Annotated in this window: 96 protein-coding genes and 2 tRNA genes (1 of these 98 only partly in view); 58 read left to right on the top strand and 40 right to left on the bottom strand. The window is 61.8% G+C overall.

Annotation, left to right across the window (positions count from 1 at the left end):
* From galE to WH87_RS02590, 4 genes are all read left to right on the top strand, one after another.
* Positions 1-279, top strand: the final stretch of a protein-coding gene (galE, locus tag WH87_RS02605) for a UDP-glucose 4-epimerase GalE (RefSeq protein WP_046139950.1). The gene continues 708 nt to the left of window position 1, outside the view; only the last 279 of its 987 coding nucleotides appear in the window; its start codon lies beyond the left edge, outside the window; the stop codon is at positions 277-279.
* Between the two features lies 1 nt (position 280).
* Positions 281-1,486 carry a lytic murein transglycosylase gene (locus tag WH87_RS02600; RefSeq protein WP_052726545.1) on the top strand — a complete coding sequence of 402 codons (1,206 nt, stop codon included), beginning with the start codon at positions 281-283 and terminating at the stop codon, positions 1,484-1,486.
* A gap of 51 nt (positions 1,487-1,537) precedes the next feature.
* Positions 1,538-2,695, top strand: a complete 1,158-nt coding sequence (locus tag WH87_RS02595) for an SGNH/GDSL hydrolase family protein (RefSeq protein WP_046139952.1) — start codon at positions 1,538-1,540, stop codon at positions 2,693-2,695.
* Between the two features lie 103 nt (positions 2,696-2,798).
* Entirely contained in the window at positions 2,799-3,725 is a 927-nt protein-coding gene (locus tag WH87_RS02590; RefSeq protein ID WP_046139953.1) for an ABC transporter substrate-binding protein, read from the top strand.
* Positions 3,726-3,759: 34 nt separating this feature from the next.
* Here the strand turns inward: WH87_RS02590 and hpt are convergent, their stop codons facing one another.
* The 5 genes from hpt to WH87_RS02565 form a co-directional block, all read right to left on the bottom strand.
* A complete protein-coding gene (gene hpt / locus WH87_RS02585) occupies positions 3,760-4,299 on the bottom strand; it encodes a hypoxanthine phosphoribosyltransferase (protein ID WP_046139954.1) in 540 nt (179 codons plus the stop codon).
* A gap of 214 nt (positions 4,300-4,513) precedes the next feature.
* Entirely contained in the window at positions 4,514-5,941 is a 1,428-nt protein-coding gene (locus tag WH87_RS02580) for a glutamate synthase subunit beta (RefSeq protein WP_046139955.1), read from the bottom strand.
* An 11-nt stretch (positions 5,942-5,952) separates the two neighbouring features.
* Complete coding sequence (gene gltB / locus WH87_RS02575; protein ID WP_082092451.1) at positions 5,953-10,674, bottom strand: glutamate synthase large subunit; 4,722 nt, start codon at positions 10,672-10,674, stop codon at positions 5,953-5,955.
* 574 nt (positions 10,675-11,248) lie between these two features.
* Entirely contained in the window at positions 11,249-11,722 is a 474-nt protein-coding gene (dps, locus tag WH87_RS02570; RefSeq protein WP_046139956.1) for a DNA starvation/stationary phase protection protein Dps, read from the bottom strand.
* A 158-nt stretch (positions 11,723-11,880) separates the two neighbouring features.
* On the bottom strand, positions 11,881-12,339 hold the full coding sequence (locus WH87_RS02565) for an Hsp20 family protein (RefSeq protein ID WP_046139957.1): 459 nt from the start codon (positions 12,337-12,339) through the stop codon (positions 11,881-11,883).
* Between the two features lie 388 nt (positions 12,340-12,727).
* Here WH87_RS02565 and WH87_RS02560 point away from each other — a divergent pair, with 388 nt between their 5' ends.
* Positions 12,728-13,702, top strand: coding sequence for an alpha/beta fold hydrolase (locus tag WH87_RS02560; RefSeq protein WP_046139958.1), 975 nt, complete (start codon positions 12,728-12,730; stop codon positions 13,700-13,702).
* Between the two features lie 156 nt (positions 13,703-13,858).
* Here WH87_RS02560 and hisN read toward each other — a convergent pair whose 3' ends face one another.
* Entirely contained in the window at positions 13,859-14,647 is a 789-nt protein-coding gene (hisN, locus tag WH87_RS02555; RefSeq protein WP_046139959.1) for a histidinol-phosphatase, read from the bottom strand.
* Between the two features lie 63 nt (positions 14,648-14,710).
* A complete protein-coding gene (locus WH87_RS02550) occupies positions 14,711-15,607 on the bottom strand; it encodes an N-formylglutamate amidohydrolase (protein ID WP_245622288.1) in 897 nt (298 codons plus the stop codon).
* Positions 15,608-15,839: 232 nt separating this feature from the next.
* Here WH87_RS02550 and cpdR point away from each other — a divergent pair, with 232 nt between their 5' ends.
* From cpdR to WH87_RS02535, 3 genes are all read left to right on the top strand, one after another.
* Positions 15,840-16,199, top strand: coding sequence for a cell cycle two-component system response regulator CpdR (cpdR, locus tag WH87_RS02545; protein ID WP_046139960.1), 360 nt, complete (start codon positions 15,840-15,842; stop codon positions 16,197-16,199).
* A gap of 105 nt (positions 16,200-16,304) precedes the next feature.
* Positions 16,305-16,379: transfer RNA gene (locus tag WH87_RS02540), tRNA-Val, on the top strand.
* Between the two features lie 29 nt (positions 16,380-16,408).
* Positions 16,409-16,483 (top strand) — tRNA-Val (locus WH87_RS02535).
* Positions 16,484-16,579: 96 nt separating this feature from the next.
* Here the strand turns inward: WH87_RS02535 and WH87_RS02530 are convergent.
* The gene (locus tag WH87_RS02530) at positions 16,580-17,380 is read right to left on the bottom strand and encodes a metallophosphoesterase (RefSeq protein WP_046139961.1); all 801 of its coding nucleotides are present in this window, start codon (positions 17,378-17,380) and stop codon (positions 16,580-16,582) included.
* A 225-nt stretch (positions 17,381-17,605) separates the two neighbouring features.
* Between WH87_RS02530 and msrB the strand changes: the two genes are divergently transcribed.
* Positions 17,606-18,010 (top strand): peptide-methionine (R)-S-oxide reductase MsrB, encoded by a 405-nt coding sequence (gene msrB / locus WH87_RS02525; protein ID WP_046139962.1) that lies wholly within the window; start codon positions 17,606-17,608, stop codon positions 18,008-18,010.
* 195 nt (positions 18,011-18,205) lie between these two features.
* On the opposite strand, the gene hrpB is transcribed toward msrB, so the two are convergent.
* Positions 18,206-20,647 carry an ATP-dependent helicase HrpB gene (gene hrpB / locus WH87_RS02520; protein WP_046139963.1) on the bottom strand — a complete coding sequence of 814 codons (2,442 nt, stop codon included), beginning with the start codon at positions 20,645-20,647 and terminating at the stop codon, positions 18,206-18,208.
* 108 nt (positions 20,648-20,755) lie between these two features.
* Here hrpB and WH87_RS02515 point away from each other — a divergent pair, with 108 nt between their 5' ends.
* Positions 20,756-21,619, top strand: coding sequence for an aldose 1-epimerase family protein (locus tag WH87_RS02515; RefSeq protein ID WP_046139964.1), 864 nt, complete (start codon positions 20,756-20,758; stop codon positions 21,617-21,619).
* A gap of 94 nt (positions 21,620-21,713) precedes the next feature.
* Here the strand turns inward: WH87_RS02515 and WH87_RS02510 are convergent, their stop codons facing one another.
* On the bottom strand, positions 21,714-23,225 hold the full coding sequence (locus WH87_RS02510; RefSeq protein ID WP_046139965.1) for an ATP-binding protein: 1,512 nt from the start codon (positions 23,223-23,225) through the stop codon (positions 21,714-21,716).
* A gap of 259 nt (positions 23,226-23,484) precedes the next feature.
* On the opposite strand from WH87_RS02510, the gene WH87_RS02505 reads away from it, so the two are divergent.
* The 3 genes from WH87_RS02505 (at position 23,485) to WH87_RS02495 (ending at position 27,090) form a co-directional block, all read left to right on the top strand.
* The gene (locus WH87_RS02505) at positions 23,485-24,168 is read left to right on the top strand and encodes a GntR family transcriptional regulator (protein WP_046139966.1); all 684 of its coding nucleotides are present in this window, start codon (positions 23,485-23,487) and stop codon (positions 24,166-24,168) included.
* 257 nt (positions 24,169-24,425) lie between these two features.
* Complete coding sequence (locus WH87_RS02500; protein ID WP_046139967.1) at positions 24,426-26,138, top strand: ABC transporter ATP-binding protein; 1,713 nt, start codon at positions 24,426-24,428, stop codon at positions 26,136-26,138.
* Positions 26,116-27,090 carry an aldo/keto reductase gene (locus WH87_RS02495; RefSeq protein ID WP_046139968.1) on the top strand — a complete coding sequence of 325 codons (975 nt, stop codon included), beginning with the start codon at positions 26,116-26,118 and terminating at the stop codon, positions 27,088-27,090. Before WH87_RS02500 ends, WH87_RS02495 begins: the two co-directional genes overlap by 23 nt.
* Positions 27,091-27,398: 308 nt before the next feature.
* Here WH87_RS02495 and WH87_RS02485 read toward each other — a convergent pair whose 3' ends face one another.
* Entirely contained in the window at positions 27,399-28,529 is a 1,131-nt protein-coding gene (locus WH87_RS02485) for an FAD-dependent oxidoreductase (RefSeq protein ID WP_046139970.1), read from the bottom strand.
* 84 nt (positions 28,530-28,613) lie between these two features.
* Here WH87_RS02485 and WH87_RS02480 point away from each other — a divergent pair, with 84 nt between their 5' ends.
* Positions 28,614-29,285 carry a TetR/AcrR family transcriptional regulator gene (locus WH87_RS02480; protein WP_197410705.1) on the top strand — a complete coding sequence of 224 codons (672 nt, stop codon included), beginning with the start codon at positions 28,614-28,616 and terminating at the stop codon, positions 29,283-29,285.
* Positions 29,286-29,288: 3 nt separating this feature from the next.
* Here WH87_RS02480 and WH87_RS02475 read toward each other — a convergent pair whose 3' ends face one another.
* Positions 29,289-29,780, bottom strand: a complete 492-nt coding sequence (locus WH87_RS02475; protein ID WP_046140147.1) for a hypothetical protein — start codon at positions 29,778-29,780, stop codon at positions 29,289-29,291.
* 137 nt (positions 29,781-29,917) lie between these two features.
* On the opposite strand from WH87_RS02475, the gene WH87_RS02470 reads away from it, so the two are divergent.
* From WH87_RS02470 to WH87_RS02450, 5 genes are all read left to right on the top strand, one after another.
* Positions 29,918-32,827 (top strand): insulinase family protein, encoded by a 2,910-nt coding sequence (locus tag WH87_RS02470; RefSeq protein WP_046140148.1) that lies wholly within the window; start codon positions 29,918-29,920, stop codon positions 32,825-32,827.
* Between the two features lie 267 nt (positions 32,828-33,094).
* Positions 33,095-33,682 (top strand): exopolysaccharide biosynthesis protein, encoded by a 588-nt coding sequence (locus tag WH87_RS02465; RefSeq protein WP_046139972.1) that lies wholly within the window; start codon positions 33,095-33,097, stop codon positions 33,680-33,682.
* Between the two features lie 2 nt (positions 33,683-33,684).
* The gene (locus tag WH87_RS02460; protein WP_046139973.1) at positions 33,685-34,680 is read left to right on the top strand and encodes a ligase-associated DNA damage response exonuclease; all 996 of its coding nucleotides are present in this window, start codon (positions 33,685-33,687) and stop codon (positions 34,678-34,680) included.
* A complete protein-coding gene (locus WH87_RS02455; RefSeq protein WP_046139974.1) occupies positions 34,677-36,254 on the top strand; it encodes a cisplatin damage response ATP-dependent DNA ligase in 1,578 nt (525 codons plus the stop codon). The genes WH87_RS02460 and WH87_RS02455 overlap by 4 nt, the downstream gene beginning before the upstream one ends.
* Before the next feature lie 131 nt (positions 36,255-36,385).
* The gene (locus WH87_RS02450) at positions 36,386-36,664 is read left to right on the top strand and encodes a UvrB/UvrC motif-containing protein (protein ID WP_197410704.1); all 279 of its coding nucleotides are present in this window, start codon (positions 36,386-36,388) and stop codon (positions 36,662-36,664) included.
* 76 nt (positions 36,665-36,740) lie between these two features.
* Here the strand turns inward: WH87_RS02450 and WH87_RS02445 are convergent, their stop codons facing one another.
* Together WH87_RS02445 and WH87_RS02440 are read right to left on the bottom strand one after the other, a co-directional pair.
* Entirely contained in the window at positions 36,741-37,133 is a 393-nt protein-coding gene (locus WH87_RS02445; protein ID WP_046139976.1) for a MerR family transcriptional regulator, read from the bottom strand.
* On the bottom strand, positions 37,130-38,845 hold the full coding sequence (locus tag WH87_RS02440) for a long-chain-fatty-acid--CoA ligase (protein WP_046139977.1): 1,716 nt from the start codon (positions 38,843-38,845) through the stop codon (positions 37,130-37,132). The genes WH87_RS02445 and WH87_RS02440 overlap by 4 nt, the downstream gene beginning before the upstream one ends.
* Positions 38,846-39,210: 365 nt before the next feature.
* Here WH87_RS02440 and WH87_RS02435 point away from each other — a divergent pair, with 365 nt between their 5' ends.
* The 10 genes from WH87_RS02435 to ykgO all read left to right on the top strand — a co-directional run bounded on the left by WH87_RS02435 (position 39,211) and on the right by ykgO (position 51,468).
* Positions 39,211-41,682 (top strand): acyl-CoA dehydrogenase, encoded by a 2,472-nt coding sequence (locus WH87_RS02435; RefSeq protein ID WP_052726547.1) that lies wholly within the window; start codon positions 39,211-39,213, stop codon positions 41,680-41,682.
* Between the two features lie 134 nt (positions 41,683-41,816).
* Complete coding sequence (locus WH87_RS02430; protein WP_046139978.1) at positions 41,817-43,778, top strand: 3-hydroxyacyl-CoA dehydrogenase NAD-binding domain-containing protein; 1,962 nt, start codon at positions 41,817-41,819, stop codon at positions 43,776-43,778.
* A 1-nt stretch (position 43,779) separates the two neighbouring features.
* The gene (locus WH87_RS02425) at positions 43,780-45,063 is read left to right on the top strand and encodes an acetyl-CoA C-acetyltransferase (RefSeq protein ID WP_046139979.1); all 1,284 of its coding nucleotides are present in this window, start codon (positions 43,780-43,782) and stop codon (positions 45,061-45,063) included.
* A complete protein-coding gene (locus tag WH87_RS19490) occupies positions 45,060-45,218 on the top strand; it encodes a hypothetical protein (RefSeq protein ID WP_156167935.1) in 159 nt (52 codons plus the stop codon). The genes WH87_RS02425 and WH87_RS19490 overlap by 4 nt, the downstream gene beginning before the upstream one ends.
* A 254-nt stretch (positions 45,219-45,472) precedes the next feature.
* Entirely contained in the window at positions 45,473-47,107 is a 1,635-nt protein-coding gene (locus tag WH87_RS02420) for a peptide ABC transporter substrate-binding protein (RefSeq protein ID WP_046139980.1), read from the top strand.
* A gap of 83 nt (positions 47,108-47,190) precedes the next feature.
* Positions 47,191-48,114, top strand: coding sequence for an oligopeptide ABC transporter permease OppB (gene oppB / locus WH87_RS02415; protein WP_046139981.1), 924 nt, complete (start codon positions 47,191-47,193; stop codon positions 48,112-48,114).
* A gap of 10 nt (positions 48,115-48,124) precedes the next feature.
* Entirely contained in the window at positions 48,125-49,048 is a 924-nt protein-coding gene (locus WH87_RS02410) for an ABC transporter permease subunit (RefSeq protein ID WP_046139982.1), read from the top strand.
* The gene (locus tag WH87_RS02405; protein ID WP_046139983.1) at positions 49,048-50,031 is read left to right on the top strand and encodes an ABC transporter ATP-binding protein; all 984 of its coding nucleotides are present in this window, start codon (positions 49,048-49,050) and stop codon (positions 50,029-50,031) included. The genes WH87_RS02410 and WH87_RS02405 overlap by 1 nt, the downstream gene beginning before the upstream one ends.
* Positions 50,031-51,050 (top strand): ABC transporter ATP-binding protein, encoded by a 1,020-nt coding sequence (locus tag WH87_RS02400; RefSeq protein ID WP_046139984.1) that lies wholly within the window; start codon positions 50,031-50,033, stop codon positions 51,048-51,050. The genes WH87_RS02405 and WH87_RS02400 overlap by 1 nt, the downstream gene beginning before the upstream one ends.
* 292 nt (positions 51,051-51,342) lie before the next feature.
* Entirely contained in the window at positions 51,343-51,468 is a 126-nt protein-coding gene (ykgO, locus tag WH87_RS02395; RefSeq protein WP_046139985.1) for a type B 50S ribosomal protein L36, read from the top strand.
* 105 nt (positions 51,469-51,573) lie between these two features.
* Here ykgO and WH87_RS02390 read toward each other — a convergent pair whose 3' ends face one another.
* The 5 genes from WH87_RS02390 to WH87_RS02370 form a co-directional block, all read right to left on the bottom strand.
* Entirely contained in the window at positions 51,574-52,740 is a 1,167-nt protein-coding gene (locus WH87_RS02390; protein ID WP_046139986.1) for a GDSL-type esterase/lipase family protein, read from the bottom strand.
* 41 nt (positions 52,741-52,781) lie between these two features.
* The gene (locus WH87_RS02385) at positions 52,782-53,363 is read right to left on the bottom strand and encodes a TetR/AcrR family transcriptional regulator (protein ID WP_046139987.1); all 582 of its coding nucleotides are present in this window, start codon (positions 53,361-53,363) and stop codon (positions 52,782-52,784) included.
* A 74-nt stretch (positions 53,364-53,437) separates the two neighbouring features.
* Complete coding sequence (locus WH87_RS02380) at positions 53,438-53,971, bottom strand: AAA family ATPase (protein WP_046139988.1); 534 nt, start codon at positions 53,969-53,971, stop codon at positions 53,438-53,440.
* A 65-nt stretch (positions 53,972-54,036) separates the two neighbouring features.
* Positions 54,037-55,476 carry a pyruvate kinase gene (pyk, locus tag WH87_RS02375; protein WP_046139989.1) on the bottom strand — a complete coding sequence of 480 codons (1,440 nt, stop codon included), beginning with the start codon at positions 55,474-55,476 and terminating at the stop codon, positions 54,037-54,039.
* On the bottom strand, positions 55,473-56,045 hold the full coding sequence (locus WH87_RS02370) for a DUF1036 domain-containing protein (protein ID WP_082092448.1): 573 nt from the start codon (positions 56,043-56,045) through the stop codon (positions 55,473-55,475). Before WH87_RS02370 ends, pyk begins: the two co-directional genes overlap by 4 nt.
* 375 nt (positions 56,046-56,420) lie before the next feature.
* Between WH87_RS02370 and WH87_RS02365 the strand changes: the two genes are divergently transcribed.
* The 3 genes from WH87_RS02365 to WH87_RS02355 all read left to right on the top strand — a co-directional run bounded on the left by WH87_RS02365 (position 56,421) and on the right by WH87_RS02355 (position 57,849).
* Positions 56,421-56,678 carry a DUF2312 domain-containing protein gene (locus WH87_RS02365; RefSeq protein WP_197410709.1) on the top strand — a complete coding sequence of 86 codons (258 nt, stop codon included), beginning with the start codon at positions 56,421-56,423 and terminating at the stop codon, positions 56,676-56,678.
* A 183-nt stretch (positions 56,679-56,861) separates the two neighbouring features.
* The gene (locus WH87_RS18735; RefSeq protein ID WP_082092447.1) at positions 56,862-57,506 is read left to right on the top strand and encodes a TetR/AcrR family transcriptional regulator; all 645 of its coding nucleotides are present in this window, start codon (positions 56,862-56,864) and stop codon (positions 57,504-57,506) included.
* A gap of 100 nt (positions 57,507-57,606) precedes the next feature.
* Entirely contained in the window at positions 57,607-57,849 is a 243-nt protein-coding gene (locus WH87_RS02355; RefSeq protein ID WP_046139991.1) for a hypothetical protein, read from the top strand.
* Positions 57,850-57,880: 31 nt separating this feature from the next.
* Here the strand turns inward: WH87_RS02355 and WH87_RS02350 are convergent, their stop codons facing one another.
* The 4 genes from WH87_RS02350 to WH87_RS02335 form a co-directional block, all read right to left on the bottom strand.
* Positions 57,881-59,872, bottom strand: coding sequence for a BCCT family transporter (locus WH87_RS02350; RefSeq protein WP_046139992.1), 1,992 nt, complete (start codon positions 59,870-59,872; stop codon positions 57,881-57,883).
* Between the two features lie 158 nt (positions 59,873-60,030).
* Positions 60,031-60,672, bottom strand: a complete 642-nt coding sequence (locus tag WH87_RS02345) for a ThuA domain-containing protein (protein WP_046139993.1) — start codon at positions 60,670-60,672, stop codon at positions 60,031-60,033.
* A 48-nt stretch (positions 60,673-60,720) separates the two neighbouring features.
* Positions 60,721-61,818 (bottom strand): Gfo/Idh/MocA family protein, encoded by a 1,098-nt coding sequence (locus tag WH87_RS02340; RefSeq protein WP_046139994.1) that lies wholly within the window; start codon positions 61,816-61,818, stop codon positions 60,721-60,723.
* A 2-nt stretch (positions 61,819-61,820) separates the two neighbouring features.
* Positions 61,821-63,062 carry an ROK family transcriptional regulator gene (locus WH87_RS02335; RefSeq protein ID WP_046139995.1) on the bottom strand — a complete coding sequence of 414 codons (1,242 nt, stop codon included), beginning with the start codon at positions 63,060-63,062 and terminating at the stop codon, positions 61,821-61,823.
* 421 nt (positions 63,063-63,483) lie between these two features.
* Between WH87_RS02335 and dsbG the strand changes: the two genes are divergently transcribed.
* From dsbG to WH87_RS02315, 4 genes are all read left to right on the top strand, one after another.
* On the top strand, positions 63,484-64,266 hold the full coding sequence (gene dsbG, locus WH87_RS02330; RefSeq protein ID WP_052726549.1) for a thiol:disulfide interchange protein DsbG: 783 nt from the start codon (positions 63,484-63,486) through the stop codon (positions 64,264-64,266).
* Positions 64,267-64,290: 24 nt separating this feature from the next.
* Positions 64,291-64,953, top strand: a complete 663-nt coding sequence (locus tag WH87_RS02325; protein ID WP_046139996.1) for a response regulator — start codon at positions 64,291-64,293, stop codon at positions 64,951-64,953.
* Positions 64,950-66,314 carry an ATP-binding protein gene (locus WH87_RS02320; protein WP_046139997.1) on the top strand — a complete coding sequence of 455 codons (1,365 nt, stop codon included), beginning with the start codon at positions 64,950-64,952 and terminating at the stop codon, positions 66,312-66,314. Before WH87_RS02325 ends, WH87_RS02320 begins: the two co-directional genes overlap by 4 nt.
* A 122-nt stretch (positions 66,315-66,436) precedes the next feature.
* Positions 66,437-67,087, top strand: coding sequence for a L,D-transpeptidase (locus WH87_RS02315; RefSeq protein ID WP_245622287.1), 651 nt, complete (start codon positions 66,437-66,439; stop codon positions 67,085-67,087).
* A 34-nt stretch (positions 67,088-67,121) separates the two neighbouring features.
* Here WH87_RS02315 and WH87_RS02310 read toward each other — a convergent pair whose 3' ends face one another.
* From WH87_RS02310 to WH87_RS02300, 3 genes are read right to left on the bottom strand one after another with little or no spacing between them, the layout of a single operon-like run.
* Positions 67,122-67,922 carry a TlpA disulfide reductase family protein gene (locus WH87_RS02310; RefSeq protein WP_046139999.1) on the bottom strand — a complete coding sequence of 267 codons (801 nt, stop codon included), beginning with the start codon at positions 67,920-67,922 and terminating at the stop codon, positions 67,122-67,124.
* Positions 67,919-69,655 carry a protein-disulfide reductase DsbD gene (gene dsbD / locus WH87_RS02305; RefSeq protein ID WP_046140000.1) on the bottom strand — a complete coding sequence of 579 codons (1,737 nt, stop codon included), beginning with the start codon at positions 69,653-69,655 and terminating at the stop codon, positions 67,919-67,921. The genes WH87_RS02310 and dsbD overlap by 4 nt, the downstream gene beginning before the upstream one ends.
* Before the next feature lie 56 nt (positions 69,656-69,711).
* Positions 69,712-70,887, bottom strand: coding sequence for an MFS transporter (locus WH87_RS02300; RefSeq protein ID WP_082092446.1), 1,176 nt, complete (start codon positions 70,885-70,887; stop codon positions 69,712-69,714).
* Between the two features lie 68 nt (positions 70,888-70,955).
* Between WH87_RS02300 and WH87_RS02295 the strand changes: the two genes are divergently transcribed.
* Entirely contained in the window at positions 70,956-71,618 is a 663-nt protein-coding gene (locus tag WH87_RS02295; RefSeq protein WP_046140002.1) for an ArsR/SmtB family transcription factor, read from the top strand.
* A gap of 15 nt (positions 71,619-71,633) precedes the next feature.
* On the opposite strand, the gene dxs is transcribed toward WH87_RS02295, so the two are convergent.
* From dxs to WH87_RS02280, 3 genes are all read right to left on the bottom strand, one after another.
* Entirely contained in the window at positions 71,634-73,565 is a 1,932-nt protein-coding gene (gene dxs / locus WH87_RS02290; RefSeq protein WP_082092465.1) for a 1-deoxy-D-xylulose-5-phosphate synthase, read from the bottom strand.
* A gap of 214 nt (positions 73,566-73,779) precedes the next feature.
* Complete coding sequence (locus tag WH87_RS02285; protein ID WP_082092445.1) at positions 73,780-75,483, bottom strand: DUF882 domain-containing protein; 1,704 nt, start codon at positions 75,481-75,483, stop codon at positions 73,780-73,782.
* 250 nt (positions 75,484-75,733) lie between these two features.
* Positions 75,734-76,648, bottom strand: a complete 915-nt coding sequence (locus WH87_RS02280; RefSeq protein WP_046140003.1) for an ABC transporter substrate-binding protein — start codon at positions 76,646-76,648, stop codon at positions 75,734-75,736.
* Positions 76,649-76,800: 152 nt separating this feature from the next.
* Between WH87_RS02280 and WH87_RS02275 the strand changes: the two genes are divergently transcribed.
* The 3 genes from WH87_RS02275 to WH87_RS02265 are packed head-to-tail and all read left to right on the top strand — an operon-like array spanning position 76,801 to position 78,926.
* Positions 76,801-77,610 carry a substrate-binding periplasmic protein gene (locus WH87_RS02275; RefSeq protein ID WP_082092444.1) on the top strand — a complete coding sequence of 270 codons (810 nt, stop codon included), beginning with the start codon at positions 76,801-76,803 and terminating at the stop codon, positions 77,608-77,610.
* A 9-nt stretch (positions 77,611-77,619) separates the two neighbouring features.
* On the top strand, positions 77,620-78,270 hold the full coding sequence (locus tag WH87_RS02270; protein ID WP_046140005.1) for an ABC transporter permease subunit: 651 nt from the start codon (positions 77,620-77,622) through the stop codon (positions 78,268-78,270).
* Positions 78,267-78,926: an amino acid ABC transporter permease gene (locus tag WH87_RS02265; protein ID WP_046140006.1), complete on the top strand. Its 660-nt coding sequence runs from the start codon at positions 78,267-78,269 to the stop codon at positions 78,924-78,926. The genes WH87_RS02270 and WH87_RS02265 overlap by 4 nt, the downstream gene beginning before the upstream one ends.
* A gap of 7 nt (positions 78,927-78,933) precedes the next feature.
* Here the strand turns inward: WH87_RS02265 and WH87_RS02260 are convergent, their stop codons facing one another.
* The 7 genes from WH87_RS02260 to WH87_RS02230 form a co-directional block, all read right to left on the bottom strand.
* A complete protein-coding gene (locus WH87_RS02260; protein ID WP_052726551.1) occupies positions 78,934-80,634 on the bottom strand; it encodes a L,D-transpeptidase family protein in 1,701 nt (566 codons plus the stop codon).
* 244 nt (positions 80,635-80,878) lie between these two features.
* Positions 80,879-81,214, bottom strand: a complete 336-nt coding sequence (locus tag WH87_RS02255; RefSeq protein WP_156167932.1) for a hypothetical protein — start codon at positions 81,212-81,214, stop codon at positions 80,879-80,881.
* Between the two features lie 89 nt (positions 81,215-81,303).
* Positions 81,304-82,485: a calcium:proton antiporter gene (locus tag WH87_RS02250; RefSeq protein ID WP_245622286.1), complete on the bottom strand. Its 1,182-nt coding sequence runs from the start codon at positions 82,483-82,485 to the stop codon at positions 81,304-81,306.
* 164 nt (positions 82,486-82,649) lie between these two features.
* Complete coding sequence (locus tag WH87_RS02245; RefSeq protein WP_046140008.1) at positions 82,650-83,657, bottom strand: isopenicillin N synthase family dioxygenase; 1,008 nt, start codon at positions 83,655-83,657, stop codon at positions 82,650-82,652.
* 12 nt (positions 83,658-83,669) lie between these two features.
* The gene (locus tag WH87_RS02240) at positions 83,670-84,740 is read right to left on the bottom strand and encodes an amino acid ABC transporter permease (RefSeq protein ID WP_046140009.1); all 1,071 of its coding nucleotides are present in this window, start codon (positions 84,738-84,740) and stop codon (positions 83,670-83,672) included.
* Positions 84,737-85,924 (bottom strand): amino acid ABC transporter permease, encoded by a 1,188-nt coding sequence (locus WH87_RS02235; protein ID WP_046140010.1) that lies wholly within the window; start codon positions 85,922-85,924, stop codon positions 84,737-84,739. The genes WH87_RS02240 and WH87_RS02235 overlap by 4 nt, the downstream gene beginning before the upstream one ends.
* Positions 85,925-85,945: 21 nt before the next feature.
* Positions 85,946-86,992, bottom strand: coding sequence for an amino acid ABC transporter substrate-binding protein (locus WH87_RS02230; protein WP_046140011.1), 1,047 nt, complete (start codon positions 86,990-86,992; stop codon positions 85,946-85,948).
* A gap of 558 nt (positions 86,993-87,550) precedes the next feature.
* Between WH87_RS02230 and tauA the strand changes: the two genes are divergently transcribed.
* From tauA to WH87_RS02205, 5 genes are all read left to right on the top strand, one after another.
* Positions 87,551-88,552 (top strand): taurine ABC transporter substrate-binding protein, encoded by a 1,002-nt coding sequence (gene tauA, locus WH87_RS02225; protein WP_046140012.1) that lies wholly within the window; start codon positions 87,551-87,553, stop codon positions 88,550-88,552.
* Positions 88,553-88,654: 102 nt separating this feature from the next.
* Positions 88,655-89,446 (top strand): taurine ABC transporter ATP-binding protein, encoded by a 792-nt coding sequence (locus WH87_RS02220; protein ID WP_046140013.1) that lies wholly within the window; start codon positions 88,655-88,657, stop codon positions 89,444-89,446.
* Positions 89,443-90,282 carry an ABC transporter permease subunit gene (locus WH87_RS02215; RefSeq protein WP_046140014.1) on the top strand — a complete coding sequence of 280 codons (840 nt, stop codon included), beginning with the start codon at positions 89,443-89,445 and terminating at the stop codon, positions 90,280-90,282. The genes WH87_RS02220 and WH87_RS02215 overlap by 4 nt, the downstream gene beginning before the upstream one ends.
* Before the next feature lie 5 nt (positions 90,283-90,287).
* Positions 90,288-91,436 carry an FMNH2-dependent alkanesulfonate monooxygenase gene (gene ssuD / locus WH87_RS02210; protein ID WP_046140015.1) on the top strand — a complete coding sequence of 383 codons (1,149 nt, stop codon included), beginning with the start codon at positions 90,288-90,290 and terminating at the stop codon, positions 91,434-91,436.
* 83 nt (positions 91,437-91,519) lie between these two features.
* Positions 91,520-92,671 (top strand): fumarylacetoacetate hydrolase family protein, encoded by a 1,152-nt coding sequence (locus WH87_RS02205; protein WP_046140016.1) that lies wholly within the window; start codon positions 91,520-91,522, stop codon positions 92,669-92,671.
* Between the two features lie 161 nt (positions 92,672-92,832).
* On the opposite strand, the gene WH87_RS02200 is transcribed toward WH87_RS02205, so the two are convergent.
* Positions 92,833-94,320 carry a sigma-54-dependent transcriptional regulator gene (locus WH87_RS02200; protein WP_046140017.1) on the bottom strand — a complete coding sequence of 496 codons (1,488 nt, stop codon included), beginning with the start codon at positions 94,318-94,320 and terminating at the stop codon, positions 92,833-92,835.
* 207 nt (positions 94,321-94,527) lie between these two features.
* Here WH87_RS02200 and WH87_RS02195 point away from each other — a divergent pair, with 207 nt between their 5' ends.
* From WH87_RS02195 to WH87_RS02170, 7 genes are all read left to right on the top strand, one after another.
* Positions 94,528-95,508, top strand: coding sequence for an ABC transporter substrate-binding protein (locus WH87_RS02195; protein ID WP_197410703.1), 981 nt, complete (start codon positions 94,528-94,530; stop codon positions 95,506-95,508).
* 162 nt (positions 95,509-95,670) lie between these two features.
* On the top strand, positions 95,671-96,441 hold the full coding sequence (locus WH87_RS02190; protein ID WP_046140018.1) for a YbaY family lipoprotein: 771 nt from the start codon (positions 95,671-95,673) through the stop codon (positions 96,439-96,441).
* 191 nt (positions 96,442-96,632) lie between these two features.
* Positions 96,633-98,435, top strand: a complete 1,803-nt coding sequence (locus WH87_RS02185) for a M3 family oligoendopeptidase (protein WP_046140019.1) — start codon at positions 96,633-96,635, stop codon at positions 98,433-98,435.
* Positions 98,436-98,487: 52 nt separating this feature from the next.
* Positions 98,488-98,655: an aa3-type cytochrome c oxidase subunit IV gene (locus tag WH87_RS19240; protein ID WP_082092441.1), complete on the top strand. Its 168-nt coding sequence runs from the start codon at positions 98,488-98,490 to the stop codon at positions 98,653-98,655.
* A gap of 65 nt (positions 98,656-98,720) precedes the next feature.
* The gene (locus WH87_RS02180) at positions 98,721-100,181 is read left to right on the top strand and encodes a Re/Si-specific NAD(P)(+) transhydrogenase subunit alpha (RefSeq protein WP_046140020.1); all 1,461 of its coding nucleotides are present in this window, start codon (positions 98,721-98,723) and stop codon (positions 100,179-100,181) included.
* A complete protein-coding gene (locus tag WH87_RS02175; RefSeq protein ID WP_046140021.1) occupies positions 100,182-100,544 on the top strand; it encodes a proton-translocating transhydrogenase family protein in 363 nt (120 codons plus the stop codon).
* A gap of 4 nt (positions 100,545-100,548) precedes the next feature.
* Positions 100,549-101,955, top strand: a complete 1,407-nt coding sequence (locus WH87_RS02170) for an NAD(P)(+) transhydrogenase (Re/Si-specific) subunit beta (protein ID WP_407060020.1) — start codon at positions 100,549-100,551, stop codon at positions 101,953-101,955.
* A gap of 42 nt (positions 101,956-101,997) precedes the next feature.
* On the opposite strand, the gene WH87_RS02165 is transcribed toward WH87_RS02170, so the two are convergent.
* The 3 genes from WH87_RS02165 to soxR all read right to left on the bottom strand — a co-directional run bounded on the left by WH87_RS02165 (position 101,998) and on the right by soxR (position 103,966).
* Entirely contained in the window at positions 101,998-103,221 is a 1,224-nt protein-coding gene (locus tag WH87_RS02165; RefSeq protein ID WP_046140022.1) for an MFS transporter, read from the bottom strand.
* A gap of 92 nt (positions 103,222-103,313) precedes the next feature.
* On the bottom strand, positions 103,314-103,517 hold the full coding sequence (locus tag WH87_RS02160) for a SlyX family protein (RefSeq protein ID WP_046140023.1): 204 nt from the start codon (positions 103,515-103,517) through the stop codon (positions 103,314-103,316).
* The gene (soxR, locus tag WH87_RS02155) at positions 103,514-103,966 is read right to left on the bottom strand and encodes a redox-sensitive transcriptional activator SoxR (protein WP_046140024.1); all 453 of its coding nucleotides are present in this window, start codon (positions 103,964-103,966) and stop codon (positions 103,514-103,516) included. Before soxR ends, WH87_RS02160 begins: the two co-directional genes overlap by 4 nt.
* A gap of 154 nt (positions 103,967-104,120) precedes the next feature.
* On the opposite strand from soxR, the gene WH87_RS02150 reads away from it, so the two are divergent.
* From WH87_RS02150 to WH87_RS02125, 6 genes are all read left to right on the top strand, one after another.
* Entirely contained in the window at positions 104,121-109,610 is a 5,490-nt protein-coding gene (locus WH87_RS02150) for an alpha-2-macroglobulin family protein (RefSeq protein WP_046140025.1), read from the top strand.
* On the top strand, positions 109,607-111,742 hold the full coding sequence (pbpC, locus tag WH87_RS02145) for a penicillin-binding protein 1C (protein ID WP_082092440.1): 2,136 nt from the start codon (positions 109,607-109,609) through the stop codon (positions 111,740-111,742). The genes WH87_RS02150 and pbpC overlap by 4 nt, the downstream gene beginning before the upstream one ends.
* A gap of 90 nt (positions 111,743-111,832) precedes the next feature.
* Positions 111,833-112,372 (top strand): hypothetical protein, encoded by a 540-nt coding sequence (locus WH87_RS02140; protein WP_046140026.1) that lies wholly within the window; start codon positions 111,833-111,835, stop codon positions 112,370-112,372.
* 102 nt (positions 112,373-112,474) lie between these two features.
* Positions 112,475-113,113, top strand: coding sequence for a DsbA family oxidoreductase (locus WH87_RS02135; protein WP_046140027.1), 639 nt, complete (start codon positions 112,475-112,477; stop codon positions 113,111-113,113).
* Positions 113,114-113,176: 63 nt separating this feature from the next.
* The gene (locus tag WH87_RS02130; RefSeq protein ID WP_046140028.1) at positions 113,177-113,995 is read left to right on the top strand and encodes an alpha/beta hydrolase; all 819 of its coding nucleotides are present in this window, start codon (positions 113,177-113,179) and stop codon (positions 113,993-113,995) included.
* Positions 113,996-114,068: 73 nt separating this feature from the next.
* A complete protein-coding gene (locus WH87_RS02125; protein ID WP_046140029.1) occupies positions 114,069-115,298 on the top strand; it encodes a multidrug effflux MFS transporter in 1,230 nt (409 codons plus the stop codon).
* Positions 115,299-115,343: the final 45 nt, after the last annotated feature.

Here is a 115,343-nt window from a genome sequence, read left to right as displayed (position 1 = left end):
CTCAAGCATCTGCGCGGTGGCGGGGAGAGCACGACGATCAACTGCGCCTATGGGCAGGGTTACTCGGTGCGCGAAGTGATCGATGCGGTCAAGGCGACCTCGGGCGTTGATTTCCGCGTCGATGAAGGTCCACGGCGCCCCGGGGATCCGGCTTCGGTCACGGCGACGGGTGAGAAGGCGCGGTCGCTGCTGGGCTGGGTGCCGCAGCACAATGACCTCAAGGAGATCGTTGAATCCGCCTATGCGTGGGAGCGTCACCTCATGGTCCGGAACCGCTAAGATGTTTCGATGGATTGCGCTTTTGCTGATGATTCTGGCCGTTCCGGCGCAGGCGCAGCCCATTGAGAGCTTTGACAGCTTTATCGCCAGCTTCCGCCCCAAGGCATTGGCGGCGGGAGTGAGCGCGTCGGTCTATGACGCCAACATGGTGGGACTGACGGCAGACCCGCGCGTGCCCAATCTGGTGACCAGCCAGCCCGAATTTACCACATCGATGTGGGACTATATCGAAGGGCGGGTCACCTCCGGGCGTATCGAACGTGGCAAGGCGGCGATTGCGCGCAACAGCGATCTCTTCAACAAGATCGGGCAGGCCTATGGGGTTGATCCCTATCTGCTCGGGGCCATCTGGGGCATGGAAACCGACTATGGTTCTGTGCTCAGCAATACCAAGCTGATCCAGCCGATCGTGCGGGCGCTGGCGACATTGGTGCATCAGAGACGCACGCGGCTGGTGGAAGACGAGGCTGATCTGATTGCGGCACTGCAACTGGTGCAGCGCGGTCCGCTTGATGGGCAGCATCTGGTCGGATCATGGGCAGGGGCCATCGGGCACTTGCAGGTCAACCCGTCGAGTGTCGTGGCCTACGGCACCGATGGCGATGGGGACGGGCGCATTGATCTCCACAATTCGCTCGCCGATGCCCTGGCGACCAGTGCCAAGTTCATTCGAGCCTTGGGCTATCAGCCGAGTGTCGATTGGGGCTTTGAGGTGTCGGTGCCTGCTGGGTTCGATTATCTTTTGGCCACGCGTACTCAGATGCAGCCGGTGTCGTTCTTTGCAAACAAGGGCGTGGCGCGCGTCTCGGGCCGTCCGTTTGCCGATCCAAAACTGCCGGTATTTCTCTATGTGCCCGCCGGCAAGGACGGGCCAAAATTCCTGATGACCCAGAATTATCTGGTGCTCAAGGGCTACAATTTCTCCGATAGTTACGCGATGTCGGTGGCGCATATGACGGACCGCCTCAAAGGGGGCGGGAGTTTCGTCAACGACTGGCCGCGCAAGACCACGTTCCCCAATCTGGCGCAGCGCAAGGGTATCCAGCAGGCGCTGATCAAGCTGGGGCTTTATCAGGGCGCAGTCGATGGCCGGCTGGGGCCGGTCAGCCAGGAGGCCTATGCTCGGTTTCAGGCTTCGCGTGGCGAGGTTGCCGACGGTTTCATAACCAAAGCCTCCTATGATGCGCTGGCGGCCGCCGCCCGATAACTTTGGAGCGACCGCGTGGCTTGGCCGTGCCGGTTTTGCTAGAGGAACTTCATGATCCGCTTGGTCGTCGCATTGCTGGTAGGTCTGCTCGTCTTTGTCGACGTGGCGCCTGCCTTTGCGCAGAACGACACCATCATCGTGGCTCAGCAGCAGCGGCGCCGCACGCTGTTCGACCTGCTGTTTGGCGATGAGCCAAAGCCCGCGCCGCCGCCGGTTGTGGTGCAGCAGCCCAAGCCGCGCGCGCCAACCGTCTCTCTGCCGCCGCCCAAGCCGCAGGTGGAAAAGGCTAGTGATGCCACACGGTTGGCGGTGTTCGGCGACTCGCTGGCGATCGATCTCAGCCGGGCGCTGGAGCGGTTCTATGCCGAAGACCCGAACCTGATCGTCATCAATCAGGGGGTCAGCTCCTCGGGCTTTGTGCGCAACGACTTCTTCGATTGGGACAAGGCGATCGCCGACCAGATCGCCAAGGACAGCTTCGATCTGGCCGTGGTTATCATCGGGGTGAATGATCGGCAGGAGATCAAGGTTGGCTCGCAAACCTATGTGCCGCTGACCGAGCAATGGAATGTCGCCTACCAGTCGCGTATCAGCGGTTTCCTCAACAAGCTGCGGGCGGCGCGCAAGCCGGTGATCTGGATCGGCTTGCCGCCGATGTCCAAGGATGACTATTCGGCGGCGATCAGCCAGATCAGCAATATCCAGCGGTTGGCGAGCCTCGCGGGCGGCGCTGAGTTCCTCGATATCTATGAGCGGTTCCTCGGTGAGGACGGCAAGTTCTCGGCCTTTGGTCCGGATGTGAGCGGGCAGAATGCGCGGATGCGCAAGGATGATGGTATCCACTTTTCCGCCGAAGGCTCGGACAAGCTGGCCTTCTATCTCAGCCAGACGATCCGTAGCTTTTATCGCGCCGGTGGGCTCTCCATTGCGGTGGTCGATCCGCTGTTGGGCACGGACGCGGCGGCGATGTTGCGACCTCCGTTCCAGGGGTTGGGCCAGACGCGACTGCTTGAAGTTGCAGGCGCGGTTATCCCGCTCAGCCGTGTGCCTGCACGGGCAGGAGAGCTGGTGACGGCGTCGGGTCTGGTTAGTCCCGCAGCGCCATTTAGTCTCGACGATCTGATGGCGGCGCCGGTTGGTCGCGTCGATGCGTTTGGCGTTGGGATTGTGCCCGAAGCGGCTCCGGTTGAGGACGCCAGCCCACTGTAGCGACCTGCATCAGGTTTATATTGACTGTGTAGATCATATTTATATAGCTGTCCCCACGAGCGGCCGTCCTCTTGGCTGTTCGCTAATTGGGGGACGTTTTTCGATGCCAAACCAGATCAGCCGCCGTCAGTTCGGCTTGGGCGCATCAGCCCTGTTGTTAGCCAGCGGACTACCGCTGCCCGCCTTTGCGCAGGGCGCGACCAAGACCGTGACGACGCCGCTGGGCACCTATGACATCCCGCTGCAGCCCAAGCGCGTTGTGTGTATCGATCACCGTACCGATTATGAGCCTGCCTATCTGCTGGGCCTGCCTGTCGTGGGCCATGGCCATTGGGATGCGCGCGATTTCGTGCCTGTCACGGAAGGCGCTGCTGATTTCCCGATGCCGACGACGGCGGAAGTCGTGCTCGCGCTCGATCCTGACCTGATCATCTGTTCGGGCGAAGATCCAACCGGCGAATGGTGGCCAGCCGCCAAGATGCAAACCATCGCGCCGGTGCTGACCACGACGTTCACCAATCACTGGAAGGACGATCTGCTGCAGCTGGGCGATTGGCTGGACCGCCGTGAGGCGGCCGAGGCGGCGGTAAAAACCTATTATGACAAGGTCGACGCGATGAAGGCCAAACATGCCGCCTTCCTCAACAGCAAGAAGATCGCGGCGGTGACCTTTCTGCCCGACACCAATGAATTTGTGGCCTTCCCCTCGTCGGCCGCAGACTATTTCGACGCCAAGGAAATGCTGCTCGCCGATCTCGGTGCCAAGTCGGTCGAGCGCGAGGCGCTCGTCGACAACGGCTTCAGCCTAGAAAACGTGGCCGACATTCTGGGCGATATGGACGCGATCCTGGTCTGCGACATGGGCGGGCCGGGGCTGCCCGAGCTCACCGGGCTGCCGCTGTGGGACCGTCTCCCAGCCGTGCAGGCGGGCAATGTCGGGGAGTGCAAGGGCTATACCTGGTATGGCTCGTACTTTACGGCAATGCACTTTGCCGAAGCCGTCGACGAGCTACTCGATCGCGTCGCCTAAACAAGAAAGCCCCCGGGTTCCGGGGGGCTTTTGTCTATTCGGTGAAGCGGACAGCGCCGATATGGGGCAGGTTCCGGTTGCGCTGGCCGTAGTCGATGCCGTAGCCGACGACGAATTTGTCGGGAATGTCGAAGCCGACCCACTTCGCCTGTACAGCGGTTTCGCGGCGGCTCGGCTTATTGAGCAGCGCGCACACTTCCATGCGGCGGGGATGACGGGTTTCGAGAATCTCGAGAACGTGCTTGAGCGTATGGCCGGTGTCGACAATGTCTTCCACCACGAGCACGTCGCGGCCACCGATCTCGCCGCGCAAGTCCTTGAGAATCCTCACTTCACGGCTCGATTCCATGGCATTGCCATAGGAGGAGGCTTCGAGGAAATCGACTTCCACGGGCAGGTCGAGTTCGCGCACCAGATCAGCGATGAAGATGAACGAGCCACGCAACAGGCCAACAACCACCAGCTTGTCGGTGTCGGCATAGAAGGTGGAAATCTCTTTGGCGAGCGCTTCGACGCGGGCCGCGATGGCCTTGGCGGAAATCAGTTCGTCAACGATGTAGGGCTTCTGGGTCATAGCGAGTCCGGGTAACGCAACCGCGAGTCTGTTAGCAGACTGTTAGCATTGAGGGTAGCGCAGACGGCGTTTTGCCGAGGGGATACCCCCACCTCGCCTCCCCCTGATAGGGGGAGGAATCCAGCCGGTGTGTTAGGAGAAATCGCGGCCAAGCACTCGATCTGTTCCTCCCCCTTTTCAGGGGGAGGTTAGGAGGGGGTACTCTTCCACACCTTCAGCGCGGTAGGTCGGTCTTGCCCATCAGGTCGAAGTCGATGGAGCGAGCGGCCTGGCGGCCTTCGCGGATGGCCCAGACGACGAGCGACTGGCCACGGCGCATGTCGCCAGCGGCGTAGACTTTCGGCACAGTGGTCTTGTAGCTCAGCGTGTCGGCAAAGAGATTGCCGCGCTTGTCGAGCTGAGCGCCCAGTTCGGTCAGCATGCCCTCGTGCACTGGCGAAGCGAAGCCGATCGCCATCAACACCAGATCGGCCTTGATGATGAATTCGGTGCCGGGGATGGGCTGGCGCTTGCGATCAACGCGGGCGCATTCGACGCCCGTGACCTGGCCCTTGGCATTGCCAATGATCTTCATGGTCCCAGCGGCAAATTCGCGGATGGCGCCCTCGGCCTGCGACGACGAGGTGCGCATCTTGACCGCCCAGTTGGGCCAGTTGGTCATCTTGTTTTCCAGCTCTGGCGGCATGGGGCGCACGTCGAGCTGAGTGACGGCAATGGCGCCCTGGCGGAAGCTGGTGCCGACACAGTCAGAGGCCGTGTCACCACCGCCGACGACCACGACATGCTTGCCCGCTGCCGTGAGCTGCACCTGATCGCTGACATCCTCGCCGCCGAGGCGACGGTTCTGCTGGACGAGGAAAGGCATAGCGTAGTGAACGCCATTGAACTCGGTGCCTTCGGCATCGACGTCACGTGGCTTTTCCGAACCACCGGCCAGCAGAACCGCATCGTGGCGGGACTGAAGGTCGGACAGCGGACGAGTGACGCCGATGTTTTCGCCATAGTGGAAAGTCACGCCTTCGGCTTCCATCTGCTCGACGCGGAAGTCGATGTGGTCCTTCTCCATTTTGAAGTCAGGAATGCCATAGCGCATCAGGCCGCCGGCCTTGGGCTCACGCTCATAAAGGTGCACGTCGTGACCGGCGCGGGCGAGCTGCTGGGCGGCAGCAAGCCCTGCAGGGCCCGAGCCGACAATGGCGACAGACTTGCCGGTCTTGTGGGCGGCGACCTGTGGCTTGATCCAGCCCGAGCGGATGGCGCGGTCAGCGATAGCCTGTTCTACCGTCTTGATGGCGACGGGGCTGTCTTCCAGGTTCAGCGTGCAGGCTTCCTCGCAAGGCGCGGGGCAGATGCGGCCCGTGAACTCGGGGAAGTTATTGGTCGAGTGCAGATTGCGCGCGGCCTCTTCCCAGTCGCCGTTGAACACCAGATCGTTCCAGTCGGGGATCTGGTTGTGCACGGGGCAGCCGGTGTCGCCGTGGCAGAACGGAATGCCGCAATCCATGCAGCGCGCCGCCTGATCGACGATCCGGCCTTCGGTCATTGGAATGGTGAATTCGCCAAAGTGACGAATGCGGTCCGACGCTGGCTCGTAGCGTGGCTCTTCGCGCTCGATTTCGAGAAAGCCTGTTACCTTACCCATTTGCTCTCTCCTTACTCGCTCGCCGCCACGCCCATGCCGGACGCGCGCTTCTTTTCCATGTCGCGGATGGCACGACGATATTCGACAGGCATGACCTTGACGAATTTCGGACGCATCTCGACCCAGTTGTCCAGAATGAACTTGGCGCGGGTCGAGCCGGTATAGTGGAGGTGGTTGGAGATGAGCTGATGCAGGCGCTCATCGTCGTGGCGGGTCATGTCGCCGGAAATGTCGACGCGACCATGCCATTCCAGATCCCCACCGTGATGGTGGAGCTTCTGCATCAATTCTTCTTCTTCCTGAACAGGCTCGAGATCGACCATGGCGAGGTTACAGCGATCGCGGAAGGTTTCGTCTTCGTCGAGGACGTAGGCGACACCACCGGACATGCCAGCCGCGAAGTTGCGGCCAGTCTGGCCGATGACGACGACAACACCGCCGGTCATGTATTCGCAGCCGTGATCACCGGTGCCTTCGACAACCGCAACAGCGCCCGAGTTGCGGACAGCGAAGCGTTCGCCGGCGATGCCGCGGAAGTAGCATTCGCCTGCAATGGCGCCATAGAGCACCGTATTACCGACGATGATCGACTTTTCGGGCTTGAAGGTGACCTTGTCGGACGGACGCACGACGATGCGGCCACCGCTGAGACCCTTGCCGACATAGTCATTGGCGTCGCCAACCATGTCGATGGAGATGCCGCGAGCGAGGAACGCGCCGAAGGCCTGACCGGCAGTGCCCGTCAGCTTGATCGAGATGGAGTCGTCAGGCAGGCCTTCATGGCCATACTTGCGGGCGACAGCGCCCGACAGCATGGCGCCGGCCGAACGGTCACGGCTGCGGATGGGCAGCTCGATCTGTACGGGCGTGCCATTGTCGAGGGCTGGCTGGGCCAGCTCGATCAGCTTGCGATCCAGCACCGCTTCGAGATGATGGTTCTGGAACTCGGAGTGATAAATCGTGTCGCCGCCGAGCGGTTCGGGCTTGTAGAACAGCTTGGTGAAGTCGATGCCTTCGCTCTTCCACTGATCCTTGAGGCGGCGCTGATCGAGCAGATCGGAGCGACCGACCAGTTCATTGAGCGTCCGCGCACCCAGCTCAGCCATCAGACCACGCAGTTCTTCAGCAATGAAGAAGAAGTAGTTGATGACATGCTCAGGCGTGCCCTTGAAGCGCTTGCGCAGCACCGGGTCCTGGGTGGCAACGCCAACCGGGCAAGTGTTGAGATGGCACTTGCGCATCATGATGCAGCCCGCCGCGATCAGTGGCGCGGTGGAGAATCCGAACTCATCAGCACCGAGCAGGGCGCCGATCAGCACGTCGCGGCCGGTCTTAAGACCGCCATCGACCTGCAACACAACGCGGCTGCGCAGACGGTTGAGCACGAGGGTTTGATGGGTTTCGGCAAGACCGATTTCCCACGGGCCACCGGCATGCTTGAGCGAGGTGAGTGGGGACGCACCCGTGCCGCCATCGTAGCCGGAGACGGTGATGTGGTCGGCGCGCGCCTTGGCAACGCCAGCCGCAACCGTGCCGACGCCCACTTCGGACACTAGCTTGACCGAGATATCGGCCTTTTCATTGACGTTCTTGAGATCGTAAATCAGCTGCGCCAGATCTTCGATCGAATAGATGTCGTGGTGTGGCGGTGGGCTGATGAGGCCAACGCCGGGGGTCGAGTGACGCGTCTTGGCGACAACCCAATCCACCTTGTGGCCGGGCAGCTGGCCGCCTTCGCCGGGCTTGGCGCCCTGCGCGACCTTGATCTGCAGCGCATCGGCATTGACCAGATATTCGGTGGTCACGCCAAAGCGGCCCGAGGCGATCTGCTTGATGGCGCTTCGGAGTGGGTTCTGCGACCCATCAGCCAGTGGCTTGTAGCGGTCGGGTTCTTCGCCGCCTTCGCCGGTGTTGGACTTGCCGCCAATCCGGTTCATCGCTTGCGCCAGCGTGGTGTGGGCCTCGCGGCTGATCGAGCCGAAGCTCATTGCGCCGGTGACGAAGCGCTTGACGATATCGACAGCGGGCTCGACTTCGTCGAGAGGCACAGCCTCGCCGAGTGGGCGAATGTCGAACAGGTTGCGAATGGCCAGATAGCCGTTTTCGCCCGAGTTCACGCGCTCGGCAAAGCTGTTGTAGCGATCCTGCGCGGTTTCGGGGCTGTCGTCCTTTGTGCGCACGGCATGCTGCAGGTCGGCAACGACATCGGGGCTCCAGGCGTGCTTTTCGCCACGGATACGATAGGCATACTCGCCGCCAACATCGAGCGACTTGCGCAGCACGGCGTCATCGCCGAAGGCGAGGCCGTGACGACGCACGGTTTCCTCGGACACTTCTTTGATGCCAACGCCTTCAATCGAGGTCGCGGTGCCAAAGAAGTACTTGTTGACGAACTCGCTGCTGAGGCCAACGGCGTCAAAAATCTGCGCGCCGCAATAGGACTGATAGGTCGAAATGCCCATCTTGGACATGACCTTGAGCAGGCCCTTACCCACCGACTTGATGTAGCGGTAGACCACTTCATCGGCCGAGACTTCCTCGGGGAATTCGCCCTCGGCCTGCAAAGCCGAGAGGGCTTCAAAGGCGAGGTAGGGGTTGATGGCTTCAGCGCCATAGCCAGCCAGCATGGCGAAGTGGTGGATTTCGCGGGCTTCGCCTGTTTCCACGACAAGACCCGTCGAGGTGCGCAGACCCTTGCGGATCAGGTGGTGATGCACAGCGGCGAGCGCGAGAAGCGTCGGGATATCGAGCCGGTCGGCCGAGACAAGGCGGTCGGACAGGATGATGATGTTGTATTCGCCGCGCACGGCTTCTTCGGCGGCGTTGCACAGGGCATCGATCGCCGCTTCCATGCCGGAAGCGCCCATATCCTTGGGATAGGTGATGTCGAGCGTCTTGGTCTTGAACTGGTTGGTGTCGATATCGCCAATGGCGCGGATCTTTTCGAGATCCTCATTGGTCAGGATCGGCTGGCGCACTTCGAGGCGCTTGACCTTGGAGAGACCTTCGAGATCGAACAGGTTCGGGCGCGGGCCGATGAACGAGACCAGGCTCATCACCGATTCCTCGCGGATCGGATCGATGGGCGGGTTGGTGACCTGCGCGAAGTTCTGCTTGAAGTAGGTGTAGAGCAGCTTGGCCTTGTTGGAGAGGGCCGACAACGGTGTGTCGGTGCCCATCGAGCCAACGGCTTCCTGGCCGGTGGTGGCCATGGGGGCCATCAGCAGCTTGATGTCTTCCTGGGTATAGGCAAAGGCCTGCAACCGGTCGAGCAGCGCTTCGGTCGGCTCAGGGGCCTTTGGCGCCACGGCGGGCAGGTCTTCGAGCACGATCTGCGTGCGGGCCAGCCAATCGCCGTAGGGGTTGGAAGTCGCCAGCGTCGACTTGATTTCGTCGTCCGAGATGATGCGGCCCTGTTCGAGATCGATCAGCAGCATGCGACCGGGCTGGAGGCGCCAGCGCTCGACGATGTCCTCATCGGGAATGTCCAGCACGCCCGACTCCGAGGCGAGGACCACATGGCCTTCCTTGGTGACGAGATAGCGGGCAGGGCGCAGGCCATTGCGGTCGAGCGTTGCCACGACATAGCGACCATCCGAGATCGACATGGCGGCCGGGCCGTCCCATGGCTCCATCAGGGAGGCGTGGTATTGATAGAACGCGCGGCGCTTTTCATCCATCAGCGGATTGCCGGCCCAGGCTTCGGGGATCAGCATCATCGCGGCGTGCGGCAGCGTATAGCCACCGCGCACGAGGAATTCGAGCGCGTTGTCAAAGCAGGCGGTGTCGGACTGGCCTTCGTAGGAGATCGGCCAGATCTTGGAGATGTCCTCGCCGAAATACTTGGAATGCACCGAAGCCTGACGCGCCGCCATCCAGTTGACGTTGCCACGGATGGTGTTGATTTCACCATTGTGGGTGGTCATGCGGTAGGGGTGGGCCAGCTTCCAGCTCGGGAAGGTGTTGGTCGAAAAGCGCTGGTGGACCAGAGCAATCGCGGACTCGAAGCGTTCATCGCTGAGGTCAGGGTAGAAGGCCTTGAGCTGGGCGGCGAGGAACATGCCCTTATAGACAATGGTACGGGCCGACATCGACACGACGTAAAAGCCGTTGTCGCTGTTGCTCTCGGGAACCGCCGCATAGACGGTGTTGGAGATGACTTTGCGCACGATGAGGAGCTTGCGCTCGAACTCATCCAGGGTCAGCCCATCGGGACGGGCGATGACCATCTGCTCGATGATGGGCTGGGTGGCGATCACGCCTTCGCTGAGCGCCGAATTGTCCGATGGGACAATGCGCTCGCCTAGAAGGGTCAGACCCTCGCTGGCGAGACAGCCGCGTACGGCGGTGGCGCACTTGTCGCGCAGTGCGGCAATGTTGGGGTAAAACAGCATGGCCACGGCGTAGTGGTGCTTTTCGGGCAGGGGGAAGCCCATGACCTTGCTGAAGAAATTGTGTGGGGTCTGGACCAGGATGCCGGCGCCGTCACCCATCAACGGGTCGGCTCCCACGGCTCCACGGTGCTCAAGGTTCTCGAGAATCTCGAGGCCCTTTTCAACCACTTCGTGGCTGGGCTTGTTCTTGATGTTGGCGATCATGCCGATGCCGCAGGCATCGTGTTCGTTTTTGGGGTCGTAAAGTCCTTGAGCCGCCGGCCGTCCAGTTTGTGGCACGACGGCGTCTGAACGTGTTGGGGTTTGGCGCGATCCCACCTGGCTGATCACCATGGTCATTATCCTCAACTTTGGCGAACTTTATCGCCCATTATACCATTGCCGGCGGCTGCCGGCCCGAATTTGCGGACACATCGCCAGGTCGGGTCGCACAGGGTACGGCTCGTCACGTGGCAATGTCTATTCCGTGGGGAGCGGCGCTGCATCCAAATGGCCGCTCGTTCGGGCTCGTATCAGCCCCGCCCCTCCGTTTCCGCTTTTGAAAAGCGGGCCAGCCGGATCGGGCGCGCGGGCTTGCCGGGGAGACCGGGGCGCCGCGTCAGATAGGACAGTTGTGCTGCCCTATCGAATTCACATTTGCATAATTCCAAACTGCGAGCAAGAAGCAAAGTTGGACTTCCTATGGAAATTATAGGAAAGCCTATATTTTACTATAGGAGTTTTGGGGTGTTTTGACCAGAAATGCACAAATTCTGCGCAGGCTGCGCAGAATTTGTGCTGAAATCCTATTTTTATGGGCTTTTGGCCCAGCAAGTCCTATTCTGGCTTGGTGCAAAATAGGACTTTGGCGGTGAAAAGCCGGGCTGACGACGCGGCTGAGCCCTGATGTCGCAGGATCGTGGCGATGGACTCGTTATTCGAGGTGCGACTTGATAAACCAGAGGTCTTTGTCGAGTTCGCGCGAGAATGCGGTCAGGATATCGGCAGCGTCCGCGTCACCCGCTTCATCGGTGGCGTCGATATCCTCGCGCACCTGATTGGCGAGGGCGGCATAGCGCTCGGCGAGCGCGGCGAGGTGATCGGAGGTCTTGCGGATTTCGGTGGGGTAGGGCGCAAGCTTAGTCGCCTTGGCGACAATCTGGCTGGTGCCCAGGGCAATACCATCAAGCTGAGCGACGCGCTCGGCAATGGTATCGGCGTGATCGTCGATGGCGGCGCGCATCGGATCGAGCATTTCATGCACAGCGATGAAGTTTGGCCCCTTGAGGTTCCAATGCGCCTGCTTGGTCACCAGCGCCAGATCAATGGCGTCGGCAAGGCGGGCATTGAGGATATCGATGACAGCCGACTTGGCATTGGACTTGATGGTGATCGATGGGGTTTTCATGGCTGCGGTCCTTTAAGACTTTGGGCGTTGTGGGACACAACCAATGATCTGACGGGGAGTTCCCTTCCGGGGTGAAATAGATCGCGAGCCGATGGCTCAAACACAAAAGGCGCAACCCTTGCGGGCTGCGCCTTCAACGTCACCGGGAGGTGTCGGTGTTAGTTGACCGAGCTATCCTCAATGGCTGGCTGGGTGCCGCCATTGATCTGGATCGAACGGGGCTTCTTGCTTTCTGGCAGTTCGCGCTTCAGCTCCAGATGGAGCAGGCCGTTTTCCAGATTGGCGCCCTGAACCTCGACATAGTCAGCAAGCTGGAAGCGCAGCTCGAAAGCGCGCTCGGCAATGCCGCGATGGAGGAATTCACGGGCCTTGTCGCCACCTTCAGTCGGCTTTGCACCCTTCACAACCAGGCTGTTTTCCTTGGTCTCAATGGCAATGTCTCCATTGGAGAAGCCAGCCACAGCAATCGAGATGCGGTAGGCGTCTTCGCCGGTGCGCTCGATATTATAAGGAGGGTAGGTTTTGGCTTCCTGCCCGACCAGATTGTCGAGGCGGTTGAAGACGCGGTCAAAACCGACGGTGGAGCGATAGAAGGGGGAAAAATCGATGGTCTGCATAGTCACATTCTCCGTAAAGCAACGTGGATGTCCCGGTGGTCTCAAACAGCGCTCCCAATCGTGAGGCGAGCGGTTGATCTTGAGGTCGGGGTTCCCGGATAAGCCGGCGAACAAGAAGAAATATGGGTGGGGTTTTTGGGTGTTCAAGGCCCGGATGCGCGTTTGCAAAATGAACTGAAAATGAATGCGGCGCTCCGTTCGGGTTCAGGCGGGCGGGGCTAGAAAGAGGCATGTGCTGACCAATAGAGCAGCACACCGCAAACGCGGTCCCGTCACCCGCCCCCCGCACGGGCCGCTCAAAGGAAACCAGTGTCTCAGCCCGAGACGCTGGTTTTCTTTTTTTCAGGGGTTTGGGCTAAGACAGGTGTTCCTCACATCTGGATCCGCCATGAGCGCCGTCGTCGACCCCAATGGGCCCCACCTCGTCAATATCGCCAGCAACCCTGTGCCTGAGGGCGCGCGGGTGGGCTATTTCAAGACCAGTGACAAGGTGCAGCTGCGCTATGCGATCTGGCCGAAATCGGCTGGCGCGCATCGCGGCACGATCTGTCTGGTGCAAGGGCGTACCGAGTTTATCGAAAAGTATTTCGAGACCATTGCGGATTTCCGACGGCGCGGCTTTGCGGTGGCGACCTTTGACTGGCGCGGGCAGGGCGGCTCGGATCGGCTGATCGCCAATCGCAAGCTGGGCCATGTCGAGCGTTTCGAGGATTACTGGACGGATTTGCAGAGCTTTCACAGCCAGATCCTGTTACCCGACTGCCCGCCGCCCTATTATCTGGTGGGGCACTCAATGGGCGGTTTGGCGTCACTCTATGCTGGCGTGAACGATCGCATGATGTTTGACAGGATTTTCCTGTCGGCCCCCATGGTGGCACTCGACAATCAGCCCCTCAGCATGGCCGGGATGGCCCGCGTCGCCGAGACGCTGAGCTTTCTGGGGCTGGGGCACATGCCGATTGGCCGCAAGGCCGACAAGCCTGCGTCTGAGGCAACATTTCCCAACAATCCGCTGACCGGCGACATCGTGCGCTATGTGCGTATGGTGGATATCGTCAAAGCCGATCCCAGCCTGGAGATTGGGGCGCCGACCATTCGCTGGATCGCCTCGGCGATGGGCGCCATGGCGGGGGCGGCACGGGATGAGTTCCCGGCGCAGGTGCGTATCCCCGTGCTGATGCTGGCGGCGGCGCGCGATGGGGTGGTGTCGAGTGCGGCGACCGAGCAATTGGGCCTGCGGATGCGGACCGGTCGGCACTTAGTGATCGCTGGCGCGCGCCATGAATTGTTTATGGAGATGGACGTGATCCGGGGGCAGGTCTTTGCTGCGTTTGATGCGTTTGTGACGGATCAGAGTGCTTAGGTTTTTTGCCTGAAAGCCTCAGTCGTCTCCCTGCCGTTGCTGCTGCGGGGAGATACCCCCACCCTGCTCGATCACGGACTTAGCCTCGGCTAAGTCCTATCTCGCTTCCCTCCCCGCAAGGGGGAGGTGTCGACTGATGGATCGTTGAGAGGTGCTCTAGCTGGCGTTGACCAGTTCTAGGGCCTTTTCCAGCAGTTCGGGCGTGGCGGCTGCGACGACGTTGCCGCCGCCGGTTGGTTCGCTGCCGTCCCAGCAGGCGATGGCGCCGCCGGCTTCGCGGATGATCGGCACCAGGGCAGCGATGTCGTAGGTGTTGAGGAAGGGCTCGATGACGATATCGGCCTGCCCGGCAGCAAGCAGGGCGTAGCCGTAACAATCCATGCCGAAGCGCTGCAGGCGCGTTGCCGATTCAATGGCGCGCCATTTGCTCATCAGCTCGGGTGTGCGGAACAGAGACGGCGTGGTGGTGAAGACGCGCGAAGGGGCGAGTTCTGTCTGCCCGCTGGTGCGCAGGGCCTGGGTTTGGCCATTGCGGCGATAAGTCGATCGTCCCGGTACGGCGAGGAAGGTCTCGCCGATGAAGGGCTGGCTCATCAGCCCGGCAATCGCCACGCCATCCCTGGCAAAGCCGATCAGCGTGCCCCAGACGGGCGCGCCGGAAATGAAGGCGCGGGTGCCGTCGATCGGGTCGATGATCCAGCTATAGGGGCCCGAGCCCGAGCTGCCCCATTCTTCGCCGATAATGGCGTGATCGGGAAAGGCTTCGGCGATGACGGCACGGATCGCGGTCTCCGCTCCTTTGTCGGCCTCGGTGACCGGATCAAAGCCCTCGCTCAGCTTGTTGTCGACCGCCAGAGGCGTGCGGAACAGCGGCAGGGTGCGCGTTGCGGCGGCATCGGCGGCAGCGAGCAGGGTGGCTTCGATTTTGGCGAGGTCGAGGGTCATGAGCAGCTGTACCTGGGTGGCCGAGAAGACGGGCCAAGCTCTACCCAAAGCTCGCCGGTTTGGCTACTCGGCCGCAGCGCTTTCGGGGATATGACGCCGCCCGGTCAGCGCGGCGATATCAAGGCCCAGCAGCGTGAAAATCAGCCGTTCGACCAACATCTTGATCGCCTCAAAGCCCTCATTGCGGGCCAGGGTCACCTCGTTCATGTAGAGGTGGCGGCTGATCTCGATCTGCAGGGCATGAACGCCATGCTGGGGGCGGCCATAGGTGCGGGTGGAAAAGCCTCCGGCATAGGGGCGATTGCGCGCGACCTTGAGCCCGGCAGAAATGAAAATGGTTTCGACCAGATCGACCAGACCGGGCGCACAGGTGGTGCCGTAGCGGTCACCCAGCACAATATCGGGCGCGGCGCGCTCGGAGGTGCGGGTGATGCGCGGCATGGAGTGGCAATCGATCAGCACGGCGACGCCAAAGGCGCTCATGGCTTCGCTGAGCAGGGTCTGCAGCGCCGCGTGATAGGGATGATAGATCCCCTCTATGCGCATACGGGCATCGTCCAGCGTCAGCCGGTCGCGATAGATGGGTTTGTTTTCGGCGACAACGCGGGCAAGCGTGCCAAGGCCCGCGGCGACGCGCGGCGATGTGGTGTTGAAGCGATCCGACAGCGGCTCGACGAACATGGTCGGATCGAGTTCCCACGGCTCGCGATTGACGTCGAGATAGGCGCGGGGAAAATGCGCCCGCAACATCGGTGCGCCAAGATGGGGCGCGCGGGCAAACAGGTCATCAACCCAGGCGTCCTCGGACTGCCGAATCGACAAATGATCGAGCCGGGTCATTGCCAGAAATCGCTCGGGATAGACGCGGCCGGAATGGGCCGAATTGAACACGAGCGGCGCCACCAGCCGACGGGGTCGGATGGTTTCAAAGGCTGGCTGATCCCAATAGTCGGACCGCACGTGGCTCCCCCGGATGACCCCAAATTTGGCTTGGGCGGCATTGATTTGCAGTGGTTGATTGTCGCGCTTTGCGCGGGGCTTGTCCAGTTTAGTGCAAATTTGCGCCCAGAAATCGGCTTGCCGTTGCATGTCCTAAAACTTCGCTTAAACATCGCCCTATATGGTGCTGTATGGTGCGTCGTACCGTTCGACGTCGAAGTCCGCCACAGAGCCAGGATGGCTGGAGAAATTTATGAAGCGAATTCTGCTCGCAGAAGACGATAATGATATGCGCTCGTTTTTGACGCGCGCGCTCAAAAACGCCGGGTATGAGGTCGTTTCGTTCGACAATGGCCTGTCGGCTTATGAGCGCCTGCGCGAGGAACCGTTCTCGCTGCTGCTCAGCGATATCGTGATGCCCGAAATGGACGGAATCGAACTGGCGCGCCGCGCCACCGAACTCGATCCTGACCTCAAGGTGATGTTCATCACCGGTTTTGCGGCCGTTGCCCTCAACCCGGACAGCGATGCGCCAAAGGATGCGTCAGTGCTGTCTAAGCCTTTCCATCTCAAGGATTTGGTCAACGAAGTCGAACGTCTGCTGGCCGCCTGAAACAGACTATCCACAATGCGCAGATTTGCCCCTTGACCCCTCCGGGGGTTCTATGGTTTATCCGCGCCACTGGCAGGGCTTAGCGCCCTTCCTTCCCGGAGAGATGGGCGTATAGCTCAGCGGGAGAGCACCTCGTTGACATCGAGGGGGTCACAAGTTCGATCCTTGTTACGCCCACCATCTCTCTAAGACTTTCGCCCTTGGGCGATGGGAGTATAGCTCAGCGGGAGAGCATTCGCTTCACACGCGAAGGGTCACAAGTTCAATCCTTGTTACTCCCACCATTCCTTCCTCTTCCGACATTTCCAGCTGCCGCCATCACGTTGTGATTCGCTTTGGGTCGCGGCTCGACCTTTGCCGAGCCGCTTGCGATTCGTGGGCTACTCTGCGGCGAGCATGATCTGCGTATTGCCGTCGATAAAATCCTCGAACAGCACTGTGGTGCGGTCTGGCGTGCCGACAATCACGGCCATCTGGCCGGGGCCAGTCAGGCGGCGGACGGGGACTTCTGGCTGATCGACGTTGAAATCCACCGAGTAATGCCCGCCTGCCAGCGTGGTGAATGGCAGGCCACGCCAGGTTGCGGTGGAGGTCAGGTGAACATGGCCGGCGATAATCTGGCGAATGTCTGGATGGGTTTTGAGCGCGTCGATGAAGGCGGTTGGCTCGAGCAGGCGAATGGTGTCCGAGCCAATGTGGAGCGCGTTGGCGTTGTGGTGGAGAATCACGATGACCGGGCGATCAACGGCCTCGGCCAGCCAGACGCGCAGGGCGGCGATCTGAGCATCTTCGAGTACGCCATCGACGCGGCCGGGTTCGGACGAATCAAACACGATGATTCGGTAGCCCTTGATGTCGATGACCTTGTCGACCTTGCCGGTTTCGGGGGAGGCAAAGTTTGCGCCGAAGGCTTCTAGGAATCTGGGGCGGTTATCATGATTGCCCAGCGTGATGTGCACGGGAATCGGCAGGCGCGCGATGATGGTTTTGAGGTATTCATAGGCAGCGGGTTGGCCGAGATCGGCCAGATCGCCCGCGAGGACGCAGAAGTCGGCATCGGCATGGCGCGCGATGACGGCATCAACGGCGCGCTCCAGCCGCTCGCTGGTATCCAGCGTCATGGAGAGTTCGCCCTTGGGCATTATGTGCAGGTCGCTCATCACGACGAATTTCAGGGTCATTGCTACCTCGGAAGTGGGTTGGGCGCCCTCCTAGCGATGGCCGATGACCGGGCAATGACAGCGGTCTCGCGAGATGGATTGGGTGGCGTCGCACGCGGGGCGTGGTAATGATCGTCCAGCAACGATCTTTGCGCTGCTCACGCGGGGGTGATGACCCTCGCGGGTTTCAGCGGCGGCGGATCGTCCCTATATTTTGCCAGAGATTATCGAGACAGGAGTGACATCGTGGACACCCATGCCTTCAAGGTGACCCATACCGACGCCGAATGGCGCGCAAAACTCACCCCGGAACAGTATCAGGTGATGCGTAATCACGGCACCGAGCGGCCAGGGTCGTGCGCGCTGCTGCATGAAACGCGCCAGGGCACGTTCTCCTGCGCGGGCTGCGATACGCCGCTGTTTGGGTCGACGTTGAAGTTTGAAAGCGGCACCGGCTGGCCGAGCTTCAATGATCCGCTGCCCGGTTCGGTCGAGACAACCACCGACACCAGTTACGGCATGACCCGCACCGAGGTGCATTGCGCGACTTGCGGCAGCCATCTGGGCCATGTGTTCCCCGATGGTCCGCCTCCAACGGGCCTGCGCTATTGCATCAATGGCGTGGCGCTGAATTTCGCGCCTGCCGCCTAAGATTGAAAAGCCCCGGCGTGATCCGGGGCTTTTTTGTTGGGCTGTTGTCGGAAGGGGCTTTTCCGTACCGTTCGCTCCTGCTCCCCGTCATTGCCCGGCTTGTCCGGGCAATCCATAGGAAGCCCCGATATTGCGTGGATCACCCGGACAAGCCGGGTGATGACGGCGCGGCGAGATGGGAAAGCGTAAGGTGGGTCAGGTGCCGCGTGGCTTGGCGCGTGCGGTCGCGGCGGCGGTTACCGGGTCTTCGGGCCAGAAATGGCGCGGGTAGCGGCCTTTGAGGTCCTTGGCGACATCCTTCCAGCTCCCACGCCAGAAACCGGGGAGATCGCGCGTGGTCTGGATGGGGCGGTGCGCTGGCGAGAGCAGAATCAGCAAGAGCGGCACCTTGCCCGCAGCGACGGCAGGATGTCGGTCGAGCCCGAACAGCTCCTGCACGCGCACTTCGAGCGCCGGGCCATTTTCGGCCGCGTAGTCGATTGGCAGGTGACTGCCAGAAGGGGCGGTGAAGTGGCTGGGCAGAAGCTTGTCGATCTCCTGACGTTGCGACCATGGCAGCAAGCCGTCGAGCGCATTGCCGAGATGGGCAGCGGTGATGCCAGCGAGGCGGGTTTCGCCGGTGATGTAGTCCGCCAGCCAGTCGCGGGTCGCTAGCGCGGTATCGGAGAGGTCTGGCCAGGTATCGCCGAGTGTCTGGTGCAGGTAGGTCGAGCGGGCGCGGAGGGCCTGTTGATCCTTGGTCCAGGGTAACGCGTCAACGCGGCGATTGGCGGCTTGGGCGAGGAGCGCTGCAGCAGCATCGAAATCGGTTACGGCGACTGGATCATCGGCGAGACGCAGCGCGTCGAGCTGACGGATGCGGCGGGCGCGGACACTGGCGGATGCTGTGTCAAAGGTCAGCGCAATTGTCTCGGTGATGCGGCGGCCGAAGAGGGCATCGAGGTCGTCACGATCCAGCGCAGCGGCGGCGCGAATACGCGACGTTGCAGCCGCGCCGGTGATATCAGTGACGACGAGGAAGGGGGCGGCAGCGAGAGCGTCAGTCTGCTCGAGGCTGGCCTGGCGACCATTGGCGAGGCGGAAGCGCCCACGCGCGCCAGCGGCCTGTGCGACGCGGTCGGGGAAGGCGCGGGCGAGATGGTGCCCGGCTGGCAGATTGCCGCCGTGGCTACCGCCGGCCTGCTTGGCCCAGCGGCGTGCGAGCGCACGGCCGTCGTCGGCGCGTTTACTGCGGTCGCTGCGGAAACGATCCAACCGATGGGCGAGGTCCGTTGCGTCGCCGCCAAGGCCGCGCTCGCCGATGAGGACGGCCAGCTCTGCTGCCGTCTGGGCATCATCTTCGGCTGTTGCTGCGACCACCATATGGGCGAGGCGCGGATGGAGCGGCAGGCGGGCGAGGGACTTGCCGTCGGCGGTCAGGCGGCCGCTGGCATCGAGCGCATCCAGAGACTTCAGCAGGTTCGTCGCTTCGGTCCAAGCGGGTGCCGGCGGTGGGTCGAGGAAGGACAGCGCAGAGGGATCGGTGACGCCCCAGTTGGCGAGATCGAGCGCCAGACCGGCAAGGTCGGCCGCGAGGATTTCGGGTGTGTCGAAAGCCTCGAGAGCGGCGGTCTGCCCCTCATTCCACAGCCGAATGGCGACGCCGGGGCTGGTGCGACCGGCGCGGCCACGGCGCTGATCGGCACCAGCGCGCGAGACGCGTGTGGTGGCAAGCGTCGTGAGGCCGGTGCCGGGTTCGTAGACGGGCACACGGCGGAAGCCGCTGTCGATGACGATGCGGACGCCATCAATGGTCAGTGAGGTTTCGGCAATCGAGGTGGCGAGAACGACCTTGCGGCGGCCCGGTTCTGCCGGGCGGATGGCGCGATCCTGCTCGGCGGGTGTGAGCTGGCCATAAAGCGGCGCAATATCGGTGTTGGCGGGAACGCGGGTGGCGAGGCGTTCGGCAACGCGGGTGATCTCGCCCTGACCGGGCAGGAACACCAGGGCCGACCCCTCGTGCTCGCGCAGCGCCGTCAGTACGGCCTCGGTGACTTGATCGTCGAGACGCTTGAGCGGATCGGGTTCGCGGTGGAGCGTTTCAACGGGGAAAGCGCGGCCAAGGCTTTCGATGACGGGGGCGTCGCTAAGGAGCCGCGCGACGCGGGCGCCGTCAATGGTGGCGGACATGACGAGCACGCGCAGGTCTGGCCGCAGGGCGGCAGCATCCAGCGCCAGTGCCAGTCCCAAATCGCCATCAAGGCTACGCTCGTGGAATTCGTCGAAGATTACGGCGGCGATGCCGGTCAGCTCAGGATCGTCGAGCAGCATGCGCGTGAAAACGCCTTCGGTGACGATTTCGACGCGGGTCCTGGCGGTTACCTTGCTGTCCATGCGGACGCGATAGCCAATGGTCTGGCCGACATCTTCGCCCAAAAGGCGCGCCATCTGTCCGGCGGCGGCGCGGGCGGCGAGACGACGCGGCTCCAGCATGATGATGCGGCGCTCTCCACGCCACGGTGCGTCAAGCAATGCCAGCGGAACACGGGTGGTTTTACCGGCGCCGGGCGGGGCGACGAGCACGGCATAAGGACCAGCGACCAAGGCGGTTTGCAGGGCCGGAAGGGCATCGTCGATGGGCAGGGGCGGCAAGGGCATGGCGTGTGTGTGGCCGATGAGCAAGGATTGATCAAGTGGCGGTCGTGGGGGCTCCCCCTTGGGCGATGTCGCGGCTAGTGTCAGACTGATTTGAATCGGAGAGCCGCCATGAAGCTGACCCGTATCGACAATGAATTTCTGAGTGTCGAGATTTCGCCGATGGGGTCGGAAATGCAGTCGATCACGACGAGCGATGGCCATTCGTGGCTATGGGACGGCGATGCAGCGTTCTGGAGCGGGCGTTCGCCGGTGCTGTTTCCCATGGTGGGCAAGGCGCCGGGCGATCATGTGCGGATTGACGGGCAGCGCTACCCCATGGGCCAACATGGTTTTGCGCGGCGCAGCGAGTTTACGCTGGCTGAGTTTGGTGCCGATTTCTGCCGGTTCGAGCTGCGAGCCAGTCCAACCAGCCGGACGATCTTTCCGTTCGATTTCGCGCTGTCGCTGGAGCATCGCGTGGTGGGGCGCGCGGTGAAAGTGACGGCTGAGGTGCAAAATCTCGACCATCGTCCGTTGCCGTTTGGCATTGGGTTTCATCCCGCCTTTGTCTGGCCGCTGCCGGGCTGTGCGGGCCTTGAGCATGTGGTGACGCTCGACAGTGGTGCATCGCCCGATCTGGTTCGGCTATCGGGCGGGCTGGTGCAGCCGCAAAAACTGGCGTCCCCGTTTGTCGACGGCCGACTGGTTCTGGAGCCTGAACTGTTTGATGCCGATGCGATGCTGTTTCCGGACGGCGCCGGGGCGGGATTGCGCTATAGCGCCGGTGATAAGGCAATCCATTTTACCTGGGAGAACCTGCCCAATCTGGCGCTGTGGTCCAAGCCCGGCGCGCCCTTTGTGTGCCTTGAGCCATGGCATGGCACGGCGGCCGAAGTTGGGGGCAGCGATGCGCTGGAAGATCGACCCTATAGCGAAGTGCTGGGGCCCGGCGCGACGGGGCGCTATGCGTTTACGGCTGAATTGGTGGGGTAGTGGTCCCACGACCTCGTGGTTCGACAGGCTCACCATGAGGTCTACTGGTTGGTGTGGGGTCTAGAAATAGACCTCTGTTGAGAGCGTGGGGCAGTTACTCGGCCGCGCCGCGCTCATCGACCAGCATATCGGGGCCGTTGGGATCGCCTGCGGCGGTTTCTGCGCCCAGATCGGGGAAGGCGACGACGCGGTTGTTGCGGAAGTCGAGGCGAACCACGAGCAGGCCGCGTTCCTCAAACCAGGTCAGCAGACGTCGGGCGCGGCTGGCCGAATGGGTGCCGTAGAGGCGCGCCAGGGTCGCGTCGGACGGACATGGCGCATTGACCAGTGCGGCTTGCGCCAGCACGAGGAAAACGCCCTGCACGTCCTCCGAGAGCGTTTCGGACATGGTGAGGGCCTGCTGCCAACCATCGGACTGCGCGACTTCCTTGTCGGGGGAGACGCGGGCGACGGCGAGCTTGCGTTTGAACGCAGGCAGCGCAGGCGGTTCGCCCGGCACGCGGCGGATGCGGCAGCGCACCAGAAAGTCCTGATAGAGCACAGCGACAGTGCGGAAGCTGGCGTCGGGATCGCCGAGCAATTCGGCCATGATGGCGTCGACCTGGGCGTCGCGTTCGGCTTCGTCGATCTCGGGGAACAGGGTCTGGGGGACCGGTTCGGCCTCGGGACGGGCACGGGTCAGCTGGGCCAGCAATTCGGTTGTCGATGGCGGTGGTGGCGGCGGTGGGCGGCGCACGACGGGACGCGCGATTTCCTCGGGCGAGGCCGTGAAAATCAGGTCGGCGGCGTCAACAGGCGCCTCGGGCAATGGGGTCAGCTTGGGGCTGGTGGAGCGGGCCGAGGTTTCCACCGTGCCGATGGTGATCGGCAGCGGGCGGCGGGAAATGGCGGGGCCGAGGGCGACGAAGTGGCCGCGCGCCAGATCGCGGAACTGCTCGGCCTGGCGCTTTTCCATGCCCAAAAGGTCGGCGGCGCGAGCCATGTCGATATCGAGAAAAGTACGGCCCATCAGGAAGTTAGACGCTTCTGCAGCGACGTTTTTCGCGAGCTTGGCGAGGCGCTGGGTGGCGATGACGCCGGCAAGGCCGCGCTTGCGGCCACGGCACATCAGGTTGGTCATCGCGGCAAGCGACAATTTGCGAGCATCATCAGACACTTCGCCAGCAGCAGCCGGGGCAAAAAGCTGGGCTTCGTCGACGACCACGAGGACCGGGTACCAATAATCGCGGTCGGCGTCGAACATGCCACCAAGGAAGGCGGCAGCGGCGCGCATCTGCTGGTCGACATCGAGGCCCTCAAGGTTGAGGACGACGGAGACGCGGTGCTGGCGGACGCGGGCGGCGATGCGGGTCAGCTCGGCTTCGGTGCGCGTGGCATCGACGACGAGGTGGCCGAACTTGTCGGATAAGGTGGTGAAATCGCCTTCAGGATCAATGATGCACTGCTGCACCCAGGGCGCAGACTGCTCGAGCAGACGGCGCAAAAGATGCGACTTGCCGGAGCCCGAATTGCCCTGCACCAGAAGGCGCGTGGCAAGCAGCTCTTCGAGATCAAGCGTCGCAGGCGTTGAGCCCGTGCTGACGCCCATGTCGATAGCTACCTTCATTCGATCTCCAGATCAGCGCGTGTTGTCCCGCTTATCGGGAGTCGCAGGTTGAGCAAAACGGTTGGCAGACTGTTAGCACATGAAGTCACCGATTCGGCGATATGGCGACATCTTGTCATCGCTATCGTGAAGGGGCGGGCATTGGGCGTTTGAGCGATTTTTCCCGCTCTTGCGGCGTTGCCCACTAAGTTTACTGTGGGTGGTCACATTCGCGCGTGGGCGCAGCTTGATCGGGCCCATCTTGGCAGCAGGAGAATCAATGCAGGAAACGTCCGGGGTGCTCGAGGCTGGCGAAGATACCATGGCGCTGCGCGTGGTGACCGCGTTGCGCGATGAAATTGTCCGCATGGCCCTCAAACCTGGCGATGTGATCTCCGAAAGCGATATTGCGGCGCGCTATGGCGTGTCGCGCCAACCCGTGCGCGAGGCGTTCATTCGGCTGGCGCAGCAGGGGCTGCTGCTGATCCGGCCAAAACGCGCCACGGTGATCAAGAAGATCTCGCCCGATGGGGTGCGGCAGTCGCGCTTTATCCGGGAATCCATTGAGGTGGAGATTATCCGCCGCGTGGCGTCCCATCCCGGTGGCACTGTCGAGGCTGAGCTCAACGGTCTGATTGCGGAGCAGGAGATTGCGTCCGCTGCGGAAGACAGCGCGGGCTTTCACGTGCTCGACGAACTGTTTCATCGGACGCTGGCGCGCCTGGCGGGTGTTGAATATGCGTGGCAGCTGGTCGACGATCACAAGATGCAGCTTGATCGGGTGCGGTATCTGACGCTGGGCGTGTCATCGACGCAGCGGGCGATTGCCGAGCACAAGATCATCGCTGCGGCGGTGATTGCGGGAGATGCCGCCGGAGCGGAAGCCGCGATGCGGGCGCATCTGGCCCGGGCCGAGGTCCTGCTCAGCCAGACCATCGCGGATTTTCCCGATTATTTTGAGTGAGGGGCCCCGGGCCAGGCCCGAGGGCAGCGACGGAGCGTGGGAGGAATTGGGGTGGCTGAGAGTTTGTAAGGGAGGGGGATTCCCGCTTTCGCGGGAATGACGCGGAGTGTGTTGATGCAGCGGTTTGCGCTGCCTCTGGCACGTTCTTTCAATCGACATTATTCGCGCTTCGTCTTGGGCAGTATTGACGAGGCGGTGGCGCTAAGGCATCGGTCACTGGCTAAGCTGATTTTTGTCATCAAGATTATGGATCGCCCATGAAACCGACGGAATGGTCGATCATTTTTGCGCCCCTACGCGCCATCTATGTGCGGTTTTGGGCGGCGGAGCGCTGGCTGCTGATTGGCACGGCGCTGATCGTTCTGGGGTCGGCCATCACCGAAGTGATGACGCCCTATGTGTTTTCGCGGCTGATCGACGGGCTGGGCGCGGGCGAGATCGGCACCACGATCCTGCTGGCATTCGTCGGTTATGCAGTGCTGCGCGGGGTGACGACGGCGCTGGATTACTGCGTCAATTATCTGTCGATCATCGCGGCGGAAAACCTCAACTTCATCACCTCGACGGCGTTCTTTGCCGAGCTGCTGAAAAAGCCGATCTCGTTTTTCATCGAGCACAATCCGGTTGAGGTGCAGTCGGCCCGCAACAAGGGCGAGAACGCGGTCTATATGGTCGTGCAGCTGCTGATCATCGTGTTTGTGCCGGGGCTGACGCTGATCGCGCTGAGCGTGGCCATGCTGGGGGCGGTGATCAACCTTGAGATGGCGCTGATCGTTCTGGCCTATGGCTCGATCTTTATCGGGCTGACCTATCTCTCCAACAAGTGGACGCGGCCACTGCTCGATCATGCCATCGAGGCCAATCAGGACAATGCGCGCTTTGTCGGCAATGCGATGACCGCGATGGAGACGCTGCGCTATTTCAACGGTGACCGCTGGATCAGCCAGCGCTTCGGCGAAAAGGCCGATCTGTCGCGCGCAAGCTGGGTCAGGTGGTCGTCGCGGCGGATGGGGCTGTCGGCGGTGTTCGGGCTGGCGCTGGCAGCGCAGCTGGCGCTGACCTTCTTTTTGTTGTTGCCGCGCTTCAGCGCGGGTGAACTCAGCGTGGGTGACATCGTTCTGATCAATACTATGCTGATCCAGCTCAATCGGCCGTTCGAAATGATTGGTTCGGCGATTGACGACGTGATGCGGGCGCTGAGCAATTTTCGGCCCTTCGCCAAGATGTGGAACGAGCCCAACGATCGGGTGGTGCTCGACGCGCAGCCGCTGGACCTGAAGCGCGGCGAGCTGGCCTTTGAGGGCGTGAGCTTTGCCTATGGCGACAAGCAGATTCTGAACGATCTCAATTTTACCGCCGGGCCGGGCCGGATCACCTTTCTGTCGGGGGAAACCGGGGCGGGCAAATCAACCGCGTTCAAGCTGGCGCTGAAGGCACTGGAGCCAGCGAGCGGACGCATCACCATTGACGGTATCGACCTCGCCAATGTGACGCGGGAGAGCTGGTATGCCCATATCGGCGTGGTGCCGCAGGAAGTGATGCTGCTCAGCGACACGCTGGGCGCAAATATTGTGCTCGGGCGTGATTACGACGAGGCGCGGCTGCGCGAGGTGGCCGAGAAGGCGCATATTCTGCCGTTTATCGACCGTCTGCCGGATGGGTTCGCGACCACGGTTGGCGAGCGCGGCCTCAAGCTTTCGGGCGGCGAGCGGCAGCGCGTCGCCATTGCCCGGGCGCTCTATGGCGAACCCAAAATGCTGCTGCTGGATGAAGCCAGCTCGGCGCTGGACGAGGTGACGGAAGCGTCCATTGTCACCGAATTGCGCGAGCTCAAAGGGGACGTGACCATTTTGGCCATCACGCATAGAAAGAGCGTGATTGCGCCCACCGATCAGGTGATTCAGTTTGCCGGTGGCTCGGGCGCCCGTGACAGAGTGGAGACCGCCGATGAAAACGAGACGCTTGGGTAAGACCGGATACGAAGTTTCGGAAATCGGGCTCGGATGCTGGCAGCTTGGCGGCGACTTCGGGCCGGTGAGCGACGAGACGGCGAGCGAAATTCTCAACGCAGCCGACGCGGTGGGCGTGACCTTTTGGGACACGGCCGACGTTTATGGCAATGGCCAGAGCGAGCGCCGGATTGGCGCCCATGCCAAGCGCGGGGACCTCAAGGTTGCGACCAAGCTGGGCCGTTCGGGCACGCTTTATCCCGATCACTATTCGCGCGACGGCGTGCGGGCGAGCCTTGTGGCGTCGGCCGAACGACTGGGGGTGGCCAGCCTTGATCTGGCGCAGTTGCACTGCGTGCCCACCGATGTGCTGCGCGACGGCGCAATCTTTGGCTGGATGAACGAATTCCAGGCCGAAGGGCTGGTCAAGCACTGGGGCGCCAGCGTCGAGACCATCGAGGAAGGCATGATCTGCCTTGAGCAGGACGGCTGCTCGACCCTTCAGATCATCTTCAACCTGCTGCGTCAGGACGCGGCCAAGGCGCTGCTGCCCAAGGCCGCCAAGCAGGATGTCGGCATCATCGTGCGCCTGCCACTGGCCAGTGGCCTGTTGAGCGGAAAGTACGACAAGACCACCACGTTCGACGCCACCGATCACCGCAATTACAATGCGGATGGGCAGGCGTTTTCGGTGGGCGAGACCTTCTCGGGCATTCCGTTTGAGCGTGGCGTGGAGCTGGTGGCCGAACTCAAGGGTCTGGCACCGGAACGGCTGAGCATGAGCCAGTTTGCCCTGCGCTGGATTTTGGACCACCCGGAAGTGTCGACGATCATCGCTGGCGTCAGCAAGCCCGCGCAGCTGGCTGACAATGTTGCGGCCAGCGAAGCGCGTGAGCTGTTCCCGGCGCTGATGGAGCAGTTGGGTGAATGGTATGAAAGCCGCGTCAAGCCGGAGATCCGCGGCGGGGTTTGAGTGCGCCTCGTGCGTCTTAGTTGGTGAGTGGGTTGCATTGTTTGTCGTTGGGACATTGCACCCCTCACCCTAGCCCTCTCCCCTGAGGGGCGAGGGGACTTGGCCGGTGGGTTTGGGGAGATGGTGGGTTTCACTACAGTGGAGTTCCGCCACTGCGCTGCCCTCGGGCTTGACCCGAGGGCCACTGTCCTTGGTCATCAATACCATCGTGGCTCTCTGACGGGCCCTCGGGTCGAGCCCGAGGGCAGCCCGGCGAGTGGGATTGAAGTCGTGCGAAATGGCCGCTTGATGTGGCATCGCGCTGAACCTCACGCCCCTTGGCCCACCTGGGTGAAGAACTCGATCAATCCGAATGGCGCGCGCTCGCCGATGCAGAGGTCCATGACTTCCTGCGCGTCGACGGCCTCTTGGTGGCTGCGGGGGAACATGGCGGTTTCGTAGGCGGTGAAGGCGGCTTCAACGTCGCCGGGGTTGGCGGCGATGGCTTTGGCGAGTTCGGCGGCGTCGAACATGGCAAGGTTTGCGCCTTCGCCGGCGGGTGGCATCAGGTGGGCGGCGTCGCCGATCAGCGTGACGCCGGGGACGCGATCCCAGCGGTGGTTGTCGGGCAGGGCGTAGATCTTGCGCGAGACGGGGGCGGTTTCGCCATCGGTGATCAGAGCGGTCAGCTCGGGGGCCCAGCCGTCGAACTTGGCGGCGACCAGGGTCCTTACGGCGACAGGATCGGCGAAATCAACGCTGTCGGCCCAGTCTTCGGGGCAGCTGAGCTGGACATAGGTGTGCAGTACGGCACCGGCTTCGCGGTGGGCGGAAATGCCCTTGCCGGGGCTGAGCGAGAACATGCCGCCATCGCCAACCGCAGCGGCGGTCGCCGGGTGACGGGCGTCCACGTCGTAGAGATAAGTCTCGACATAGGTGGTGCCGGTATAGGCGGGTTTGACGTCGGTCAGCAGCGGACGCACCTTTGACCAGGCGCCATCAGCTCCGACCAGAATATCGCTGGTGACACGGGTGCCATCGGTGAAGGTCAGCTCGTGTTTGCCCTGGCCGAGGGCGGTGACGCTGGCGAGCTTCTTGCCCCACTGAATGGTGCCTTCGGGCAGGGATTCCCGCAGAATACGGCGCAGGTCGCCGCGCAGCACTTCGGGGCGCGTGTCCTGGCCATCGTCGGGCTCATCGAGCAGCACCGTGCCGTCCTGAGCGAGCACGCGGGAGGCGGCGCCGCCTTCGTGGATGATGGCGCGGAACTGGTCCGTGAGGCCGGCATCGGCGAGGGCGAGCTGGCCATAATAGGTGTGAATGTCGAGCTGGCCGCCCTGGGTGCGGGCTTCGGGCGAGGCTTCGCTTTCGTAAATGGTGGATGGGATGCCCTGCACATGCAGGGCGCGAGCGAGCATCAGGCCGCCGAGGCCGCCGCCGATGATGGTGACTGGTGTCATGGTGAACTCCTGTTGAAATCTACTGGAACGCCGTTCCATTAATAGTAATTGGAACGACGTTCCATTGATGTCAAGATGAGGGTGATGACAAATTCGATTCCGCAGACCGAACGCCGCCGCGATGCGCTCTCCAAGGAGCGCATTGTCGAGGCGGCCATTGAGATCCTCGATAGTTCCGGCGAAAGCGGGCTGACCTTCCGCGCCCTGGCGGCGCGCCTGGCGACGGGTAGTGGCGCGATCTATTGGCATGTGGCCAACAAGGACGAGCTCTTGGCGGCGGCGACCGACCATATCGTCGCGCGTGTGATGGCGGAGATGGCCAAAAGCCCCGGGCCGCGCGAAGCGGTGCGGACCATTGCGCTGGGGGTGTTCGATGCGATCGACGTGCACCCCTGGGTCGGGGCGCAGATGCAGCGCGCGCCGTGGCATACCTCGATGCTGCAGATTTTTGACAGTCTGGGGCGGCAGCTTGAAGCGCTGGGCGTGCCGCAGGCGGCGCAATTTGATGCGGCGACGGCGCTATTGAGTTACATCCTCGGCGTGGCCGGGCAGAACGCGTCCAACGCGCGCATGCATGGGCAGGACCCGGACCGCGCGGGCGTTCTGGCCAAGACCGCCGCGCACTGGGCGCAGCTGGATGCGGAGGAGTATCCGTTCGTCACCAAGGTCGCGCACCAGATGAACGATCACGACGACACGGCGCAGTTTCTGGCCGGGATCGACCTCATTCTGGCGGGGATTGAAGCGCTGAGGTGAGGCTTAGTCCGGGCAGGTGAGGGGCAGGATGGCCGAGAGTTCGCCCTTGGCGGGTTCGAGATGCCCCTCCTCGATATGCAGCGGGCGGAACGGGGGCTCGGCCTGATTGGCGGGCTGCACCAGCTTGAGCGTGTAGCAGCCACCGAACTGGGTGTGCTCGCCCTTCGCGTTGACCGCATCGATGGCGACCGGAAGCTTGTAGTAGATGCTGCCGGCAGCGCCTTCTGAGGTTTCCTCGCCTGTGAGCACCGTCACCGTTTTGGTCTCGGCATAGCCTTTGGCGAACTCGTCGAACTTTGCCTTGATCTCGGCCGGGTCGGTTTCCTCGTGCTGGTAGTAAGACCAGGCGCGGGTCAGCTCGTTGCGCGCGATGGCGTTGTAAAACGAGGTGATGGTGCTGGTGGCGGTGGAGCGGTCATCGATATAGCCGTCGTCGGCCAGGGCGGTGGACGCGGCAAGGACGCTGAGCGTTGTGGCGATGAGGAAACGGGACATGGTGGCAACCGGTTTTTCAATCATGCCAACAGACTAGCGTAGATCTTATGGCAAAAATGGGTCGCGTTGCGCCGCTTTGACTAGCGCTCGCCAGATTGGCTTCCTATCTTGAAGCCAACAAGAAAGAGACCTGTGCCATGACGTCCCATCCCGCTTTCGAACTCATCCGTGACGAACAGATCGGGGAGGTGAATTCAAGGGTCCAACTGTTCCGGCACATCAAGACCGGGGCCGAAGTGCTGAGCCTGGTCAATGACGATGAGAACAAGGTGTTTGGCGTCACCTTCAAGACACCGCCCGAGGACTCGACCGGCATTGCCCATATTCTCGAGCATTCAGTGTTGTGCGGATCGCGCAAATATCCGGTCAAGAAGCCGTTTGTGGAGCTGATCAAGGGCTCGCTCAACACCTTCCTCAATGCCATGACCTTTCCGGACAAGACGGCCTATCCGGTGGCCAGTCAGAACCTCAAGGATTTCTACAACCTCGTCGATGTCTATCTCGATGCGGTGTTTTTTCCACTGATCACCGAGGACACGTTCCGCCAGGAAGGCTGGCATTATGAGCTGGACGATAAGGCCAGCCCGCTGGTCTATAAGGGCGTGGTGTTTAACGAGATGAAGGGCGTGTTCTCCTCGCCCGACGCGGTGATGCGCGATATTTCGCAGCGCTCGCTCTATCCCGATGTGACCTATGGCAAAAGCTCGGGTGGTGACCCCAAGGCGATCCCCGCGCTGACCTATAAGCAGTTCAAGCGCTTCCACGAGAAGTTCTATCACCCGTCCAATACCCGGGCGTTCTTCTCGGGTGACGATGATGCCGGTGAACGCCTAGCCATTCTCGACGCTTATTTCAGCCAGTTCGAGCGCGCGCCGGTGGATGCCGAAGTGCAGTTGCAGCCGCGCTTCAACGCGCCACGGCAGATCGTGGCTACCTATGCCGGCACCAAAGATGCGGGCAAGGCGCGCGACGGCATGGTGTCGGTCAACTGGATGATCGATCCGCCAGAGGATCGCACCGAAGTGCTGAGCCATGGCATGTTGAGCTATCTGCTGGCCGGCAATCCGGCGGCCCCTTTGCGCAAAGCCCTAACGGAATCCGGGCTTGGCGAAGGCATGACGGGCGGCGGCATTGGCAGCGGCCTGCGCCAGCCCATGGCCAGCTTTGGCATGAAGGGCATTGACGCTGCTGACGCCGAAAAGGTCGAGGCGCTGATCCTGTCGACGCTGGACGAGATCGCGACATCAGGCTTTGCCGCCGAGCAGATCGAAGCGGCGATCAATACGTTCGAGTTCTCGCTGCGCGAGAACAATACCGGCTCCTATCCGCGCGGCATGGTCTACATGTTCAACGCGCTGGGCAGCTGGCTGCATGGCGGCGATCCGCTGGAGACGCTGCATTTCGAGGCGGCGCTGACGAGCCTTAAGCAGAAGGCAGCCGAGGGCCATTTCAGCGCGGAAATCCGTCGCCTGTTCCTCGACAACACCCATCGCACCACGGTGACGCTGAGCGCGGACCCCGAGCAGGGTGCCCGCGAGGCGGCCAGGGAAGCCGAGATTTTGGCCGACGTGCGCGCCGGACTCGATGACGCCGCGTTGGAAGCGACCGTCGCTGAGACCGAAAAGCTTCGGGCTTTGCAGGAAGAGGTGGATGATCCGGCGCAGCTGGCCAAGATCCCGACGCTGACGCTGGCCGATCTTGAGCGCAAGAGCCGCGTGCTGCCGATCGAAATCGGTACGCTGGCTGAAACGCGGCTATTCTATCATGACCTGCCGACGCTGGGGATCATCTACCTCGACCTCGGGTTTGATCTGCATGTTCTGGACAAGGGCCTGCTGCCCTATCTGCCGCTGTTCGGACGGGCGCTGTTGCAGACCGGCACGAGCAAGGAAGATTTTGTATCGCTGACGCAGCGCATTGGCCGCTCGACGGGCGGCATTGCCCAGCATCGCGGTCTCTCCGCGCGGCAGGGCAGCGATGGCAGTGCGGCGTGGTTTTTCCTGTCGGGCAAGGCTGTGCCCGACAGGATCGAGGAAATGCTCGCCATTATGGGCGATGTTTTGCTCGACGCGCGGCTGGATAATCGCGAGCGCTTCAAACAGATGGCGCTGGAGGAAAAGGCGGGCTTTGAGGCGCGGTTGGTGCCAAGTGGCAACGCCATCGTCAACACGCGGCTCAATGCCGGGCTGACCGAGGCAAGCTGGATCGCCGAGCAATTGGGCGGCGTCAGCTATCTCGATTTCCTGCGCGATCTGGTCAAGCGCATCGAAAACGACTGGGACAGCGTCGAGGCGGCGCTGCTGCGCATTCGCGATACGCTGTTCAACCGTGGGCGCATGGTGGTCAATGTGACCGCCGATGCTGCGCTGTGGGGCAAAGCCAAGGGCGAGCTCGAAAGCTTCCTCAAGCGTCTGCCTAACGCCAGTTTCGCCACGGCGGATTGGGCGATTGAATACAAGCCGGTTTCGGAAGGCCTGATCATTCCAGCGCAGGTCAATTATGTCGGCAAGGGCGCCAATCTGCGCGCGCTCGGCTTCGAGCTGACCGGCGCATCGAGCGTGGTGCTGAAGTTTCTCAATACGACCTATCTCTGGGACAAGGTGCGCGTGCAGGGCGGGGCCTATGGCGGCTCCAGCCGGTTCGATCTGACCTCGGGGAACTTCAGCTTCCTCAGCTATCGCGACCCGAACCTGCTCAAGACGCTGGATGCCTATGACGGCGCCAGCAAGGCGCTCAATGTCGGGATCGGCGACAACGATTTGACGCGCTCGATCATTGGTGTGATTGGCGATGTGGATGGCTACGAATTCCCCGATGCCAAAGGCTATTCCTCGATGTGGCGGCAGCTAACCGGCACGACGGACGCGATCCGCCAGCAGCGCCGCGACGAGATTTTGGGGACTACGGTCGCCGACTTCAAGCGGATGGCTGAGGCGGTGGACGCGGTGGCGCGGCATGGCCATGTCGTGGTGCTGGGCGGGGAGGCGGCGATTACGGCGGCGAACGAGCAGCGGCCGAGGCTTTTGGCTGTGACGAAGGTGATGTGAGGAGGACAGGTGGATTGCCCGGACGGGCCGGGCAATGACGGTTGGGAGGGAGCGGAGTGTCGCTCGATGGTCCCTCTATCGTCATCACCGGGCTTGTCCCGGTGATCCATCTTTCGTGGGGGCGGAAGGAAGGTGGATTGCCCGGACAAGCCGGGCAATGACGATTGGCGATAGATGGTGCCTTAGTCCTATGTGCCTCGGCGCCAAACCCATTCGGGCCGGAACTGCTGACCTTGCGGTGCGTTGCTTTGGGGCGAGGAGCTTTGGATGGAAAAGGCTGAGCTGGGGGCGCTGGGAAGGCTGGTTGAGAAGCTGGAGCGGCGCGTTGCTGACGGCGAGGACATTTCCATTGGCATGATCCAGGCGGTTGCGGGACAGCGCGCGGCAGGGCCGCTGCTGTTGTTTCCGGCGCTGATCGTGGTGTCGCCGCTGAGCATTATTCCCGGGCTGCCCAGCCTTGTGGGCATCAGCACGGTTTTGGTGGCCGGGCAGATTGCGCTGGGGGGGCAGAAAATCTGGTTGCCGGAGTGGCTGACCGAGCGGCGCGTGCCGGCCAAATACGCGGCGCGGCTGGTGGGTTTCCTGAAGCCTGTCAGCGCTGGAATCGACAGCGTGGCGCGGCGGCGGTTTTCCGGGTTTTTGGCTGCGCCCTTGCGGCGGATGGGGGCCGTGGTTTGCGTGATCACCGGCGCGATCATGCCGGCACTGGAATTCATTCCCTTTTCATCGACGGTCGCGGCTGTGATCATCGCCACGTTCGCACTGGCGATCACGGCGCGGGACGGCATGCTGGCGCTGGCGTGGATGGCGCTCCTGGCGTCGATTGCGGCATTCACAACCTATCTGGTGGTGTGACCATGTTGCTTGATCGGCATCTGCATATCCGCGCTATCGACGCCTATATCGATCCCAGCGTGCCGCGCGAGCGAGCGATTATCACCCATGGCCATGCCGATCACGCACGGAGCGGGCATGGCTCGGTGCTGGCGACGCCCGACACCATTGCCATCATGAAGACGAGGTATGGCGAGGATTGCGCTCGGCGGTTCGAGCCGCTGGATTTCGGTGTACCGCTGAAGGTCGATGACGTCACCATCACGCTCTATCCGGCCGGGCATATTCTGGGATCGGCGCAGGTGTTGGTGGAGCATGAGGGCCAGCGGGTGGTGGTGACGGGCGACTATAAGCGCCTGCGGGATCGCACGGCGCAGCCTTATGAACTGGTGGAATGTGATCTGTTGGTCACCGAGGCGACGTTTGGGCTGCCGGTGTTTCAGCATCCCCATCCCAGCGTGGAAATTGCGCGCTTGCTGAAGTCTGTCGCGGACAATCCGGAGCGCTCGCATCTGGTGGGATGCTATGCGCTGGGCAAGGCACAGCGGGTGATTGCGCTGTTGCGCGATGCGGGCTGGGACGCCCCGATTTATCTGCATGGGGCGATGTTGCGCCTGTGTGCGCTTTATGAGGAACTGGGCGTGTCGCTGGGCGATCTGCGGCCGGCGCTGGATGTGCCCAAGGCTGCATTTGCCGGGCAGATCGTCATTGCGCCGCCTTCGGCTATTCGCGATCGCTGGAGCAGGCGGTTTCCCGATCCGGTGGTGTGTCAGGCATCGGGCTGGATGAGTGTGAAGCAGCGGGCGCGGCAGGCGCTGGTGGAATTGCCGCTGGTGATCTCGGACCATTGCGACTGGGGCGAGCTGCAACAGACGATCCGCGAAACCAAGGCCGAGACCGTGTGGGTGACACATGGGCGCGAGGATGCGCTGGTCTATTGGTGTCAAAGCCAGGGGCTGAAAGCCGAGCCGCTCAACATTCAGGGCTTTGCCGATAATGGCGAGGAGGGCGAGGCATGAAGCGGTTCGCCCAATTGCTGGAGCTGTTGGCGCTGACGCCATCGCGGACGCGCAAACTGGCGGCGCTGACGCAGTATTTTCGCGAGGTGCCGGACCCGGATCGCGGCTATGCGCTGGCGGTGCTGACCGGGGCGCTGAGCTTTCGCAACGTGAAGCCGGCGCTGCTCAAGGACATCGTGTTGCGCGAGGTCGATCCGACGCTGTTCGCCATGAGCTATGACTATGTCGGCGATCTCGGCGAGACCATTGCGCTGATCTGGCCGCATCATGGGCAGCAGGGCGATCTGCCGTCGCTGACCGAATTGATCGGGCTGTTCAATACCACCAGCAAATCCGAACTCCCCGCGCTGATCGCGGCGCTGCTCACGCGGGCGGGGATCAACGAGCGCTGGGCGTTGGTGAAGCTGGCGACGGGGGCGCTGCGGATCGGGCTATCGGCGCGGCTGGCCAAGACGGCGCTGGCCGAGATGAGCGGCAAGGATTTGCAGGAAATCGAAGAGGTCTGGCACGGGCTGAAGGTGCCGTATGGCGAGCTGTTTGCCTGGCTCGACGGTAGGGGTGAGCGGCCCCATGTGGATCAGTCGCAGCGGTTTCATCCCCTGATGCTGAGCAATCCCATTGACGAGGAGAAGGATCTCGCCCGGCTCGATCCCAAGGACTTTTCGGCAGAGTGGAAATGGGACGGCATTCGCGTGCAGCTGGTGTTGGGCGGGGGCAGTGTGTCGCTGTTTTCGCGCACCGGCGATGATATCGCGGCGGCGTTTCCCGACATTGTGGACAATGTCGGGGGTGTGGCCGTGCTCGACGGCGAATTGCTGGTGGGCAAGGAGTTTGAGCCGAGGAGCTTCAATGATCTGCAGCAGCGGCTGAACAAGAAGGTGGCATCGGCCAAGCACCTCAAGGACAGTCCGGCCTTTATCCGCGTCTACGACATGCTGTTTGACGGGCGCGAGGATGTGCGCACGCTGGGCTGGACCGAGCGGCGGGCGCGGCTGGAGGCGTGGTTTGCGGCCAATCCGCAGACCCGGCTCGATCTGTCGCCGGTTTTGCCCTTTGCCGATTGGGACGATCTGGCGGCGCAGCGGCGGCAAGGCGCGGATGAACACGGCCATGAAGGGGTGATGATCAAGCTGCGAACCTCTCCTTATGTGCCGGGGCGGCCCAAGGGCTATTGGTTCAAGTGGAAGCGCGATCCCAATGTGGTGGATGCCGTGCTGATGTATGCGCAGCGGGGGCACGGCAAGCGATCAAGCTTTTATTCGGACTACACATTTGGCGTGTGGAAGGGCAACGAGATCGTGCCGATCGGCAAGGCGTATTTCGGCTTTACCGATGAGGAGCTCAAGCTGCTCGACAAGTGGATCCGCGCCAATACGGTTCAGGCGTTCGGGCCGGTGCGAGAGGTGAAAAAAGAGCTGGTGTTCGAGGTGGCGTTTGACTCGGCACAGCAGAGCACGCGGCATAAGTCGGGGGTGGCGCTGCGGTTTCCGCGGATCAGCCGGATACGGTGGGATAAGCCGGCGAGCGAGGCGGCGACGCTGGAGGATATGGCCGTGTTTGTGGGCGCGACGTAGAATGGATTGCTCGGACGAGCCGGGCAATGACGGTGGGGAGGGATGGGTTTTGCTCGATAGTTCCTGCATCGTCATCACCGGGCTTGTCCCGGTGATCCAACTGCTGGGTGCCCGGTTTGAAGGAGGCAAGGATGTCATCGCGATCTATTCATGAGCGGCTGATGCAGCTGGAGCGGGAGATGGCTGCGGCGGCGGAGGCGATGGATTTTGAGCGGGCGACCGTGCTGCGCAATGAGATGGCGCGGATCAGGGGCGAGGAGCCGGTGAAGGAAGGTGATCCCGATACGGTGACCGTGGGGCAGCCGCCGCCGGGGGCGATGGGATTGGGAACGCAGGTGCCGGTGCGGCAACCGCCCAAGGGGTGGGTGAAGCCGAAGAAGCCGGATTTTATGACAAAGGGGAAGCGGTAGGCTGAGGGATCGGAGTACCCCCTCCTCGCCTCCCCCTGATAGGGGGAGGAATACGCTCTGAACGTGGGGTGGGAAACTACCCGGCCTTGGCCAATCTTTCGTCGGCGAGTTTCTTGATCTCGCGGAGTTCGGTGATGGTGGTTTGCAGGTCGGTGAGTTGCAGTTCCAAGGAGGCCAGGCGGTCGTCGACTTTTTCGACGAGCAGGTTGACCTGCTGGGAGCGGTCGGCGTCGTAGAGGCTGAGATAGTCGGAGATATCGCGCAGGGAAAAGCCGAGGCGTTTGCCGCGCAGGATCAGGATCAGCCGGGCGCGGTCGCGGCGGCGGAAAATGCGGGTGGCGCCGACGCGCTCGGGGGCGAGCAGGCCCTTGGCTTCGTAAAAGCGGATGGCGCGGGTGGAAATGCCGAACTCCTTGGCGAGGTCGGCAATGGCGAAGAGGTCGCGGCTTTCGGCGGTGGCGCGGTTCACTTTTTCTGCCCTTTGTGTTGCGCGTATTCTTCGCGCAGCTCCTTTTTGGAGAGCTTGCCGATCAGCGTCTTGGGCAGGGCATCCTTGAAGATGATTTCCTTGGGCATTTCGATCTTGTTGAGGCGGTCAGCCAGGTAGTGCTTGAGATCCGCGTCGGTGGCAGTTTGGCCAGCACGCAGCTTGACGTAGGCAATCGGCGCCTCGCCGCGATAGTCGTCGGGCACGCCGATAACATTGGTTTCCTCAACCGCCGGGTGGGTCATCAGCGCTTCTTCGATGATGCGCGGATAGACGTTAAAGCCCGAGCAGATGATCAGATCCTTGATGCGGTCGACGAGGAAGACATAGCCATCTTCGTCCATGTGACCGACGTCGCCAGTGCGCAGCCAGCCATCCATGAAGGCGTCTTTGGTGGACTGTTCGTCCTCGTAATAGCCCTGCATGACCTGAGGGCCCCGGACCTGCAGCTCACCATCTTCGCCGATGCCAACGGGCTTGCCAGTATCAATGTTGACGAAGCGGATATCGGTGCCGGGGAGAGGCAGGCCGATGGACATGGGCTTGGACGCCTTGCGCAAGGCGGCGCAGCAGACGACTGGGGAGGCCTCGGTGAGGCCATAGCCTTCGGCGAGGATCGCCGGGGATTTCTTCGAGAAGGCGTTGCGCACTTCATCGGGCAGGGCCGCGCCGCCGGAAATGGCGACTTCAAGGGAGGCAAGCTGCTCGGCGGTGACATTGTCAGCGCGGGCGATGGCGCTGAGCAGGGTTGGCACGGACGGCAGGACATTGGCCTTGGTGCGCGCGAAGAGACTGAGCAGGGCCTTGAGCTCGAAGCGCGGCAGCATGATCACTGGCGTGCCATTGCAGAGCGGCACATTCATGCAGACCGTCATTGCAAAGATGTGGAAGAACGGCAGCACGGCGATGACCTTGGACGGCGGATAAAACAGTCCGTCGCCCCACTTGTCGATCTGGCTCATATTGGCCGCGATATTGGCGTGAGTGAGCAGCGCACCTTTGGGCAGGCCTGTGGTGCCGCCGGTATATTGCTGGACCGCGATATCCTTGTGCGGATCGATGACGACAGGGGTCGGCATGTCGTCGCGATCGATCATGTGGTGGAAATAGGTGATACGGCCGCGATAGGGCGAGCGATTGAGGTGGGCCAGATCTTTGCGCTTGGCGACCGAGTAGACCAGCTTCTTGAGCAGGGGCAGGGCGTCGGGGAAGTGGCAGACGACCAGCGACTGGACAGTGCCAGCCTCCATCAGCTTTTCGGCTTTTTCATAGATCTGCAGCAGATCAAGCGTGATCATCAGATCGGCGCCGGAATTGCTGACGATGTGGTTCAGCTCGCGGACGGTGTAGAGCGGGTTGCAGTTGACCACGATGCCACCGGCCCGCAGCACGCCATAATAGGCGATGGGGTAAAAGGGCGTATTGGGCAGCATCAGGGCGACGCGGGTGCCCTTTTTGACGCCGAACTGGCGCTGCAGCGCCCCGGCAAAGGCGGTGATCTTTTTGGCGAGGTCACCGAACGAGGTGGTGCCGCCCATGAAATCGAGCGCCATGCCGAAGGGGTTTTTGGAGCAGGCGGCGAGCACCTGTTCATGCACTGGGCGCGTGTCGATCTGGGCATCCCACTTGATGCCGTCGGGATAGCTGGCAATCCAGGGACGGGAGGCTGCCGTCGTCTCGGTGGGTGTGTCCATCGCCTATCCTCCTGATGCCTTTGCGGCTCTTGGCTTGTCGCCTTGTGGGTAACGAATATTCCACGGCTTTACGTTAGCGTCAAACAGATGCCCGAACCTTTTGAACAGGTGGGCGTTGAGGAGATGAGGCTGCTTGCGGCTGCGCGATCGGAGCCGACTTGCTGGAGGTGCGGCAAGTGAAGAGACCTGGGGTCAGGTCCGAGGGTGACGCGCGGTGGGGTGGGCGGCTGTGGAGGCAAGGTGGAATGACTGGCGTCGGGTATATCGTAAACGTCCGTACGTTGACGTATAGGTAAACCTTGTTAGACTGACCGGAACAAGTTGCTCCATCCGAGCGGTGTGAGCGACGCCAAGGAGGGCATGCCGTGACCGTGTTGCTTATCGTCGTCAGCCTCGTTGTCTTTGCCGTGTTGGCCATGCGCGAGAGCGCGCTGTGGGAATGGGGCGTGGCGGCGCTGGTCATCGGGCTTCTGACGCGGCTGGACTTCAACACGTATGGGCCGGTGATCGCGACCGATGTCGGTGGCCTGGTTCTGGTGCTGCTGCCTGCGATCATTTTCTTGCTGCTGAGCGTTAAAGCGATCCGCATTCCGGTGTTGATCACGCCGGTCTATGGCGCGGTCAAATCCATTCTGCCGCGCGTGAGCCGCACTGAGCAGGAAGCGCTGGACGCTGGCACGGTCGGCTGGGACGCCGAGTTGTTTTCGGGGCGCCCCGACTGGAGCAAGCTCAACGATATTCGCCCGCTGACGCTGAGCGCGGAGGAGCAGGCGTTTCTCGACGGCCCGACCAATGAGGTCTGCGCCATGATCGACGACTGGGACACGCGCAATAACCGCGCCGACCTCAGCCCCGAGGTGTGGCAGTTCCTCAAGGACAAGGGTTTCCTCGGCATGCTGATCGCCAAGGAATATGGCGGGCTGGGCTTTGGCGCGCAGGCGCAGTCGATGATCGTCTCCAAGATCGCCAGCCGCTCTGTGGCAGCAGGGATCACGGTGATGGTGCCAAATTCGCTCGGGCCGGGCGAGCTGCTGGAAAAGTACGGCACGGACGCGCAGAAGGAAAAGTATCTCGGCCGGTTGGCGCGCGGGCAGGACGTGCCATGCTTTGCGCTGACGGGCGTGCATTCAGGCTCGGATGCCGGTGGCATGCGCGACATCGGCGTGGTCACCAAGGGCATGTACCAGGGCCAGGAAGTGCTGGGCGTCAAGCTGAGCTGGGACAAGCGCTACATTACGCTGGCGCCGATTGCGACGCTGGTGGGGTTGGCCTTTATCCTCAAGGATCCGGACAATCATCTGGGCCGTGGCGACAATATCGGCATCACGCTGGCACTGGTGCCGCACGATCATCCCGGCGTTGAAATTGGCCGTCGTCACTTCCCGGCGCGGCAGGCGTTCATGAACGGGCCGACGCGCGGCAAAGACGTGTTCATCCCGATGGAATTCCTGATCGGCGGCACGGATTATGCCGGGCAGGGCTGGCGCATGCTGATGGAGTGCCTGTCGACCGGGCGCGCGATTTCGCTGCCGGCGATTGGTACCACCTCGATCAAGCAGGCGCTGCGGGTGACCTCGGCCTATGCGCGGGTGCGGCGGCAGTTTGGCATTCCGGTGGGGATTATGGAGGGCGTGGCAGAGCCGCTCGGCGAGATGGTCAAGCGCGCCTATACCTATGAGGCTAGCCGACGGCTGACGGCGTCGATGGTGGATGAGGGGCAGCGCCCGGCGGTGATTTCGGCCTTGTTGAAATACCGCACGACCGAGGCGATGCGCGCCAGCGTCGATGATGCCTTTGACATTCATGGCGGTCGCGCCATTCAGGACGGGCCGGGCAATTATCTGTTCGGCGGCTATATGGCGACGCCGGTGGCGATCACGGTGGAAGGCGCCAACATTCTGACGCGCACGCTGATGACCTTTGCCCAGGGCGTGCTGCGGGCGCATCCCTTCCTCTACAAGGAAATCGAGGCGGCGCAGAACAAAGACCGCAAGGCTGGCATTGATCAGTTCGACGTCGCCTTTGGCGGGCATACGCGGTTTATGCTGCGCAATATCGTGGCGAGCTTTCTGCACGGGCTGAGCAATGGCACATTTGCCTCGACGCCGGTCGAAAGCGAAATGGCGGGCTGGTATCGGAAGCTCCATCGCTATGCGCAGGACTTTGCGCTGGTGGCGGACTGGACCACGGTGTTTTTGGGTGGGCAGCTCAAGCGCAAGCAGAAGCTGAGCGGGCGCATGGCCGATATTTTGAGCGATCTCTACCTGATGTCGGCGACGCTGCGCCGGTTTGAGGATGAGGGGCGGCTGGCCGAAGACAGGCCATTGGTCGATGCGATCATGGCGGATCTGATTGCCTCGATTGAAAGGACCTTTAGCGAGGTGTTTGCCAATTTCCCCAATGGGCTGTTTGCCAATGCGATGCGGTTTCTATGCTTCCCGCTGGGGCGGCATGCCACGCCGGCCAGTGACCGTGTGAACTACCGTTTCGTGCGGGCTGTGCTGCGCCCCGGTGCGTTCCGCGACCGGCTGACGGCGGGCACCTATGTGTCGATGGACCCAAGTGACGTGACGGGCGTTCTGGAAGATGCGCTGATCAAGGTGACCGAGGCCGAGGATATCGAGGCACGGTTCGTCAAGGCGGCGCGCAAGGGCGTCATCGAGCGGCGACTGGATCGCGACGCCATTGCCGATGCGGTGGCGGCAGGGGTTCTCAACGAGAACGAAGCTGGCATCATGCGGGCGGCCGATGAAGCAACGGATCGCGTGGTGCAGGTGGACGATTTTGCGCCCGATGAACTGGCCGCCGAACATAAGCATCGGATGGCGGGGGAATAGGGGGCCAGCCACGGCGTCATTCCCGCAAAAGCGGGAATCCCCCTCTGTGGTTGAAGGGAGATCCCCGCTGTCGCGGGGATGACGCGGTGAATTGGGACGTTTCGGCGAACCACAAGAGAATTCGAGGAGACACGATGATCCAGCCGCAGATGCCTGAGACCAAGCATTGGAGCTTCCGCAGGGACGTTGAGAACCTCGGCTGGCTCACGATCAATACGCCTGGTGCGCCGGTGAATACGCTGAGCCGCGAGGCAATCATGGAGCTCGAAACGCTGGTGGAGCGCTTCGAGGATCTGGCGAGTTCGCACGAACTGGTGGGCGTGATCCTGCTCAGCGGCAAGGATAGCGGCTTTATCGCCGGCGCCGATGTCAGCGAATTTGATGCGATGAGCGATTTCTCGGTGCTGCCCGAAGCGCTCAAGCGTACCCACGCGCTGTTTGCGCGCATCGAGGCGCTGAAGATCCCTGTCGTGGCGGGCATTCACGGCTTTTGCCTTGGCGGTGGGCTGGAGCTGGCGCTGGCGTGCCACTACCGGATTGCGGTCAATAACGACAAGACGCGGATTGGCTTCCCTGAGGTCAATCTGGGGATTTTCCCGGGCTTTGGTGGCACGGGGCGGTCGATCCGTCAGGCTGGCCCGGTCGACGCCATGCAGATCATGCTGACCGGCAAGATGCTGCGCGCGGGCGCGGCGCGGGGGATGAACCTCGTCGACAAGCTGGTGCGCCATCGCGATATGCTGGCCTGGGAAGCGCGCAAGGCTGTGTTGGGCAAACGCAAGTCGCGTGAAGCGGCGCTGGTCAAAAAGGTCATGGGCATGGGGCCGGCGCGCTCCTATGTGGCCAACAAGATGCGCGAGCAGACCGCCAAGAAGGTGCGGCGGGAGCATTATCCGGCGCCCTATGCGCTAATTGATCTGTTCGAGGCGCATGGCAATGACTGGCGGGCGATGATCCGCGGCGAAACCGAGCGCTTCGTGCCGCTGATGGGCAGTGAGACCGCGACCAATCTGCGGCGGGTGTTCTTTGCCTCGGAGAGCCTGAAAAAACTCGGGGCCAAGGGCGCCAAGTTTGCGAGGGTGCATGTGATCGGCGCGGGCGTCATGGGCGGCGATATTGCGGCCTGGTGCGCGCTCAAGGGCATGAGCGTGACGCTGCAGGACCTTGACGTGGAGCGCATTCAGCCCGCGCTCGACCGGGGCAAAAAGCTGTTCAAGAAGCGTCTGCGGAAGAAGTTCGAGGTGGATGCGGCGGAGTTGCGGCTGGAGGCTGATCCGACCGGTAAGGGCATCAGCCGCGCCGATGTGATCATCGAGGCGGTGGTGGAAAAGCTCGAGGTCAAGCAGTCGATCTTTGGCGGTCTGGAAGACAAGCTCAAGCCGGGCGCGATCCTGGCGACGAATACGTCGTCGATTGAGTTGGAGCGCATTGCCGAACATCTCAAGCAACCGGAGCGGCTGATCGGGCTGCATTTCTTTAATCCGGTGGCGCAATTGCCGCTGGTCGAGGTGATCCGCTCGACGTTCAACACCGATGCGGAAATCGGCAAGGGCGCGGCGTTTGCGCTGGCGATTGGCAAGTCGCCAGTGGTGGTGAAATCGGCGCCGGGGTTCCTCGTGAACCGGGTGCTGATGCCCTACATGCTGGGCGCCGTGCAGCGGGTGGAAGCGGGCGAGAGCAAGGAATTGCTCGACGCTGCGGCGGTGGCGTTCGGGATGCCGATGGGGCCGATCGAATTGATGGATACGGTCGGGCTCGATGTTGGCAAGTCGGTCGCAACCGAGCTGGGCCATGCCATTCCGGTGGAGAGCAAGTTCGCCACGCTGGTCAAGGATGGCAAGTTGGGCCGCAAGAGCGGCGAAGGCTTCTACAAATGGGTGGATGGCAAGGCGCAAAAGGGTGAGACGCCCGACCATGCCGACCTCGCCGGGCTGGGCCGGGAACTGGTCAAGCCGCTGGTCGATATGACCGAGGTGGTGGTTGGCGAGGGCGTGGTGCCCAATGCCGATCTCGCCGATATCGGGGTGATCCTGGGGACCGGCTTTGCGCCGTTCCGCGGTGGCCCGCTGCGCGCACGTCAGAATGGGAAGGCCTGATATGACCGAACTTCGTAGAGTGGCCATTGTTGGCTCGGCGCGGATCCCTTTTGCGCGGGGCAATACCGCCTATGTTGAGGAAACCAATCTCTCCATGGTGGCGACGGCGCTGGGGGGGATCGCGGACAAGTACGGGCTCAAGGGCGAAAAGATTGACGAGGTCATGGCGGGGGCTGTGATCGGGCACAGCCGCGATTTTAACCTCGCGCGTGAAGCCACGCTGGATGCTGGATATTCGCCGCGCACGCCGGGCACGACACTGCAGATTGCCTGCGGGACGAGCCTTCAGGCGGCGCTGGTGCTGGGTGCCAAGATTGCGACGGGCGAGATCGAGAGCGGGATTGCGGCCGGGTCTGACACGGTCAGCGATAGCCCGGTGGTGTTTGGCAACAAGTTCCAGCACCGCATGATCGATCTCAACCGGGCCCGCTCAATAGGCGAAAAGTTCGGGGCATTCAAAGGGTTCTCGTTTGGCGAGCTGACACCGGTTGCCCCCTCGACGCAGGAGCCGCGCACGGGCCTGTCCATGGGGCAGCACTGCGAGCTGATGGCGCGCGAATGGGGCATTTCCCGGCAGGCGCAGGATGAGCTGGCGGTGGCGAGCCATCGCAATGCGGCCAAGGCGTATGATGAGGGCTTTCACGACGATTTGCTGGTGCAGTGCGCGGGGCTGGTGCGCGACAACAATGTGCGGGCCGATGCGAACCTTGAAAAGATGGCGAGCCTCAAGCCGGCTTTCGACAAGGCAAGCGGCTTTGGCACGCTGACGGCGGCCAATTCGACGCCGTTGACCGATGGTGCGTCCGCGGTGCTGCTGGCAAGCGAAGACTGGGCGCGCCAACGTGGCCTGCCCGTGCTGGCCTATCTCACCATGGGGCGGGTTGCGGGCAATGACTTTGCCCATGGCGAGGGGCTGTTGATGGCGCCGACCATCGCGGTCAGCGAAATGCTGGCGCGGGCTGGCCTGGGCTTTGACGATATCGACTATTTCGAGCTGCACGAGGCGTTCGCCGCGCAAGTTCTGTGCACGCTGAAGGCTTGGAACGATCCGGCCTATTGCCGAAACGTTCTGGGCCGTGAGACGGTGCTGGGGCCGGTCGATCCGGCCAAGATCAACATCAAGGGATCGAGCCTTGCCTACGGCCACCCATTCGCTGCGACAGGGGCCCGCATCCTGGGGCTGACGGCCAAAATGCTGGCTGCAGAATCGGGAAAACGGGCGCTGATTTCAGTCTGTACCGCTGGTGGGCAAGGTGTCGCAGCTTTGGTAGAAAGTGCAGCATGAGCGACAACGTCATCAAATTCCGCCGTATCGAGAAAAAGCCCGAACAGCCGGTGAAGAAGCCGCGCGGTCCGCTGCCCAACTGGGTGCCCTTCGTTGGATTAATTGCTTTGGCACTCGTTATTTACGGCGTGCAGCAATCGGGCCTGCTGGGCTGACGATCTGTTGTATCAGGCGTGCATCACTCCGCGGAGGAGCGGGTGATGGACTGTGTGCAAGGTCGCGTTGAGGCCTTGTTAACAAGTGTGACAAGCTTGACCTATTGGTCAATTCTTTACTTGTCAGTGGACGGAAATCCAGAATACCGTCCATCAATTGATCTGATGGGCCTAGCTCTACCGGATCAAATATCCGCATCCTGCGGCGTATACGCAGGAAGATTTCAGAAATTCCACGAGGAGATGGAACGACGATGAAAACCGCTCAGACCTTTAAAGCGGCCGCAGTGGCCGTGGCACTATTGGGTGCAACAGCACTGACGATGCCGACTTTTGCTGCCAGTGTTCCAGAGGGGACGACCCTGGCTGCCGAGCAGGTCTTCAAGTATCGCGTGCTGGACAATATCAATACGCTCGACCCACAACTGGTTGAAGACGTTGATACTTCCGCGGTTGTGCGTTCGCTGTTTGAAGGCCTCTACAACAGCGGTGCAGATGGCAATCCCGTTCCCGGCGTGGCCGAGAGCTATGAAGTCAATGCCGACAACACCGTCTACACGTTCCACCTGCGTGACGCGAAGTGGTCCAATGGCGACCCGGTCACCGCCGGCGACTTCGTTTATGCCTGGCAGCGTGCCGTAAACCCTGAAACCGCTTCGAACTATGCCTACTTCGTTGGCCTGGTTGGCGTGGTCAATGCCGATGCCATCGTGGCTGGCGAAAAGCCGGTCGAAGAGCTTGGTGTCAAGGCAATCGACGACAAGACGCTGGAAGTGAATCTGGCCTTCTCGAGCCCATGGTTCATCCGCACCCTGTCGCACGCAACGCTCTACCCATCGCCAAAGGCTGTCATCGAAGCCAAGGGCATCGAGTGGACCAAGCCAGAAAATATCGTCGGCAACGGCGCCTACACGCTGGCTGAAAACACCCCCGGCGAACGCGTCATCGTTAAGCGCAATCCGAACTACTGGGATGATGCGCACACCGTTCTGAACGAAGTTCAGTTCCTGACCATCAATGACGAAAACCAGGGCCTGACCCGCTGGCGCGCTGGCGAAGTCGACCAGACCGACGTACCTGCTGGCCAGTATCCAGCTCTGAAGGCCGAACTGCCTGACGAAACCTTCTCGGTGCCGCAGTTCTGCACGTACTACTTCGACGTCAACATGACCGACAAGCAGTCCAACGAGGCCCTCAAGGACGTTCGCGTTCGTGAAGCACTCAACCTGTCGATCGACCGTGACGTGATCGTCAATGGCATCCTGCAGGGCGGCCAGCAGCCAGCCTATTCCTTCGCGCATCCGCTGACCGCCGGCTATATCATGCCGCAGATCCCGGCAGCCTCGATGACGCAGGATGAACGCGATGCCCGCGCCGAAGAGCTGATCGCCGAAGCCGGCTATGGCAAGGACAACCCGCTGACCATCAACTACATCTACAACACCTCGGACGCGCACAAGAAGATCGCAACCGTGGTCGGCCAGATGTGGAAGGAAAAGCTGGGCGTGACGCTCAATCTGCAAGACATGGAATTCCAGACCCTGATCGATACCCGTCACGAAAAGAACTTCGAACTGGCACGTGACGCATGGTGCGGCGACTATAACGAAGCCTCGACCTTCCTGTCGTTGCTTGACTCCAACTCCGACCAGAACAACTCGGGCTATTCGAACGCCCAGGTCGACGGTTGGCTCGCCGAAGCCAAGACTTCGGAAGACCCGAACGTGCAATACGCTGAAGTCGAGACGCAGACTGCCAAGGACGTAGCGATCATGCCGATCTACTACTACGCCAAGGTCTTTATGCAGAACGAGAGCGTCAAGGGCTGGCCCTATGATGACGTGGAACAGAACTGGTATGCCAAGGACCTCTACAAGGTCGCTGAATAAGGCATCAGAGACGGCGCCCTGCCCCTAGTGGCAGGGCGCCGCCCGCCCGCTGCGCTATGGCGCGGGCAGCACGGACATCCCCTATGATCCAATTCATTCTCAGACGATTGGCGGTCGCCATCCCGACGCTGCTCGTACTCATCGTCGTTTCCTTCATGCTTATGAAGATGGCGCCCGGAAACCCGTTCGCCGGCGAAAAGAACGTGCCGCAGGCCGTGCTTGACAATATTTTCGCGCGCTATGGGCTCGATAAGCCCGAATGGCAGCAGCTGCTTGAATACGTCTACAATGTCGTGTTCCGCTTCGACTTTGGGCCCTCGTTCCAGTATCGCGACCGCACGGTCAACGACATCATCGCGCAGGGCTTCCCGGTGACCTTCACCTATGGCGCCTGGGCCTTTGTGCTGGCGGCGCTGATCGGGGTGAGCCTGGGTATTGTCGCCGCCGTGCGCCAGAACAGCTGGGCAGATTATTTCGCGGTTGGCGTCACCATCGGGGCGCAGGTCGTGCCGAATTTCGTCATGGCGCCATTGCTGGTGCTGGTATTCACGCTGTGGCTGCGCTGGTTGCCCGGTGGCGGCTGGAACGGCGGCCACTGGAGCAATGTGATCTTGCCCGTGATTGCGCTGTCGACCAGCTACATGGCCAACATCGCCCGCATTACGCGCTCTTCGATGCTCGAAGTGCTGAGTTCAAACTATATCCGCACCGCGCGGGCCAAGGGGCTGCCGAGCCGACAGGTGATTTTTGAGCATGCCCTTCGTCCGGCCTTGCTGCCTGTCGTGTCCTATCTCGGCCCTGTCTTTGTGGGCATGGTCACCGGTTCTGTGGTGATCGATCTCTACTTCTCCACCGGCGGCATCGGACAGGCCTTCGTCAATAGCGCGCTCAACCGCGACTATTCCACCATTCTGGGCATTACGGTGCTGCTGGGCGCGCTGACCATCGCCGCCAACCTCATCGTCGATATCCTCTATGCGTGGATCGACCCCAAAATTCAGTTGTAGGGCCAGGGCAATGCTTGCAGATACCCGTATCGACGGCGTCGCCAAGGCCGAAGCGATCACTCCGACAAAGGGACGATCGCTGTGGCGGGACGCCGGCTATCGTTTCGTTCGCAACCGGGCCGCGCTGGTGAGCCTGTTCGTGCTGCTGGGCGTTGTGGTTTTCACCATTGTCGGTCCATTTTTCGCCCGCTGGTCGATCGAAAAAATCGACTGGAGCGTGGTCGGCAATGTGCTGTCCAAGGGCTATCCGTCGGTTGAAACCGGCCACTTTTTCGGCACGGACGAAGTCGGCCGCGATCTCTATTCGCGCGTCATCCAGGGCACGCAGGTGTCTCTGATGGTGGGCATTATCGGCGCGGGCATCGCGGTGATTGTGGGGACCATCTATGGCGCGGTGGCCGGCTATTTCGGTGGCCGGATTGACAGCCTGATGATGCGCTTCGTCGATATCCTCTATTCCATCCCCTATATGTTCATCCTGATCCTGCTGCTGATCATCTTCGGCCGCTCCTTCGTGATGCTGTTTGTCGGGGTGGGGCTGATTTCCTGGCTGGGCATGGCGCGCGTGGTGCGCGGGCAGACATTGACGCTCAAGAACCGCGAATTCGTCGAGGCGGCCATTGCGACTGGCGCCAAGCCGCTGACGGTGATTTTCCGCCACATCGTGCCCAACCTGCTCGGTATCGTGGTGGTCTATGCGACCCTACTGGTGCCCGAAATGATCCTGCTGGAATCTTTCATTTCGTTCCTGGGCCTTGGTGTTCAGGAGCCCAACACCTCGCTGGGCGCGCTGATCAGCGAAGGCTCGCGCACCATGCAATATGGCACGATCTGGCAACTGATTTTCCCGCTGGTGTTCTTTGTCACCATCCTCTTCACCTTCTTTTTCGTGGGTGATGGTTTGCGTGACGCACTCGACCCAAAGGATCGCTGATGGCACAAGTATTGACCGTCAAGGATTTGTCGGTGCGCTTTGCGCTGCACGAGTCCGAAGTCACCGCTGTCGATGGACTGAATTTTGCCCTCGAGGCCGGTGAAACCCTGGCTGTGGTTGGCGAAAGCGGCTCAGGCAAGAGCCAGGCCTTCATGGCGCTGATGGGCCTGTTGGCCAAGAACGGCAGCGTGAGCGGGCAGGCTCTGCTCGGCGATGTCGATCTGCTCAACCTGAGCAAGACCGCGCTCAACGAGTATCGTGGCCGCGACGTGGCGATGATCTTTCAGGACCCGATGACCTCGCTCAATCCGGCGTTGCGCATCAAGCAGCAGCTGGCCGAAGTTCTGGTGCGTCACAAGGGGCAGGACGCCAAGGAGGCCGAGCGCAACTCCATCGCCATGCTGGAGCGCGTGGGCATTCCTGAGCCCGCCAAGCGGGCCAATGCCTATCCGCACCAGATGAGCGGTGGCATGCGCCAACGCGTCATGATCGCCATGGCGCTGTTGTGCCAGCCCAAGATCCTGATTGCCGACGAGCCGACCACGGCGCTCGACGTGACGGTGCAGGCGCAGATGCTGGACCTGTTCAAGTCGCTGACCGATGACTTCGGCACCGCGCTGGTGCTGATCACGCACGATCTGGGCGTGGTGGCGGGCGTGGCTGACCGCATGATGGTGATGTATGGCGGGCGCTCGGTGGAAAAAGGGACAGTCGATGACCTGTTCTATGATCCGCGCCATCCCTATACGCTGGGCCTGCTGCATTCGACGCCGCATATTGCCAAGCGCGCCGCCCGGCTCGACCCCATCCAGGGGCTGCCGCCTAGCCTTGAACATCTGCCCAAGGGCTGCTCGTTCAATCCCCGCTGCGCGTTCGCCTTTGACCGCTGCATTGCCGAGCGGCCGCCGCTGACCGAAGCCGGTCCGGGCCGTCAAAAGGCCTGTTTCTACGAAGGCCCGATGGCCTATGGAAAGGTTGCTTGATGCACCAGACCACGACAACTCTGCTTGAGATCAAGGATCTCAAAAAGACCTTCGCGATTTCGGGCGGGGCTTTTTCCAAGCCGCTGACGCTGACCGCGCTTGCCGATATCAACTTCTCGATCCGTAAGGGCGAGACGCTGGGTATTGTGGGCGAGAGCGGGTGTGGCAAGTCCACGCTGGGGCGGTGCATCCTGCAATTGCTGCGCCCCGATGAGGGGCAAGTGCTGTGGCTGGGGCAGGACCTGACCAAGCTGCCGGCCGAGGAAATGCGCAAGCGACGGCAGGATTTGCAGATCATCTTCCAGGATCCGTTGGCGTCGCTCAACCCGCGCATGACGGTGGGCGAGATCATCGCCGATCCACTGCGCTCGCTGCGGCCGGAACTGAACAAGGATGAGCGCCGCGCGCGTGTGCTCAAGATCATGGAAGCGGTGGGGCTGTTGCCCGAGATGATCAATCGCTATCCGCACGAGTTTTCGGGCGGACAGGCGCAGCGCATCGGCATTGCCCGCGCGTTGATCACCGAGCCCAAGCTGATTGTGTGCGATGAGCCGGTCTCGGCGCTGGACGTGTCGATCCAGGCGCAGATCCTCAATCTTTTGGCCGAGCTCAAGGACGAGTTCGGGCTGACGCTGATTTTCATCAGCCACAATCTGAGCGTGGTTCGCCACGTGTCCGATCGCATTCTGGTGCTCTATCTCGGACGTATCGTGGAGCTGGCGACGGGCGACGAGATCTATGACGATCCCAAGCACCCCTATACGCGGGCGCTGTTGACGGCGGTGCCGATACCGGACCCCAAGCTGGCACGACAACGCAATATCGATGCGCTACGGGGCGAGATTCCGTCGCCGATCAATCCGCCATCGGGCTGTACCTTCCGCACGCGCTGCCGCTTTGCCAAGTCGTTCTGCGCCGAGACTCGGCCGCCGCTTGAAACGCTGGACAATGGGCGCCTTGTTGCGTGCCATCGCTGGCGCGAGATCGAGGTGCCAGAAGAGGCTGTACTCGGGCACTGAGGGGGCTGCCTGGCCTTTGCCGAAACTGCGTTTTAATGCCGGGGGAGGGACACGCGGGGCGGCGTTTTGCGCCAGTTGCTTGCTGGCTGGGGATAATTGCTGTCGAAATATCTGTTGTTATTTCAAAGCGTTAACCTGTCTGTGTTGAGCTGGCCTTGCCTATCTGGGGAATTCGTCACGCAAGGGGCAATTCCTGTGTCTGTTGCGTTGACAGGCCAAGCCATTTTCCATATGTATGCCCCCAAGTTTCCGGGCGCCTTGGCGCCTTCTTTGTTTGACTTGAGGATAGACCATGAAAGTCCGTAACTCGCTGAAGGCGCTGATGACTCGCCACCGCGCGAACAAGCTCGTCCGCCGTCGCGGCCGGGTCTACATCATCAACAAGGTAGACAAGCGCTTCAAAGCCCGCCAGGGCTAAGCGTCTGCCATAGACCAAGTTTCAAAGCCCGCGAAAGCGGGCTTTGTGCTGTCTGGGGGCAGGCATACGAAAAAGGCGGACCGTTGGGCCCGCCTTTTTTGTTGGTCAGTGTGCCAGCGCCCCGCCTGGCGCAAAGGCGAGGGCCGCAAAGCGCTCGCCCATCAGGCGATGGGTGTCGCCGTCGGGATGGAGCCGGTCCGGCAGGGGCAGGGCGGCGCTATCAACCTCGCCGTAGAGGTCGCGGCCATCGAGATAGTGGATATTGGAATCGGTCGCGGCGCGCTGGGTGACGATCTTGCTCAGGGTGTCGCGAATGACATTGAGCGTCAGCTTGCCCATGGCAATTTCAGCTGGGTCACCCGAGGCCTTGAACGACAGCTTGCCATCGACGAAGTCCGGCGCTGTGGGGCCGGGCGTGTCTTCGTGGATCGGGCAATAGATCGGCGACATCAGTAGAATCGGCGTGGTCTTGTGGCCCTCGCGAATGGTGTCGAGAAAGCCGTGCACGGCAGGGCCGAAGGCGCGCAGGCGCATGGCGTCGGTATTGACGACATTGATACCCAGCTTGATCGAGATGAGATCGGCCCTGGCATCGCGAATGGTGCGCGCGACGAAGGGGTCGACGATTGCACTGCCGCCAAAGCCCAGATTGATCAGCGAGACGCCTGCCGCGGTGGCGGCGACGGCTGGCCAGGTGCCGGTGGGATGGGTGGCGTTGGAGCCATGGCTGATCGAGCTGCCGTGGTGTAGCCAGACGGGTGCGCCGTTGGTGCCGATGGGCTCGACGGGGGCATTGGTACGCAGATCCACCAGTTCCGTGGTCTCGTCGTGCGGCAGCCAGATCTCGATGGTCTTGTCGCCTGCGGGGAGGCCCTCAAAGGACAGCACGCCGGGTGCACCGCGTTCATGCGTGGCGGAGCCGGTGGACATGTTGATGGTGAGGCTGTCACCGCCGCTGACGCTGCCCTGACGCGCCAGTTGCCCATCAATCAGCAAGTCGTAGACCCCATCGGGACGTGGCGGCATGCCGACATAGATGCGCTTGGTGGGGATGGTTTCGAGTTCGATGGCGGTTGCCGTGGTGCGGAATGCGAGGCGCATGCCGGAGGGCTGGCCTTCGACCATCAGCAATTGTGGGTCGGGCCACTGGGCGCGTGCGGCGGCGGGCAGGCGATGAGGCCTAGTGCCGCGATCGGTCTGTTCGAGCTCGATGGCGCCCAGCAATAGGGCGTGATTGATCGCGGTGGAAATCCACCGTTGGGAAGTCGTCATGGTCCAAATCCTTGGATTGAAATTGTGTCGGTAGCGGCGCGTCAGGCTGTGTCGGGTGCGCGCGGCCAGGTTTGTAGAACGGCGTCGATGGCATCGAGGCTGCGGAGCCACGAGGCCACAGGTTCGGGCGCGCTGTGGCTGAAGCCTCCGCCCAGCTCCAATGTCGTGAAGCCCAGAAAGAAGCTGCCAAGCAGACGCACGGCGTGGGTCTCGTCCAGCGCGCTGAGGCCGTAGTCGCGCAGGACCGCTCGCATCATACGGGCGATCTTGGCGCCGCCGCTTGCCGCTGCCGCCGCATCATCGAGCTGATAGCGGGAGGCGGCAAAGAGACCGGGATGGGCGATGGCGAAGTCGCGATGGACATTGGCCAGCGCCACCAGTGCGTCCTTGCCGGAGCGGCCTGCAACGGCCTCTGAGGCCTTGTCGGCGAGATCGTCGAGGGCGAGCAGGGCAATGCGTGTCTTGAGGTCGTGCGTGTTCTTGACGTGGGAGTAGAGGCTGGCGACTTGCACATCGAACAGGCGTGCGAGGGCGGAGGCCGTGACGGCTTCAAACCCGGCTTCGTCTGCCAATTGTGCGCCGGCTGAAACCAGCCGTTCTGTCGTCAATCCCGCGCGTGCCATCGGACATGCTCCTTTAATGCGTTAGGTTTTTACCTAAAGCATTTAGGTTTGTCAAATTGGCAGCGTTGAGGGGGTTACGTGGCTGACGGCCTGCATTGGGAGAGGATGGTATCGACGACGAGAGCGAGGGGCGCTGTGGCGTCGATGCTGATGGCGTTGCTTGGGATATCGGCCTTGGTGGCATGCAGCTGCATAATCAGGTCGCGCTCGGCTGGATTGCCGCCGAATTCGTCTGCGGGGCGGAGTGCGAGGCGACGCTCCAAGGTTTCCCTGTCCACGTCGAGGACGAAGACAGTGTCAAACAGGTCGACGAAGTCCGGGAAATTGCGGGCGCCGCCGCAGAAAAAGGTGATGGGGGCGTGGTCGTCGGCCAGATGGGCCTTGAGCTTGTCGATGTCCCAGATGTGATGCTCGTGGACCCAGGCGATGGGGTCGGGGACGCCTGCCGGGATCGGACCGGGCAGCGGCAGGCCGGTCAGTGGATCGCCGCGATAGGCTAGTTCCCGGTCGCCATGGACGACGTGATAACCGCGCCTCTGCAGCTCTTCGGCGATTGTGGTTTTGCCGGTGCCGGAGACGCCTTCGATCAAAACGTTTTGGATGCCCATGGCCTGCCCCTCATGAAAAAGGCCCGCACATGGCGGGCCTTTTGTATTGGTGTCGCGTTGGCTGCTTAGCTGGAGCCAGCGCCGTCCTGACGGACGAAGGCGATGCGCAACATGTTGGTTGCACCAGGCGTGCCCAGCGGGATACCAGCGGTGATGGCGATGCGATCGCCGGGGCGGGCAAAGCCTTCCTGATAGGCGATGACGCAGGCGCGATCGACCATGTCTTCCAGCGACACGGCATCTTCGGTCTGCACGCAGTGAACACCCCAGACCACCGACATGCGGCGGATGGTGCGCTGGTTGGGCGAGAGCACGATGATGGGCTTGGATGGCCGTTCGCGGGCAGCGCGAATGCCGGTCGAGCCCGATGCGGTGTAGGTGACGATGGCAGCCAGATCGAGCGTTTCGGCAACCTGACGGGTCGCCGCCGAAATGGCGTCGGCCGCGGTGGCTTCGGGTTCGGTCTGGGCAGCGCGAATGATGCCGCGATAGTTGGCATCGCTCTCAACAGCCACGGCCACCTTGTTCATGGTCGCAACAGCTTCGACTGGATACTGGCCGGAGGCCGATTCAGCCGAGAGCATGATGGCATCTGCGCCTTCGAACACGGCAATCGACACGTCCGAGACTTCGGCGCGGGTCGGCACGGGCGAGGTGATCATCGATTCCAGCATCTGGGTGGCGACGACCACTGGCTTGCCGTAGCGGCGAGCCATGCGGATCATGCGCTTCTGCAGACCGGGAACGGTTTCGAGCGGCAGCTCGACGCCGAGATCACCACGCGCAACCATGATGGCGTCGCACAGCTTGATGATTTCTTCGAGGCGATCGATGGCCTGTGGCTTTTCGATCTTAGCCATGACGCCAGCGCGACCCTGAACGATCTTGCGGACGTCGATGATGTCTTCTGGACGCTGCACGAAGGAGAGCGCGATCCAGTCGGCTTCGGCCTTGAGGCCTTCGAGCAGATCGGCGTGATCTTTTTCGGTCAGTGCGCCGGTTGGCAGCAGCGTGTCAGGCAGAGAGACGCCCTTCTTGTCGCTGAGCTTGCCGCCATAGATGACTTCGGTTTCGATCGAGCCATTGCCAACCTTGGTGGCCTTGAGAGCCAGCTTGCCATCGTCGAGCAGCAGACGGTCGCCGACCGAAACGCTTTCGATGATTTCAGGGTGGGGCAGGTAGACGCGCTCGGAGTTACCGTTGTCGTCCTTGTTGCTGTCCAGCGTGAACTTCTGGCCCGCGACCAGATTGATCGAGCCTTCAGCAAACTTCCACACGCGCAGCTTGGGACCCTGAAGGTCGACCAGGATGCCGAGGGGGTGGTTGAGCTTCTTCTCGACGGCGCGGATGCGCGCGACGGTCTGGTGCAGCAGCTCGTGGCTGGCATGGCTCATGTTGATGCGGAAAACGTCGGCACCAGCGCGAGCCAGTTCTTCGATCATCTTCTCATCGTGGCTTGCTGGCCCGAGGGTGGCGAGGATCTTTACCCGTCTCATGCGTCTCATTGCGTGTCCGTGCCTTCGCTCGTTGAGGAGTCGTCCAGCGGTGCGTCAATAGTCACATCGTCGGGGTCGACTAGAAATGTAGGGTCTTCTAGGTCTTCGCTCGCATCAGGCCCGACAACGGCAGGGCCGTCGGCGTTTTCGGTCAGCTGCAAGGTCCAGTCTGTGCGGTTCTGGGTATCGATTTCAAAGAAGCCGGTGCGCTCATAGCCCCGGGCGAGGCAATCCTCAACCCCGAATATGGTGAAGGTTTCGTCACGGGTGCACATAAACACTGTGCCATCCCATGCGCCACCACCGACATCATCTGCTGCAAAGATGTAATAAAAACGACGCTCGAGCGTTCCCTGGTAGAGAACTCGGCAATCGCCGGGTGGTGCTTGCCACCAACCCTCGCTCATCCAGCCGCGGTCGGCGCGATAGCCGAGGGCCACGGACACCGGATTTCCGGTTTCATTACAAATGCGGAGATCTGCCTTTGCCGGAGTGGCAAAGAACGCAAGGCTGGCGCCGATTGCGCCAATCAGGGTCAGGCCGAGACGGGAAGCGTGCAAAAGCGTGCCGGAATTCATAGGAAAATGGTGCCTTCTTTGAGCCCATGGTGACGCATAGGTCAATGGCTAATGGCGGGTTTTGGCCGAATTGCGGGTATGAGAGCCTCCCGCATGTGGATTGGACTACAAAAGGGTTGAACCCCGGGCTGCGCTGATGTTGAACATGCCAGCAAACCAAGAGTGCCAACCCTGGCTGTAGGCAGCACTTGCTCCGGACCATCATTCTGCGTTTGGAAAAAGCAGGCTGCTATCGCTGCCGACATCAAGAAAATTTGCGCCGCAGCCAACGGCAATGGTTCTTAGGAACCCCTAAATTTTCTCACCTTATGTATTCGAGCCAGTTGGTCTGAGACGCCGCCTCAAACACCTGTCTCACGATTTTTAACGGAGAGCCTGATGGCTGAAGAGATCACTGGCGACAACGTCGCTGCCGACGAGCTGCGCGCCTTCATCGAGCGTATCGAGCGTATGGAAGAAGAGAAGGCGGCGATCGCTGCTGACATCAAAGAGATTTTCGCCGAGGCCAAGGGCCGGGGCTATGACACCAAGGTGATCCGCCAGATCGTGCGCATTCGCAAGCAGGACGCAAACGAGCGCGCCGAGCATGAGGCCATTCTGGACCTCTACATGCAAGCAATGGGCATGCAGTAAATCTGCCGGTAAAACGCCTGTTTCAACTGGCTTTTTAAACCCTCGTCGGCCTCGCGCTGATGAGGGTTTTTCTATTTTTGTCCGGCGCTGACCTTGGCCTGTGGTTGTCGCAGGGAAGGGGATGTCTTGACAGGTGCCGGCTCAGAGCATAACTGACTGACCGTCAGTCATATTGGATGTTACATGCCAGCGCGTCGTACAGTGAGTTCGGACAGGGGCGGCGATCTCCTCGCCAGTGCAGCGCGGTTGTTTCGCGAGAAAGGTGTCCGCGCGGTCTCTGTCGATGACATCGTTCAGGGTGCCGGCGTCGCCAAGGGGACCTTCTACCTCTATTTCAAGACCAAGGATGATCTGCTGGCAAAGCTCGCAGAGGCCGTGGTGCAGCAGATGGCGCAGGCGGCGACTGATGCAAGCCATGCCGAGGGTGGTCCCATCGAGCGCTTCGTTGCAGCAGTGCTGGCTATGCAGAGTGTGGACCGTAGCCAGCAATATCTCGTGGACGCGTTGAACCACCCTGAAAACACCGCACTGCACGATCTGACCAATGTGGCGTTGGTGCGCCAAGTGGCGCCTATCCTGGCGGCGATTGTCGAGCAGGGAAGGGACGATGGCACATTTGACGTGGAAGACGCTCAGGCCACCATCGAGTTTCTGCTCGCGGGACAAGCCGCGCTACTTGGCGGCGGACATTTCAACTGGTCGCTCGGGGAACATGCCAGGCGGTTGCGGGCGACGATCATCATCATCGAGCGCTCATTGGGTGTCGCCGCGGGACGTCTCGTCGAGCAGTTTGCTGCCGCGGGATTGGGCGGCGTTGGCGCGGCGTGATCGCGTTGGCCGGATGGAGCATCGCACCGATCCCCTGCAGACGGAATTTCTATCTTGGCCAATACCTGGCCACTAACTACCAACCCGAAGAGGTCATCTCATGAGTACGGTCATCATCGAAAAATATGTTGATGGCATCTGCGTGGAGGAATTGCGCCTCCCCGCTGCGCCACTGCGGTTTCTGGCAGGGCTGCTGCCGGCCAAGGCCCGTCGCGAATTGCGGCGGCATGGGTTGGACCTCGAAGAACTGTTGCATGACGCCGCGCCTGCCTCGCGTGCTCAATGGATGGACATTGAAGAAAAGCAGGTCGCCAAGCGCATCCGGATCACGCGCGGGGACTGAGCTGAGCCCAAGGGCCGCCGACAACTGCGCCCTAAGTCGCGAGGTGCTCCGGCGCGCCCTGTACCAGTTGGACTTCAGGCGACTGGACCAGATTGAGATAGCGCTCAAACTGGGCCAGCACGTCGGCGATTAACTGATCCCGGCTCATGCCCATCACGTCGTAGCCTCTGCTGCCATTGGAGAAATAGGTGCGCGCTTCGAAACGCATTTCGGGCTTGCCGGCGACAAGCGGCGACAGCACGGCCAAGGGGTGACTGGTGAGGGCGACGCCATAGACAAAGTCGCGGATGCCCTCGGAGGCGGAGCGCAGCAGGATTGCGCCATTGTCGCCATCTTCGAGCACTGCAGGGCGTCCGCGCGCCGAAAGCTCTTTGGCGACCTGATCGAGGGCCGGACGGACCTGGGTGGTGATAAATGACTGCACCTCGGCCTCTTTGGGTGCGCGCAGCATCAGCCCGAGGCGGCGCTGCCAGGTGACCCCGGCTGCAGGATATGCAGGGGAGGCGACGGCAGAGGATTGATTGGCCTTTTGCTGGGCAACATCCGCGCGCATCCCAGCCAGAAGCGACCACAGTAGGGCGAGGATGACCACGACGAAGGGCAGGGCGCTGGCAATCGTCACCGATTGGAGTGCGCCGAGCCCACCGGCAAGCAGCAGCACCGCAGCGACAACGCCGGAGAACGCACACCAGAATACGCGCTGCAACGTGGTGGTTTCGGTTTCGCCGCCCGCCGCGATGGAATCAACGACCATCGAGCCCGAGTCGGCCGAGGTCACAAAGAATATGGACACCAGCAGGATAGCGAGGGTTGAGGTGATTGCCGGGAAGGGCAGGTAGGTGAAGAACTCGAACAAGCCGACCGAGAGGTCATTGGCGATGGCGGTGCCCAGAGCTCCCGCAGCGACGCCATTGTCGATTGCAATGGCGGTGTTGCCGAAGACCGTCATCCACAGGAAGGTAAAACCTGCGGGAATGAACAGCACGGCCGTGATGAACTCGCGCACTGTGCGGCCGCGCGAGATGCGGGCGATGAACATGCCGACGAAGGGCGACCAGGAAATCCACCACGCCCAACAGAATAGTGTCCACGCGTCGATCCATGGCGTTGGGCTATAGGCATAGATGTTGAACGTGCGCAGCACGAGGCTGTCGAGATAGAGCCCCAGGTTCTGCACGAAGTCGCGCATCAGCTCGGTTGTCGGCCCCACCAGCAGGACAAACACCATCAGCAGGATGGCGACCATGAGGTTGAGTTCGGACAGGATGCGAACGCCCTTGTCGAGCCCGGTCAGCACCGAGATTGTCGCCAGCCCTGTGACGAAGGCGATGATCAACAACTGAACATAGGGCGCGACGGGCACGCCCAGCACGAAGTTCAGACCTGCGTTGATCTGGGTGACGCCGGCGCCCATGGAGGTCGCCAGACCGAAAATCGTGCCGACGATGGCAAAGATATCGACCGCGTGGCCAATGGGTCCATTGATACGTTCTTTGAGCAGGGGGTAGAGTCCCGAGCGAATGGTCAGGGGCAGATTGTAGCGATAACCGAAATAGGCCAGCGACAATCCCACCACCGCGTACACGGCCCAGGCGTGAATACCCCAGTGAAAGAACGTTACCGACATGGCCTCGCGGACCGCTGCCACGGAACGTGGATCGGCCGTCGGTGGGGCCATGTAATGGGTGATCGGCTCACCCACGCCATAGAACATCAACCCGATGCCCATACCGGCGGCAAACAGCATGGCTATCCAAGACAGGAAGCTGAAATCGGGCGTTGAATCGTCCGGGCCGAGTTTGAGATCGCCATATCGGCTGAAGCAGAGCAGCAGCATGGCGGCCAGCACGATGCCCACGGCAAGCAGATAGAGCCAACCAAAGCTGGTGAGGATATGGGCCTGGAGTTGGCCAAAAATCGTTTGCGCCTGATCCGGAAAAAAGATCCCGACCGCTAGAAACAGCCCAATGACAATCAATGATCCAAAGAACACTGGTGGGTTGATGACAAATGGTTTGATCATGACGTAGCCCCCGACGCAAAAAGACCGGCGGCGCTCCGAGCGCGCAAACCGATCTCTTTGAGTAAGTCGATTAGGGCCGTAAGGTTCCCGTTCGTGGGTGATGCGGCAGACCACAGGGCCCGCCGCAAAACCGCCTGCGGAGCGTCAGGTTTATCGTTTTAGCGCGCTGCCCAGTTCATCCCACGGCGCAGGATGGTGCGCATTTGCGGAACTTCGAACTCGGAGGCCACGTGGCCGAGGGCGGAGTAGAAAACACGTCCCTTGCCGTGTTTGCGCTTCCAGGCCACCGGCATCACGACGCCGTCGATCCAATAGGCGTGGTCGCCCTTGAACGTGGTTGTTGCCAGCACTTCATTGCTGGGGTCGACATGCATGTAATATTGCTCGGAGCGGTAGGGGAAGCTCTCGATCCCTTCCATGATCGGGTCGTCGGAGCGCGTGATATCGACGCGATAATCGATGATGTTGCCGGGGTGTGCCACCCATTGGCCGCCGACCATGAACTGGTAGTCCACCGCGTCGCGGAAAGCATCGCCCATGCCGCCGTGATAGCCGGCCAGACCGACACCGCCTTCGACGGCGGCGGTGAGGTTGGACAGTTCTTCCTTTTCGATCTTGCTCATCGTGAAAATCGGCACAATCAGGCTGAGATCGCGCACGGACGGATCAGCAAAGGCTTCGGTGGTGTTCTCGACATAGACCTTGAAGCCGTCTTCCTCCAGCATGTCGCGGATGATGGCCGAACACTGTTCCGGCTCATGGCCGCTCCAGCCGCCCCATACAATCAGTGCTTCCCGCATAATATCTCCTCAGATGCAGTTGCATCGCCACAGGTGGCGAGTGTGGAATTAGGCCAGCTTGCCGCCGACCAGAGATGTGGAGAGCGCTTCGGGGCGCTCGGCCTTGGTGGTGATGTCAACCGCATGACCCGTGCGTGACGAGGTGTCGAAGGCCTCCATGACTTCCAGAACGTGCAGCGCCAGATCGCCATTGCAGCGGTGCAGCCGGTTGGCCAGCACGGCATGGGCCATGTCGGCCAGGCCAATGGAGCGGAAATTGCCGTCCCAATAGGGCTGGTCGGTCGCGACATCTTCCCATTCGCCGCCCGTTTTGAGCAGCTGCACGTCACCGCCAAAATTGTTGGGATCGGGGACGATCAGGCTGCCTTCAGTGCCGTAGATTTCCAGCGGCACATGTTTGTGGCCAGCCACGTCAAAGCTCATGGTGATCTGCACCACGGCGCCATTGGCAAATACCAGCGTGCCCGATACGTGGGTTGCGACATGGACCGGGATCACTTCACCCGCGCGTTCCTTGGCGGTGATGGTGCGGGTGTCGCGGAGACGCGTGCTGACGCCGAGCACCTTGGAGATCGGGCCGAGCAGGTTGACCAGATCGGTGATGTAATAGGGACCCATGTCGAGCATCGGGCCGCCGCCGGCTTCATAATAGAATGCCGGATTGGGGTGCCAGCGCTCGTGACCCGGGCACATGAAATAGGCTGTACCGCCAACGGCCTGGCCCAGCACGCCGCTGTCGATCACCTGCCGCGCGGTTTGATGGGCGCCGCCGAGGAAAGTGTCGGGCGCCGAGCCGACGCGCAGCCCTTTGGCGCGCGCCGCCTCAACCAGCTTCTTGCCCTCGGCAAAGACGATGCCGAGCGGCTTTTCCGAATAGACGTGCTTGCCCGCTGCGATGGCGCGCAGGCCCACCTCAACATGCGCCTTTGGGATGGTGAGGTTGAGGATGATGTCGATCGATGGATCGGTGAACAGCGCGTCGAGCTCAACGGCCCTGAGACCGAATTCGTCGGCGCGCGCCTTGGCCGCAGCTGGGTTCATATCGGCGACGGCACGAATGTCGAGCACCGGGAAATTCTGCGCCGCCTTGAGATAGGCGGCCGAGATATTGCCCAGTCCGACAATGCCAATACCCACCTTGTCCATGTCTAGTCCTCCACTACGACGTTTTGATTTTGCGTATGCGTATGAGAGCGCGCCGGACCCGTGGTGCCCCAGGGCGAGCCATATAGCTCACCGAGCGCCACGGCGGCCGCGCCGCGCGCCCACAGCTCGTCATCGACATCGTCAATGATGATCTGCGCGACGGTCTTGAGCTGCTCGGGGATCGCCTTGGCGAAGCTGTCATGCAGCGGCGCCAGCAGATGGTCGCCCAGCGCCAGCGACGAGCCGACGAGAATGACCCGTGGCGGCGCGAACAAAGCCACAAGATTGGCGATGGCAATTCCCAGCGCAGCGCCAGCGCGGCGGGCGGCGGCCTGCAACTCGACGTGCCCACTATCGATCATGCCGCGCACCTGGCGCATGCCCTGGCCCAGGCGGATTGCGTCGCGCAGCCTTGCATCGTCGTAGTCGCCGTTGAGAATGGCGGTTTCGCTGGCCAGTGTTGCCAGTTTTGCAGCGCCATCGGGGCTGGCGCCCATCACCATGTCGCCCAGCGTCAGGCTCAGCTCACGCGCACCGCGAAACAGCTGGCCGCCATGCATGACGCCGAGGCCTATATTTTCCTCGATGGCCACAAGGACGAAGTCATCGAGCTCGCGCGCCTGTCCAAACCAGTGTTGCGCCATCGTAATGGCGTTAGCGTCGCTCTCGACAATGGTGTCGATGCCCAGCCGCTTTTTGATGGCCTCTTTGAGCGGCACATCGGTATCACGGAAAATGCTGCTGGACCGGACGCGGCCGGTGCCGTGCTCGACAATGCCGGGCAGCGACAGCGCGACAGTCTTAATCTCGTCCATCGCCACGCCGGCGTCGAGCACGCAGCGTCGCACCCCGTCCTCGACGAGGTCGGCAATGACCTGGACCGGCAGGCGGTCGACGCGCATGGGTAGCGTCAGCCCCGCCAGCACGTCGCCCTGAAAATTGGTGACCGCAAAGGACATCCGATTGGCGGCAATCTTGGCGCCGACAACCAGTGCCGCCTTCGGGTTGAGCGTGAGCATGACGCGCGGTCGCCCGCGATTGCCACCGCTGCGCAGGTCCCCGACATGCAGGGGCGTGATCAGCCCGTCATCGATCAGCGACCCGGTGATTGCAGAAATGGTCGTGGCCGACAGTTGCGTCCGTTCGCCGATTTCGACGCGTGAGATCGAGCCGAAGCGTCGAATTGTATCGAGAACGTGAAACCTGTTTATCGCCCGCATCAACTCGGGGTCAGCTGTCTTCATGACGCTGGACTGCCTTCATTCCTCTGCGTCTATTTTTTTGTGACGCGATTTAATTTCTGAGTTTAGGCATAGCGCATCAGCCAAAGGCAAGCGGCTTCTCTTCGTTTTTTTTAGCGCTTTTCGGCAGATGAGTAGACCTGCTTGCTTGTCGCAGGGGAATCTTCGGGTGAAATTATTGCGCATCAGGAATAAAATATCTTGAGGAGAAAGCTGCGATCAAACGGCTTGTGCAACCCGGTTCGGGACGTACGTTTCTGCTCGGCCGTTGCGCCGCTGCGGCCGTTCTGGCCAATGCCGTTGCTTGCGTTGGTAGCGAGCGCGCTCCAGTACCAAAGGACTGCGCCTTAAGCCTGGCTTAAGGTTGGTTGGGCAGATCGCTGGTTTCTCAATCGGTCCTCGGGCCTCAGTTCTGGATTCGGGCATGACCAATTGCTGCGCCAAATTGTTCTCGGTTTTGGGCTTCATCACTCTTGGCCTTATTGACACCGTGAGCGCTGAGCCTGCCGCCATCGATCGTTCCGCCATCCTGTTGATGATGCAGGAACAGGGGCTGGATGTTGGGGATCAGTTGGATCTGCCCGGTGGCGTGGAGGCATATGCTGTTCGTGCGGGGACGCAGCCCTTTGCTGTCTTTCTGCTGCCGGGCAACGAATACGCCATCGTGGGAACGCTGGTCGATGCGTCCGGGCAGGATGTCAGCGGACCGCTGTTGGCAGAAGTGGCCGGTGAGGGCATCAAGGCCGAGGTTCTCGGTCAACTGGAGGCCGCAACCTGGGTCCGGGATGGTGCTGCTGACGCGCCGCGCATTGTCTACACCTTTACCGACCCAAACTGCCCCTATTGCAACCGGTTCTGGCTGGCAGCGCGGCCGTGGATCGACGCGGGGAAAGTGCAACTACGCCATGTGATGGTCGGTGTCATTCGGCCGAACTCTGCAGCGAAGGCGGCCGCTATCCTTGAGGACGAGAATCCAGCTGCGGCACTGACCCTGAACGAAACGCGGCACGGCGACGGTGGAATTGCGCCGCTTGACCAAATCTCACCCGACACTCTGGCGGCGATCGAGGCCAATGCCGAGCTGATGCGCGAGCTCGGTTTTGGTGGAACGCCCGCGATTGTATATGAGAACCCTGACGGGACGCTGGGCCGGCATTCTGGCATGCCGCAAGGCGATGACCTCAACCTCGTGCTGGGTGCGCGATAGACCTCAGGGAGCCTGAACGGGGCAATGCGTATTCTGATCGTGGAAGACGACCCCGTATTGCGTGATGGGCTGCAGGTCGGGTTGCAGTTGTCGGGTTTGCAGCCCGACGCGGTGAGCAATTGTGCCGATGCCGAGCTGGCGCTTTTGGCCAACGATTTTTCAGCGGTTGTGCTGGATATCATGCTCCCCGACGGCTCTGGGCTGGACGTTCTGCGTGCGATGCGGGACCGGCAAGACCAGACACCCGTCCTGCTGCTCACTGCACGCGATGACATTGCGGATCGTATTGCGGGTCTCGATCAGGGCGCTGATGATTATCTCGGCAAGCCCTTTGACCTCGACGAACTGGCTGCCCGGCTTCGCGCGCTTTTGCGGCGGGGCGCTGGTCGGGCGACGCCCGTACTGGCGTGGCGCAACATCACGCTCGACCCGGCCACGCTGGAAGTGCGGTGTGCCGGGGCTGTGCTGGCGTTGACCCGTCGCGAGTTTTCGTTGCTGCACTATCTCATGGAACGCCCGGGTCAGGTCTGTGCCAAGCGGGCCATCGAAGAGGCGCTCTATGGTTGGCAGGAAGGCGTGGAGAGCAACACCGTCGAAGTGCATATCCATCATCTGCGCGCCAAGCTGGGCAGCGGCGTGATCGAAACGGTGCGCGGGCTGGGATATCGGCTGGGGAGCGAGCCATGAGACATTCGATCCGCGCCCGCCTGCTTCTCATTCTGCTGATCACCACCGGCGTTGCCTGGCTCTCGGCCGCAGCCTGGATTTACACGAATACGCAAAGGCAGGTTGAGCACGTGCTGGATGCGCGGCTGGAGGAATCCGCCCGCATGGTGTCTTCGCTGATGTCGACAGATACGGTCGAGGCCGCCATGTCTGCTGTTGCTTCGCCAGACAGTCTGCCCGCGATTGAGCGGCAATCGCCCTATCTGCGGCAACTCTCCTGCCAGATTTGGAGCATGTCTGGCAAACTGGTTAGCCAGTCTGAGGGGGCGCCAGATGTGCCGCTGGCCCTGAGCGGCGATGGCTTCAGCGAGCGCAGCATCAATGGGGACAGCTGGCGCGTGTTCACCGTCTCCAACGCCGAGCGCGGTGTACAGGTGATGGTGGGCGACAGTGTCGAGGTGCGGCGCACTTTGGTGTTCGGCGTGATGCAGGGCACATTGCTGCCCATGCTGGCGCTGCTGCCCATTGCAGGTCTGTTGATCTGGTTCAGCGTACGCCGGGGGCTGTCGCCGCTTGATGAAATGGCGGCAACGCTGGCCAATCGCGCGGCGGACGATTTGCAGCCGGTCGATACAACCCGCGCCCCAACCGAGCTAGGGCCGATCACCTCGTCGATCAATGCGCTGCTCAGCCGGGTTGCCTCGGCGCGCGCGCGAGAGACGACGTTTACCGCCTTTGCTGCGCACGAGCTGAAGACACCTTTGGCCGGTCTGAAGACGCAGGCCCAGATTGCCCTGGCCAGTCAGGACAGTGCCATCCGTGACCATGCCCTCAAGCAGATTTCCAGCGGGGTCGATCGATCGGCCCGCATGGTGCGTCAGTTGCTGGATTTGACGGCGGCAGATGCGCCGGGGTCAGTGTCACAGGCGGCTGCGTCCATTGGCAGTGTGGTGCGAGATGTCGTGGCATCGCTCGATCATGTGGCAGAACGCCGAAGGGTCACAACGGTGTGTTCGGGCGAGGAGACTTCGGCAGCCATCGCTTGCGATGTAACACTGGCCGGTATCGCCATCCGCAATATCGTCGAAAATGCCATCGCCTACACGCCCGAGGGCGGTGAAGTTCGCGTCGCCATAACGCGTGCGAGCGGCGTGGTGTCTGTGGTGGTGGACGATGACGGCCCGGGCATGGCTGCGGCGGATCTGGCTCACGTCGGTGAGCGCTTCTTCCGTGCGCGTGACGCCAGCTCCTTTGGATCAGGCCTTGGTCTTTCCATCGCCGAAACGGTGATGACACGCTGTGGTGGCACGTTGGCGCTGACCAATCGGGCGGATGGCACCGGGCTGTCCGTTCGTCTCACGTTTCCGATGAGCGCCGCTTAAGCGTGACTTAAGGCGGGCATGGCCTTGAACCTCCACATCCTGTGAGGTTCAAGGCTATGCACACATCTCCCCCCGCACATTCTCTCCCCACAACGCGCCGCACCGTTCTGGCGGGGCTCAGCATGTTGATGCTAGCGGGCTGCACCACGACGCGGCAGCCGGGCATCAATAGCGCGGTGCCGCAACCCGTCGCGCCCTCAGTGCCGCCGATGTATTATGCACTGCCCAACGAGCAGTTCCCGATACCAGAGGTGGACGTGCGGCTTGTCAGGCCCGAGTTCTGGCGCACGGAGGTCGATTACCCGACCACTGAGAAGGTGGGCAGCGTCATCGTCGATACGCCCAACCGCTACCTCTACCATATTCAGGCCAATGGGCGGGCGGTGCGCTACGGCGTTGGCGTCGGGCGCGATGGCTTTTCCTGGTCCGGCCGTGGCCACATTGCCTACAAGCGCAAGTGGCCGCGCTGGAATCCGCCCGATGAGATGGTTGCCCGTCAGCCTGAGCTCGAGCCGGTGAGCATCGCCAATGGCGGCATGGCACCCGGTTTGAATAACCCGCTGGGGTCTCGCGCGCTCAGCATCCACCAAGGCAATCGCGATACCATCTATCGCATTCACGGCACCCCTGAGTTCGCCACCATCGGACGCGCCGTGTCCTCGGGCTGCATTCGCATGCTCAATCAGGATGTGATCCACCTGGCAGACAATGTCCGGGATGGCTCTACCATCGTGGTCATCCCTGATCCCTTGATGGGCGCACAGGAGACGTGAGACAAAAAAGGCGGGGCGTCACCCCGCCTTTTGCTTATTGGGCCCGCAATGCCCGCATTTGGGTTTCCAGCAGTTCCGGCGAAACCTCTCCCGAAAAGCTGTACGACACCGCCCCATCTGCGGCGACAAACAACGTGGTTGGCAGGCCCATTGCGCCGTAGTGATGCAGCGTCTGCCAGCTCGGGTCGAGCAAGATATTGGGTAGTGAGAGCGACTGTTCGTCCAGAAACGCCCGAATGTGGGTGGGGTCGTCGCCCTGGTTGACGAAGGCAAAGGTGATGTCGGGATTGGCCGCTGCTGCCTCGCTCATCATCGGCATTTCCCGCACGCAGGGCGGGCACCAGGTTGCCCAGAGATTGATCACCATTGGCCCGCCGCCAAGCGTGGCAAGACTGGTGACACCGCCTTCCAGGCGCATCAGGTTTTCACCGGGCAGTGGCGGTGTCGATGCCGGTTGCGTGCTGGCGATAGCGGCGCCCCAGCCAGCCAATCCTACCATGCATGCCGCGGCGATACCCATAAGCTTGCGGCGGTCCCGCACGCGCAAGGCCATGACAAGCGCTGCGCCAAACAATCCGCCCCAGATGTTGAAGCCGCCTTGCCAGACGGCGAAGACCCTCAGGGGATCGGCCGCAAAGCTTTCAAAATGAAGCGCGATATGGGCAAGGCGAGCAGCAATGACGCCAACCGCGATCATGGCAAAGGCCAGGTCGCTCAAGGGCCGTTTGGTGAACCGGCCAGCGATCATCATCGCCAGCCAGAACAGGGCTATCCCGATGATCGCCGCGAACCGTTCGCTCGAGAACAGCATGGGGCCAATCGACACCGCGTTCATCGCAGCATGCTCGCAAGGCGGGCGTTGTCACGGAAGGTCTCGACGCTCACCTCGCCGATCAGGCGCGTTGCCTCGACCTCGACGGCTCCGTTGTCGAGGAACAGAATGGTCGGAGGCCCATAAATCTGCAGGGCCTGCAGGATGGCTTGGTCGTCAGGTGAATTTCGGCTTACGTCTACCTTGATAATGGCTGCCTGCTCCAGGCCGGCCATGGCCGTTTCATTGGTCCATATTTCCCGATCCAGAACGGCGCAGGATACGCACCAGTCTGCCGTGACATAGAGTAGTCGACGCTGACCGTTGGTGGACTGCACTGCATCCTCAAGGGTTTTCATATCGGAGGTGACGATGGCATCGTTCAGCCTGTCGCCTTCGGAGACAGTCGGGCTACCAGTGAGGTTGTTGACACCAAGTGCACCCGCAAAGACCAGAGCGATGGTGCAGGTGGCCAAGCCGATGGCCTGCCACCGTATGCGGGCAATAGGCAGGCTTAGGAGCAGATAACTTGCTACCAGCGCGACAAGGGCAGCCCACAGCCAGAATTCGACACCGGCGGGCAGGATACGGCCCAGCATCCAGATGGCGGCACCGATGAAGACGAAGCCAAAGAGGTGCTTGATACGGTCCATCCAGGCTCCAGCCTTGGGCATGGCCTTGCCGCCCACGGTGCCGAAGACAATCAGCGGCACGCCTTTGCCCAGCCCGAGTGCAAACAATGCTGCCGCACCGAGTGCGGCGTCACCCGTCTGCGCGATATAGATCAGAGCCGCCGCCAGTGGAGCCGTAACACAGGGGCCGACAATCAGAGCTGACAGAAAGCCCATAATCCCCGCACCCGCGAGACCATCGGCCGAGCCGGTGCGGCGCGACAGAAACACCAGCCAGGCGCTCGGCAGTTGCAGCTCGAAGGCGCCGAACATCGAGGTGGCCAAAACCACGAAAAGCAAAGCCAAAGCCGAGATGGCCCATGGCGATTGCAGCACCATCTGCAGGTTTTGGCCCGACCAGGCAGCGACGACACCCAACAGGCCAAACGCGGTGGCCATGCCCAGCACATAGGTCGCTGATACGGCAAAGGCGCGCCCTGTGGAGAGCGACGCGCCGCCGCGCGTCAACGTGCCGGCCAGAATGGGGTACATCGGGAACACGCAGGGGGTGAATGCCAGCGCCATGCCAAACAACAGGAAGCCGCCCAGCACCAGGAGCGGCCCACCCTGTGCAGACAAGTCCGAGACGAACGAGCCGCCGGTGTCCTCGGCTATGGTGATGGGGAACGCGGCTGTGCTCGTTTGTGTGGTCAGCGCAGCGCCAAACCCGACATTGGCGGAAATGGCGAGTGAGGTCAGGTCGAGGGTTCGCGTGACGGGCGGATAGCAGATGCTTCCCTCAAGACAGCCCTGATAGCTGATATTGATCGCGCTCATGTCGAGCGCCGGTAGCAGGACGCTGAGAGCGCCCCTCAGGGTTTCGGTTTCACCAAAGGTCGGGTCATCGGTGATGTCGCCGCGTGGAATATCCAGCGCAATGGCTTCACCATTGCCTGTCGCGCTGATCGCGTCGCGATACAGATAATATCCGTCAGTAACCTGCCAATGCAGCTCGATCCCCGCCGCCGTCGCATTTGCCGAAAATGGGAATGCCTCATCAACGGGCAGGGGGCGGTTCCCCTGCGCAAAGGCGGGATGAAGGGGGAGGCTGAAAAGCAGAACAGCCAGAAGGCGGAGGACAAACATGCGGTGCAATCCCAACAGAATTGCGCGCTACCTGCCCATCCCGCCTTAAGCCGACCTTAAGCGCGCGCAGCCGTCCGCTTTGTCGAGAGTTGCAGCCAGAGGATTGCCGCTGCTGCAAGCGCTAGCCAAGGTAGAAGCCACAGGTTCAGTGCCTGCCAGCCGATGGTGTTCTGTAGGACCCCGGCGCTCAGGGAGGCACACAATCCCACAAGGAAAACGGTGAGATCGTTGGTGGCCTGAGCCTTGCCCTTTTCGGCCGAAGAATAGCTGCGCGTAAGCAGGTTGGTTCCCCCGATATAGAGGAAATTCCAGCCGACCCCGAGCATGATCAAAGCCGCAGTGAAGTTGTAGAAACCCGTTCCGGTCAGGGCCAACAGGACATGCGCGACCAGCAGTGCAATGCCGGCCTGCATGATCGTCAGGACGCCAAAGCGGGCAATCAGGCTGCCGGTCACAAACGAAGGCAGGAACATTGCCAGCACGTGGAGCTGAATGACGGTCACCGTCGACGAGAGGTCATGATGATGATGCGTCATGGCGAGCGGTGTTGCCGTCATGGCGAGGATCATGACGCCATAGCCGGTGACGGCGGCGAACAGGGCCACCAGATAGGTCGGCTGGCGGACAATGGCCGACAGCGGACGTTCGTTGGCGCGGTCATCCTCGGTGTCGACAGTCTTCGGCACGTTCACGCCTAGCAGCACGCCGATGGCAATCGCCGAGGCGGCGGACAGGAACAGGAATGATGCGGTGTAGGTCGGCTGCATCAGGTCACCACCCCATCGGGCGAGCAGGGGGCCGACCAGGGCGGCCACGACGCCGCCGGCCAGCACCAGCGAAATGGCCCGGGGCTTGAACTTTTCATCGGAAACTTCGGCAGCGGCGAAGCGATAAAACTGCGCGAAGCCTTGATACGTCCCGGCCAGGAACGTCCCGGCGCAGAGCAGGATGAGAGATGATGTCATCATCCCTGCTGCTGCCAGTAGCCCGCCAAGCATGCCAAGGCTTGCGCCGGTGACGAAGCCGACCTTGCGACCGGCCCGGCTCATCCACATCGAGGCCGGAACGGTTGATATCGCTGTGCCGAGAAACATGGCTGCGATGGGCGCCGTCGCGAACTCTGGAGATGGCGCCAGAATGCTGCCGGCCAGTCCGCCGATGGTCATCACCAGAACCGAAACGATCTGGAACAGGGCTTGTGCCGAGGCGAGCAGAAAGACTTGAAGATGCATCGGCCGCATTGCGCCACCCGGTTCGTTGCGTTACATTCAATCACTCTCTTGAATGACTCGGTGTCGCCATGTCAAGCCTGACCCCCAAGCTGCTGTTGTTCGCCGAGCTCGCGTCTCTGTCGCGCGTTCTGGGCAATCCGCACCGCCTTGAGATCATTGAGCTCCTGGCGCAGGCCGACATGGCCGTGGAGGTGTTGACCGAGCGAACGGGCCTGTCTTTTGCCAATGTGTCCCAGCATCTTCAGCAGCTCAAAAAAGCTGGGCTGGTGGTGGGGCGGCGTGATGGCAAACGGATTGTCTATCAGCTCTCACCCGGGCCCATCGTCGAGGCTGTGTCGGGCCTTCGGGCACTGGCCGAGCACAATGTCGCGCGCGTCGGCGACTTGGTGCAGACTTATTTTGACCGGCCGGGAGACCTCGAGGCAATCGGCGCCGCTGAGCTGCTCGAGCGGATGCAAGGCGACGCCGTAACCCTGCTGGATGTGCGACCTGCTGATGAGTTTGCCGCCGGGCACCTGCCGGGCGCCATCAACGTCACGCTGGAGGAGCTCGAGCAGCGGCTCAGCGAATTCCCGGACAAGCGCGAAATCGTCGCCTATTGCCGAGGCCCCTACTGCATGCTGTCGCTCGATGCGGCAAGGGCCCTGCGACAACGCGGCTATACCGTCCGCAGACTCCAGGAGGGTCTGCCAGAATGGCGCGCTGCCGGATATCCGGTTCAGATGTCCTAGTGGGAGAGTAGGACGTTAGCTGATCTGTGCGAGGGCGGCGGCCATGGCGGCTTGGTCGTAGCCGAGGGTGGTGAGGGCAGTGGCCACGATGCCGGCGCGGTCGAGGCCGGCGTCGGCGTACATGTCGGCCTGGCTTGAGTGCTCCACGAAGCGATCCGGGATCATCAGCGGGCGGAAGCGGAGCTTGCCGTCGAGCAGGCCATTGGAGGCAAGGAAGGTTGCCACATGGCTGCCGAAGCCGCCAATGGAGCCTTCCTCGGTGCTGATCAACACGTCGTGCGTCGTTGCCATCTTGGCGATCAACTCCTCGTCGAGCGGCTTGAGGAAGCGTGCATCGGCAATGGTCGGATTAAGGCCCAGAGCGGCGAGCTTGTCGGCAGCGGCGAGGACTTCGCCCAGACGCGTGCCGTAGCTGAGAATGGCGATGGTTGCGCCCTGACGGACGATGCGGCCCTTGCCGATGGGCAGGGCGACGCCGCGCGCGGGCATATCGACGCCCATGCCGTCACCGCGTGGATAGCGGAAGGCGATGGGGCCTTTGTCATAGGCGACGGCAGTGGCCACCATGTGGCGCAGCTCAGCCTCGTCGGCGGCGGCCATCTGGACGATGCCGGGAATGGCGCCGAGATAGGCGGCGTCATAATTGCCGGCATGGGTTGGGCCATCGGCACCAACATAACCAGCGCGGTCGATAGCGAAGCGCACTGGCAGATGCTGGATGGCCACGTCATGCACGACCTGGTCATAGGCGCGCTGCAGGAAGGTTGAATAAATGGCGCAGAACGGCTTCATGCCTTCGCTGGCAAGGCCTGCTGCGAAGGTCACCGCGTGCTGTTCGGCAATGCCGACGTCGAAAATGCGGGTCGGGTGAATATCAGCGAACTTGTCGAGCCCGGTGCCCGAGGGCATGGCGGCGGTCACAGCGACGATGGTGGGATCGTCATTGGCTTCCTGGATCAGGCTTTCGGCAAAGACATTGGTGTAGGACGGCGCGTTGGAGGGCGCCTTGGACTGCGCGCCGGTGATGACGTTGAACTTGGACACGCCATGATACTTGTCGGCCGAGTTTTCGGCGGGCGCATAGCCCTTGCCCTTTTGCGTGACGACATGAACGAGGATTGGGCCGGTGGCCGCGTCCCTTACATTATCGAGGATGGGCAGCAGGTGATCGAGATTGTGGCCGTCGATGGGGCCGACATAGTAAAAGCCGAGCTCTTCAAACAGCGTGCCGCCGGTGAAGAACGAGCGGGCAAATTCCTCGGTGCGACGGGCCGGTTCGTGCAGGAATGGCGGTAGCTTGCTGACGAGGTTTTTGGCGGCTTCGCGGGTGCCGCGATAAACGGGGCCGGAGACCAGACGCGCGAGATAGGCGCTGAGGGCGCCCGTTGGCGGCGCAATCGACATGTCATTGTCGTTGAGAATAACGATCAGGCGCGCATCCATGGCGCCCGCATTGTTCATCGCCTCATAGGCCATGCCGGCGGACATCGAGCCATCGCCGATCACAGCAACGACATTGCGCGGCTTGCCCAAGAGATCGCTGGCGACGGCCATGCCGAGGCCGGCGGAAATCGAGGTGGAGGAATGGCCTGCACCGAAGGGGTCGTATTCGCTCTCTTCGCGGCGGGTGAAGCCGGACAGGCCATCCTTTTGGCGCAGCGTGCGCATGCGGTCGCGGCGGCCGGTGAGGATCTTGTGCGGATAGGCCTGATGGCCAACATCCCAGATAACGCGATCTTTGGGCGTGTCGAACACGGCGTGGATGGCGACGGTGAGCTCAACCACACCAAGGCCGGCGCCCAGATGGCCGCCGGTAACCGAAACAGCGTCGATCATTTCGGCGCGCAATTCGTCGGACAGCTGCCGCAGGTTTTCGCGGGGCATGGCGCGCAGGTCGGCGGGCGCGTTGACTTTGTCGAGCAGCGGTGTGGCGGGCTTATCGGCCAAGACTGGCAATCCTTTGCCAAAAAAGACGGCGTTCTTAAAATTCTTTAGGCCGGGGAGACCGCTATTGCAACAATAGCCAGCCGCCTGCGCCAATGCGCATCAGCAAAGCGCTAGACCTGCTTGATGCCGGAAATGGGGCAGGGGAGCTGTTCTCCGGGCAATCAGAGCTGCCTGGAGAACTCTTTTGGGCCTGTTGCGGTTGCGTCGCCGGAGGTTAGTTGACGCTGACGACCGGGGTGGCGGTGGAGAAGCTGGTGGTCGAAAGCGCTGCCGGAACGTCGCCCACACCCATGACAGCCACATAGCGACCCATTTCAGTGGTTGGGTCAAAGTCCGCTTCGTCGTGATCCCAGATCATCGCATAACGCTCCGAAGTCATGGCGTCGGGCATGGTGAAGATCTCGGCGATGTGCTCGAGGTCGGGCGCGATCAGCTCAGGATTGCGCATGCCACCAACAACCGGGCGGCGGGCCAGGTGTTCAGCAAGGGCCGCCGAGGTCAGCGGGCTATTGCCCTGCTCGGTGGCGCTGAAGGTGCCACGGAAGAGACCTGCCAATGCATCTTCGCCACCCAGGGACGCCGTGCGCAGCGCTGGTGCGGCGGTGAGGCCGGGCAGGCGAGTTGCAGGAGCCGGAGCCGATGCCGTGGTGCTGGTGTCGATAAGGTTTTCGAGCGTGTTCTGGGCGTCGGAGCGTTGGCCGGTCGGCAGATAGGCCGTGACCAGATCGTCCTGCGGTGCCTCGGACATGATCAGGCGGGGCTGTGGAATAGGCGCGGTCAGGGCAGCGATGGCGGTGACGGCGTCCCCTGACGGGATAGCCGACGCTGTGGCGACCTGAAGGGCGCGCGACTTCTGCATGGGCATGGGGGCCGAGACGGCGGTGGTCAGTTCGCTCTCGTCAAGCGGCGCGCTGCCGACGGTGGAGAACGGAATGACGACGGCCTGAGCGGGCACGGAGGCGACCTGCGCCGGTGCCGCGCTGGCTGCATTGGAACGCTGCATTGGCATTGGTGCCATCTGGGACACGGCCTGCTGTGGTGCGATCGCGGCAACTTGAACCTGCGGCTGGGCAGCCGGAGCAGGTTGGGGCGCGCGGGATGGCGCAACGGCGGCCGCAGCGGCTGGAGTCTTGTTGTTATTGCCAAACAGCATGCCCATCAGGGTCTGGCCGCCGCCGCCGCTATTGCTGGCGACCTGCGTACCCGAGCTGCCGGTGTTGCATGGTACAGAGCGGCAGCGCTGCCATTCGGCCGTTGCCAGCTTGTAGCCTTCCTGCGACAGCGGCTTGCCATCAGTGGGCAGGTGCATGGTGCGGCCATCAGGGAACAGATCCTGAAGCTGCGCGCGGGTCATGCGGGGCCAGGCGCGGACGGAGCCGGTATCAAGGTGCACGAAAGGGCTGCCCGAAGTGGGGTAATAGCCGACGCCACCAACCTGCTTGCGCATGGCCACTGCACGCAGTTTGGAGAGCGAAACGCCGGGGATATAGAAATCCATGGCGTGACCCTTCATGTGCTGCGAGTTCTCGGCAACACCGGACGAAGTTTCGCGCAGCATGGCATTGGTCTTGGGCGAACGATAAGCCGACACGACGGTGACGGGCTGGGTGCCGCCAACTTCCTGATAGACTTCCCAGACCAGATCGAACAGGCGTGGGTCCATCTGCGTTGGCTCGTTGCGGCGCCAGTCACGCAGGAAATAATTGAGCTCTTCGAGGCCCGCCTTCACATATTGTCCGTTGCGCTTGAAGACGATGCGAGCCGTCTCTTTGGTATGGACATAGTGAATGTAGAGCGCACGTTCGGAGGCTGCGCTGGCCGGGATCACGGCCTGCGGCAGAATGATGGTAAAGCTCACAAGGGCGGCGACAAGCAGCCGCACGATATGGTGCCGTATCAAGTAGGAAGTCCCCGTCACGCGAAACTCTGCCCGGTTATTGCCAGTTGTCGTCGGACGTTAGCGTAAAAACCAATCGAATTTATTAACGCTAACGAGATGCCAACCGGAGATTACCGGTGCCCTCAAGGGCCAATTATTACGGACAAAACGGGGCGCAACCAAGGCGAAATTGTAAAGCGAAGGTTAAGGATGTCCCATTGCAGGCCTCCGGTGAGGCCCGCAATTGCTGGGGTTCTGGCGATACGTAGTTGTTCTTGCAGGGGTTTTGTCAGGGTGGGCAAACGGCGGCGATGAGCTGGTCGGCTGTGAATTGTCCGAGGCCCGTTTCCGCCGGGGCGGCGCATTCAAGCGTTGCCTGCATGCGCGGACCGGTGCGGTCATAGGTCATGGGCGTCGGCCCGTTAGGAAATATCTGGTGCTGAAGCACCCAATCGAGTTGCTCGCGGACGAGGGCCGGGTCCATCTGTGGAGCGCGCTTCATCACGGCGGCGACGCCGAGTTCGGGATTTTCATAGCAGTCACGCCAAGCCTGTTCGGTCGCGGCGCGGAAATCGTCCTTGAGCGTCGGGTGGGCCGCCAAAAGGTCGGCGCGGCAGACAAGGCTGCTCGAATAGATGTCGAGGCCGTGGTCGGCGAAGTAGAGGAAGCGCACATTGGAGCTGTCATGGCCGCGCATGGTCATGGCGAATTTCAGCGTGGCGTCAAAACAGGTGGCGGCAAAGGCCTCACCGCTGGCGATCATCGCGTCGCGTTCCTCCGGCTGCACATAGCGCATCTCGTATTTGAGGTGCTCGAGGCCATTTTTCTGCAGCAGCAGGGGGAGGAGCCGGGCCGAGGTGTCGCCGCGCGGGCCGCAGAGCACTTGGCCTTCGATATCGGCGAGCGCCAGGGGCTTGCCCTTCCACACATAGCCGAGCGCGCAGGGGCTGTGCTGATAGATGGGCATGAGGGCGGCGATATCAGCCTTGCCCGTGGTGATGGTGTGGGCCAGCAGCGAGGACAAATCGCCGTAGCCGCAGTCGGCTTCGTCGGCGACAATAGCCTTGGTCACGAGTGAAGAACTGAAGCCTTCAATAAACTCGATTTCGATGTTTTTTTCTGAATACAAGCCGATATCAGAGGCATATAGGAAGGGTGCATTTTGGCCCTGATAGAGATAGTTCAGCTTAAAACGCAACTTCATTCTTCGTCCCGAGCTAAGTACGGGCTTATGTTCTTGAAGACATAAGCTCTGTGCAAAATGATGCTAATTTTTGCGCGAAATGCGCGAGTTTTATCTTTGTGGCGACTTGCGTAGGTGCCCCCCACTTGCACAATCGTCCTGTGGAGCCTTCGATGAACATAGCTAAATTTGCAATTTCCGCCATGCTGGCCGTGACCGTGCTCGGCACGCTGCCCGCCATGGCGCAGGACTATAAGGCGAGCCTGGTTTCGGCCGACACGCTGAGCGTCGGCACGTCGGGTTCGGCTCCTCCGTTCAGCATGACCAGCCCAAGTGGCGAGCTGGAAGGTTTTGACATCGACGTGGTCAACAAGCTGGGCGAAGCGCTCGGCCTGACCGTCAAGTTCGAGCAACTCGATTTTGCTGGCTTGCTGCCCGGGCTGACCGCCGGCCGGTTCGACCTGATCGCGTCGGGCGTAACCCGCACGCCAGAGCGTCTGGCTTCAACCGACTTCCTGCTGCTCTCGCCCTATATCGTCAATGGCGTTGCGATCACCCGTCGCGCCGACAGCACCGATATCACCGGCTGGGACAGTGTATGCGGCAAGGTGATGGGCGCCGTGCGCGGCGGCACCTTCCAGAAGGTGGCGATTGAAAAGCTGCCCGCTGACTGCGTCACCGAAACGCGCGAATATCCCGGTTCGACCGAGCTGTTCCTTGACCTCGAAAACCGTCGCATCGATTTTGCTGCGCACGACTTTCTGGGCCCCAACTATCTGGTCAAGTCGGGCAAGCTGAGCGACGTCGTTGTGATCGACGATCTGCTTGCAACGATCACCCAGAGCGTGGCAGTCAACGCCAAGAACAAGCCGCTCGCCGATGCGATCGACGCCCAGTTTGCCACATGGCGTGAAGATGGCACCCTCACGGGTCTGGCCGAAAAGTGGTTTGGTGCATCGATCGACTGGTCTAAGGCCGAATAAGGACGAAGCATGACCTCCCAGCCGCTCGAACTTGCCCTGGCATGGATGCCGCGGCTGCTATGGGCGGCTGGCCTCGCTCTCATCCTGGCGGCGGTGATCTTCACGATTTCCGCCGTGTTCGGTGTGCTGCTGGCGATCCGCAATCAGCACGCCGGCAAGTTTGGCCATCGCGCCATCGAAGTGTTCAGCGGGTTCTTCCGCTCGATCCCCGAACTGGTGATCCTGTTTTTCTTCTTTTATGGCGGCCCGCAACTGGGGCTGCAATTTGGGCCGATCGGCTCGACCATCCTCGCCTTCGGGCTGGTGGGCATTGCCTATGACTATCAGGTGTTCAAGGGCGCGCTGAGCGCCATTCCCGCCGGGCAGTTTGAAGCCGGACAGGCGTTGGGCATGCGCAGCTGGGTGATCTATCTGCGGGTGATCCTGCCGCAAATGGTGCCTATCGCGCGCAAGGGCTGGATCACCTATGCCATTGGCACCATCAAGCGCATTTCCATCGCCTCGGCCGTGTCGGTGAGCGAGGTCATGTATGTGACCAAGCAGGCGATTGCCGCGAGCAATGCGCCGTTTCTGTTCCTGTCCCTGGCGGTGGGGCTCTACGTCATCATCGTCATGCCGCTGCTGGTGTTCAATGAACGCCGGGGGAGCATCGCGCGATGAACATTTTGCTCGATCCCTATTATCAGGGCCTATTGGTGCGCGGCTTCGGCATGACGGTGCTGATCTCGGTGATCGTCATCGTCGCGTCGAACCTGTTGGCGCTGCCGCTGGCGATTTACATGCAGCGACCCAAGGGACGGCTGCGCGGGATCATCATTGGCTACAGCTTTTTTGCCCGCGCCGCGCCAGCGCTGGCGCTGCTGTTTGCGCTCTATTATGGGCTGCCCAAGCTGGGGATTTACCTTGATCCGCTGCCGTCCGCGTTGATCGGGCTGACCTTCGCCTCGACCGCCTACAATATGGAATTCCTGCGTTCGGGTTATGAGAGCATTCCGCCGGGCCAGCTGGATGCGGCGCGGGCGCTAGGCATGCGGGCGGTTCCAATGCACCTCAAGGTGTTGATGCCGCAAGCCTATAGCTCGGCGTCACCGGCGCTGTTTTCCAATGCCATTCAGATGGTCAAAGGCAGTTCGCTGGCGAGCCTGGTGGCGATTGATGAGCTGACGGCGGCCTCCACCACAATGATTTCGGAGACCTATAAGGCCATCGAAATCCTGAGCTTCATCGCCGTGCTGTACGGGCTGATCGCGCTGGTGGTGTTGGGGTTGCAGTCACTCTACGAGACGCGGCAGCGCAGGATGGCCCTGCGCCGCTGAGTGTCTGTTATGGTGCCAGCTCGTTGACGGCTGGTGCGGCCTCGGCGGTGATGGCTGGGGCGGTCATTGCCGTGCCCAGACCAAGAGCCTCGATAACGTGGGCGTTGTGGCCATAGATGTCGCCGAACGAGCGCAGCGAGCCATCGGGCGCAACTGTCACCGTGAAATAGGCCAGGTGCACCGGGATTTGCGTCTGCGGGTTCACCCAGCGCTCGGATGGGCCAAACATGGCTTCGAGCGAGGCGCGGCTGAGATTTGGCTCATTGGCCAAAAGCGCATTGGCAAATTCCATCGGGTTCTGCACGCGCACGCAACCATGGCTGAGCGCGCGCGCGGTGCGGCTGAACAGGCCCTTGGAAGGGGTATCGTGCAGATAGACGTCATGCTTGTTGGGGAACAGGAACTTGATCTGCCCCAAAGCGTTGCCCGGACCGGGGCGCTGGCGCACGCGGAATGGGAAATTGGTAGCGCTGACCTGGCTCCAGTCGACCTGCCAGGGGCTCACAGGATTGCCGTTATACAGCAGGTCCATGTTCTGGTTGTCGGTATAGGCCGGATTGCGCATCACGGCAGGCGCGATTTCGCCCTTGATGATGGAGCTTGGGACGTTCCAATAGGGGTTCACCACGATGTGGCGGATATTGTCCGAGAACACCGGCGTCTGGTTTTTGACCGTGCCGACCACGACACGGGTGGTGTATTCCTCGACCCCGTTGCGATTGATGGCGAGGCGATATTCTGGGATGTTCACGAAGACATTGAACTGACCGAGATCGCGCGGCATCCAGCGCCAGCGCTCCATATTGGCGATGATGTCGGCACGGGTGATAGGGACGCCGCCATTGAGGGCGGTGAGAGTCGCTGGCCCCATGACGCCATCGGCCTCAAGACCCAGCGAGGTCTGGAAGGTCTTGATGGCGGCAACAATGGCGTCGTCATAGATGGTGTCAGCAACAGCTGGCAGATTGAGGCGAACGCGCAGGGCGGGAATGCGCGCATCGGACATGCCGGGCTTGAGCGTCTTGCCTGCCGCGACCTGGGCTGGGCCTTCTTTGGCGCTGTCATCATAGGTCGCCAGAGCGGCCTTGAGCGCCAGGAATTGCGGATGGGTCGGCTCAAGCGCGGCCAGCACAGCGACGGGATCGGCGCTGGAGGCGAGCTGGATCAGTAGGGCTGCCTCGTCGAGCTTTTTGGGCTGGATGTCGAGATTTTCGCTCAGCGAGAGCGGCGCGATACGGCCGGTATAGATGTGGGTCGCGTAGCGCATGGCTGCACGCGAGAATGCGGTTTCGAGCGCGGCCATCGCGGCCGGATCGGCATTGGTGGCAGTCAGCTTGAGGTCTGGTGTCAGATAGTCGGACGGGCGCAGGCCTTCGGACGCGGCACTTTCAAAGAGTTTGATGATCTTCTGGGCCGGAGCCGAGAACACGACGCTGCCATTGTCAGCCTGATCGAGCCAGATGGGTTCGAAATGGCGCGAGCCGTAAAAAAAGTAGAGCTTCTGGGCTTCGTCATAACTGGTCGTGCCTTTGGCCGCGCCATAATAGGCGGCGGAAAGACCTGACTTGATGGTCTGCGCCAGTGGGGTCTGGGGCGGTGCGATGACCACCGGAGAGGCCGCCAGGGCGACGATTTCCTGCGCGTTCGCAGGCAATACTGTGCCCGCGCCCGCAAGTGCGGCGAGAAGGCAGACCAGGATCTTGTTCATGTAAGCTCCATGCACGGCGACGCAAAACAACTCGATTCCGTCGGCCTTGCCTAGACTCGACGAACGCCCCCACGCCAAAAATCAATACTCTGCAAACCTTAACAGGAGCAATCGCTCGCAAAGTCGTGAGCGAATTTTGTGCTCACAGGGACACAGATGGCGAAGGGCTGGCCTGGTTGGCTTTGATTGTGCGTGGCCCTGGCGGGTTTGCGCCAAGGCCTTGGGTCTCGAGTGTGTGGCGGGTCTAGCTGCCGGACGCCATGACGGTGCGGCAATGATCCTTGAGCGCGTCTGTCATCGGCAGCTCTTTGCCGTCGGCCAGCAGCTCGGCCAGAATGACGTCGAGATCGACCTTGGCGATATCTGGATCTTCTTCGGTGAGGAAGGTCTCAAGATTGGATAAGGCATCGTTGACGATCGGGTCCCAGTCGGCACCGAACTCGGCCTTGCACGCCACAGCGTTGACCAGGGTGGCTTCGAGGGTGGCCCGGGCGTCGCCCTCTTGCGCCCAGGCGGTATGCGGCAGCGCACAGGAAAGCGCGATACCGGCGATTGCCAATCTGGCTGCAAGATGTCTCATGGGTACTCCTGGCGCGGTCATAAAAACCAGGTCAGGCAGTATCATATGGCTACATTCGCGCTAGCATTTTGTTGTCTGAGCAAACGTTCTCAGGTGACGAACAAGAGTACGGCGTAGATCGCGAACAGCATGAGATGGAGCAGGCCCTGCACCGCCGAGGTCCGCTGGCCGAGGAAGGAGAAGGCGGTGACGCCGATGGTCATGGCCAGCAGCACCGTTTCGGTGGGCGAGATGCCCATGATGACGGTCTTGCCGGTGATGAGGCCGACGACCAGCACTGCCGGAACGGTCAAGCCCACCGTCGAGACGAAGGCGCCGAGGCAGAGATTGACCGCGCGCTGTAGCTCGTTGTTGAGGGCGGCGCGGATGGCGGTGATCGACTCCGGCGTGAAGACGATGATGGCGATGATGACACCGCCCAGAGCCAGCGGCGCGCCGGCGCTTTCGATGCCGAAATCGATCAGGATGGCGAGATCGTGCGCCAGCAAAACAATCGGCAGGATGAGGGCGAGCAGGGTGATGGAGCGGATAATATTGCCGCGCGTGTCGAGCTTTTTGCGGGACACGGCGACGCTGCCCTTGGCAGGAGCGGCGAGGGGGATGGTCAGGGCGCCCAGTTCTGGCTGGACGAAGAAACGGCGATAGCCGCGCATCTGCATCAACAGGAACGCGCCATAGAGAACGACCGTCAGGACGGCAAAGGCCACGGCCTGAACGGGCCAGAAGGTGCCGTTGCCGGTGCTCAATGTGTTGGGCAAGATGAGGCCAATGCCGACTAGGAGCAGGGTGATGGCGACATAGGCCAGTGCGCCCTGCGAATTGTATTCCTGTTCGCCATAGCGCAGCCCGCCCAGCAGCAGACAGAGCCCGGTGACCAGATTGAGAATGATCATCATCACCGCGAAAATGGAGTCGCGGGCGATGGTCGGGTTTTCGCCAGGGCCGAGAATGACGGCGGCGATCAGGATCACTTCGATCGAGACAATCGAGAGGGTGAGGATCAGCGTGCCATAGGGCTCGCCGAGCTGGTGGGCGAGATGATCGGCCTCATGCACGACGCCGAATGCGGCGACGAGAATGGTCGCGAAGAGCACAACGAAAGCGATGATGGCGGTGACAGGCGCGATGGGCGCGTGCAGCCACGTATGGCCACCGATCTGGAAGGCGATGACGACAGCCCAGGCGACCACGAGCTTGATGATGGTGCTGGGGGGCAGCAATTGCGCGAGGGACGCGCCGCTATCGGATGATGTGGAGTGGATTTTTGCCACGGTACAAACCTCGTGGGGTCGTCCCCGAATTTGTCCGCAGCTGGGGTCGTCCCCAAGCGTTGCTGTTGACCAGCAGCCGGTTTTTAGCAAGCGAGGATGAGGTTGTCCAGCTTGGGTCTGGCCTCTCCGGCCGACTGAGAAAAGCCAGCCGGAGAGGGGAGAGGCTAGCCGACCTTTTTGGCCAGGTGCTCGGCATAGTGGCGCTCGGCGACATCGGGGTGGGAACGCAGGCGGCCCTTGAGGGCGTTTTCGCCGACATCGCGGAACAGGGGATTGAGCGGATCGCTGGCGGGACCTTTGGCCTGTGCGGCGAGGTCGGGTGCGAGGTTGAGCAGGGGTACCGTGGCGTTGAGATCGGCGCCGAAGAAATAGGCGATGGAGAGCCGGTCACGACCGGCGGGCGGGGAGATGACGCGGTGGACGGTGGCGCGCAGATAGCCGTTGGAGGCCAGTTCGAGGATCTCACCAATATTGATGATGAAGGTGCCCTCGATAGGCGTCGCGTCGATCCAGGTGCCGTCTTCAGCTTCGACCTGCAGGCCGCCGATGGCATCCTGCAACAGGAGCGTGAGGAAGCCGCTATCCTTGTGGGCGCCGACGCCCTGGCTTGAGCGATCGTCGGTTTGGCCGGGATAGCGGATGACCTTGAGGTGTTCGCTGGGAATGGCGCGATAGATGGGCGCGAAGACGTCGGCATCCTGACCCAGCGCCAGCGCGAAGGCGCGCAGCAATCGAATGGCGACGCGGGTCAATTCGCTCTGCCACTGCAGGAGCGTGGTGCGAAATTCGGGCAGGTGTTCTGGCCAAAGGTTTGGCCCCTGCAGGCGCATCCATGGCGCGTCGGCGGGGACTTCGGCAACGGGCAGTTCGGAGCCGATGTCGATCTGCTCGCGCCAATCCTGCTGGCCGCGGGTGATCTCGCGCCCGGCGCGGGTATAGCCGCGGAAATGGGGAGAGTTGACCATTTCGATGGCGAGTTTGTCGGCTTCGGGCAGGGCGAAAAAGGCGTTGGAAACCGCGATCAGCTGACGCTGGAGATCGGGAGAGACGTCGTGACCCTTTAGGTAGAAGAAGCCATAATCCCGGGCCGCTGCGCGCAAGTCGGCGAGGAAGTCGTCGCGTGAGGCGGTTGCGGTGAAGCGGCTGAAATCGAGAATGGGAAGCGAAGCCATGGCGGATTTCCTTTAGCGCGGCTGGCGGAGATAGCGCTCCAGCCAGAGGCTGTAGCGCGAGCCGATGATGCAGATGACGAAATAGATGGTGGCGGCGACGAGGTAGCTTTCGTCGTAAAAACCAAGCCAGTTGGGATCGACCGCAGCGGTCTTGGCTGCATTGAGCAGATCGAACACACCGATGACGGCCAGCAGGGATGTGGCCAGCAGGAAGCCGATGGCGAGATTGACCATGGCCGGAATGACGAGGCGCAGGGCTTGCGGTAGAATGACCAGCCGCATGATGCGCCAATAGCCAAGGCCCAGCGCGCGAGCGGCTTCATATTGTCCGGCGGGAATGGCTTGCAGGCCCGCGCGGATGACTTCGGCGACATAGGCCGACCAGAACAGGGTGATCAGGATCATGGCGCGGCCGATCTTGTCGATGAGCTGCCCACCGGGCAGCATCATGGGCAGGATCAGCATGGCGATATAGAGGATCGCCACCATCGGCGTGCCGCGCATCACCTCGATATAGACCACTGACATGGTGCGAATGCCGCCCATGGAGGACTGTCGCGCCAATGCCAGTAGCATGGCCAGGGGAATGGCGAGGCTGAAGCAGACGATAGCCACCAGCAGGGTGATCGGCAGGCCTCCCCACTGATTGGATGGCACGGTGGGGCCGATGACGGTGCCGGCAAGCAGCAGCCAGCTGATGACCGGCACGGCGATCCAGAGCAGCAGCGTTTCCTTGCGCCAGAAGCGTGGTTGGGCGGTGAAGACAAGTAGACCCAATAGCAGCACAACCGCGATCATCGGCCGCCAATGCAGCGCCGGAGGGTAGAAGGAATAGAGGATGAAATTGAACTTGGCGGTGACGAAGGCCCAGCAGGCGCCGGTTGCTGCCTTGCAATCATCCGCCGTGCCGATCCATGTCGCGTCGAGAATGGCCCAGCGGACGAATGGCGGGACGACCCAGGCGAGAAAGGCGAGCGTGGCCAGGGTGATGAACGTGTTGAGCGGGGTGCCGAACAGGCCCTGACGCCAGTGGCGCCAGTCCTGCGGCTTGGGTGGTGGCAGATTGACGGCGGGGACGGTCATCGTTGCACCGTCCCGCGCAGGGCGACGCGCCTGTTGTATTGGTTCATCATGGCAGAGACCGACAGGTTCAGCGCCAGATAAACGCCGATCAGGATGGCGAGGGCTTCGAGCGCCTGGCCGGTGGTGTTGGCGGTGGTGTTGATGACGTTGACGAGGTCGGGATAGCCGATCGCGACGGCCAGGCTCGAATCCTTGGTGAGGTCGAGATAGCTGGTGGTGATCAGGGGCGTGATGACGCGTAGCGCCTGTGGCAATACGATCAGCCGCATGATCTGGCCATTGTGGAGACCCAAGGCGCGGGCCGCTTCCCACTGGCCGCGATCAACGGACTGAATGCCGGCGCGGACGATTTCGGCGATGGCGGCAGAGAACTTGACGGTGAGGCCGATCAGCAGCGCGGCAAATTCGGGGCTGAGATTGTAGCCGCCGCGAATGTTGAAGCCGCCTAGCGCTGGTATCTCAAAGCGGGCGGTGGCGCCGGTGAGGGCGAAGGCGAGCGCTGTGGCAATGACGAGTGCGGCAATGACGCCAGTGCCGCGCCAGAAGGTCAGATTGGCGGTACGAGTGAGCCCAACGAAAGTGGCGATGGCGAGAATGGTGAGGACGAGAAGTGCGATCCATCCGGCGGTGGAGGCATTGTCGACGATGATGCCGGGGACAAAGATGCCGCGATTGGAGAGGAAGGCGTTATCGCCAACCGAGATGGCCTGACGCGGGGCGGGCAGCGCCTTGGTCAGCGCGCTCCAGAAGAACAGCTGCAGCAGGAGCGGGGTATTGCGAATGATCTCGATATACCAGCGCACAAGGCCCGATAGCAGCAGATTGCCCGAGAGGCGCGCGACGCCCAGCGATACGCCGAGCACGGTTGCGAGGACGCAGCCGAGAATGGCGACCTTGATGGTGTTGAGAAGGCCGACGAGGATGGCGCGGGAATAGGGATCGGCAGAGGAATAGGGGATCATCGTCTCGCCAATTTCAAAATTGGCCGAGCGATTGAGGAAGTCGAAGCCGGGATTGATCCCCGCCCTCGCCATGGTCTCAAGCGTATTGGCGCCAAACCACCAGAACAGGCCTATGGCAGCAAACAGCAGGGCAAACTGCGCCGTGGGGCGCGGGCCCAACCAATGGCGCAGCACGTGGAGAAAGCCGGGTCTGTGACGACCCGGCTCAGTAATTGCGGTCATTAAACTATGATCCGACAGTTGTTAGCGCCAGGCTGGTGCGTAGAGCAGGCCGCCATCGGTCCACAGGCTATTGTAGCCGCGTTCCCACTTGAAGACGCTGTCCTTGCCGACATTGCGCTCGAAGATTTCGCCGTAGTTACCGACTGCCTTGACGATGTTGTAGGCGAACTTTGGATCAAGGCCGATGGCTTGGCCCAGAGCTGTGTTGGTGCCGAGGAAGCGCTGGATCAGCGGGTCTTCGGACGTGAGGAAGTCGTCGACATTGGCCTGGGTGATGCCCAGTTCTTCAGCTTCGATCGTGGCCCAGACAGTCCAGTTGACGATTTCGAGCCAGCGGTCATCGCCGTGGCGAATGGCTGGTGCCAGTGGTTCCTTGGACAGGCGCTCTGGCAGAAGAATGTATTCTTCCGGGTTCTTGAGCTGGGTCTGCTTGATGCCGAGATCGGACGCGTCCTGGGTGATCGCGTCAACGCGACCGGATTCCAGTGCGGCGAGGAACTCGTTTGTGTCTTCGATGGTGACCGGGGTGAAGGTCTTGCCGTTCTTGCGGAAGAAGTCGGCAATGTTCAGCTCGCCCGTGGTGCCGGACTGCACGCCGATGGTTGCGCCATCGAGCTCAGCGCCGGTGGTGACGCCGACATCCTTGCGAACCAGCAGGCCCTGGCCGTCATAGAACACGGTTGGGCCAAAGTGGAAACCGAGCTGGAACGAGCGGGAAATGGTCTGGGTCACGCCCGAGAGCAGAATGTCGAATTCGCCGGCCTGAAGGGCTGGCAGACGCTGCTGTGGAGAGGACGAGGTAAACTCGATCTTGTTTGGGTCGTTGAAGACGGTGACGGCCAGAGCGCGACCGAAATCGACAAAGAAGCCCTTCCAGACGCCATTGCTGTCAGGCGCAAAGAAACCGGGCTGGGTGCCAACGCCGGCCTTGATGACGCCGCGCGCCACGATGGCGTCGAGGTCTTCGCCAGCATGAGCGGAAATTGGGGCGATTGCAGCGGTCAGAGCGAATACGGCGGCGGCAGTGGCGCGCCAGAAGCCAGCCTTTTGCTGGAACGAGGTGGTCATGCTTGTCTCCATTTTTGCACTACGCCCGCCTTGGTGCAGGTGGGCGCGGCGGGTGCCAGCGATCGTGTCGATCACCGCCCAAACCCAGCCTTGTTATCCATGGTAGCGGTGGCTCTAGTTAAGTCTATCAATCTAGTAGACATAAACGCGTCGCCTCGTGTGCCTGCGGCGAAATCTTTTGCCAATTGTTTGGGGTTGTTTAGACGGCAGCCGTTTTCGCCTGAATTTTGCAGTTGAGGCGGGAAAGGTCTTGGCATGCTGAAATGCCGCCCGCCGCGAAAATGTCTGACTTTATTGAGTCTACGAAGAATAAACTTGCGCTGTTGGCTTTGTAATGGCGTCTTGTGAGGCATGAAATGCTCGCGATGGAACAAATTGCTGGTGCAGGTAATCGGGCAGCAAGAGACTTTCTTTTGCAGGGTTCAACTTAGAAAGTGACTATCTCGATAAAATTGATGGACTAACGCAAGGTTGTGTTGCGCCCAGTGATGACCACGGGGCGACGCGGGCATAGGGGGCGGCAGCGCACCCGCGTCAAATGGCTGCCGGAGACACGACATGACCATTGCAAGACGCAATCTGTTCACGCTGGCGATGGCCGGCATCGCCTTTGCCGGTTTCGGCGTCAGCGCCGCACAGGCGGTTGATCTGCGCATCGGCTGGCAGCCGATTGTTGAACCCAGCCGTGTGCCGCAGGCCGACGGCACCTATGACAAGGCGACCGGCGCGACGGTGACCTGGAACCGCTTTGAAGGCGGCGCGGACGTGATCGCTGCCATCGCATCGGGCTCCATTGATATTGGCTATGTCGGTTCAAGCCCGCTGACTGTGGCGGCGAGCCAGCAGATCCCGATCGCGACCATCTTCGTGGTTGGCAATATTGCCGAAGCTGAAGCGCTTGCCGTCAAGGGCGTGAGCAAGCCAGAAGAGCTGGTTGGCAAGAAGATCGCCACGCCATTCGTTTCGACGGCGCACTACAGCCTGCTGACGGCACTCAAGCATTGGGGCGTTGATCCGGGCTCGCTGGAACTGCTGAACTTGCGGCCACCTGAGATTGCGGCTGCGTGGGAGCGTGGCGATATCGATGGCGCCTATGTGTGGGATCCCGTGCTGCAGCAGATCAAGTCGAGCGGTGGCGCCGTGCTGGCTGACAGCGCTGATGTCGCCAAGTGGGGCGGCCCGACCTTTGATGCGTGGATCGTGCGCAAGGATTACGCTGAAGCTAATCCGGATGTCGTGACGGCCTTCGTCAAAACGACTGGCGATGCTTATGCGGCATACCTCGCTGACCCAGCTGCGTGGGACGCCAAGTCCGATGCGGCCAAGAAGATCGCGGACCTGTCGGGCGCCGATGCTGCCGACGTGCCGCTGCTACTCAAGGGCTATGTCTTCCCATCGCTGAAGGATCAGGCGGGTTCCGATTTCCTCGGTGGCGGCACGGCGAAGGCCATCGCTGCAACAGCACAGTTCCTCGTCGAACAGGGCCGCATTCCGGCAGCGCTGCCAGACTACAATGGCGCTGTGACCACCAAATTCGTTGAGGCCGCACTGGCTGAGTAACGAAACCACGGCAGGATGGAATCTTCCCATCCAACCTGTCCTTGGCGCTGCCGTCTCTCTCCCTGTGAGACGGCAGCGTATTCTCGTTTGTGGAGATAGGTGATGTCTGAATTGCGCCTGCATGCGGTTTCGCTGACTTACGCGTCGCCGCGATCTGACACGCCATCGGTGCTGGAGCGGCTGACGCTGGGCATTTCGCGCGGTGAGTTCGTGGTGGTGCTGGGCCAATCCGGGTCAGGCAAAACGAGCCTGCTCAATGTGGCTGCGGGCTTTCTCGAACCAACGGACGGGCGCGTCACTGTGGACGGCCAGGCCGTACACGGGCCATCGGCCGTGCGGGCGGTGGTGTTTCAGGATGACGCGTTGTTTCCCTGGCTGAGTGCGCGGGACAATGTGGCGTTTCCGCTGCGTCTGCGCGGGGTAACGCGCGATGAGCGGGCGCGGCGCGCCGATGCTTTGCTGGCCGATGTGGGCCTTGAGGGGCAGGGCGACAAACCGATCTGGGCGCTGTCGGGCGGGATGCGGCAGCGCGTGGGCATTGCCAGAGCATTGGCATCTGATCCCGAGTTTTTGCTGATGGATGAGCCGCTCGGCGCTCTCGATGCCATGACGCGCGATCAGATGCAGGAATTGCTGCTGGCGGTGTGGAGCCGATCCAATACCGGAGCGCTGCTCATTACCCACTCGGTGGAAGAGGCGCTGTTTTTGGCAACGCGGGTGGTGGTGCTCGCCGCCCATCCGGGGCGCATCGCGCTGAGCCAGGAGTTCGATTTTGGACGACGTTTTCTGGCGGGCGAGGCGGCGCGGGCGCTCAAGTCCGAGCCCGGCTTTGTTGCGGCGCGTGAAGAGCTGATTGCATCGATCCATCAGCCCTACTTTGAGGTGGCAGCATGACGGCGTCGATTGACCGGGCAGCGACCCGCCCAAGCGCGCCAGCGCGGCGCCCGGCTAGCCAAAGGTTCAAGCGCTATGTGCCGCTGTTAAGCGGCGTTGGGGTCGCGCTGTTTGTCATTTCTATCTGGCATATCGCCAGCACGTCAGGCTGGGTGTCGGCGATCTTCTTGCCGCCCCCATCGGCGATCCTTGCGGCGTTTGGGCGGCTGATCCAGACCGGCTATGTCGACAGTACGTTGCTGCAACATATGGGCGCGAGCCTTGCGCGTGTGTTTGCCGCTTTGGCCTTCGCGGTGGTGATCGGGGTTCCAGCGGGGCTGTTGATTGCGACGAGCCCGATTGGGCGCGGTGTTCTTGATCCGGTCATTGAGTTTTTGCGGCCATTGCCGCCGCTGGCCTATCTGCCGCTGGTGATCATCTGGTTTGGCATTGGTGAAACGGCCAAGGTGCTGGTGATCCTGCTGTCCATGATCCCGGCGATTACTATTGCGACGGCGGCGGGGGCGCGGTCGGCGTCGAAAAATCAGGTCAATGCGGCGCGGGCGTTTGGCGCCTCGCCGCTGCAATTGTTGTGGCATGTGCTGCTGCCGAGCGCCTTGCCATCAATCATCACCGGCATTCGCATTGCGCTGGGTGCGGGCTGGACGACATTGGTGGCGGCAGAGCTCGTCGCCGCCGGTCGTGGCCTTGGCTACATGATCCAGTCGGCGGCGCAGTTCCTGGTGACCGATGTGGTCATCGCCGGCATTCTCGTTATCTCGGCCATCGCTTTTGCCTTTGAGGCGCTGCTGCGCTTCATCGAGCGACGCTATGTGCCGTGGGCGCATAATCAGTGAGTGACATGACAGACAAACCTCTGAGCTTCTTCTGGTTCATTCCCACCCATGGCGATGGCCGCTATCTCGGCTCGATCCAGGGTGAGCGACAGCCCGATTTCCAGTATTTCAAGCAGATCGCGCAGGCCGCTGACCGGCTGGGTTTTGAAGGCGTGCTGCTGCCGACGGGGCAGAATTGCGAGGAAAGCTGGATTACCGCGACGGGACTGGCGACGGTCACGGAGAAGCTCAAATATCTCGTGGCACTGCGGCCCGGCGTGACGCTGCCTACCTTTGCGGCGCGGCAGGCGGCAGCACTGGATCGGCTCAGCAATGGTCGGCTGCTGCTCAATGTCGTGGTGGGCGGCAACCCGGTGGAGCTGGCGGGCGATGGCGTGTTTCTGCCGCATGGCGAACGCTATGAGCAGGCGGCTGAATTCCTGACGATATTCCGGGGCCTGTTGTCAGGCGAGACGGTGGACTTCCAAGGTAAGCACTACCGCGTCGAGGGTGGGCGGCTGGACCAGAGGACGGTGCAACAGCCCCATCCACCGATCTTTCTCGGTGGCTCGTCGGAGGCTGGGCAGGACCTCGCGGCCGAGCAGGTCGATACCTATCTGACCTGGGGCGAGCCGGTGGCGCAGGTGGCCGAAAAGATCGCTGTGGCGCGACAGAAGGCCGAGGCCAAGGGGCGCAAGCTGCGCTTTGGCATGCGGCTGCACTTCATCGTGCGCGAAACCGAAGACGAGGCCTGGGCCGAGGCGGGGCGGCTGATCAGCAAGGTCTCGGACAGCCAGATTGCGGCAGCGCAGGCGCGGTTTACCAGCCAGATGGATAGCGTTGGGCAGCGCCGCATGTCGGAGCTGCATGGTGGTGACCGCAACAGGCTGCTGGTCGGGCCAAATCTGTGGGCCGGTGTTGGCCTCGTGCGCAATGGTGCGGGTACGGCGCTGGTGGGCACGCCCGAACAGGTGGCGGCGCGGTTGCGCGAGTATCAGGCTGTGGGCATCGATCTCATTATCGGGTCGGGCTATCCGCATCTGGAAGAGGCCTATCGCGTGGCGGAGCTGCTGTTCCCGGCACTGGGGCTCGGGGCGAAACACCGCAGCGTGGTCGAAACCATCAGCAATGAATTTGCGGTGGGCTTTCACGGCAAGGCGCAGGTGTCCGTCTAAGTCGAAAGTTACGCCCGGCCGGTCTTTCGCGAGCGGCCGATATTTGCGACAAGCCTTGGCGGAATTCAGTCACGGAGAGTCACATGTCGCAGCGTCAGTATCCCGATGGGGTCCTTCTTGGTCGGGCCCGCGTGCCAGGACACGATCACCCGCGCGTTGTAACTGTCCGCGACGGCACTGTGTTCGATATCACTGCGAAGGGCTTTGCCACCGTGCGTGATATTGCCGAGAGCGGCCGGGCGGCTGACTATGTGCAGTCGGCTCCCGGCGTGGCCATCGGCAATGCCGATGCCATTCTCGCCAACAGCGTTGCCGCCACTCAGGACGCCAGCCAGCCAAGCCTGCTGTCGCCCATCGACCTGCAGGCGATCAAGGCGTCGGGCGTGACCTTTGTTGTGTCGCTGCTGGAACGCGTGATTGAGGAGCAGGCGCGCGGTGACAAGGCGCGGGCGGATACCCTGCGCGGCGAAATCCTCGAGCTGATCGGCACCGACCTCAGCGAGCTGGTGCCGGGTTCGGAGACGGCTGCCAAGGTGAAAGCCGCGCTGATCGAGAAGGGCGTGTGGAGCCAGTATCTCGAAGTGGGCATTGGCCCCGATGCCGAGATTTTCACCAAGGGCCAGCCGATGAGCTCGGTGGGTTATGGCGCCGAAGTGGGCCTGCACCCGATTTCGAGCTGGAACAACCCAGAGCCGGAAGTGGCTGTTGTGGTGACCAGCAAGGGCGAAATTATCGGCGCGACGCTGGGCAATGACGTCAATCTGCGCGACGTGGAAGGTCGCTCGGCACTGCTGCTGGGCAAGGCCAAGGACAACAATGCCTCGGCATCGCTTGGGCCGTTCATTCGCCTGTTCGATGGTGCGTTTACGCTTGAAACCGTCAAGCAGAGCGAAATTGCGCTCAACGTGACCGGCGAAGACGGCTTCGTGCTCGAGGGGCATTCCTCGATGAATCAGATTTCGCGCACGCCGGAATCGCTGGTTGCCGCCACGATTGGCGAGCACCATCAGTACCCAGACGGACTGGTGTTGTACCTCGGCACGATGTTCGCGCCGGTGAAGGATCGCGACGGCGTCGGCAAGGGCTTTACGCACAAGCTGGGCGACATCGTCACCATCTCTACCGTCGAACTGGGGAGCCTGTCCAACCGGGTGAACCTGTCGACCGTGTGCCCACCCTGGACCTATGGCACCAGCCGCCTGCTTCGGGATCTGGCGAAAGCGGATCTGCTCTAGATTTTCGCTATTGGGTGGCACGTATGGTGCCACTCTCACCGGGCTTCCCTCGGACTTGATCCGAGGGTCATTATCCGCTTGTGCCGGATGGAGAGTGGCCCTCGGATCAAGTCCGAGGGCAGCGTCGATGGGTAGGCGCTAGATGCTTCTTACCAAAAGCCTCAGGCAGCGTCGCTGATGAGCTCTTCGGCGAGGCCGTATTCGTGCAGCTTGCGGTAGAGGGTCGAACGACCAATGCCGAGCGCGCGGGCAACGCGCGACATGCGACCGCCATAATGATCGATGGCAAAGACGATTGCGGCGCGCTCGATCTCGGCGAGTGCGGCGATCTCGCCTGACGTGTCGAGGAAGCGATCCTGCGGCACGGGCTGTTCGTGATGGTGATTGCGGGGCAGGGCCGAGGCCACATCGATATGTGTCGGGGCCGACGGCACAGCGACAGCCTCGATGGCGCGCACAGCCTGTTCACGACCGCCGGACTGGGCAACGATCTGCGGGAAATCAACCGTTTCGAGGAATGCGCCGTCGCAGAGGACGATGGCGCGATAGACCGCGTTTTCCAGCTGGCGGACATTGCCCGGCCAGTCATAGCTGGTGAGCAGGTCCAGCGCGATGGGCGAGATGCCCAGAATGCGCTTGCCGGCCTCGGCGGAGAAGCGGGCGATGAACATCGAGACCAGCGCCGCGATGTCTTCACCGCGCTCGCGCAGCGGCGGCACGTAGATGGGGAAGACGTTGAGGCGGTAGTAGAGGTCTTCGCGGAAAGCGCCAGATTTGGCTAGATTGAGCAGGCGCCGATTGGTGGCCGAGATGACGCGGACATTGACGCGTTCGGGGCGGGTTGCGCCCACGGGTTCGATCTCGCCCTCCTGCAGCACGCGCAGCAGCTTGACCTGGGTGTCAAGTGGCAGCTCGCCAACTTCGTCGAGGAACAGCGTGCCGTTATGGGCCTCGGCGAACTTGCCCATCTGGTCGGCGATGGCACCGGTGAAGGCGCCCTTCTTGTGCCCAAACAGCACGGACTCGACCAGATTGGGGGGAATGGCGCCGCAATTGACGGTGATGAACGGCTTGCCAGCGCGCTCGCTGGTGCCCTGAATGATGCGCGCCACCAGTTCCTTGCCGACGCCGGTCTCGCCTTCGATCAGAACAGGAATTGGCGACTTGGCGGCCTTGGTGCACAGGCTGATGACGCGGGCCATCGAGGCGGCCTTGGCGATCATGTCATTGGCGGTAAAGGTGCCGGTCTTGCGCGCATGCTCGGCGCGGATCGCAGCCTCAAGCGCATCAAGCTTCATCGCATTGCGCAGCGAGATCACCAGACGCTCGGGCGATACGGGTTTGACGAAGTAGTCCGCCGCGCCCTGGCGCATGGCGGAAATAACAGTTTCGAGCGAAGCATTGGCAGTTTGGATGATGACGGGCGTGGTCAGCCCTTCGCGCCGCATGGCTTCCATCACAGCCATGCCGTCGAGGTCGGGCATGACGAGATCGAGGATCATGGCGCCGATATTGCGGTCGTCGCGCAGGATGGACAGGGCCTGCTCGCCACCAGTGGCGGTCAATGGCTTGAAGCCAGCACGGTTTGCAACCTCGGCGGTGAGGCGCAACTGAACCGGATCATCATCGACTACGAGAACGCGCGTCATGCAAACCTCAGTCTTCTTGGTGCGGCATCGATTCGGTGTGCCGTTTTGGGAAGATCATGGGCGAAGGGGCTTAAGAGTGGATTAATCATGTCGATCGCGTTGACGAAATTGATCGTTCAGCCGCCTAAATAATTGACTTAAAAAGTCATGTTATGTAGCCAGACGACACCAACGGGCGGCTTGACCGCCGGAGAGCTGGAGGCAGTCGTGTCGTTTCTGAAGTCCATTCCATTGCTGCTGGCGCTGGTGAGCGCACCGGCATTGGCGCAAGAATTTCCGCAGGTGTTTGAGCACAAGTTCGGCACGACGACGCTTGAAACCAAGCCCGAGCGCATCCTGACGCTCTCCTATTCCGGTATTGATCACTATCTGGCGCTGGGCGTCACGCCAGTAGGTGTGCGCGAATGGTATGGTGGCTATCCGAGCGGGGCCTGGCCATGGGCACAGGCGGCGCTGGGCGATGCGACCATTATCCAGATCCCCGAAGAATACACCTATGAGCAGATTGCTGCCCTCGACCCGGACGTCATCGAAGGGCTGACCGCTGGCCTGACCGCGGAGCAATATGCCGAGCTCTCCAAGATCGCGCCGGTCGTGGCGACCGAAGCGCAATATGGTGATTTTGGCACGCCGTGGTACGTCCAGACCCAGACCATGGGGCGCATTGCCGGGAAGGAAGCCGAAGCCAAGGTGCTGGTCGACGGGATCAACCAGCGCTTTGAAGACATCGTTGCCGCCCATCCGGAGTGGCAGGGCATGACGGCCGCCGTGGCGTTTGCCGATACCCTGCCCGGCGCGTTCCGCTCCGATGATATCCGCGCCATGACACTGAGCCAGCTGGGCTTTGTGACGCCTCCTGCAATCGACGCGGCGGATTCCGAATACGGCTTTTTCATCGAGTTCTCGCCGGAAGACCTGTCATTGCTCGATACCGATCTGCTGGTCTGGGTGTCGGGTGATGACAACTCAGCGCGCATCAAGGCACTGACGCTGCGCACCCGCCTCAAGGCCCATCTTGAGGGACGTGAAGTCATGGCCGACCGCATGCTGGCCGGTGCATTCTCGTACGCCTCTCCGCTGAGCATCGACTACTTGCTGGATCGTCTGGTGCCAGAGATCGAGCTGGCGGTGGATGGCGATCCGAGCACCGTCGTACCATCAGCAGCCGCAGAGGGCATTGCGCCCTAAGCGCTGGATAGTTTGATCCTGAACAGGGGCGGGAACCATTTAATGGTGCCGCCCTTTTCCATTCTAGTTCGATAGCAACGCCTTCATGCCGCGCCTTTTTCCTGCAGCAATTCTGGGGTGCATTGGGCGCGGCAAATGTTAGGGTCGTGGTGGAATAAGGGGATGAACATGCAGATCAGCCGTTGGGCGACGTCGTTTGCAGCAGGAGTTTTTGCCATGGTCCTGGCCGGTGGTAGCGCGATGGCCGATGGCACAGTGTTGAGTGGCACGGTGAGCTATCGTGAGCGCATCTTGTTGCCTGACACCGCCGAAGTGCGCGTGCAATTGCAGGATGTGTCGCTGGCCGACGCTCCCGCAGTTGTCCTCGGGGAGGCTGTCGCGACGGGCAAGTCGCCACCCTATAGCTACGTCATTGCCTATGACCCCGACGCGATCCTGCCCGGTCATCGCTATTCGGTTTCGGCTCGAATTACCGATGGCGATACTCTGCTGTTTACCTCGACCACCAACAACGCCGTTTTCGGTGATGGCCCTGACGTGACCGATATCCTTGTGCAGCGCGTTTCCACGCCTGCTCCGGAGGCCGATGCAGGTGGTGTCGTTGGCAGCTGGTTGGCTGAAGACATTGATGGTGGCGGCGTCATCGATAACCTCCAGACAGTGCTGGATATCGCCCCAGACGGGGCAGTCAGTGGCACAGGTGGCTGCAACCGGATTGGCGGCCACGCCACAATCGAGGGGACCAATATCGGCTTTGAGAAGATGTTCTCGACCATGATGGCCTGTGCCCCCGCAATCATGGATCAGGAGGGCAAGTTCCTCAAAGCGCTGGAGGGCGTTAAGGCCTATCGCCTCGATACTGAGCGCGACAAATTGATCCTGCTCGATGCCGCCGGCAAGGACGTCATCATCCTGGCGCGACATACAGCTTAGGGCGGTTTTGCCGGAATTCGGCGGTTTCCACCGAAAACCAGAGTTTTGACGAGCGTTTTCCCAAAGCGGGAGAGCGCTCGTTGCATTTTATGGCGCTGACACACTCGCACTGATTTCGCAGGCGCGAGGCTTCACAGCCTGACGCCTGATGGCTAAGGTCCGCGCGGAATTTGACCATCCGGAGGCGTGCCATGACCGAAGCAACTCAGAAGGGCCACAACGAGTTCGGCACCTTGCCGGTGTGGGACCTGAACGATCTCTATCCGGGTCGGGATAGCGCCGAGTTCAAGGCTGCGCTGGAGCAGGCCAAGTCAGATGCGGCGACGTTCGAGGACAAGTACAAGGGCAAGCTGGTCGAGCTGACCAAAGCGGGCCGACTGGTCGAGGCGATCAAGGACAGCGAACGCCTGGGTGATCTCAGCGGTCGCATCGGGTCTTTTGCCTTCCTGCAATATGCTCAGAAATCGACCGATCCCGATCGCGCCAAGTTCATGGGTGATACCAACGAAGCGCTGACCAATCTGAGCACGCGCGTGCTGTTCTTCGAACTCGAGCTGAACCGCATCGACGACGCCGATCTTGAGGCGGCGTTTGCAGCTGACGCCGAGCTGGCGCGCTATCGCACCTGGTTTGCCGAGCTGCGCAAGGCCAAGCCCTATCAGCTCGATGACAAGCTCGAAGAGCTGTTCCACGACAAGTCGGTCACCGCCTTTTCGGCGTGGAACCGCCTATTCGACGAAACGCTGGCCAGCCTTGAGTTCGAGGTGGATGGCGAAACGCTCAATATGGAAGCAACGCTGCACCTGTTGAGTGAAAAGGACGAGAAGAAGCGCGAAAGCGCGTTCAAGGCTTTGGGCAAGACGCTGGCGGCCAATAGTCGCCTGTTCACGCACATCACCAACGTGCTGGCCAAGGACAAAGAAATCTCGGATCGCTGGCGCGGTTTTGAGGATATCGCCGACAGCCGCCACATGGCCAATTCGGTCGAGCGCGAAGTGGTCGATGCGCTGCAGAAGGCCGTGGAAGACGCTTATCCGCGCCTCAGCCATCGCTACTACAAGATGAAGGCCAAGTGGTTCGGCAAGGAACAGCTGAACGCCTGGGATCGTAATGCGCCGCTGCCGACCAGCGATGAGCGCACCTGGGACTGGGATAGCGCCGTGTCGACCGTGATGGAGGCCTATGGCCGCTTTTCGCCGGAACTGGCTGAGGTCGCCAAGCCGTTCTTCAATTCGGGCTGGATCGATGCGCCGGTGGGCGACGGCAAACTGTCGGGGGCGTTCGCGCATCCGACTGTGCCGAGTGCGCATCCTTATCTGATGCTCAACTATTTGGGTCGTTCGCGCGATATCATGACGCTGGCCCACGAGCTGGGGCATGGCGTGCATCAGCGGCTGGCTGCGGCACAAGGTCCCATCCTGGCCAATACGCCGCTGACATTGGCGGAAACCGCGTCGGTTTTTGGCGAGATGCTGACCTTCCGGCACCTGCTGGATAACACCACCGACCCCAAGCAACGCTTTGCGCTTCTGTCCTCAAAAGTGGAGGATATGCTCAATACGGTGGTGCGCCAGATCGCGTTCTACACCTTTGAACGCCGGGTTCACACGGCGCGGCGGCAGGGCGAACTCAAGACCGAAGAGATCAACCAGATCTGGCTCGATGTGCAGAAGGAATCGCTGGGCGATGCCATTATCGCCAATGAAGGCTACGACACCTTCTGGGCCTATATTCCGCACTTCATCCACTCGCCGTTTTACGTCTACGCCTATGCCTTCGGCGACTGCCTTGTGAACTCGCTCTACGCACAGTATGAGAAATCCAGTGATGGCTTTGCAGAGCGCTATTTTGAGCTGCTCAAAGCCGGGGGAAGCAAGCACCATTCCGAACTGCTCGCGCCATTCGGGCTGGATGCGAAAGACCCCCAATTCTGGTCGCTTGGTCTGGGAATGATCGAGCGCTTGATTGATGAACTGGAAGCGACCTCTACCTGAGGCTCGACTTTCGACTGATAGACTTTGAGATTACTGGACTAACGAGGACGACATGGCCACTAAGCACCGCCCTGAGCACCATTCTGAACTGCAGGTTGAATCGCCGATGGACTACGCCCAGCACGAGGCCACCTACAATGGCTTTGTCACGGCTGTGAAGTGGACCACCATCGTGTTCGCCGCTTCGATGGTCATCCTGTACTTCGCAATCATCCACTGATCGCAGAAGCAGGTTCAGGCATCTAATTCGAGCCTGTCCGTCGGGCAGGCGGGCAGGAGACTTTTATGAAAATTGCCATAGTCCGTGAACGGACCGAGGGTGAAAACCGCGTTGCGGCGACCCCTGAGACCGTCGGCAAGCTGATCGCCCTCGGCGCCAGCGTGTCCGTCGAAAAAGGCGCGGGCACTGGCTCGCGTATTCTGGACAGCGAATATGTCGCCGCTGGGGCGACCATTGCAGCCAGTGCTGATGCAGCGCTCAAGGGCGCCGAAGTCGTGCTGACCGTGCGCCGTCCCACTGCTGCATCACTGTCGGGTGTCGCCAAGGGCGCGCTGCTGATTGGTGCGCTCGACCCCTACGGCAACGACAATGATATCGCGGCGCTGGCCAAGGCCGGCGTGACAGCGGTGTCCATGGAATTCATGCCACGCATTACGCGCGCGCAGGTGATGGATATCCTGTCCAGCCAGGCCAACCTGGCCGGTTATCAGGGCGTTGTTGAGGCGGCTGCCGAATTCGATCGCGCCATGCCAATGATGATGACTGCAGCCGGTACCGTGCGTCCGGCCAAGGCCTTCGTCATGGGTGCTGGTGTTGCCGGCCTGCAGGCCATCGCAACGGCAAAGCGCCTCGGCGCCGTAGTTTCGGCCACCGACGTGCGTCCAGCGGCCAAAGAGCAGGTTGAATCGCTCGGTGGCAAGTTCATCGCTGTCGAAGACGATGAGTTCAAGCAGGCCGAAACTGCAGGCGGTTATGCCAAGCAGATGTCGGCTGAATATCAGGCCAAGCAGGCCGAACTGACTGCGGCCCACATCGCCAAGCAGGACATCGTCATCACCACCGCCCTGATCCCTGGTCGCCCTGCGCCACGGCTGATCACCAAGGCCATGGTTGAGTCGATGGCACCAGGTTCGGTGATCGTCGATCTGGCCGCAGAGCGCGGCGGCAATGTCGAGCTGACCGTGCCCGGCAAGGTTATCGAGCACAACGGCGTCAAGATCATCGGCTACACCAATGTGCAGGGTCGCATCCCGACGACGGCCAGCCAGCTCTATTCGCGCAATCTGCTCGCTTTCCTCACCACCCTGATCGACGCCAAGGCCAAGGTTCTGGCGGTCAACTGGGATGACGAGCTGGTCAAGGCAACCGTTTTGACGCGCGATGGCGCCGTCGTACACCCGAACTTCGTCAATGCTGCTGCGGCGGCGGACGCTTCTGCTGCCAAGGCTCCGGCAAAGCCGGCTGCGGCCAAGGCCGAGCCAGCTGCAGCGCCAGCCAAAAAGCCTGCTGCCAAGACTGCCGCTGCACCAAAGGCCGAGGCGCCTGCAGCGACCGAAGCGAAACCGGCTCCGGCCAGGCGCGCGCCAGCCAAAAAGCCCGCGGCCGCCACGGATGCAGGAGCTCCGGCTGCCAAGGCTCCAGCGGCCAAGAAGCCAGCGGCAGCCAAGCCAGCCGCCGCAAAGCCCGCAGCGGCCAAGAAGCCTGCCGCACCAAAGACGCCCGCAGCACCCAAGGAAACCAAGTAAATGGAAACAACGGCAGAACAGACCGCCGATGTCATCGCGGCCGCGGTGCATTCCGCAACCGGAGGGGTGATCGACCCTTTCACCTTCCGTCTCGCCATTTTCGTGCTGGCGATCTTCGTGGGCTATTTCGTGGTGTGGTCGGTGACCCCGGCGCTGCACACCCCGCTGATGAGCGTGACCAATGCGATCTCCTCGGTGATCGTGGTCGGTGCGCTGCTGGCCGTGGGCGTGAGCCTGGTGCATGGCGGCAGCTGGGAATCCAAGATCTTCGGGTTCATCGCCCTGGTCTTTGCATCAGTCAATATTTTCGGCGGGTTCCTCGTCACCCAGCGCATGCTGGCAATGTACAAGAAGAAGGGTTGATTAGATGATCTCTGGGGATATCTCTGCCCTTCTGTATCTGCTCGCTGGTGCGCTGTTCATTCTGGCGCTGCATGGCCTGTCCAGCCCAAAGACTTCGCGTCGTGGCAACACGTTCGGCATGGTCGGCATGGGCATTGCCATTGTCACCACGCTCATGGTGGCTGCGCCATCTGATTGGGAAAGCTGGGCGCTGATCATTGGCGGCATTGCCGTCGGTGGTGGCATCGGCGCCTATATGGCCCGCACGGTCAAGATGACCGACATGCCGCAGCTGGTTGCTGCCTTCCACTCGCTGGTTGGTCTGGCTGCCGTGTTCGTGGCTGCCGCTGCGCTCTATGCCCCTGTGGCGTTCGGCATTGGTGACATCGGCCACATCCACGCGCAGGCGCTGGTCGAAATGTCGATCGGTACGGCCATCGGTGCCTTCACCTTCACCGGTTCGGTCATCGCGTTCCTCAAGCTCAATGGCAATATGGGCGGCAAGCCGATCATGCTGCCAGCGCGCCACCTGATCCACATTGCCCTGGCTTTGGTGATCGTTGGCCTCGTCGTTGCATTCACGCAGTCGGGCGATCCGGTACTGTTCTGGATCATCACCGTTCTGGCCCTGGTGCTGGGTGGTCTGATGATCATCCCGATCGGCGGCGCGGATATGCCCGTGGTCGTCTCGATGCTCAATTCCTACTCGGGTTGGGCAGCGGCAGGCATCGGCTTCACGCTTGGTAACACGGCTCTGATCATCACCGGCGCTCTGGTTGGTTCGTCGGGTGCGATCCTGTCGTACATCATGTGCAAGGCGATGAACCGCAGCTTCATCTCGGTGATTCTGGGTGGCTTTGGTGCCGATACCAGCGCTGCCGGTTCGGCGGAAGAAGAGACCCGCCCGGTCAAGCAGGGTGCGGCAGACGATGCTGCCTTCCTGATGAAGAATGCCGGCAAGGTCATCATCGTGCCCGGTTACGGCATGGCCGTTGCCCAGGCACAGCACGCCCTGCGTGAAATGGCTGACCTGCTCAAGAAGGAAGGCGTCACCGTCAAGTACGCAATCCACCCTGTTGCTGGTCGTATGCCTGGCCACATGAACGTGCTGCTGGCTGAAGCCAACGTGCCTTACGACGAAGTGTTCGAGCTCGAAGACATCAACTCCGAGTTCGCCCAGTCCGACGTGGCCTTCGTGATTGGCGCCAATGACGTGACCAACCCATCGGCCAAGACCGACAAGACCTCGCCGATCTATGGCATGCCAGTGCTGAACGTCGAAGACGCCGGTACCGTGCTGTTCATCAAGCGCGGCATGGCGGCAGGTTATGCGGGCGTGCAGAACGAGCTGTTCTTCCGCGACAACACCATGATGTTGTTCGGTGATGCCAAGAAGATGACGGAAGACATCGTCAAGGCTCTCGGCCACTAGGAATTGGAAAGGCCCGCTTCGGCGGGCCTTTTTGTTTGCGCGTCACGCAGCGGCCAAAGCGGGATCTTTGCTTGGGCCGGACGGACGGGGAAAGCCAAGGGCCACGGCGGCAGCGGCAAGGCCGATGGCGGCCGAGGCGACATAGAGCCAGTGGTAATCCCCAAAAGTATCGAAAATCCAGCCGCCGCCGATGGGGCCAAAGGCCATGCCGATGCTGGAGGTCATGGTAATGGCGCCGAGCACGGTGCCCATGACATGGGCTGGGAAATAGTCGCGCGCCAAAACCGCGTAGAGCGGCATCACCCCGCCATAGGCCATGCCCAGCACCGCCGCCAGCATGTAGAAGTCGGTGAGCTGGGTGACGTAGATATAGGTGTAGATGCCCACCGCCTGCAGCACGAGGCCGCCGACAATGACGCGCTTGACCCCAATCCGGTCAGCGAGCAGGCCAAACAACAGGCGGCCAAACAGCCCCGCCACACCCTCGACGCTGTAAATGCTGGCTGCGGCCAGCGCCGAGGCACCGCACAGCATGGCATAACTGACGGTGTGGAAAATTGGTCCGGAATGGGCGGCGCAGCAGAGGAAAAACGTCGCGGCGAGAATGACGAACTGCGGCGTGCGCAACGCCGCTGCAATATCCGATCGTGGCTTGGGCTCTGTGCTGGCTGGAGCCGCTGCCATTGCTGGCTCGGTTAGCGCCTCGGGCGCACGGCGGATCAGCAGGGACGTGGGCACGAGGATGACCAGCACGCCGATGGCGATCATCAGCATGGCAGTGCGCCAGCCATAATTGGTGATGAGCACACTGGCCAAAGGCGTGATGACCATGGGGGCGACACCACCGCCGATGGAGACGAGTGAAACCGCCAGGGCGCGATGCTTGTCGAACCAGCCGATGGTGGTGGCCATGATCGGCGCGAAGAACGCCCCGACCGAAGCACCACAGAGACCACCAAAAGCAATCTGGAACACCAGCAGATTGGGCGCGCGGCTGGCGAGCAATAGTCCGGTGCCCAAAAAGATCGAGGCGATGAAGACGACGGGCCGGGCACCGATGCGGTCGGTGATGGTGCCCCAGGCAAAGCCAGCGACACCCATGACCAGAAAGCCGATGGTCATGGCCATCGAAATGCCGGCTCGGCTCCAGCCGGTTTCGTCGGCCATGGGTTGCAGATAAACCGGCAGCGCGAACATTGATCCCGCCGCAACGCAGGTGATCAGTGCTCCTGCGGCGACAATAACCCAGCCATATCGGTGTTCCATAGCGATGCTCCTCCAAGCCCGTGACAACACACTAGACGATTGGCGGGGGCAGGGATCGACATGTCCGCGCGATTTTTGTGGCGAGCGCTAGCTCAATAATGCGGTGGTGGTGGTTCCGTGCTTGGGTCGGCGATATGAACGCCCGAGCGGACCTGTTGCTCGATAGTATCAAGCTTGCGGGTCAGAATGTCGATCTGGCGCCATTGCGCTGTTATCGTGGCATTGAGCTCTTCGATGGTGCGGTCCTGGTAGGTGATGCGGGTTTCCAGCGCATCAAGACGGTCGGTGTCGCTCATGGCAGTGCTTCTGATGGATCGATCAGCAGGCGGGGGCCGCTGCCGTTTGCGCCCAGACGATCATCGGGATTGCGCAGCGGGCAATGGATGGTCGAGAGGCACCCGCAGCCTATGCAGTCCCCAAGCCCGTCGCGCAAGCGTTGCAGGCGGAGAATGCGTTGATCGAGGCTATCGCGCCAGATGGTGGAGAGCCGCGCCCAGTCTGCGGCATTGGGTGTGCGCCCCTCGGGCAGGCTGGCCAGCGCCGCGCCGATTTCGGCCAGGGAGACGCCAAGGTCCTGCGCAATGCGGATAACGGCGATGCGGCGCAACACGCCGCTGTCATAGCGCCGCTGATTGCCGGCGCTGCGCGTGGAGCGGATCAGCCCCTTGGTTTCATAAAAATGCAGCGCTGACACCGCGATACCGCTGCGGGACGCTACCTCGCCGACACTGAGAAAATGCTGCATGAAAACCTCAATAGAACTTAAGGTTCGAGGCTATTTCCGAAAAAAGCAAGGGGGCGCAGGTGGATGAGGAAATCTGTGATCGCTTTACCAATGTCATTCGCCCCCGATATAGTCGCCGCGCCTAGCCTTTGGGCGGTCTCAGGGAGAATGACGTATGCGCAAGCTTGGTGTTGTTGGCTTTTTGTGCGCGGCGTTGCTTTTTGGGATGGGCGTTGGCGGCGCGTCGGCCGCTGATCCCAAGATCAGCCTGATCGAAAGTGCCGATCTGCCCGGCTTTGATTATTCCATTCTCAAGGACACCACACTCGATGCGTGCCAGTCGGCTTGCGTTGATGATAAAATCTGCAATGCCTTCACCTTCAACGGCAAATCCAACTGGTGCTTCCTCAAATCCGGTTCTGCCGAGATCGTTCAGTTTGCCGGCGCAACGTCGGGCAAGGTCGACCGCAGCGGCGTTGACCTCGAAAATGAGCGTCTGGCTGAGCTGCCATTCCCCGGCCAGAGCATTGTCGACGCGGCCAAGCGCCTCGCGACCGAATTGCCCCAGACCGACGCGCCGCCACCCAAGACCAGTTATGCCGACCTCGTGGCGCAGGGCGAAGAGTATGCTGCGACAGACTATGCAGTTGGGGCCATCAGTGCGTTCCGCCAGGCTTTGGGGATCAATCCGAACGATCCTGTTGTGTGGCAGGCGCTGGCTGACGCTGCGCTGACGCAGGCGCGCGCTGTTGCTGGGCAGTCGGAAGGCGACAACAGTTACGATCTGGCGCAGACAGCAAGTTCTGCGGCCATGAATGCCTTTATCCGCACGGTTGATGCCGAGCCGCGCGCCAAGGCGCTGCAGGCACTGGCCGAAGCCATTGAATATCGCGACATGTGGCGCGAGGCGATTGCGACCTATCGCGTGGCACTGGCGCTTTCGCCCAACAAGCGCCTGTCGGCGCATCTGGACGACGTGATTGCCCAGCATGGCTTCCGCATTGTCAGCCATGATGTTGATGCCGAGGCGGCTTCGCCGCGCATTTGCGTGTCGTTCTCTGATCCATTGCCAGCGGCCAGCACCGATCTGTCCGGCTATGTCGTGGTGGCCAATGCACCGCAGATTGCCGTCGAAACCGAGCAGAGCCAGATCTGCATCGAGGGCGTGCAGCATGGCAGCCGCTATTCCATCCAGTTCCGCTCGGGCCTGCCGTCTGCCGATGGCGAAGCGCTGCGCAAGGACGTCAAGCTCGACGTTTATGTGCCGGATCGCTCGCCCTTCGTGGCCTTTGCCAACAATGCCTATGTGATGCCTTCGGGCCTTGGCGGCGGTCTGCCGATCACTTCGGTCAATGCCGAAACCGCAGATGTCATGATCTACCGCATTGGTGATCGAGCGATTGCGTCGGCCGTACGCGATGGGATTTTCCAGGGCTCGCTGTCCGGCTATTCGGCCGAGGATATCGTCAACCTCTATGGCGAACAGATCTGGGACGGGAAGGTCGATCTGGCCCGTGGCGCAGCCAATGCCATGGTGACGACAGCCATTCCGGTCGCCGAAGTGGTCAAGGACATTCCGCCCGGCGCCTATGTGGTGACGGCCAAGGTCGCGGGCACCGAGGAGGACTATTGGGACAGCGTTGCAACACAGTGGTTCATCGTGTCCAACCTCGGCCTGACCTCCATTGCGGGCGATGATGGCGTGCATGCCTTTGTGCGCGGGCTCGATGATGCCAAGCCGCGCGCAGGCGTGCCAGTTCGCCTTGTTGCGGTGAACAATGACATCCTGGGCGAAGCGGTGACCGACGCTGATGGTCGGGCCGTGTTCCCGCCGGGTCTGGCCCGCGGCACGGGTGGTCGGGCGCCGCAATTGCTGGTGGCCGAGACCAAGGACGATGATTACGCGTTCCTTGATCTCTCCAAGCCTGCATTCGATCTGACCGACCGTGGTGTCGAGGGGCGCCCATCGCCGGGCCCGCTTGATCTGTTCGCGACCACCGAGCGCGGCGTCTATCGTCCGGGCGAAACCGTGTTTCTCACGGCGCTGCTGCGCGATGATCGCGCCAAGGCGGTGCTCAATCTGCCGCTGACGCTGGAAGTCGAGCGCCCTGATGGTGTCGTCGCCACGCGCGATGTGCTCAAGGACGGTGGGGCAGGTGGCTATTTCACTGCGCTACCAATGGTCTCCGACGCGATGCGCGGCTCGTGGACCATTCGCCTCTATGCCGATCCAAAGGCCGAGGCGCTGACCACCACAACATTCCTCGTGGAAGATTTTGAACCCGAGCGTCTGGCGTTTGATCTCACCAGCGATGCCAAGACCTTTGAGACCGGCGTCGACAACGAGATCAATGTTTCGGCGCGCTATCTCTATGGCGCAACCGCGCCAGACCTCGCCATCGAAGCCGATGCCATCCTGCGCCCTATGACGACGCTGGATGGCTTTGCCGGATACACGTTTGGCCGTCTCGATGACAGCATCGAAACCAACCGCGAGCCGCTGGGCGTTGTCGCAACCACGGACGAGGCGGGCAATGCTGTCGCCGAAGTGCTGCTGCCTGAGCCACAGTCGACGACGCGTCCCCTGCAGGCGCAGGTGCTGCTCCGTCTGGTCGATACCAATGGCCGCACCGTCGAGCGCAGCATTACCCGCCCTGTCCTGGCCACGGTTGATCGTCTGGGCATCAAGCCAGCCTTCAGCGATCCGACTGGCCTTCAGGACGGCAGCAAGGCTGAGTTTGACATCGTCGCGGTGTCGCCAGAAGGCAAGGCCATTGCCAAGAGCGACGTAAGCTGGCGCCTGTCGCGCATCGAAACCACCTATCAGTGGTACCGCGATGGCAGCGCCTGGAAATGGGAAGCCATCACCACAACACGTGACGTTGCTAATGGCACGGTCGATACGCCCGATGGCGGACCGGTCCGCGTCGGTGCCGATGTGAAATGGGGCCAGTATCAGCTCGAGGTTGAAACCACCGGGTCCAACCCGACTTCGTCGAGCTATCAGTTCTATGCCGGTTATTACTATGCCGACGCTGGCACGGACACGCCTGACACCCTCAAGGTCGCGCTGGACAAACCGGCCTATCGCGCTGGCGAAACAGCCAATCTCAAGCTCGATCCGCAGTTTGCCGGCACCGCGCTGGTGATGGTGGTCGATAACCGCATCATCGATATGGTTGCGGTCGAAGTGCCGGAAGGTGGCACGACTGTGCCACTAACGGTGACCGATGACTGGGGCCCGGGCGCCTATGTGACGGCGATCCTGTATCGTCCGTCCGACGCCGCCGAAAAGCGTATGCCGGCGCGCGCGCTGGGTCTGGCGTTTGCCGATGTGGAACCGGGCAATATGAAGCTCGCCACCACGATCGATGCGCCAGATGTGACCCTGCCGCGCCAGAGCTTCACAGCAACGGTCAAGCTGGGCAATGTGGCAGCGGGCGAAACGGCCTATGTGGCTGTGGCTGCCGTGGATCTAGGTATTTTGAACCTCACCAACTTCAAGGTGCCGAGCCCGGATGACTGGTATTTCGGCCAGCGTCAGCTGGGCATGGAAGTGCGCGATCTCTACGGGCAACTGATCGACCCGACCCAGGGTCTGCCGGGCGCATTGCGCTCAGGTGGCGATGGCGGCGCATCACGTCTGGGCACGCCTCCGCCCACGTCGGTGCTGGTGGCGCTGCATAGCGGCATCGTTCAGGTCGATGGCGATGGCAATGCGACCGTGACCTTTGAGATGCCCGATTTCTCGGGCACGGTGCGGCTGATGGCCATGGCCTGGAGCGCCAGCGCCGTTGGCCATGCGTCGGCAGACGTGATCGTCCGCGATCCGGTTGTGGTGACACTGAGCCCACCACGGTTCCTCCGTGTTGGCGATGCGTCGCGTCTCTTGGTTGAGGTCAACAATGTTGGCGGCGCAGCCGGCAAGTATGGCATCGCGCTCAGCACCGGTCAGGGCATCACCACCGATGCGGAAAGCTCCGAGGTTGAGCTGGCTGAGGGTGACCGGACTTCTCTCAATCTGGCGCTGAATGGCACCGAGATTGGCGATTGGCCGGTTGTGCTGACGATCACTGCGCCGGATGGCTCGACGCAAACCAAGGAATTGCTGCTGGGCGTTCGTCCCACCAGCGCGCCGGTGACCACCAGTCGGATCGTGCCGATTGCCGCTGGCGAGACCATCAAGCTGGGTGCGGACTATTTCGACAGCTATATGGCCAATACCGGCACCATGACCCTCGCGGTGGGCCCGATTGCCCGCCTCGATGTGCCCGGCCTGCTGCTCTCGCTCGATCGCTATCCTTATGGTTGCGTCGAGCAGACTTCGAGCCGTGCCTTGCCGCTGCTGTACCTCAATGAGGTGGCGTCGATGATTGGTCTGGATGAAGACGGCAAGCTCAAGGATACGGTCAATAAGGCAGTGATCTCGGTGCTGGCCAAGCAGACGTCGTCGGGTGGATTTGGCCTGTGGGGGCCGTTCGATGGCGGTGATTTGTGGCTGGATGCCTATGTCACCGACTTCCTGATCCGCGCCAAGGCGGCGGGCTATGCCATCCCAGAACAGGCGATGAGCATGGCGCTGGATAATCTGTCCAATCAGGTGTCCTACGCGTCGGACTTCGACAATGGCGGCGAAGATGTTGCCTATGCGCTGCATGATCTGGCGCGCGCCGGTCGTGCTGCCATTGGTGACCTCCGCTATTATGTGGAAGCCCGTCTCGATGCGTTCGGCTCGCCTCTGGCCAAAGCTCAGCTCGGTGCTGCGCTTGCGCTCTATGGCGACAGCACACGCGCGGCGGTTGCCTTCAAGGCGGCTGTTACTGACCTTGATGCCAAGGCGTCCACTACGCGCTATCGCAATGACTACGGCACCAAGCTGCGCGACACGGCGGGCGTTTTGACGCTGGCAGCCGAGTTCAAGCCAGAGGGTGTCGATATCAACCTGCTGACCAGCCAGTTGGGCAAGCTGCGCGAACGCGCACGCTATACCTCGACACAGGAAGACAGCTGGACGCTGCTGGCGGCTGCTGCCTTGGCGCGCACGACCACCGATGGCTCGATTGCCATTGATGGCGAGGCGCTGACCGGTCAGGTCTATCGCCGCTTCGAGCAGAGCGCCATCGAGGCTGCGACGGTTGAGATTGCCAATAATGGCAGTGAGCCAATCGAGGCCAAGGTGACGGTGATGGGCTATCCCACCACCCCGCCAGCCGCCGCCAATGACGGCTTTGCCATCAGCCGGGAATACTTCCTGCCCGATGGCACGAGCGTTGATCCTGAGCAGGGGCTCAAGCAGAACGATCGTCTGGTCGTGGTGATCTCGGTGCGTCCGCAATCGCTCGGCTCGGGCCAGTTCATCGTGGCCGATCCGTTGCCCGCCGGGTTCGAGATCGAAAATCCGAACCTGTCGGATGGCGAAGGCGTGTCTGACTTCTCCTGGCTCGATGCGGATAGCCCGGTCCATGTGGAGTCGCGCACCGATCAATACGTTGCGGCCTTCCGCTACTATTCCGACGTCAACCCGTTCAAGACCGCCTACATGGTCCGCGCGGTAACGCCGGGCACTTTCGCCCTGCCGGGCGCAACGGTGGAAGACATGTATCGCCCAGAATTCCGGGGCTATACGGCGGCGGGTAGCGTCGAGGTGTCTCAGGCCGGGCAATGAGCGTCCAGCCTGACAGCGAGACCAAATCGCGGCCGCGCCCCTGGGTGCGGCTGCTGACGGCTGCCGGATTTGCCCTCTTTGTGCTGGTGCTGGCGGGGTTCATCCAGCTCAGCTCAATTGTCTCGCAGATGCAGGCAAGCCTGCCGCCGGTGCCGCAGCTGGCCAGCATGCCGGTGTCGGTGGCCGTGGTGGATCGGTCCGGGCAGCTGTTGCGTCCGTTTACGACTGTCGATGGCCGCTGGCGCTTGCCGGTGACCAGTGCGCAGGTCGACCGGCGCTTCATCGATATGCTGATCGCTTACGAGGATCACGGCTTTCTCGACCACCATGGCGTTGAATGGGGCGCCATGCTGCGCGCGGCGGGGCAATATGTCGGCGCGGGCGGCAATATCGTGTCGGGCGGCTCGACGTTGACCATGCAGGTGGCGCGGCTGATCGAGGGCGCAGGGACGCGCAATCTCTGGGGCAAGGTGCGCCAGATGGTGCATGCTGACCGCCTCGAGGCGCAGCTCAGCAAGGATGATATTCTCAATCTCTATCTGACGCTGGCGCCCTATGGCGGCAATATCGAGGGCATTCGTGCGGCGAGCCTTGCCTATTTCGGCAAGGAACCGACACGGTTGACCACGGCCGAGGCGGCGCTGTTGGTGGCGCTGCCGCAATCGCCCGAGGCGCGACGGCCGGACCGCGATCCAGCGGCCGCGCGGCGCAGTCGCGACATGGTGCTGGACCGGCTGGTATCAGCTGGCGAGATACCAGCCGAAGAAGCCGAGGCGGCCAAACAGGAGCCCATCCCAACGGCCCGCCGTCAGTTTCCCATGCTCGCCAGCCACATGGCCGAGATGGCCGTGCGGGCGCAGCCCGGCGCGCGGCAGATTGATCTCACGGTCGACAAGCGGTTGCAGGACGCGCTGGAACGCCTGGGCGCGGCGCGGGCCAAGCAGATCGATCCGCGCGTGTCAGTGGCCATTGTTGCCGCGGATATAGCGACGGGCGAAATCCTTGCCTCCGTCGGCTCGGCCGGCATGTTTGCCACGCAGAGTGCGGGCTATGTTGATATGACCAAGGCGATCCGCTCGCCGGGGTCGACGCTGAAGCCGCTGATCTATGGGTTGGCGTTCGAGCTGGGGCTGGCGCATCCGGAAAGCCTGATCGAGGATCGGCCAACGGCGTTTGGCGGCTACGTTCCGGTCAATTTCGATGGCTTCAGTCGCGGCACGGTGACTATCCGTCAGGCGCTGATGGACTCCCTCAACGTCCCCGCCGTGGTGGTGCTGGATGCCGTCGGCCCCGCGCGGCTCGTGTCGCGCATGAAGCGCGCCTATGCCGATCCGCGCCTGCCCATCAACACAGCGCCCAGTCTAGCGGTTGGGCTGGGCGGTGTCGGCGTCAGTCTGCGCGATCTGGTCTCTATTTACGCCGCCATAGCCCGCGGCGGCACGCCGGTGCGGCTGAGCGATGGGGTCACGCCCAAAACCAGTCTTGCGTTTGAGACGGCTGCACCGGTGCTCGATCCGGTGTCGGCCTGGTACGTTGCCAATATTCTGGCTGGTGTGCCGCCGCCGCTCAACGGTTCGCCGGGGCGCATCGCTTACAAGACTGGCACGTCCTACGGCTATCGTGACGCCTGGGCGATTGGCTTTGATGGCAAGACGGTGATCGGCGTCTGGGTGGGGCGGCCTGATGGGGCGCCGGTGCCGGGCCTGTCGGGCATTATTGGAGCTGCGCCGATCCTGTTCGAGAGCTTTGACCGCCTTGGCGCGCGGGCTGCCCCGATGCGCAAGGCGCCACCGGGCGTGCTCTACGCATCCAATACGGAATTGCCGCTTCCCTTGAAGCGTTTCCGTCATCCCAATTTCGATGTGGTGGCGCGGGATGCTGCGCCCAAGATTGCCTTTCCTGCCAATGGCGTGGACCTCGATCTCGGCCTCACCGCCGGCAATGCGGGTTCGCTCGTGGTCAAGGTGCGCGATGGTGTGCCGCCCTTCACTTTCTTTGCCAATGGCGCGCCGTTTGGCCGTTCGGCCTTTGCGCGGCAGAACGCATGGCAGCCGGACGGGGCAGGGTATGTGACGCTCTCGGTGGTGGATGCCGAGGGGCGTGGCGACGCGGTGACGGTGTTCCTCAATTAGTTGCCTTCACGGCCTTGGCATTGACGTAAACGGAACCCTTTGTGTGTTACGCCCATTGGTGCTGTGAAAGCAGCATTCGGGGTGCCCATTATGGCGACCAGCACGATCTCGCAGACTTCAGCTTCGGTTTTTGTTGCCAAGGGGCAGGATGTCCTTGGGCTGTTGTTTGCCATGGCCATGCCGTTGGCCGCTTTCAGCTTCATCAACTGGATCGTTGAAGTCGATGGCATGCTGCCGCTGTTCTTCTCGCCGTTTGGCCTGCCGGGGTGGATTGGCGCGGCGCTTTATCTCGGCACGCTGCCGCTGCTGGGGGCGTCCTGGCATCTGGTACATCGCGAAGGTGTCGCCGGGAGCTCTGCCAGTTGGTGGGTTGCGGCGCTGGCAATCGGTTTTGTCGGGTTTCCGTTTGTGGTGACGCCGCTCGATTCTTTTGCCCTCAGTGCCTTTGCCGTCGCCCTCAGTCTTATCGGCTTTGCGGCCGCGCTCCGTGCGGCTTCGGTCTCGCCATTGGCGGGCTGGGTGATGGCGCCTGCGTTATTGTGGATGGGCTTTTCGGCGCTGGTGGGGCTGGCCTTCACCGCCGCATGGGCGCCGCCCTTCGCCCTGACCAATACCCAGAACAGCCTCTAGGCTATTCGCAAGTTACCAAAACGTGCGTCCTTGCAGACCGGGGCAATCCGCGCCATGTGATAGGCAAACGCGCGGCAAGGTGACCGCACTAAAGGATTTGTCATGACCAAAACTCTCAAGATCGATGTGTTCACCGACGTGGTGTGCCCCTGGTGCCTTGTTGGCTCGGCGCGTCTCGACAAGGCAATTGCGGCCCTGCCAGACGACATCGACGTGGTCGTTGAAAACCACCCCTTCTATCTCGACCCCAATACGCCTGAAGAGGGCGTCGTCGTGGCCGATATGCTGCGCGAGAAGTATGGCAAAGAGCCCAGCGAAATGTGGGAGCGGGTGGAAAGCGAGGCCAAGAAGGCCGGGATCGACCTTGATCTGAGCCAGCAGCCACGTATGTTCCCGACCAAGAAGGTGCACACCATCACCCGTCTGGCCAAGCCGCTCGGCAATCAGCATGAATTGGCCAATGCCATCGCGAACGCCTATTTTCTTGAGCATCGTCAGGTCAATGACGACAATGTGCTGGCCGATATTGCGGTCGAGTTCGGCTTTGATCGTGGCGATGCGCTCGACGCAATGAACGACGAGAACGAGCTGGCGATCACCGAACAGCTGGCGACGGACGCGGCAGCACAGGGCATTCGCGGCGTACCGTTCTTTGTGTTTGGCGAAAAATACGCGCTGTCGGGCGCACAGCCCGACGAAGTGTTCGAGCGCGCTCTGGCGCAAACCATCGACGAGCTCTAGCTGCGACTGGACGTGGCGACGTGCTGGTGTAGTCTGCCGCGCAAATCGCCTTGAGGTCGTGTTGTGAAGCTTTTTGTTCGTGTGCTGGCGGGACTGGTCCTGCTGCTCCTCGTCGCCTATGCGGGCGTGGTTGGCTATATGTATGTCAATCAACGCGCCCTGCAGTATGAGGCGACGGGCAATGTGGTTCCGCTAGCCGAAACGGCACTGACCGGCGCCGAGCAGGTGAGCATTCCGTCAGGCGATGGGGCTATCACCGGTTGGTATCAGGCGCCCCAGGGCGCCAAGCCGATCATTGTCTATTATCGCGGCAATGCGGGCAGCTTCAGCGCCGAACATGAGCGTTTCGAACAATTCGTGGCCGACGGCTATGGCTTCCTCGCCTTCGATTATCGGGGCTTCCCGATGTCGCCGGGCACAATTTCTCAGGATCATATTCTCGAGGACGGGCTTGCTGCCTTCGACTGGGCCGCGACAAAGGGCTATCCGCTGGTGATCTGGGGCCGCTCGCTGGGTTCGGGCCCCTCGACCTATACGGCGAGCCTGCGCGATGCCGATGCACTATTGCTGGAGACGCCCTTCCTGTCGGCCGTCACCGTGGCCGGGGAGCGCTATCCCTTCCTGCCGGTGAACCTCGTCATGGAAGACAAGTTCCCGGTCAATCAGTGGATCGTCAACGTCACCGAGCCGGTGCTGATTGCGCATGGCACGGCGGACGTGACGGTGGATGTGTCCAATGGCGAGCGGCTTTATGCGCTGGTGCCCAACAAGGACGAGCTGTGGATCGAGCCGGGGGCGGGCCACAGCGATATGTGGAAGCGTGGCATCTGGAACCACGCCAAGCCGTTCTTTGAACGCGCAGAGGCTGCTGCCGGGCACTAGGCGTAATCAGCCTTGACCTTCCTGCGTGGCAAGCCCGCATGCGGACGTGCCCGTTTCTGTCTGGATTAAACTCATGACGTCCTCCGTCGCCACGCCTGCCATGTCCGCCCGCCGCACTGCCATTATCGGCGGTCTCATGGTGGCGGCAGGGCCGCTGTCCATTTCGCTCTATGCGCCAGCGCTACCCAATATCGTGGCCGAGCTGGGTACGACCGAGGCGATGGGCAAGCTGTCACTGTCGGTCTATTTCGGCGCATTCGCGCTGACGCAATTGCTGTGCGGGCCGCTATCGGACACGCTGGGCCGCAAGCGCGTCATCGCCTCGTTCTTTGCCATATATGTGCTGGGTAGTCTTGTGGCGGCGTTTGGTCCGTCCGTGGAATGGCTGCTGGCTGGACGCGCCTTGCAGGGTGTCGGCGTTTCTGTGGGCGTGGCGCTGTCGCGCGCCATGGTGCGCGATCAGTTCGTTGGCGCTGATTCCATCCGCATCCTCACCCTGATCAATCTGATTCTGACCGTAGCGCCTGCAATCGCGCCGACATTGGGCAGCGTGATTCTGCTCGGGGGCAGCTGGCATCTGCTGTTTCTGGTGATGGCGGCCTATGGCGCAGCGATCATCGGCATGACCATGTTGGCGACGCGCGAGACTCACCCCAAAGCTCAGCGCATTCCGTTCCGACCGGTTCAGGTGATGCGCAATTACGGGACGCTGCTCGTCTCGCGGCAATTCATGGTGCCCGCGCTGGTTCTGGCGATGGCGTTTGGCGGGTTCTATGGCTTTGCCGCGCTACTGCCCTTTGTGCTGATCGGCGATATTGGGCTGACGACGTTCCAGTTTGCCATGGCTATGCTGGTGCAGACCGGCGCGTTTATCACCGGCAATGTGGTGGCGGGATATATGGCGCGGCGGCTAGATGGCGTGGCCATGGTGCGGGTGGGGCTGGTGTTGATCGCGCTGGCAGGCGTGGGCTTTGCGCTGGGCTTGCGGCTGTTTCCGGATAGCGTGGCGGCGGTGATGATCCCGGTGGGCCTATGGATGCTGGCGCTGGCCTTTATCGGCCCCAGCGCGACGGCTGCGGCCATGGCGGGCTTTGGCACGATAGCAGGTGCCGCTGGGGCGCTGACGGGCGTGTTTCAGGTTGGTGGGGGCTTTCTGGGCTCGCTGCTGGCGAGCCTGATCTTCCCCGATGCCGAGACCGCGCTGACGACGCTGATGCCGATCATGGCCGCGCTGACCATCGTAGTGGCGCTGATGCGGCAGGTGGGCAGGCGCCCGGTTGAGGTTTTGCCGCCGGAAACCTGAGGGGCGGGGCTGTAGTCCTCTCTGAGCGCTTCTTTATCATTCTGC

Source organism: Devosia epidermidihirudinis (assembly GCF_000971295.1).
Lineage (GTDB): Bacteria > Pseudomonadota > Alphaproteobacteria > Rhizobiales > Devosiaceae > Devosia > Devosia epidermidihirudinis.
The sequence above is the reverse complement of the archived record's forward strand: the minus strand, read 5'-3'. Positions and strand labels throughout refer to the sequence as shown.

Coding starts and splice junctions, on each gene's coding strand:
- WH87_RS02600 (WP_052726545.1), top strand. CDS start 281: ATGTTTCGATGGATTGCGCTTTTGCTGATGATTCTGGCCGTTCCGGCG.
- WH87_RS02595 (WP_046139952.1), top strand. CDS start 1,538: ATGATCCGCTTGGTCGTCGCATTGCTGGTAGGTCTGCTCGTCTTTGTC.
- WH87_RS02590 (WP_046139953.1), top strand. CDS start 2,799: ATGCCAAACCAGATCAGCCGCCGTCAGTTCGGCTTGGGCGCATCAGCC.
- hpt (WP_046139954.1), bottom strand. CDS start 4,299: ATGACCCAGAAGCCCTACATCGTTGACGAACTGATTTCCGCCAAGGCC.
- WH87_RS02580 (WP_046139955.1), bottom strand. CDS start 5,941: ATGGGTAAGGTAACAGGCTTTCTCGAAATCGAGCGCGAAGAGCCACGC.
- gltB (WP_082092451.1), bottom strand. CDS start 10,674: ATGACCATGGTGATCAGCCAGGTGGGATCGCGCCAAACCCCAACACGT.
- dps (WP_046139956.1), bottom strand. CDS start 11,722: ATGAAAACCCCATCGATCACCATCAAGTCCAATGCCAAGTCGGCTGTC.
- WH87_RS02565 (WP_046139957.1), bottom strand. CDS start 12,339: ATGCAGACCATCGATTTTTCCCCCTTCTATCGCTCCACCGTCGGTTTT.
- WH87_RS02560 (WP_046139958.1), top strand. CDS start 12,728: ATGAGCGCCGTCGTCGACCCCAATGGGCCCCACCTCGTCAATATCGCC.
- hisN (WP_046139959.1), bottom strand. CDS start 14,647: ATGACCCTCGACCTCGCCAAAATCGAAGCCACCCTGCTCGCTGCCGCC.
- cpdR (WP_046139960.1), top strand. CDS start 15,840: ATGAAGCGAATTCTGCTCGCAGAAGACGATAATGATATGCGCTCGTTT.
- WH87_RS02530 (WP_046139961.1), bottom strand. CDS start 17,380: ATGACCCTGAAATTCGTCGTGATGAGCGACCTGCACATAATGCCCAAG.
- hrpB (WP_046139963.1), bottom strand. CDS start 20,647: ATGCCCTTGCCGCCCCTGCCCATCGACGATGCCCTTCCGGCCCTGCAA.
- WH87_RS02515 (WP_046139964.1), top strand. CDS start 20,756: ATGAAGCTGACCCGTATCGACAATGAATTTCTGAGTGTCGAGATTTCG.
- WH87_RS02510 (WP_046139965.1), bottom strand. CDS start 23,225: ATGAAGGTAGCTATCGACATGGGCGTCAGCACGGGCTCAACGCCTGCG.
- WH87_RS02505 (WP_046139966.1), top strand. CDS start 23,485: ATGCAGGAAACGTCCGGGGTGCTCGAGGCTGGCGAAGATACCATGGCG.
- WH87_RS02500 (WP_046139967.1), top strand. CDS start 24,426: ATGAAACCGACGGAATGGTCGATCATTTTTGCGCCCCTACGCGCCATC.
- WH87_RS02495 (WP_046139968.1), top strand. CDS start 26,116: ATGAAAACGAGACGCTTGGGTAAGACCGGATACGAAGTTTCGGAAATC.
- WH87_RS02485 (WP_046139970.1), bottom strand. CDS start 28,529: ATGACACCAGTCACCATCATCGGCGGCGGCCTCGGCGGCCTGATGCTC.
- WH87_RS02480 (WP_197410705.1), top strand. CDS start 28,614: ATGACAAATTCGATTCCGCAGACCGAACGCCGCCGCGATGCGCTCTCC.
- WH87_RS02475 (WP_046140147.1), bottom strand. CDS start 29,780: ATGTCCCGTTTCCTCATCGCCACAACGCTCAGCGTCCTTGCCGCGTCC.
- WH87_RS02470 (WP_046140148.1), top strand. CDS start 29,918: ATGACGTCCCATCCCGCTTTCGAACTCATCCGTGACGAACAGATCGGG.
- WH87_RS02465 (WP_046139972.1), top strand. CDS start 33,095: ATGGAAAAGGCTGAGCTGGGGGCGCTGGGAAGGCTGGTTGAGAAGCTG.
- WH87_RS02460 (WP_046139973.1), top strand. CDS start 33,685: ATGTTGCTTGATCGGCATCTGCATATCCGCGCTATCGACGCCTATATC.
- WH87_RS02455 (WP_046139974.1), top strand. CDS start 34,677: ATGAAGCGGTTCGCCCAATTGCTGGAGCTGTTGGCGCTGACGCCATCG.
- WH87_RS02450 (WP_197410704.1), top strand. CDS start 36,386: ATGTCATCGCGATCTATTCATGAGCGGCTGATGCAGCTGGAGCGGGAG.
- WH87_RS02440 (WP_046139977.1), bottom strand. CDS start 38,845: ATGGACACACCCACCGAGACGACGGCAGCCTCCCGTCCCTGGATTGCC.
- WH87_RS02430 (WP_046139978.1), top strand. CDS start 41,817: ATGATCCAGCCGCAGATGCCTGAGACCAAGCATTGGAGCTTCCGCAGG.
- WH87_RS02425 (WP_046139979.1), top strand. CDS start 43,780: ATGACCGAACTTCGTAGAGTGGCCATTGTTGGCTCGGCGCGGATCCCT.
- WH87_RS19490 (WP_156167935.1), top strand. CDS start 45,060: ATGAGCGACAACGTCATCAAATTCCGCCGTATCGAGAAAAAGCCCGAA.
- WH87_RS02420 (WP_046139980.1), top strand. CDS start 45,473: ATGAAAACCGCTCAGACCTTTAAAGCGGCCGCAGTGGCCGTGGCACTA.
- oppB (WP_046139981.1), top strand. CDS start 47,191: ATGATCCAATTCATTCTCAGACGATTGGCGGTCGCCATCCCGACGCTG.
- WH87_RS02410 (WP_046139982.1), top strand. CDS start 48,125: ATGCTTGCAGATACCCGTATCGACGGCGTCGCCAAGGCCGAAGCGATC.
- WH87_RS02405 (WP_046139983.1), top strand. CDS start 49,048: ATGGCACAAGTATTGACCGTCAAGGATTTGTCGGTGCGCTTTGCGCTG.
- WH87_RS02400 (WP_046139984.1), top strand. CDS start 50,031: ATGCACCAGACCACGACAACTCTGCTTGAGATCAAGGATCTCAAAAAG.
- ykgO (WP_046139985.1), top strand. CDS start 51,343: ATGAAAGTCCGTAACTCGCTGAAGGCGCTGATGACTCGCCACCGCGCG.
- WH87_RS02390 (WP_046139986.1), bottom strand. CDS start 52,740: ATGACGACTTCCCAACGGTGGATTTCCACCGCGATCAATCACGCCCTA.
- WH87_RS02385 (WP_046139987.1), bottom strand. CDS start 53,363: ATGGCACGCGCGGGATTGACGACAGAACGGCTGGTTTCAGCCGGCGCA.
- WH87_RS02380 (WP_046139988.1), bottom strand. CDS start 53,971: ATGGGCATCCAAAACGTTTTGATCGAAGGCGTCTCCGGCACCGGCAAA.
- pyk (WP_046139989.1), bottom strand. CDS start 55,476: ATGAGACGCATGAGACGGGTAAAGATCCTCGCCACCCTCGGGCCAGCA.
- WH87_RS02370 (WP_082092448.1), bottom strand. CDS start 56,045: ATGAATTCCGGCACGCTTTTGCACGCTTCCCGTCTCGGCCTGACCCTG.
- WH87_RS18735 (WP_082092447.1), top strand. CDS start 56,862: ATGCCAGCGCGTCGTACAGTGAGTTCGGACAGGGGCGGCGATCTCCTC.
- WH87_RS02355 (WP_046139991.1), top strand. CDS start 57,607: ATGAGTACGGTCATCATCGAAAAATATGTTGATGGCATCTGCGTGGAG.
- WH87_RS02350 (WP_046139992.1), bottom strand. CDS start 59,872: ATGATCAAACCATTTGTCATCAACCCACCAGTGTTCTTTGGATCATTG.
- WH87_RS02345 (WP_046139993.1), bottom strand. CDS start 60,672: ATGCGGGAAGCACTGATTGTATGGGGCGGCTGGAGCGGCCATGAGCCG.
- WH87_RS02340 (WP_046139994.1), bottom strand. CDS start 61,818: ATGGACAAGGTGGGTATTGGCATTGTCGGACTGGGCAATATCTCGGCC.
- WH87_RS02335 (WP_046139995.1), bottom strand. CDS start 63,062: ATGAAGACAGCTGACCCCGAGTTGATGCGGGCGATAAACAGGTTTCAC.
- dsbG (WP_052726549.1), top strand. CDS start 63,484: ATGACCAATTGCTGCGCCAAATTGTTCTCGGTTTTGGGCTTCATCACT.
- WH87_RS02325 (WP_046139996.1), top strand. CDS start 64,291: ATGCGTATTCTGATCGTGGAAGACGACCCCGTATTGCGTGATGGGCTG.
- WH87_RS02320 (WP_046139997.1), top strand. CDS start 64,950: ATGAGACATTCGATCCGCGCCCGCCTGCTTCTCATTCTGCTGATCACC.
- WH87_RS02315 (WP_245622287.1), top strand. CDS start 66,437: ATGTTGATGCTAGCGGGCTGCACCACGACGCGGCAGCCGGGCATCAAT.
- WH87_RS02310 (WP_046139999.1), bottom strand. CDS start 67,922: ATGAACGCGGTGTCGATTGGCCCCATGCTGTTCTCGAGCGAACGGTTC.
- dsbD (WP_046140000.1), bottom strand. CDS start 69,655: ATGTTTGTCCTCCGCCTTCTGGCTGTTCTGCTTTTCAGCCTCCCCCTT.
- WH87_RS02300 (WP_082092446.1), bottom strand. CDS start 70,887: ATGCATCTTCAAGTCTTTCTGCTCGCCTCGGCACAAGCCCTGTTCCAG.
- WH87_RS02295 (WP_046140002.1), top strand. CDS start 70,956: ATGTCAAGCCTGACCCCCAAGCTGCTGTTGTTCGCCGAGCTCGCGTCT.
- WH87_RS02280 (WP_046140003.1), bottom strand. CDS start 76,648: ATGAAGTTGCGTTTTAAGCTGAACTATCTCTATCAGGGCCAAAATGCA.
- WH87_RS02275 (WP_082092444.1), top strand. CDS start 76,801: ATGAACATAGCTAAATTTGCAATTTCCGCCATGCTGGCCGTGACCGTG.
- WH87_RS02270 (WP_046140005.1), top strand. CDS start 77,620: ATGACCTCCCAGCCGCTCGAACTTGCCCTGGCATGGATGCCGCGGCTG.
- WH87_RS02265 (WP_046140006.1), top strand. CDS start 78,267: ATGAACATTTTGCTCGATCCCTATTATCAGGGCCTATTGGTGCGCGGC.
- WH87_RS02260 (WP_052726551.1), bottom strand. CDS start 80,634: ATGAACAAGATCCTGGTCTGCCTTCTCGCCGCACTTGCGGGCGCGGGC.
- WH87_RS02255 (WP_156167932.1), bottom strand. CDS start 81,214: ATGAGACATCTTGCAGCCAGATTGGCAATCGCCGGTATCGCGCTTTCC.
- WH87_RS02245 (WP_046140008.1), bottom strand. CDS start 83,657: ATGGCTTCGCTTCCCATTCTCGATTTCAGCCGCTTCACCGCAACCGCC.
- WH87_RS02240 (WP_046140009.1), bottom strand. CDS start 84,740: ATGACCGTCCCCGCCGTCAATCTGCCACCACCCAAGCCGCAGGACTGG.
- WH87_RS02235 (WP_046140010.1), bottom strand. CDS start 85,924: ATGACCGCAATTACTGAGCCGGGTCGTCACAGACCCGGCTTTCTCCAC.
- WH87_RS02230 (WP_046140011.1), bottom strand. CDS start 86,992: ATGACCACCTCGTTCCAGCAAAAGGCTGGCTTCTGGCGCGCCACTGCC.
- tauA (WP_046140012.1), top strand. CDS start 87,551: ATGACCATTGCAAGACGCAATCTGTTCACGCTGGCGATGGCCGGCATC.
- WH87_RS02220 (WP_046140013.1), top strand. CDS start 88,655: ATGTCTGAATTGCGCCTGCATGCGGTTTCGCTGACTTACGCGTCGCCG.
- WH87_RS02215 (WP_046140014.1), top strand. CDS start 89,443: ATGACGGCGTCGATTGACCGGGCAGCGACCCGCCCAAGCGCGCCAGCG.
- ssuD (WP_046140015.1), top strand. CDS start 90,288: ATGACAGACAAACCTCTGAGCTTCTTCTGGTTCATTCCCACCCATGGC.
- WH87_RS02205 (WP_046140016.1), top strand. CDS start 91,520: ATGTCGCAGCGTCAGTATCCCGATGGGGTCCTTCTTGGTCGGGCCCGC.
- WH87_RS02200 (WP_046140017.1), bottom strand. CDS start 94,320: ATGACGCGCGTTCTCGTAGTCGATGATGATCCGGTTCAGTTGCGCCTC.
- WH87_RS02190 (WP_046140018.1), top strand. CDS start 95,671: ATGAACATGCAGATCAGCCGTTGGGCGACGTCGTTTGCAGCAGGAGTT.
- WH87_RS02185 (WP_046140019.1), top strand. CDS start 96,633: ATGACCGAAGCAACTCAGAAGGGCCACAACGAGTTCGGCACCTTGCCG.
- WH87_RS19240 (WP_082092441.1), top strand. CDS start 98,488: ATGGCCACTAAGCACCGCCCTGAGCACCATTCTGAACTGCAGGTTGAA.
- WH87_RS02180 (WP_046140020.1), top strand. CDS start 98,721: ATGAAAATTGCCATAGTCCGTGAACGGACCGAGGGTGAAAACCGCGTT.
- WH87_RS02175 (WP_046140021.1), top strand. CDS start 100,182: ATGGAAACAACGGCAGAACAGACCGCCGATGTCATCGCGGCCGCGGTG.
- WH87_RS02170 (WP_407060020.1), top strand. CDS start 100,549: ATGATCTCTGGGGATATCTCTGCCCTTCTGTATCTGCTCGCTGGTGCG.
- WH87_RS02165 (WP_046140022.1), bottom strand. CDS start 103,221: ATGGAACACCGATATGGCTGGGTTATTGTCGCCGCAGGAGCACTGATC.
- WH87_RS02160 (WP_046140023.1), bottom strand. CDS start 103,517: ATGAGCGACACCGACCGTCTTGATGCGCTGGAAACCCGCATCACCTAC.
- soxR (WP_046140024.1), bottom strand. CDS start 103,966: ATGCAGCATTTTCTCAGTGTCGGCGAGGTAGCGTCCCGCAGCGGTATC.
- WH87_RS02150 (WP_046140025.1), top strand. CDS start 104,121: ATGCGCAAGCTTGGTGTTGTTGGCTTTTTGTGCGCGGCGTTGCTTTTT.
- pbpC (WP_082092440.1), top strand. CDS start 109,607: ATGAGCGTCCAGCCTGACAGCGAGACCAAATCGCGGCCGCGCCCCTGG.
- WH87_RS02140 (WP_046140026.1), top strand. CDS start 111,833: ATGGCGACCAGCACGATCTCGCAGACTTCAGCTTCGGTTTTTGTTGCC.
- WH87_RS02135 (WP_046140027.1), top strand. CDS start 112,475: ATGACCAAAACTCTCAAGATCGATGTGTTCACCGACGTGGTGTGCCCC.
- WH87_RS02125 (WP_046140029.1), top strand. CDS start 114,069: ATGACGTCCTCCGTCGCCACGCCTGCCATGTCCGCCCGCCGCACTGCC.